Source organism: Tropicimonas isoalkanivorans (assembly GCF_900112335.1).
Lineage (GTDB): Bacteria > Pseudomonadota > Alphaproteobacteria > Rhodobacterales > Rhodobacteraceae > Tropicimonas > Tropicimonas isoalkanivorans.
In genome coordinates, this window is record NZ_FOLG01000008.1 from 1 (window position 1) to 113,974 (window position 113,974).

Below are 113,974 nucleotides of genomic sequence, written 5' to 3' on the forward strand. Positions count from 1 at the left end.
GGAGGAGAGAGATGTCTGAGACCCGGGATCACGCGACGAAGAAGCTGATGAATTCGCCTGAGGCGATCATTCCCGAGATGATCGAGGGGATGCTGTCGGCGCATCCGGACCTTTTGCGGCTGGAGGGCGAGACGGGCCGGGCCGTTGTGGCGGTGGATGGGCCGCGCGACGGGAAGGTGGGCATCGTCGTGGGTGGCGGTTCCGGTCACGAGCCGGCGTTTGCGGGCTACGTGGGCCGTGGGCTGGCGGATGCGGCGGCGGTCGGCAACGTCTTTGCCTCGCCGAGCCCGGAGCACATCAAGGAGGCCGCGATGGCCGCCGACGGCGGCGCGGGCGTGGTCTTTCTTTACGGAAACTACACCGGTGACGTGCTGAACTTCGACATGGCGGCGGAGGAATGCGCCGAGATCGGCATCGACGTCCGCTCGGTCGCGGTGATCGACGACGTGGCCTCCGCACCGCCGGAACGGGCGGGCGAACGGCGTGGCATCGCGGGCGACTTCTTCGTCTTCAAGGTGGCCGGCGCCGCCGCGGACATGGGGCTCTCCCTGTTCGAGGTGGAGGCCGCCGCCCGCCGCGCCAATGCCGCGACGCTCTCCATGGGCGTGGCGCTCTCGGCCTGTTCGATGCCGCAGACGCTCAAGCCCAACTTCGAGATCGGCGACGACGAGATGGAAATCGGCATGGGCCTGCACGGCGAACCCGGCATGCGCCGCGCCAAGGTCGATACCGCCGACAGCGTCACCGACGAGATGATGGAGAAGATCCTGGGCGAGATGCCCCTCGCGGCGGGCGACGAGGTCGCGGTGCTGGTCAACGGGCTGGGCTCCACCGGCCCGATGGAGCTCTACCTGGTCCACCGCCGGGTGGCGCAGATCCTGGCCGAACGGCAGGTGACGATCCACCACAGCTGGGTCGGCGAATACTGCACCTCGCTGGAGATGGCCGGCGCCTCGGTGACGCTGATGAAGCTCGACACGGACCTCAAGCGCCTCCTCGACCACCCCTGCCGGACGCCCGCGCTCACCGTCGGCGCCCCGCCCGCACCGGTCGCCGGCGCCACCCGCACGGCCCGCGACTACGCCGCCGCCGCCCGCGCCGAGAGCGTCGACCGCGCTAGCCTGGAGGCCGGCGGCACGGTCACGCCGGAACTCTTCCGGGCGATGATGCAGGCCGCCGGCGAGGCGATCGCCCGTGAGAAGGACCACCTGAGCGAACTCGACGGGGTGATCGGCGACGGCGACCACGGGGTGACGATGGACATCGGCTGGACCGCGGTGCGCGCCGAACTCGCCGCCGCCACACCCGAGGACACCATCAGCCAGACCTGCACCCGGGCGGCCAAGGCGTTCCTCGACGCTGTCGGCGCCTCCTCCGGGCCGCTCTACGCCACCGCCTTCAACACCGCCGGCAAGGCGGTGGCCGACCGGCTCAACCTCGACGCGGAGGCCACCGCGGCCTGGGTCGAGGGGATGCTGGACGGCATCCTGAGCCGCGGCGGCGCGGCCCCCGGCGACAAGACCATGATCGACGCCTGGAAACCCGCCGCCGAAGCCGCCCGCAAGGCGGCCAAAGACGGGGCGGACGCCCTGGGCGTGCTTCAGGCGGCCGCCGAGGGCGCAAAGGCCGGCGCGGAGGCCACCCGCGACATGGAAAGCCGCCGCGGCCGCTCCAAAAAGCTCGGCACCCGCTCCATCGGCCACGTCGACCCCGGCGCCGCTTCCACCCACGTGGTGCTCGCCGCCATGACCGAGGCGCTCGCCACCGGCACCGCCTGACCCAACCCACCGCGGCGCCCGCCCCCCCAAGGCGGCCGCCGCACCCCTCAACACCCCCAAGCCACCCCGCCCGTCTTGTTGGCAAAAATACCCAATCCCAAAATCGCCAAACGCGCGGTGGATGGCGGGTCTTGCCGAAGAGACGCCATGGGTCGACAGCGTCAGCCGTTCACCGGCGTCGGAAGGGGCGTGCCATCGAAAAAGGCGTGCATGTTGGCCCGCTGGAGCTCCGCCATGGCCGTGCGGGTTTCCACGGTTGCCGACCCACCGTGCGGGTAGAGCGCGACCTGTTCGAAGCCGGACAGGCGCGGATCCGGGTCGGGCTCCGACGCGAAGACATCGAGCGCCGCACCGGCCAAATCGCCCGCATTCAGCGCATCGATCAATGCCGCCTCGTCTACACAGCTGCCGCGCGCCACGTTGACCAGGACGCCATTCTCGCCCAGAGCGGAGATCACCTGCGCATCGACGATGTTCCGGGTGGCCCGCCCGCCGACGGTCGCGACCACGAGAATGTCCACAGCTCCGGCAAGCGAGACCGGGTCGGCATGATAGGTCCAGCCTTCGGGCACCGGCTTCGGGTTGCGGGACCAGTAATGGACAGGGCATTTGAAGGCCGCGAACCGGTCCGCGATCTCCCTCCCGATGCGGCCCAACCCGAGAATGCCGACAGTGGTGCCCGACATCTTCCGGACAAGAGGCATCTCGCGCCCGCCCCAGGTAGCATCGCGCACCCATCGGTCGCCTTCGGCCAGCCGACGGAACTGGGCAAGTGTCAGGGCGACCGCCAGGTCGGCCACGTCATCGTTCAAAACGTCGGGCGTGTTCGTCACGGTGATTCCGCGGGCGTTGGCGGCGGCGATGTCGATCGCATCGTAGCCGACGCCGAAATTGGCGATCAGTTTCAGATCCGGCAGCAGGTCCATCTCGGCCGCACCGAAGGGCGCCCCGCCCTTGTAAGCGACCACCTCGACCCCGGGTTGGGCCTCCAACGCATCCGGGCTGGCCAGGTGCGGGGCGGAGAACTCTGCAGCCAGTGCCTCCGCCTCGGTGGCGGTAAACCCTCCAATTGCCAACGTCTTTCCATCACCAGTCATTTTCTGCTCCCTGAAGTATGTGGCCGCTGCGCGCGGGGCGCGACAGCTCGTGCTTACAGCAACGCCGCGGAGAACGGCAGTCCGGGCGCCATGGATCATGCTTTATCGTAGCTACAGTGAAATGAGGGGCGTGGCGTCGTCCCTCTCCGCCAAAACGGCGAGGCAATCTCCGCTCTGGATCAGGCCAGGGAAATGGCGGGCGGCGAGAAGGCCGGCGCGGTTGGCCAATATGTCGACCGGGGCGCCGCCGGTGCGGTCGCTTCGCCAGACCCGGGCGAGCGGCTGACCGGCGGCAACCGTTTCGCCGAGATCCACCAGCGGCTGAACCAGCCCGTCGCGCGTGGCGAAATGGAAACAGGCGTCATCCGGCATGGCAAGCGGAACACTGGGTGCCGGCCGCTCGATATCGCCCTCGAGGATACCGGCGTGGCGCAACACGTTCCGTCCACCGCGTATCGCAATTGCCGCAGATGCCGCCGTCGCGGTCCCTCCTCCTCCCAACTCGGTCGTGACAAAAGCCTTTCCCTGGCGCTCCACTTCAGTGTCGTACATGCCCGCCGGATCGATTTCCCGCATCATCATGCTGTAGGGTGCTGCAAAGGCATCGACGGCGGCCATGCACGCCGCCTGCTGCTCGGCGTCCTCCAGGTAATGCGCGGCGGCATAGGGAAGGAAGTCCAGTGTCTTGCCGCCCGAATGGTAGTCCAGAACCACATCGGCCATCGGAACCAAAACATCCGCGAAATAGTGCGCGATCTTTTGGGTCACAGGTCCGTCCGGGCGACCGGGAAAGGCGCGATTGAGGTTGACGTGATCTATCGGGCTTGTGCGGGTGCCCGCGCGAAAAGCGGGGTAATTCATGTAGGGCACGATGATAATCCGGCCTGCCACCTGCTCCGGCGCGATTTCCCAGGCGAGGTGTTGCAGCGCGATTGGGCCCTCGTATTCGTCGCCGTGGTTACCGCCCGTCAGGAGCGCCGTCGGACCTTGGCCTCCGACGATGACGGTGACGGGAATCATGACATTGCCCCAGGCGCTATCGTTGCGGGAATGGGGCAGTTGCAGGAAACCGTGACGCTTTCCCGGTGCCTCCAGCGACATCGTCGGGCGGATCGGGTTGAGCATCATGCCTTGACCAGCATCTTGCGGGGCAGGTCGCAGAAGACGAACGGGGCGCCGTCCGTGATGGCGATGGATTCGGTGGTTTCGTAGCCCCAGGTGTCCATCCACAGGCCGGTCATGAAGTGGAACGTCATCCCCGGTTTCAGCACGGTCATGTCGCCCCGGCGCAACGACATCGTGCGCTCGCCCCAGTCGGGCGGATAGCTCAGCCCGATGGAATAGCCGGTTCGGTTGTCCTTCACGATGCCGTAGCGGTCGAGCACCTTGTAAAAGGCGATCGCGATGTCTTCGCAAGTGTTGCCGGCCCGCGCGGCCTCCAGCCCGGCGTCCATGCCTTCCAGAACAGCCTTTTCGGCGTCCAATATCTCCTTCGGCGGCTTGCCGAGGAAGATCGTGCGCGAAAGCGGCACGTGGTAGCGCTGATAGCAGCCGGCGACTTCATAAAACGTGCCCTCGTTGGGCCGCATGGGAAGGTCGTCCCAGGTCATGTGCGGCGCGGCGGCATCCGGGCCGGACGGCAGCAGCGGCACGATGGCCGGGTAGTCGCCGCCGTGGCCGTCCTGTTCGTCGTAGCGCAGGCCCGCATCGTAGATCTCGGCCACCAGGTCACATTTCCGCATGCCGACCTCGACGGTCTCGGCAATCCGCCGGTGCATTCGCTCGACGATGCGGGCGGCCTGACGCATGTAGTGCAGTTCCTTGTCGGACTTCACGGCGCGTTGCCAGTTCACCAGCCCCGTCGCATCCGCGAACCGCGCGGCGGGCAACCCATGCTGCAGCCGATCGTGCGCCCTGGCCGAATACCAGTAGTTGTCCATCTCGACGCCCACGGTCCCCCGGTGCCAGCCCATGTCGGTCAGCTGTGCGCAGAGGTAGTCCATCGGGTGGCGATCCGTGGATTGCACATAATTGTCGGGATACCCGATGACGTAGTGCTCGCTCATCCAGACGGTCCGATAGGCGCCATTGGCATCCTGGCTGCGCCCGAACCAGATCGGCGGGCCGTCCGGCCCGATCAACACGCATTGGTGCACGTAAAAGGACCAGCCGCCATATCCCGCGATCCAGGCCATGTTCGAAGGATCGCTGATGATAAGCAGATCGAGGCCACGCCGGGCCATCTCCGCTCGGGTCTGGATCACGCGGGCTTCGTATTCGTCGTCGGTAAACCGCTCCGGCGTTCTCTGGAGGTCGGGCATGGAGGTCCTCAGGGTGAAGCGACGCGCGCCTGAATGGGAGTGGCCACAACCTGCGCGCCTGCTCCGATCGCGCTGATGGAAGGATGCCAAAGAGCCCTGACCCCGTCGCGGACGGCCGGAAGGCTGGGCAGCGCTGGTTCACCCGCTCCGGCGGTCCTGCCGTGCGCTTGCCCCACCGGCGTGAGCCGGTCCCTGCCCCCAATGTTCTTCAAGGCGGCCCTCAGGTCTTCGATCCTCACCATTTCCACAACGGGACCTCCGGGACGCGCCGGTGTCAACCTTTTCCCGCCCCTACTTCGGACATCGCGGGCACAATCCCAGCCGCCGGACACACCCGCACTGAAGACACCCCCGTGCGACCCTGCCACGAATCGCTGGGGGCCCGTCTTGGGCCACCTTATCCGGCGCCGCTCAGGACGTTTCCTGCCCGCTCAGGAACAGACCAAATATTCCGTACCGGCGCGATTTCGTGACGAAATTTCTTCGTTTTGCAATCCGCAGCTTGGCGCATCGCCCCGCGTGCTGCACTGTTTGCCGATAACCATAGGGGAACAAAGGGGCCAGCCATGGATGCAATTATCGGATTTCTTAACACAATTTTTTGGGGATACGTCCTCATCTACGGCCTGCTGGCGGTGGGGGTCTATTTCACGATCCGCCTCGGCGGGATCCAGTTCCGCCACTTTGGCGAGTTCTTCCGGGTGATCCGCAAGGCGCCCGAAACCGACGATCAGGGGATCACCCCGTTCCAGGCGCTGACCGTATCGCTCGCTTCCCGCGTGGGTGTCGGCAATATTGCTGGCGTCGCGGTGGCCCTGAACCTCGGCGGACCGGGCGCGATCTTCTGGATGTGGATGGTCGCCCTCGTTGGTATGGCCACAGCGTATTCCGAAAGCACTTTGGCGCAGCTTTACAAGACTCACGGGCCGAGGGGCATGTATCGCGGCGGGCCGGCTTTCTACATTTCGCACGGGATGAACATGCCCTGGCTGGGCGCGATCTTCTCGGTCTGCCTGATCCTATCGTTCGGGCTCGTCTTCAACGCGGTTCAGGCGAACTCGATCGCCCAAGCCACGCAGGGCGCGTTCGGTATTCCCACCTGGCTCGTCGGGCTGGTCATCGCCGGGCTCGTCGCCGTCGTCATCTTCGGCGGCATCAGGAAGATCGCAGCCGTCGCGGAAAAGGTCGTGCCCGCCATGGCCGGTGTCTATCTTCTGGTGGCGCTGATCATCCTGATCATGAATATCGGCGAGGTTCCGGGTGTTCTCGGCCAGATCGTCGGCTCGGCACTCGGATTTTCCGAGGTCGCAGGCGGCGTGACCGGGGGCGTGATGGCGGCGATGATGAACGGCGTCAAACGCGGCCTCTTCTCCAACGAGGCCGGCATGGGCTCCGCTCCCAACATCGCGGCCGTCGCCACGCCGGTGCCGCACCATCCCTCCAGCCAGGGCTTCGTCCAGGCGCTCGGTGTTTTCATCGACACGCTGGTGATCTGCACCTGCACGGCGGTCATCATCCTGCTGTCCGGCGTCTACGTTCCGGGCGGAGAGGAAACCGGGACGGTGTTGACCCAATCGGCCCTCACGGCTGAAATCGGTGCCTTTGGTGGGTACTTCATCGCCATCGCGATCTTCTTCTTCGCCTTCACGTCGATCATCGGCAACTACTCCTACTCGGAAAATGCCATGGTCTATCTCGGCGCGGGAGATCCGAAGTATCTGACGATCCTTCGGTCCGCAGTGGTGCTGATGGTAATCTGGGGCTCGCTGCAGGCGGTCTCGACCGTCTTCAATGCCGCGGATGCCTCGATGGGGTTGATGGCGACAATCAACTTGATCGCGATTGTCACCCTCTCGGGGACCGTGATCAAGTTGACGAAGGATTACTTCGCGCAGCGCGCTCAGGGCATCGAACCGGTGTTTCACGCCGCCGACTATCCGGAACTGGAACGCGGTATCGAGCACGCGATCTGGTATCGAGAGAGCGTTCACGGTCGCGTTTCCGGCGAAGAGGCGGGCTGATCGGGTGATCCCGAATCTTCGCGAGCGTCCTGGGCGGCGGCCCTCCGCAAGACCCAAGGCGCTCCGTCCGAACTAGTACGATTTTAACCGGCCCCCTCTTCAAAGCGGGGGCCGCAGTTACGATGGAATTGGGTGCATTTGCTCACGAATTAACCTCCCGAGACTCCCCCCGCGCAGCCTTTTCGAGAATTGGCCTTGCAATGCCGTGACGGGTTCGATTTGCTGCCGCGATACGCGGGGAAGGCCCCTTGCGGGCCAAAGTTGGATCAATAGACGAAACGCGTGGCAGCCAGACAGATCGGAACACCGTCGTACACAGTTGATTGACTTCGCTCGGTTCTTCGACGTCACTCGGTACGGGCGCGGCCCCCATCCCGCGGACGATTCGATGGGGAGGAGGCTCTGGGGAGGAAACTATGGGTATTACTCGGGTCCTTGACCTGATCAATGAAACCGTGGGGCGGATCGTAGCCGTCATCGCGGTCGTGTTTGCTGCGATCATCATCTACGATGTCATTATGCGCTACGTGTTCAACGATCCGACACGATGGGCATTTGACGTCACCAAACAGATGTTCGGATTCTACTTCGTCATGCTCGGCGGCTATGCCCTGAAGCATCGGTCGCACGTATCTGTCGACCTCGTGACGGAGACCCTCACACCGGGCGTGCTCCGTATCGTCGAGGCTGCCGGCTACATCATTTTCTTCTTCCCGTTCGCCTGGGTGTTCTTCACCCGGTCGTGGGAATTCGCGACGCGCTCTCTGGCGCAGGCAGAGACAACTTATGGTGCAGTGCAGCTGCCGGTCTATCCGCTCAAGATATCCATGTGCGTCGCGGCCGGACTGCTTCTGATCCAGGGTGTTTCGGAATTCATCAAGATCCTGTTCGGTTACAGGGAACCTGCCCAATGAATCCGGAACTTATCGCTGTCGTTATGTTCGGCCTGCTGCTGCTCGGCCTGTTCATGGGCCATCCGCTGGCCTTCGTTCTGGGCGGTACGGCCGTCCTGACCACCTTCATCGCCGGTAAGCCGATGGTGCTCGGCATCGTGATCAACCGGATCTTCGGCGATGTTCTGGACAACTTCACCCTGATCGCCATTCCGCTCTTCGTGCTCATGGCACGGTTCCTGTCGGACTCTGGCGTCACGGACCGAATGTTCGAATCCCTGCGGCTGCTGATGTCCAACATCCGTGGCGGGCTGGCGCTGGCCGTCGTTTTCATCTCGATTTTGCTCGCGGCCACCACCGGGATCATCGGTGCCTCCATCACCGTGATGGGCGTGATGGCGCTGCGGCCCATGCTGCAGTACGGCTACGCCCAAACGTTGACGACCGGTGTCATCGCGGCGTCGGGCTGCCTCGGCATCCTGATCCCGCCGTCGATCATGCTGATCCTTATGGCCAGCTACTCGCCGCTGTCGGTGGGCGAACTCTTTGCAGGGTCCATGGTGCCTGGCGTGCTGCTCGGTCTCAGCTACGCCGTCTACGTCTACCTCGTGTCGGTCTTCCGGCCCGACCTGGCGCCAGCGGTCGAACCGGACGAAAAGATCTCCCGCGGCGCCCTGATGCGGATGCTCGCGTTCGAGGCGGTGCCGCCGCTGGTTCTGATCCTCGGTATCCTCGGCTCGCTGCTGGCGGGCATCGCGACGGCCACCGAGGCCTCCGCCATCGGTGCGTTCCTGGCGCTGCTGATCGTGATCATGCGCGGCAAGTTCCATTGGTCGACGTTCTACAGCGCCATGCTGGAGACGGCCCGGACCTCCGCGATGATCCTGTTCATCGTTGTCGGCGCCACGGCGTTTACCGGCGTGTTCAACATCACCGGGGGCCTTCGCGCCACGCAGGAGATCATCCGCTCGCTGGACATGGCGCCGTGGCTGCTGATCACCATGATGATGGTGATCGTCTTCATCCTCGGCGCGTTCCTGGACTGGACCGGCATCGTGCTGCTGTCGTTCCCGATCTTCCTGCCAATCGTGCAGGAGATGGAAATCAGCATGCTGTGGTTCGTCGTGCTGATGGCGGTGGTGCTTCAGACGTCCTTCCTGACGCCACCATTTGGCTACGCCCTGTTCTACCTGAGGGCGATCGCGCCGAAGGAGGTGCGCACCGGCCAGATCATCAGGGGCGTCCTGCCCTTCATCGCGCTGATCGTGCTGATGTGCTTGCTCGTCGCCGCCATCCCGAGCCTCGTCACGTGGCTACCGGCGCGGCTTTACACCCAAGGATAAGAAACGACCCACGGGGCGGCTTGCTCTGCGTGCCGCTGCCCCGTGGCTACCGCTTGTGACTGTTTCAATAGGAGAGGAGAAAACCATGACCTTCAAAAACGTCCTGCTCGGCACTGCCCTTGCGGCCGCGGGCGCCCTGCCCGCCTTTGCGCAAGACACCTGGACGATGACGACCACCTGGCCGTCGTCGCTGGAACTGATCGAGGGGGACAAGCACTTCGTCGATCTCGCGAACAAGCTGACCCAGGGAGAGCTTTCGATCGAGTTCTTCGAAGGCGGCGCGCTGGTTCCCGCAGGCGAAGTGTTCGGTGCGGTCGAGTCCGGCTCGATCCAGGCTGGCGCCGACTGGCCCGGCTACTGGGCGGGCCGCGATCCGGCGTTCTCGCCGCTCGCAACCACCGCCTCGTTGTTCAACGCCGTGGACTACGTGAACTGGATTCTCGAATGGGGCGGCGCCGATATCTATAACGAGATCTACGGCAAGTTCGGCATGGTCTACCTGCCCTACATGGTGACCAACAACGAATCCGGCTTCCGCACCAACGAGCCCATTCGCAACCTCGACGACCTGCAGGGCAAGCGCCTGCGCCTGTCCGGCCTTGAGCAGGGCAAGCTCCTGGAGCGGCTCGGCGGCAACCAGGTCTCTATGGCCGGCGGCGAGATCTACCAGTCGCTGGAGCGTGGCGTGATCGACGGGGCGGAGTTCTCGACCCCGAACGTCGACTGGTCCGGCGGCTTCCAGCAGGTGACGAAGTACTGGGCGACGCCGGGCTGGCACCAGTCCGCGTCGATCTTCGGCGTGATGATCAACAAGCAGTCCTGGGACGCGCTGTCGCCCGAGACCCAGGAGAAGCTGCAGATCGCGGCGGACGCCACGTTGATGTGGTCGCTCGCCTTCACCGAGAAGCGCGCGTCGGAGGCCTACAAGCAGTTCGACGAGGCCGTCGAGATCAACCGGTACGACGACGAGACCCTCGCCAAGGTCCAGGAAATGGCCAACGAGGTGATCGTCGAGACCGCGTGCGAAAGCCCGAGCTCGGCAAAGGTCTACCTCAGCATGCTGGAGTACCTCGAGGACTACAAAGGCTGGCGCGAAGCGTCTGCTCCCTTCAACCTCGGCCGCTCGCCCAACGGGCCGGACATCGAAGCCGTCCGCGCCTGCGTTGACGGCTGACCGGGAACGGTCTGACCGACGCATGAAAAACAGGGCCCCCCGCCAGTCGGGGGGCCTTTTTCATTCCGGCGACGGTGTGAACCGGAAGTCCGACTGGCGCGCCTGCGTCACCTCCCGGATGAAACCTGCCACACGGCGAATGCGGGAGATCTCGCGGTCATCCTCCCCGTAGAGGAGCCAGTAGCCTCGGGTGAACGCAATTTCGTCAGCCAGCACGGGGATAAGGTTGGCGGCGCGCGCCATGTAGCAAGGCAGCACACCAAGCCCCGCCCCGCCGGTCACCGCGTCTATCTGGGCCTGCACTGTGGCGGCTCTATAGGCTGTATGGATGCCGGGATGGATCAGCTTGGTGAAGTTCAGCTCGGCGGAGTAGAGAAGCTCGTCGATGTAGCCGACGAACGGATAACGCAAAAGGTCCTCTTTGGCGTGCAAGTCACTGGAATCGTTCAGAAATTCCGCCGATCCATAGAGGCGCAGGTCATAGTCGAGGAGCTTCTGCTGAACCAGCCGGCCGGACTGCGGCCGCTCTAGGCTGACCGCGATGTCCACCTCGCGGTTCCACAACTTGTGGCTCGCCGGGACGGGCACCAGTTCGATCTCGAGCGATGGCTCCGCCTTTGCCAGATCCGGCAAAAGGCGGGAGAGCACGGTGTTCCCGAACCCGTCCGGTGCCCCGACCCGCACCCGACCGGACAGGCTCCCGGGCCGTTCCAGTCTGTCAAGGATCGCTGCGGCGGCGGCTTCCATCTCCTCGGCGAGCGGGATGAGCGCAGCCCCCGCTTCCGTCGGCACGTAGCCGTCCACGTCGAGGTCCAGAAGACGATTGTGCAGGCGCTTGTCGAGGTGCGACAGGTGCCGCGCCACGGTGGTGTGGCTCACCCCGAGCCGCTTCGCCGCGCGGCTGATCCGCCCCGAGCGCGCGGTTTCCAGAAAGTACTGAATGTCGTTCCAGTCGAACCGATCTGCCATGACGTTCCTCCCGCTCCGGAGCGTATCGCCACCACTTCTGAACGAAAACAGACAAAGACTGTGCATATTCGGAAGTTCTCAGGGCTGTACCGCGTAGCCCATAAATTCCGTCAGGGAGACACCTGGCGTGTTACGCCGGGTCTGGGAGAGGGACGGAGGAGGACAGGATGCAAAATCTTGGAACGTTCGATTATGTGATTGTCGGCGCGGGCAGCGCCGGTTGCGTTCTGGCCAACCGACTGAGCGAAGACCCGGATACGCGCGTGCTCCTTCTCGAAGCGGGCAGCAGCGACATCTACCACTGGGTGCACATCCCCGTCGGCTATCTCTACTGCATCGGCAATCCGCGCACCGACTGGGGGTTCAAGACCAAGGCATGTGACGGTCTGGACGGCCGCTCGCTCGTCTACCCGCGCGGGCGGATCATCGGCGGATGCTCCTCCATCAACGGAATGCTCTACCTGCGTGGGCAGGCCGCGGACTACGACGGCTGGCGCCAGATGGGACTGTCCGGCTGGGGCTGGGAAGACGTCCTGCCCTATTTCACCAAGTCCGAGGACTACTTCGCCGGGGCCGACGAGGCGCATGGCGCCGGCGGTGAGTTGCGGGTGGAGGAACAGCGGCTGCGCTGGAAGATCCTCGATGCGTGGAAGGAAGCCGCCGTTGCCGCCGGCATTCCGGAGAGCGGGGACTTCAACCGGGGCGACAACTTCGGCGTCGGCTATTTCAAGGTGAACCAGCGCAATGGATGGCGGTGGAGCGCCGCCAAGGCCTTCCTGAGACCTGCGAAGCGCCGGCCGAACCTGACGGTGATGCCCAACTCCCAAGCAGATCGGCTGATTTTCGAGGGACGGCGTGCGGTCGGCGTCAGGTTCCGCCGGGACGGGCATCCGGCGGAGGTGCGGGCGGGGGCGGAGGTGATCCTCGCCACTGGCGCCATCGGCTCACCGCAACTTCTGCAACTCTCCGGCGTCGGGCCGGGGGCGCTTTTGCAGGAGCACGGGATCGACGTCTTGCTCGATCATCCCGGCGTCGGTGCCAACCTGCAGGACCATTTGCAGATCCGGTGTGCCTACAAGGTCAAAAACGCGCTGACCCTCAACACCATGGCGAACAGCTGGCACGGCAAGGCGCGGATCGGGCTGGAGTATCTGCTGAAACGGTCCGGGCCAATGTCCATGGCGCCGAGCCAGCTTGGCGCGTTTGCCTACTCCGCCCCCGAGGTCGCGACGCCGGATCTGGAGTATCACGTGCAGCCCGTCACGCTCGAAGCCTTCGGAGAGGCGCCGCACGCCTTCCCCGCCATTACCACCAGCGTCTGCCACCTTCGCCCTGAGAGCCGCGGCCACGTCCGCATAACGTCGCCCGACGCCCGGGCGAAACCGGAGATCCAGCCCAACTACCTGTCCACGGAGGGCGACCGCCTCGTCGCGGCGCGGGCGATCCGGCTGACCCGGAGGATCATGGAGCAGGCGCCGATGGCGCAGTACGACCCGGAAGAGTTCAAGCCGGGGCCGCAATACCAGACGGACGCGGAGCTTGCCCTGGGCGCTGGACGGATCGCGTCGACGATCTTCCACCCGGTGGGCACCGCCCGCATGGGCACCGATCCGGAGGCCGTGGTGGATGCGGAGCTGCGCGTGAGAGGGCTGGAGGGGCTGCGTATCGTGGATGCGTCCGTGATGCCGCGGATCACCTCCGGCAATACCAACGCCCCGACCATGATGATCGGTGAGAAGGCGGCGGACATGATCCGTGCGGCAGGCCGCGCGAGCCGCGTCGCCTGACCTGAGCCTAACGCGACAGAAATTGGGGAGCGGCGGCCCGCACCTCCTCCGTAAGAAATTCGGAGCAATAGCGGACCCGCGCCAGATCCCGCAGGTCCGCGTGGACGATCAGCCAGAACGACCGGATGAGCCGCACGTCCTCCTCCAGCACGCGGACGAGGCGCGAGTCCTTCAGCGCCATGAACCGCGGCAGGATGCAGAGCCCCGCCCCGGCCAAAGTCATGTTCACCTGCGCCACGAGGTTCGAGCTGGTGATCCACGGCTCGTGGTCCTTTGCGATGAGCGGTACGTAGTCCAGCTCCCGCGCATAGATCAGGTCTGGGACGTACCCGACCAGCCGGTGATGACGCAGATCCGTGCGAGAGGCGGGTGTGCCGGCGTGGGCCAAGTATTCAGCGGTCGCATAGATGCCGAGCTCATAGTCCGTGAGCTTGTGGGCATAGAACCGCCCCTTCTCCGGCCGCGCGAGCCCTATGGCCAGATCGGCCTCGCGTTTGGACAGGTTGAACAGACGGGGCATGGTGACGAGTTCGAACTTAAGATCCGGCTGCTGGCGACTCATGCGGACCAGTCGCGGCGCGAGAAAGCTGCTGCCGAACCCATCCGTCGCCCCGATCCGGACGGTGCCGGCGATCTTCGAGGTTTCCCCGGAAATGTCCTTGGCGGCCTGAAGCGCGATCGCCTCCACCCGCTGCGCCGCCTTCAGGAACTGCTCACCCTGCGGCGTCAGTTGGTATCCGGTCACGCTCCGGTCGAACAGGCGCGTTTCGAGAACCGTTTCAAGCTGCTTGATCCGCCGGCTGAGTGTGGAATGGTCAATCCCGAGAAGGTCCGCCGCCGCGGTGAGCCGTCCGCTGCGCGCAACGGCAAGAAACGACTCCATCGAGCCCCAGTCGAAGCGATCGGCCATATGCGGTTCCGTGCAAGCCTCGTGTGTATATCTCACGGTTTACGTGCACAGGCCAGCATGCTTTCCTGTGCGGAGTCACGCAAGGGAGGAGGCCGTGACGATGGGGCACCGCGGTCCGCGCGATGCCCGTCGTGATGGCTTGGGGAGAACGCGGTGGATTTTGCACTGAGTGAAGAACAGGCGTCTATCTTCGACATGGCGCGCGCTTTTGGCGAGGAGCATATCGCACCGCATGCGCGTGAGTGGGAGGCGGCAGGCACGATTCCCAAGGATCTTTGGCCGAAGTTGGGTGAATTGGGCTTCGGGGGCCTCTATGTGTCCGAGGCGAACGGCGGGTCCGGCCTAAGCCGGCTGGACGCGACGCTGGCGTTCGAGGCGCTGTCGATGTCCTGCCCGTCCGTCGCTGCCTTCCTGTCGATCCACAATATGGGCGCGGCGATGATGGACAAGTTCGGCTCCGACGCATTGCGCGCGCGTTTCCTGCCGGGCGCTGTCCGCATGGACACGGTCCTATCCTATTGCCTGACGGAGCCCGGCGCGGGCTCCGACGCAGCGGCGCTGAAGACGCGGGCGGTGCGCGACGGGGACGTGTACCGCCTGACAGGCACCAAGGCTTTCATTTCCGGCGGCGGGTATTCCGACGCCTACATCGTAATGGCCCGCACCGGCGAGGACGGCCCACGCGGCATCTCGGCCTTCGTGGTCGAGGCCGGGACGGAAGGCCTGTCCTTCGGCGGGCTGGAGCAGAAGATGGGCTGGAAGAGCCAGCCCACGCGACAGGTGCAACTGGATGACTGCGTCGTCCCGGCAGACAACCTGCTGGGGCACGAGGGCGACGGGTTCAAGTACGCCATGGCCGGCCTCGACGGCGGCAGGCTGAACATCTCGGCCTGTTCGCTCGGGGCGGCGCAGGCGGCGCTGACGTCCACGCTGGCCTACATGGGCGAACGCCGCGCCTTCGGCCGGGCGATCGACCAGTTCCAGGCGTTGCAGTTCCGGCTGGCCGATATGGAGATCGAGTTGCAAGCGGCCCGCACTTTCCTGCGGCAAGCGGCATGGAAGCTGGACACCGGCGCACCGGACGCCACGACATTCTGCGCCATGGCCAAGGCCTTCGTGACTGAAGCGTCATCCAAGGCCGCAGACGGGTGCCTGCAACTGCACGGCGGGTACGGGTATCTGTCCGACTACGGGATAGAAAAAATCGTTCGGGATCTGCGGGTGCACCAGATCTTGGAAGGCACCAACGAGATCATGCGCCTGATCACGGCTCGCGCCCTGCTGGCCGCCCGATGACCCCGCTGCGCAAAGGACACGCGGGAGACCGCACTGACGCCATGCTTGCGCCATCCGGCGCAAACGACCTGAAATTGGGAGGACTATAAGATGAGGATCGCGTTTATAGGCTTGGGGAACATGGGTGCCCCCATGGCCCAAAACCTGAAGAAAGCGGGACACGACGTGGTCGGCTTCGACCTGGCGGCGAAGCCGGAGGGCATCGAGATGGCCGACACCGCTGCCGCCGCATGTGAGGGCGCGGACGTTGCCATAACCATGCTGCCCAACGGCGCGATCCTGCGCTCGGTGGCGGCGGAGATCATCCCCGCCCTGCCCGAGGGCGCCATCTTCATCGACTGCTCCACCGTGGACGTCGAGAGCGCGCGCGACGTCGCCGAGGACGTGACAGCCGCCGGCCTCAAGGCGCTCGACGCGCCCGTCTCAGGCGGCATCGGTGGGGCGACCGCCGGCACGCTGACTTTCATGATCGGCGGCGACGAGGACGCATTCGGCCAGGCCAAGCCGCTGTTCGACATCATGGGGCAAAAGGCCGTGCACTGCGGACCGTCGGGCAATGGACAGGCTGCGAAGATCTGCAACAACATGATCCTTGGCGTGACGATGATCGCCACCTGCGAGGCCTTCGCCCTGGCCGACAAACTCGGTCTGGACCGGCAGGCCATGTTCGACGTGGTGAGCACGTCCTCGGGCTATAGCTGGTCCCTGAACGCCTACTGCCCTGCCCCCGGCGTGGGTCCGAAATCCCCAGCGGACAACGGATACGCACCGGGTTTCGCGGCGGAACTGATGCTGAAGGATCTGCGCCTGGCGCAACAGGCGGCCGAAAGCGCGGACGCCGATACGCCCATGGGCCAAGCCGCCGCCGCCCTCTACGAGACCTTCGTGGAGACTGAAGGCGGCAAGGGAATGGACTTCTCGGCCATGCTGCCCCGGTTCGAGAAACGCGGACGCGGCTGAGCGGTCTGCCCGCCCTGGCCGGCAGTGAACGCCGGTCAGGCCCCCGGGGCCCATGTGTTTTTTCGCTTCTTCAATGTCGCAATCCTCACCGCAGACGATGGTCGCTCTCTTGGAAGGGCGGCTACAGCCCCAGGTATCGGGTCACGATATCCCCGGTCATCGCGTCAAACGGCCCGGACCAGACGCTGCGGCCGCGTTCGAGGATGACCGCGTGATCACACGCCGCGCGTAGTTCACGAAGGGACTTGTCGATCACCATCAGGGTCATGCCGGTCTCCGATTTCAGCGTGGCGATGACGGACCATATTTCCTGCCGCACCAACGGGCTCAGGCCCTCGGTCGCCTCGTCCATGATGAGCAGCCTCGGATTGGTCATCAGGGCGCGGCCGATGGCGAGCATCTGCTGTTCCCCGCCGGAGAGCAGGGCCGCACGCTGGCGGCGGCGTTCGCCGAGGCGCGGGAACAGGTCGGAGACGCGGGCGAGGTCCCAATGCCCCTTCCGGGCTGCCGAGAGCAGGTTTTCCTCAACCGTCAGATCGCGAAAGCAGCGGCGGCCTTCCGGCACCAGTCCGATACCGAGGCGAGCCGCGCGGTGACTTGGTAGGTGGGAGAGATTATGCCCGTCGAACACCAGCGTGCCGGAGGCGGGAAGCATTCCGCAGATCGCCTTGACCGTCGTCGTCTTGCCCATGCCATTGCGCCCGACCAGCGCCAGCGCCTCGCCCCGGCCGATTTCCAGACTGACCCCGAAGAGCGCCTGACTGGCGCCGTAGGCCGCGCCGACGTCGGTAAGGGAAAGCAGGCTCATGCGTCCTCCCCAAGGTATGCCTCGCGCACGGTCGGGTCGGCGCGGATCTCCTCCACGGTGCCGCTGGCAACGACGCGGCCATAGACGAGGACGCTGATGCGGTCGGCAAGGGCAAAGACCGCATCCATGTCGTGCTCCACCAACAGGATGGGCGCCTCTTTCCGAAGGTTGCTCAGGATCTCTGTCATATGCCGCGATCCCTCTGCCCCGAGGCCAGCCATCGGTTCGTCCATCACGAAGATCTTCGGCTCCAGTGTGAGGGCGACCGCCACTTCCAGCAGGCGGCGTTGGCCGTGGCTCAACTCCGCCGTCCGCACGGCGGCGAGGTCCAGCAGGCCGACGCGCTCCAAGGTGGCTTCGGCGCGGGACCTCAGGTGGCCGTTTCGCAGCACGTCAGACAGGAATCGCCAGGGCGTCCCCCGCGCGCCAAGGCATCCCAACAGCGCATTCTGAAGGACGGTATGCTCCATCGCCAGGGCGGAAATCTGGAAGGTGCGCGCCAGCCCCAAGCGGGCGCGGGCGCGCGTGTCGAGCCGGGTGGCGTCACGCCCCAGAATATGAATGTCACCGGCGTCAGGTGGGAGCGCCCCGCAGATCTGCGCGATCAACGTGGACTTGCCCGCCCCGTTCGGGCCGATGATGGCGTGGATCTCGCCGGCCCGCAAATCGATCGAGATATCCTCGCTGACGGTCAACGCGCCGAACCGCTTGGTCAGGCCACGTGTCGCAAGAAGCGGCTCACTCATGGGTCGCCCCCCGGCCGGAGAGCATCCCCACCACGCCGCCACGGCCGGACAGGACGATCAACAACAGGATGATGCCCAGGAACAGTTGCCAATACTCGCTGATCCCGCCGAGCAGGTGCTCCAGCAGCACGAAAATCCCCGCGCCGGCCACGGGGCCAAACAGCCTCGCCACACCGCCGAGGATGACGAAGACCATGATCTCGCCGGACATCTGCCAGCTGAGCATCGTCGGGCTGACGAAGCGGTTGAGGTCGGCGAAGAGCGCCCCGGCAAGGCCGGTGATCGCGCCCGAGATCACGAGCGCAACCAGTTTGGCGCGCGTTGGATCGAGGCCGACGGCCTCCACCCTCTGCGGCACCTGGCGGGCCGCCGTCAGCACCAGGCCGAACGACGAGCGGGCAAGCCGCGCGTTCAGAAAGAGCACAACGCCGAGCCACGCGAGGCACAGGCCGTAGAACTGTATCGGGATGAGCGTATTCAGCCCCGGAAAGCTGTTCCGCACGTAGATCGAAAGCCCGTCTTCGCCGCCATAGGCTGGCCAGGAGATTGCGAAGAAATAGGCCATCTGCCCGAAGGCGAGCGTGATCATGATGAAATAGACGCCCGTCGTCCTGAGCGCCAGCAGCCCGATTGCCACCGCCGCGAGGGCCGAGGAGAGAATGGCCGTCAGCCAGATCACGGGCATGGACTTTGTCCCGTCCAGCTGGAGCGGCCATTCCATCAGGGGCGAATAATTCTGCGCGTGGGAGGCCAGAACGCCCATCGCGTAGCCGCCGAGGCCGAAATAAACCGCATGACCAAGGCTCACGAGCCCGCCCAGACCCAACGCGATGTTCAGCCCCACGGCGGCGACAGCGAAGATCACGACACGGGTGGCGAGTGTAATGGTGAAGGGCTCATCCGCCCACTGCGCCCAGGCGGGCACCGCGACCAGCAGCGCCAGGATCGCCGCGTTGACGGTCCGTTCGCGGATCATGCGCGCGCTCCGAACAGGCCGGTTGGGCGCCAGACGAGCACAGCGGCCATGAGGACATAGATCGCCATAGAGGCGAAGGCCGACCCGGTTGCCGTCGCCTTTGCCGGGTCTGTGAAGAGCTTGAAGAGCTCTGGCAGGAAGATCCCGCCGAGCGTATCCGTCAGCCCGACCATCAGCGCGCCGACGAGTGCCCCCTTGATCGAGCCGATACCACCGATCACGATCACCACGAAGGCGGAGATCAGGACCGGCTCCCCCATGCCGACCTGAACTGACTGGATGGCGCCCACCAGCGCACCGGCAAGGCCCGCCAGCCCGGCCCCGAGGGCGAAGACCAGCGTGTAAAGCCGTGAGATATCGACGCCGAGCGCCGCGATCATCTCACGGTCGTTCTCGCCCGCCCGGATTTGGATGCCGATCCGCGTGCGGGAAATCAGCAGCCCCAGCCCGGCGGCGATGACGAGCCCCACGACGATCAGGGCAAGCCGGTAAAGCGGGTACTGGATTCCGCCAGGGAGCGTCACCGGCCCGGCAAGCCAATCCGGAATGTCGAGATAAAGCGGGAAGGAGCCGAAGAGCCAACGTGTGCCCTCCGAAAATATCAGAATGAGCGCGAAGGTGGCGAGCACCTGGTCGAGGTGATCCCGACCATAGAGTCGCCGGATCACCACCAGTTCAACAATCCCCCCCGCCAGCGCCGCCGCAACCAACGCGGCGCCGAGTGCAAGCACGAACGACCCGGTCGCCCCCGCCACCGCCGCCGCCGCGAATGCGCCCACCATGTAGAGTGACCCGTGCGCCAGGTTGATGAGCCCCATGACCCCGAAGATCAGGGTGAGACCCGCTGCCATGAGGAACAGCATGACTCCGGATTGCAGTCCGTTCAGGACCTGCTCGACAATCAGGATGGCGGACATGGGGATCCTTCGTCACGGGGAGCCCGGAGCGTGTCCGGGCTCCGGAGAAATCACATGGAGCACTCGTCCACGTAGGCGTTCGCGCGGTCTTCCATGGCGATGCCGGTGATCTTGTTGGTGTAGATGTCGCCTTCCTTGATCACTTCGCGCACGTAGATGTCCTGGATCGGGTGGTGGTTCGCGGCGAAGGAGAATTTCCCGCGGACGGAGTCGAAATCCGCTTCGGCCAAGGCCGCGCGGAAGGCGTCGGCGTCGGAGACGTCGGCCTTCTCCAAGGCGGAAACCAGCAGGTTCGCGGTGTCGTAGCCCTGCGCGGCGTAGATCGACGGCAGGCGGTCATACTTCTCCTGAAAAGCGGCCACGAAGGCCGCGTTGGCCGGATTGTCGAGATCCTTGGACCATGTCGAGGTGTTACTCACGCCCACGGCGGCCTCGCCGACGGCCTGCAGGATCGCCTGGTCAAAGGAGAATGCCGGTCCCACGACGGGCAGACCGACACCGCTGTCCGCATATTGCTTGAGGAACGAGATCCCCATCCCGCCCGGAAGGAAGAAGAACACGCTGTCGGCGCCACTGGCGCGGATCTGCGCGATCTCGGCGGCATAGTCGGTCTGGCCGAGTTCCGTGTAGATCTCGCCCGCCAGCTCACCGTCGTAGAAGCGTTTGAACCCGTTCAGCGAGTCCTGCCCGGCCGGATAGTTGGGCGCCAGAATGAAGGGCTTGGCGTAGCCCGCCTCCTTGGTGTACGCCCCCGCGGCCTCATGCAGGTTGTCGTTCTGGTAGGAGACGGCGAAGTAGTTCTGATTGCATCCCTTGCCCGCAAGCTGCGCGGGCGCGGCATTGGTCGACAGGTAGAACAGCCCCTGCGCGGTCGCGGCCGGCACGACGGCCATCGCGAGGTTCGACCAGACGATCCCGGTCAGAACATCCACTTTTTCCGACTGGATCATCTTGTCCGTGATCTGCACGGCGACGTCTGGCTTGCGCTGGTCGTCCTCGATGATGACCTCGATGTCGTCCCGGCCGGACTTGTCGAGGGCGAGCATGAACCCGTCGCGCGTGTCGATCCCGAGGCTGGCGCCGCCACCGGACAGCGTCGTTATCATCCCCACCTTCACTTCCGCGCCCGCACTCTGGGCAAGCGCCGCCAGCGCGGCTGCGGTCATCAACGTTTTCATGGACATGCCATCTCTCCCTTTTATGTCTTGCCTGCAAAAATCCACGCCTCGCCGGACGCGACGGCCGACGTTCCCGGAACGGGTCCGGTAGGGATAGCCCAATCTGAAAATATGTAAATCGCCGCGACGCATGTGGTGCCCGAGGTTTCGCCACCCTTGCCTCACCCCGGCGGGTGGGAAAACGACGGTTTCGCTCCCCAAGGCACCCGCGCAGGCGACCCGGCGTTGACGTGCATCATGGCGGTAACGGGCGCGAGGTGAGACACTTGCAATCGGGAGGACGTCGACATGCTTGGGACGATCGGCAAGGAGTCCGCGAGGACTCGAGGTGCGTCTCTTCCCGATCCGGAGAAGACGCGGAAGTCATTTACCTGGGACATCGCTGAGGCCATGCTGGATGGCCTGCCGGGAGGCGGCCTGAACATCGCGTACGAGGCGCTCGACAGGCACGTGGCCGCCGGACACGGTGCGCAGGTCGCGATCCGATGGCTCGGCAAGGGCGACGATCGCAGGGACTTCACCTATGGCGATCTCGCGGAGCAGACATCGCGCTTTGCGCAGGTTCTGAAAATGCACGGCCTGAATCGTGGCGACAGCGTTTTCGCGTTGATGGGCCGGATCCCGGAGCTTTACGTTGCGGCCCTCGGAACGCTCAAGGCCGGCCTGGTGTTCACGCCGCTCTTTTCCGCCTTCGGGCCGGAGCCGATCCGCACCCGCATGGAGATCGGCAGCGCGCGGGTTCTGGTGACCACCGAAACGCTCTACCGCCGGAAGATCGCCAAGTGGCGCGACGAGATCCCGTCGCTGGAACTGGTGCTGATCGTCGGAGAGACTGCGCCGGATGGCTGCACGGCACTCGCCGCGGCGATGGCGGCGGCGGAGCCGGTCATGGACGTGGCCCGGACCCAGCCGGAAGACCCCGCGCTCATTCACTTCACCTCCGGCACAACCGGCAAGCCCAAGGGCGCGGTACATGTGCACAACGCAGTGCTTTACCACGCAATTTCTGGGCGTTACGCGCTGGAGTTGACACCGGAGACGATCTACTGGTGCACCGCCGATCCCGGATGGGTGACGGGCACCTCCTACGGAATCATCTCGCCACTGGTGAACCGGGTAACGATGATCGTGGACGAAGCGGAGTTCGATCTGGACCGCTGGTATTCCACCATCGAACGCGAAAAGGTCGAGGTCTGGTATTCGGCGCCCACCGCAATTCGCATGATGATGCGGGCGGGCGCGGAAGCGGCGGCCCCTTACGATTTCTCCAGCCTCCGCTTCCTTGCCTCCGTCGGCGAGCCGCTGAACCCCGAGGCCGTCGTGTGGTCCAATCGGGTCTTCGGCCGGCCCTTCCACGACAACTGGTGGCAGACCGAAACCGGCGGCATCATGATCGCCAACCTCGCCGCGCAGGACGTGCGCCCCGGCTCGATGGGCAAGCCGATGCCGGGGATCGAGGCGGGCATTGTGAAACGCACCGATGGCGGCGTGGCGGAACTCGGCAACGGCGACATCGGCGAACTGGCGCTGCGGCCCGGCTGGCCGTCGATGATGCGTACCTACCTGCACGAGCAGGCGCGCTACGACAAATGCTTCGTTAATGGCTGGTACCTGTCTGGCGACCTCGCGATGCGGGACACGGACGGCTACTATTGGTTCGTGGGCCGCGCCGACGACCTCATCAAGACGTCTGGCCACCTCGTCGGCCCGTTCGAGGTGGAAAACGCGCTGATCGAACACGAGGCCGTTGCCGAGGCCGGAGTGATCGGCGTGCCGGACGAGACCGCAGGCGAGGTCATCAAGGCTTACGTGACCCTCGTGCCCGGTTTTGCGCCCAGTGAGGAGCTCGAACGCTCGATCCGCGGCCACGCCCGCAAGAAGCTCGGGCCCGCCGTCGCGCCGCGCGAAATCGTCTTCCGCAACACCCTGCCCAAGACCCGTTCGGGCAAGATCATGCGTCGCCTTCTGAAGGCGCGCGAACTGGGCCTGCCCGAAGGAGATATTTCAACCCTGGAGACCGACGAGACATGACCGTGATCGACAAACCGCATCTCACGCGCGACCACGTCCTGTCGCTCCTGACAGGCATGATCCGCATCGGGAAGTTCGAGGACAAATGCGCCGAGCTGTACCAGCAGGAAAAGATCCGCGGCTTCCTTCATCTTTATGACGGCGAGGAGGCCATCGCTGCCGGGGTGATCCCCGTTCTTCGCAGGGATGACAAGATCGTCGCCACCTACCGCGAGCACGGCCAGGCGCTGGCGCGCGGGGTACCGATGACATGCGTCATGGCGGAGATGTACGGCAAGGCCGAGGGCTGCTCCGGCGGGCGGGGCGGCTCGATGCACATCTTCGACAAGGCAGCCAACTTCTACGGCGGCAACGCCATCGTAGGCGGCGGCCTGCCGCTGGCCGTGGGCATCGCCCTGGCCGACCACATGCGCGGAGAGACGCACGTCACCGCCTGCTTCTTCGGGGACGGCGCGGTGGCGGAGGGGGAGTTTCACGAATCCATGAACCTCGCCGCGCTGTGGAACCTGCCGGTGCTGTTCGTCTGCGAAAACAACGGCTACGCCATGGGCACCGCGCTCGACCGCTACGAATCCGAGACGGACATTCACCAGAAGGCGGCCTCCTACAAGATGGAAAGCCGGATCGTGGACGGGATGGACGTGGTCGCCGTGGAAGCGGCGGCACGTGCGGCGGTCCAGCATATCCGTGAGTTCGGACGGCCCGTGTTCCTGGAATGCCGGACCTACAGATTCCGCCCGCATTCGATGTTCGACGCCCAACTCTATCGCAGCAAGGACGAGATCGAGGCCTGGCGCAAGCGCGGCCCGATTGTCCGGTTCCAGTCCTGGCTGCTGGCAAACCACCTGCTGCACGAGGAAGACATCGCCCGAATCGAGACCGAGGTGGACGCGGAGATCGCCGAAGCCGTGGCCTTCGCGGAAGCCGGCACCTGGGAGCCCGAGGCGGACCTGCTCAAGCACACGATGGCCGAGCCCCTGCCCGACCCGGCACCAACGACGCCTTCGGGCGAGACTGTGGAGACGACCTACCGCGAAGCCGCCAAGCAAGGCATTCGCGACGCGGTGCAACGCGACCCGCGGACGTTCCTCATGGGCGAGGACGTGGGCGCCTATGGCGGGTGCTATGCCGTTTCCAAGGGGCTGATGGCGGAGTTCGGCGAGGATCGTATCCGCGACACCCCGCTCTCGGAATCCGGCTACACCGGAGCGGGCATCGGGGCGGCAGCCAACGGGATGCGGCCGATCGTCGAGGTGATGACGGTCAACTTCTCGCTGCTGGCGCTCGACCAGATCCTCAATACCGCCGCCACCATCCGCCACATGTCCGGCGGGCAGCTCGGCGTGCCGGTGGTGATCCGCATGGCGACCGGCGCCGGCAAGCAACTCGCCGCGCAGCATTCGCATTCGCTTGAAGGATGGTTCGCCCACATCCCCGGCCTGAAGGTCCTCGCACCGGCAACGCTGGAGGACGCGCGCGGCATGCTCTGGACAGCGCTGGAGGACCCGGACCCGGTGCTGATCTTCGAGAACGTCATGCTCTACAACCGGACCGGCCTGCTCGACACCAACGCTGGGCCGGTGAACATCTCGAAGGCCGCCATCCGGCGCGCCGGCACGGATGTCACGCTCATCACCTATGGCGGGTCGCTCTACAAGACGTTGGAAGCGGCCGAAACAATGGCGAAGGAGGGCATCGACGCGGAAGTGATCGACCTGCGGGTGCTGCGCCCGTTGGACGACGCGACGATCATGGCCTCGCTCGGCAAGACGCGCCGCGCGGTGATCGTGGACGAGGGCTGGAAATCCGGCTCGCTATCCGCCGAACTCGCGGCCCGCATCCAGAAACAGGTCTTCTGGCACATGGACGCGCCGGTCGAGAGGGTCTGCTCCGCAGAGGTGCCGATCCCCTACCCCGCCCATCTGGAACAGGCCGCGATCCCACAAGTTGCGCAGATCGTTGTGGCGGCCAAAGCCACGCTGGGACGGAGGTGAGCCATGGGTGTTTTCCAGATGCCCTCGCTGGGCGCCGACATGGAAGCGGGAACGCTGGTCGAATGGCTCGTGAAGCCGGGCGACACGGTGCATCGCGGCGACATCGTCGCGGTGGTCGAAACGCAGAAGGGCGCCATTGAGGTTGAAATCTTCGAGGACGGTGTCGTCCAATCTCTCGATGCCGATCTTGGCACCAAGCTTCCCGTCGGCGCGCGATTGGCAACGATCGGAGCCGCGGGCGAGGTTGCGCCGACCGCTGCTCCTCCCCCGGCCCCAACGGAGCGTCCTCCAGTCACTGCGGAACCGGACCAGCCACTGCCGCCTGAAGCACCGCCCGCGCCGTCTGTCACCGATGCCGGCGCCTCGCCAGCCGCGCGAAAGCTCGCCGCAGAGCGCGCCATCGACTTGTCCGGCATCGTCGGCAGCGGACCGGATGGGGCCGTGATGCTCAAAGACCTCGCACCTGCCAAACCCGAAGCGCCCAAGGCTCCCAAATCCGCCCGTCCCCTTGGGGCCATGGTGGAGATGCGCAAGGCCATCGCCGCGGCGATGCAACGCTCCAAACGGGAGATACCGCATTTCCAGCTCAGCCAGCTTGTCGACGTCCAGCACGCGATGGACTGGCTGGCGGATCACAACGCCGACCGGCCGCCTTCCGAGCGCCTTCTGCTGGGCGCGCTCTTCATGAAGGCAGCAGCGCGGGCCGCCGCCGACGTGCGGGAGATGAACGGGCACTACAAAGAGAGCGGTTTCGTTCCCGCCAGCCGCGTCAATCTCGGCGTCGCAGTTGCCCTGCGGGGGGGTGGGCTCATCGCTCCGGCGATCCCCCAGGCCGATACACTATCCCTCGATCAGTTGATGGCGGCGATGAAGGACCTCGTGGCCCGCGCCCGCGCCATGCGGTTGCGATCCTCCGAGTTGACGAGCGGCACGATCACCGTCTCCAGCCTCGGCGAAAAAGGCGCCGACACCATGGCGGGGATCATCTTCCCGCCCCAGGTCGCGCTTCTTGCTATCGGCGCGCCGAAACTGCGGCCCTGGGTCGTCGACCGCGACATCGTTGCCCGACACGTCGTGTCCTTCACCCTATCCGCCGATCACCGGGTGAGCGACGGGCGTCAAGCCACGCGGTTCCTGTCCGCCGTCGACACCTACCTGCAAGAACCGGAGGCATTATGACCCACGACGACGCGAGAGCGACCTTCATCGAGGAACTCGTCAAGGTCGCACCGGATCTGGACCCGGAGGAGATTGGCGACCACGACCATATCCAGGATGACCTGCAACTCGATTCGATGGACGTGCTGAATCTGGTGACCGCCCTGCACACCCGTTTCGGCATCGAAATACCCGAGGCCGACTACGAACAGATCGCTACGCCGGCTCTGGCGGCCGCCTACCTTGTGGCTCACACCGCAAAGTTGGCGGGTGAACCGGCACATCCGATCTCGTAGGACGAGCGGACTCTGCCTGAGACCACGCCGCCCGCTTAAAACACGCCGGTCGGGGCGACGGATCCGAGCCGGTGAACTTTTCTCAACGATTTTCGTCTCAAGGCGGCTTGCAACGCCCGGCTTGCTTGGCTAGTAACCGCGTCACGCCACGTTGGTCCGTTCGTCTATCGGTTAGGACGCCAGGTTTTCAACCTGGAAAGAGGGGTTCGATTCCCCTACGGACTGCCATATCTCCCCGCCCACTACGTCTTATTCCGCGTCGCGCGCCCTTGCGTCAGAAACTACCAGGCCGTGCCGCCGCAAGCGCTGGTCGGGACGTACAGAAGACGAGGCACCTGAGTCGGGATACCGTCAGTTAAGAAGCAATTTAGGCTGTGGGGCGAGAGCCGGCACGTCGGCTCCGGCGGAGAGGCCGCCGGCCAGTGCCGGCACTGTCCACATCGCTGCCGAAGCCCCCGATTTGGATGGTCCGGTTGCGTAGGAAAGATCTGCGAAGTCATGATCCTGCACGGGCTGAACCCTGTTGCGGACAGAAGGCGACGCCTCGATCTGGATCGAAACGAATTGCCTGGTACCGCTCCAACACGCTCCGTGATCGATAGGCAGAGATCCGTTGACGTTGACCAGACACTTAGGGGCGGTTTGGGCACACAGATCCGGAAGTGCCTTGCAAACGCTGACCCGCGCTCGGGACGGGAAGGCGCACCTGCCCCACCCTGAGCTCTGACGCTTGAACGCCTGTAACCAGAGGGGGACGTCGCGGGTGTATTTCCCAGAAGTCGTTACGGTTTTGGCGGGTCTGCGGTCTTCGCATCTCGGTCATGGTTCATGCGGCAGGCCTATTCCCATCTTCGGAGATAACTTGAGCCGTTTCGGTGGTGGCCGCATGCGAGAGGCGTGTCAGAAGGACTCCGGTCTCGGTAAACGGGATTCCATGCTAAACGCGCGGCACCAAATATCTGCGCCTTCTCAAAAATGCACTTGATGCCCCCACCAGGTTTCGAGACGAAACGACAGCGCCCGGCTACCGCCCATCTTCGCTGTCCATGCTGCCTCACTCCCGCAGCCGGTCCAATTCAACGACCGTACACCGCCCGCGTCCGGCACGCTTGGACGCGTAGAGCGCACCGTCGACGTCTTCCAACAACTGGTCGATTGACGCGCCGGGACGTATCTCGCTGGTCGTAAGGCCGACGCTGGCAGAGATCCTGCACATCTTGCCGTTGTAGGGAATCGGCCGCTCCAACGAAGAAATGATCCGATGGGCGATTTCGTGAAGCTGGGAGACGTCGGCAAGGTCTCTGAGAATCAGGACGAATTCGTCGCCTCCAGCGCGCGCGACCGTGTCCTCCCGCCGTGTCTCCGAGACCAGCACGCGGGCCACCGACTGAAGCACCTCGTCCCCCGCCGCGTGGCCGTAGGTGTCATTGACCTGTTTGAAATAATCGAGATCGACATGCAGGAGGCCGAACGGAATTCGGGCGGACCTGAGTTGCATCAGGACGTGGTTCATCGCCCGACGGTTTTTCAGTCCGGTCAGGGTGTCGGTGAAAGCCTGCTCCTCCGCCGCGACCTTGGCACTGCGAAGCCTCTGGTTCAGTTTTTTAGACTCCGCCATTGCCGCCGATTTCGCCTCGACAAGATACAGCATTTCCACCGCCAGGTCGGTCTCCGCGAAGTCCTTGGCGGAAAGGTCATAGGTTTCGACCGCCTCTAAGACCGAAATTCCGAAGGACAGGTTTGCCAGCAGCCCCGCCTCCGGACCCAGATGCACGGCCAGGCCCTTGAAGCTCCCCCGGGCGCCTTTACGAAACGCTGTGGAAAATCTGCCACCGTCGCGGTTGGGCAGCTCGGTCACGTTTTGAATCCCCGTTGGCCGGCGCAGTTCGAAGACCTCCAAAAACGCGCGCCCGATCAACTCTCCCCGCGGCCTGAGGCGCAGCCATGTCGGCCCCACCCGCCGGATCAGGCCGTCCGCTGCCACGATGACATGCATCGGCATAAACCTGTCGAGCGCCTCAAAACCGAGAGGGAGTGTCCCGGCCTCAGCTTCCTCCGGCTCTCGCCCCCCCGGCGTCCCGGCCGGTCGCGTCGGCGGCGCCCTCATCCCTGAACCTCCAGCCGCCGCGGAGACAGCGAGAAACTGCGGCCCTCGGCAAAAGCGGTATCCAACAGTCCGATATCGATCGCGATGTCACCGGTGCAGCATTCCCTCAGTTCCAGGAGCACCAGCGCGCCGTAGTCGTCCGCCATCGCCCTCAGGATGCCCAGCAGGACGTAGGCAACTTTGGCATTCCGCCCGCTCACGTGAAGCGTGTAGGTGCCGGTGCCGTCATCCAAAAGCGCGAGGGTCGGCAATTCAAGATCACATACCGCCAGCCGCGCACGGTCCGGCAGGTCTTCAAGCGAATGCAGGAAATCCACGAACGTGTCGCCCCCGAAGCGCATTAGCCGGCGGATCGACTCCTTGTTGGGGTTACTCACCAGATATGTGCCGACGTCCTCCAGCAGCATATCCTTCGGTTTGTTCAACTGTCGGACCACCGCGGCCATAAAGGCATCGCTCAGGCCGTCGTCATAGACGAGCAGCGATTCGAACCCCTCGGGACCCACGCCTATCGACGTGGCAATCGAGTGCCAGGTCTCGATTCCATAAGTGTCCTGAACAAAACATTGAATGGAACGATTGACCAACCCGTGCATGCCCACACTCCTTGGCCGGAAGGCTAGAGCGCGACACTTAAGAAAGGGAAAACGCGGACCGGTTTGCTTCGGGCGCCGTCCTCAGGCGAGCCCGAGCCAGGCCGGAAGATGGCCGATATCTGCAAGCACCTCTTCGGCATGCGGGGCCAATTCCGCGCGCGACGCGGGGCCGGTGAGAACCCCCAGCGTCGGCATCCCGGCGGCGCGGCCGGCCAGAAGATCGTGCGTGCTGTCGCCGATCATAACGATCTCCGCCGGAGCCAGCCCGACATGCGCGGCAAAGGCCAGACATTGCCCGGGGCCGGGCTTCGCCCCGTGGCCACTGTCCGCGCCGATCACGATCTCGAAAGCGTCTTTCAGTCCAAGACCACCGAGTTGCTCCGTCGCTGCGAGTTCCGCATCGTTGGTGGCAACGCCCAGCACCATTCCCGCATCGCGCAGGTGGCGCAGAAGCGGGGCCAGCGGAACGGCTTCAACCGGGGCAACGTCCAGCGAACTTTGCACGATCCGGTCCACGAGGGCGGCATGGCTCATGTGCGGCAGGCTGGGCAACATCGTCGCCGCGGCCTCGTCCACGGTGCCGGCGATCACTGGGCTGTCCGGATAGAACCGCGCCGCGGCCCGGTCGAGGCGCACCCGGTCGGACAAGGCATCAGCCAGCGCCGCATCGCCGGACGCAAGATCCAACATCAGGTTTGCGGCCCACGGCCCCCAGGTGTCCTGGAAATCGAAAAGGGTGCCATCCTTGTCGAAGAGGAGCCCGCGAATGTCCGGCATGAACGCCCCCTTATCTCGTCGCGATTGACCCTCGGTGCGGGGTCAGGTCCAGTTCGGAAGGCTGCCGCCCGGGAGCGCCTGGCGCGCCGCAAGGGGAACCTCGTATGCGATTCCGGCGCTATCGCAGAAGGCCACGACCCACGCGTCGTCCATGGTGACGAAGTCGAGCACGGCAGCCAGAAAGTCCGGATCCCCTGCCCGGGTTTTCAAGTCGGTTAACGAGGTCCCGCTCGCGCCGAGGAAGACCGGCAACAATTCGTCATTGCCCGTGACCCACGCAAGCGCCTGTAAACCAATGGTTTCAGCAGATTCCTGCCGCACACGCGCCTCCGCCCGGAATTCTGAAAGGTTATCTTAACCAATCTCAACAATGACTGTTGATCACAAGGGCTTTTGGGGGCCTTTTGACAGGAGATTGGCGCAATGCCCGGACGGATTCTGGTCGTCGACGACGTTGCCACCAACAGAATTGTTCTCAAGGTGAAACTCACCAACGCCTGTTATGAAGTGCTTCAGGCGGGGAGCGGTGAGGAAGCGCTGCGCCTGGCCGTGGCCGAGCGTCCGGACCTCATCCTGATGGACATGTCCCTGCCGGACATCGACGGCCTCGACCTCTGCCGCCGCATGAAAGCCGACCGGCGGACCGCCGACATTCCCGTTATCATCCTGACGGCTCAGCGCGACACGCCGGCGAAGTTGGCGGCGTTGCAGGCGGGCGCCGAGGAATTCCTGTCGAAACCTTTCGACGACATGGCCCTGCTCGCCCGGGTGCGGAGCCTTCTGCGGGCGCGCAGCATCGCGGCCGAACTCGCCCTTCGTGAAGGCACCTGCCAGGCGCTCGGGTTCGCCGAAGCCGCCGGGATGTTCCTTCCGGCGGGGCGAATTTGCCTGGTGGCGGAATCCGGGGCCGAGGCGATCAGCTGGAAGACCCGGCTCCAGGAGCGGCTGAACGATACGGTGGAGCTGCGCAATCGGGAGGCCGCGCTCAACCACGCCGAACCGACGCCGGACCTGTTCGTCGTCACGGCGGACCTGGGGACCCCGGGCGGTGGGCTGATGCTGCTGTCGGAGCTGCGGTCCCGGCCCGAGAGCCGCCATGCGGCCATCGTCGTCCTGGTGCCGCCCACCGCCCAGCATCACGCCGCCATGGCGCTGGACCTCGGCGCGTCGGACGTCATCAGCATGCCGCTCGACATGGACGAACTGGAACTGAGGCTCAAGTCGATGCTGGCCCGCAAGCGCCAGTCTGACCGGCTGCGCAGCAAGCTGCGGGACGGACTGCAAATGGCGGTCACCGACCCACTGACAGGGCTCTACAACCGCCGCTACGCGCTGTCCCACCTCGACCGGATCTGCGAGCGGGCGCGGGAGACGGAGCGCTGTTTCGCCGCCATGATGATCGACCTTGATGCGTTCAAGGCGGTGAATGACACCCATGGCCACGCGGCGGGCGACGCCGTACTTAAATCCGTCGCGGATACGTTGCAGGCCAATCTCAGAACCGTGGATCTGGTCGCACGGATGGGCGGGGAGGAGTTTCTGGTGGTCATGCCGGACATCGAACCCGACGCCGCCGTGAGCGCCGCGGAACGCCTTCGCACCGCTATCGCGGAAACGCCGGTCGACATCCCGCCTCGGATGGGGCACCCCCTGCCCGCCCAGCATATGCAGACAGCGTCCATCGGCCTGATCGTGAACGGCACAGACCCGACGGAGCGCGCCGTCACCGTGACCGCTCTGCTCGATGCGGCCGACGCCGCGCTTTACGAGGCAAAGGGGAGCGGGCGAGACCGCGTTGTGTTGGGGGCCGTAACCGCCCCCACCGCCCGGCCGTCAGGCGGCCTGCGAAGCTTTGAGATCGACGAGACACCGGTCGTCGCAAGCTGGCGCTGACGCATCGCCCTCACGGCTGCCGTTCCGGGGCCATTCCGTCCTCCCGGCGGCCATGGTTACGAAAGCGTCCATGAAACCGCAGTCCCTGTTCAAGCCTGTCGGCAAAGGCCCGGCGTGCCTCCACCGGCATGGCCGCGAGTTGCCGGGCAAGCTCCTCCTGACCCAAGGCCCTGCCCCGCGCCGCGATTTCGGCTTGGCGCTCCACGAGACTTTCGAACCGCTCCTGATCGAACGTCTCCTCCCGCAGCAGGTCCAGCGTCTCCGAAAATGCGGCTCTCCAGGCCTGACGCCCTTCCGCAAGTTCTCCCCGCCGTGCCTGCGCAGCCTCGCGGAGCGCCTGTCGCTTATCGTCATCCAGCGCACGCAGGAACGGTCCCAACCCGAGCTCCCGGGAGAGCCGCTCCGGCTGGTCGTCATGAACCCCCTTCAGCATAGCCCCCGCAACGATGCCGGCCACTGCGAGGTTCAGAGCCAGCGACGCGAAGAGAAGCACCCGCATCCAGATGCGGCGGCGGGGGGCCGGAGGGCCGGAGGGCGGTGACGTGCTCTCTGTCATCTCAAGAAGCTCCTTCGGATCATCCGTCCGCCAGAAGGAAGTCGATGTCCGGCAGCGAGGACCCCATCGTCAGGTCGTAGCCACCATCGAAAACCTGCGACGTCAGGCCCTCAACCGAGTTTGGCGGATTGTAACCGATCCAGATGCCCACCGCAGCCGCTGTCGCCAAACCTGCCACGGCCGGCCATCCCCCAATGGCGTCCACGATGTGCCGCCAAGCTGGGCGGCGCACGGGCGCCGGACGCGGGACCGTCACAGCGGTCGTTTCCTGAAGCGCATAGGCATCCGCCAGAACCCGCGACAGGAGTTGCGGCGAGGGGGGTGCCGTCTCGTCCCGCGCAGCCGTGAAGAAGGCTTCCAGCTCGCGGTCGGTAAAGTCGTCTCGGTCACGTGCCATCACTCAACCCCAGTTCTGCGCGCCGTCCGATAAGACGGGTGGCCAACGCGCGTTTGCCTCGGGCAGTCAGGCTTTCGACCGCCTCCACGCCGATATCCATCACGGCAGCGATCTGCGGGTTCGACAACCCTTCCAGATGCCTCAAAACCACGGCCTGCCTCTGCCGCTCCGGCAGGTCCTCCAAGGCCGCTTGCAGGGCCGCCGCCCGTTCGGCCTCCTCCAGACGCGTTTCGATGCCCGGATCGTCGTCGGGCGGCTCCACCCCCGCGCCAAAGACGTCGTCCAGCCCCAGCCCGCGGCGGCGGCGCAGCCGGTCGGTGCAGAGGTTGCTCGCCACCCGGTAGAGCCAGGTCGAAACCTGCGCCTCGCCCGTCCGCCAGTCCGGGGCAATCTTCCACAGCTTGAGCATCGCCTCCTGCGCCACGTCCTCGGCCTCCCCCACATCGCCCAGCATCCTTTGGGCCAGCGACAGCACCCGCGGTGTCAGACGCAAAGTGAGGATGCGCGCTGCCGCCCGGTCGCCACGCGCGTAGAGAGCCAGGAGGGCTTCGTCCGATCGATCGGCTTCGGCATCGAGCGCCATGGTCATGATGTCCGTGGCCTAGCTCCGTTCTTCCTCCCGACGCAAGAGCGCCGGTATTCGGACCGTGGTAAACGCACATGCGAAATCCACCTCGGTCCACCCGTTTCAGTTCCGCCAGAACGACCGCTGCCCACCGTTCCAGCCGCCATTTCGCTGCCCGGCACGTGGCCGAATCCGGTCGGCCGCGGCTGCGTATTCCGCTGCGCTGATCGCGCCATCCCGGTCGGTATCGGCCCAGGCCATGAAACGGTCGCCCGGCGCGCCGGAGCGGTTGCGGCCAATTGCGGCTGTCATCTCGGACCGGCCGATCGCCCCGTCGCCGTTGCTATCGAAACGCGACAGCATGACGTCGGCCCGTGCCGGGTTGCGGGTGCTTCGCGCCTGTCCGAGCGAGGCGGCCAGTTCCGCCGCGTCGATCTTGCCGTCGCCGTTGCGGTCAGCAGCCCTGAAGCGCGCGGCGGCCATCGCGGCCGGCATCGCCTGCATCTCGGCCCGGGTCAGTTTGCCATCTCCGTCGGCATCAAGCTCGGAAAAACTTGGCCGGTTGAGTGGCCCCTGCCCGCCGCCGATTGCATCCGCCGTATCGGCGACCATCAGACCCGCGGCGATGGCGGTCGTAAGCAGAATAATGCGCGTCATCTCGTGTATCCCTGGCTTCATGTTGCAATTGCCGGCGCAATGGCGCCTTGTGATGTTCGTTTCACGGGCGCGGCCCGGTTTTCCGTCGGCAGCGGCCAGTTTTTTTCTCTCCCGCAATCGCGACATCCCGACGCACGGACAACGGGCGGGGTCGTGCCCTGGCGGAAAGCTGGCATCCTGTGCCGCGCGAACAGGTGACGGCCCCGAGGGCCGCGAAACAAATGGAGGCGGGCATGACATACCCGGACATCGGGAGCCCCGAGGATGGGGACTGGGACGAGCGCCCACTGAAACCGGCGCTGCGGCGCGGCTGGCGGCGGCGCTGCCCGAATTGCGGCAACGGGCCGTTGTTCGCGGGATACCTCAAGGTCGCGGATCACTGCCCGGTCTGCGAGGAGCCGTTCCACTTTCAGCGGGCGGACGACGGGCCGGCGTATCTGACCATTCTCATTGTCGGGCACGCGATGGTTCCGCTCATCATGCTGTTCTACGAGGTCCTGCACCTGGACCCGCTCATCATGGCGAGCGCGCTCACGGTCATATGCGTCGCGCTGTCTCTGTACCTGCTGCCGCGAATCAAGGGCGCCTTCGTCGCGTTGCAATGGTCGCGACGGATGCACGGGTTCGGCGGGCCCGATGACCGTGCCGAGCGCTGAGGCATGAGCGATACTCCGGCGATCCGCGATGCCTCCACGGTCATCCTGTGGCGCGGCGGCACGCGTGGGCCGGAAGTTCTGATGGGCCAGCGCGGATCGCGCGCTGTCTTCATGCCCAACAAGTTCGTCTTTCCCGGCGGCGCAATCGACGCGGCCGACGCCGAGGTGAGGCTTGCCGGCCAGCCGGACGACGCCTGCCTGCGGCGGCTTGCGCTAGAGGCCGCGCCCGGCCTTGAAAACGCGCTTCTGGCAGGCGCCATACGCGAAGTCTGGGAGGAGACGGGGCTGATCCTCGGCCGTCCCGACGCGTGGGACCCGCCCTCGCCCGACTGGGAGGGCTTCGCCGCCACGGGCCATGCCCCCTCCGCGGCGGGCTTCGCCTTCGTCTTCCGCGCGATCACGCCGCCCGCCCGGCCGCGCCGGTTCGATGCCCGGTTCTTTCTGGTCTCTGCAGAGGCCGTGCAGGGGGACCCCGAGGATTTCAGCCGCGCGTGCGACGAGCTCAGTCACCTCCAATGGGTGCCGCTGAGCGACGTCCGGCAGTTCGATCTGCCCTTCATCACCGAGGTCGTGCTGGGCGAGCTTGCGCCGCTGATCGGCACGGCCGGGCCGCCGGAAAGCGTGCCGATGGTGCGCAACGACGACGTGGTCTCGGGCATTACCCGGCTGCGGTAACGCGGCCAGACACACTCACCTTCACGTGACGAGGACGAGCACGACAAGGCTGGCCATCAGCAGAGAAATTCCCAGCCACTCGCGCCCACTCAGCCGCTCGCGGAAAAAGAGCGCTCCGCCGGCGATGGAGAACAGCAGTTCCACCTGCCCCAGGGCATAGACATAGGTGGCCGTCTGCAAGGCAAAGACGATGAACCAACACAGGCTCCCGGCAAGGCTCGACGCGCCCACGGCGAGGCCGGGACGCCAGGCCGCGAGGACACGGCCGATCTCCGCACGGTCCCGCCAGAGAAACCACAGCAGCATCAGCAGCGACTGGCTCGCCGTCGCAAGCGCCAGCGCCAACGCGGCGCGGAACGCGACCGGTCCGTCTCCGAGCGCCAGCGTCGCGCCACGATAGGCGACGCCTGCCAATGCGAAAAAGGCGCCGCTAGCCAGCCCCAGCCCCATGGAGGGCGACAGGACGCGGCGGAGCATAGGCGTCCCATCCGGCGCGGCCTCCTGGAAGGGATCCGCGAGCACCAGAAGCGCGACGAGACCGAGCAGGAGCGCAGCGAGACCGGACCAGGACACGCCCTCCCCCAGCACCAGCCACCCCACGAGCGCCGTTTGTAGCACTTCGGATTTCTTGAAGGTGATGCCGACCGCGAAGTTGCGCCGGGAGAACAGCGCGACCACGCAGATGGTGGCAAGGATCTGGCCAATCCCGCCGGCCAGGGCAAAGGCCCAGAATGCCGCCGTCAACGGCGGCACGGTCACACCGGAAGCCGCGATCCAGACCGCAACGGCCAGCCCCAGGACCGGCGCGGACCACACGAACCGCGCCCAGGTGGCGCCCGCTGCGGAGAGACCCGCCTGTTTCAAGCGCTTCTGCAGAGCGAAGCGCACCGTCTGAAACAGGGCGGCGGCAAGGGTCGCGGCAATCCAGGTGTCCATGCGGTCCGTCCTGCGCGGGGTCTCGGTCAGTCCAGGCAGATAGTGGCGCGCAGACCGTTCTCCATGATCGCCTCATGGCAGCCGAAAAGGGGCACCTGCGGGGCGCAGGTCCGCGAGCGGGCCAGGCACAGCCCTTCGCAATCGGCGCCGGTGGTGCAGAAGGTGTTGGCGTCCTCCGGCGTCCGGAAGCAGACCCGCGTGGTGCCGCCCGGGCCGGGGGAGAAACGCCCCCCCTCCGCCTCGCAGATGGCGCGTTGTTGCTCCACGAACTCCGGCGTCCCGGGCTCGGCCGTTGGCTCGGGCGGCGTCCGCCCCGGCAGGCAGGCAGCGAGCGTCAGCAACAGGGCGATGGCGAAGCGGATGCGCATGGGGGTCTCCAAGGGCCCGAGTCGGGACACGAAAGAGTGCCGTGCGCCGCCCTGCGGCGCAAGCTGGCGGCTCAGAACGGCATCGGGTGCGTTCGGTGAATCTCGTCGAGCTCCTTCAGCACCTCCTCGGACAGGACCAGATCGCGGCCCTGGAGAATATGCTCCAGTTGGGCGGAGGTCGTGGCGCCGAGGATCACCGAGCCCATGAAGGGCCGCGCCCGGCAGAAGGCGAGCGCCATATGGACAAGGTCCAGCCCATGCGTCTCGGCCACCGAGAGATAGGCCTCCACCGCCTCGTGGGCGCGGGGTGTCACCCGGCCGGCGAGGGTCTCGTTGATCGACATCCGGCTGCCGGCCGGCACCTCTCCGTGCCGGTATTTGCCGGTCAGAAGGCCAGCGGCCAGCGGCGAATACGCCAGGAGCGGCACGTCCTCATTCACGCTGAGTTCGGCCAGATCGGTGTCGAACAGCCGGCAGAGCAGCGAGTATTCGTTCTGGATCGACACCATGCGCGGCCCGCCCGTCTGGCCGGCGAGCCGCAGCCACTCGGCGGTGCCCCAGGCGCTTTCGTTCGACAGGCCGAAATGGCGGATCTTGCCGGCTTTCTGCAAGTCCGCCATCGCCTCCAGCGCTTCGACCATGTGCGCCTCCGTCTCCTCCCGGTTCTGGGTCGAGGGGTCGTAGGTCCAGTTCTGGCGGAAATGGTAGGAGCCGCGATTGGGCCAGTGGAGTTGGTAGATGTCGATCACGTCGGTCTTGAGGCGGCTGAGGGAGGCGTCGGCGGCCTCCACCAGCGTATCGGGGTGGATCCCGCGGCCGTCTCGGACAAAGCCGCCATTGGCGCCGGAGATCTTGGTCGCCAGCACGATATCGTCCCGGCGTCCGGAAGCGGCGATCCACGCGCCGACAATCTCTTCCGTGCGGCCGACCGTCTCGGCGCGTACAGGGTTTACGGGGTACATCTCGGCGGTGTCGATGAAGTCAATGCCGGCATCCAGCGCCATGTCGAGCTGGCGGTGGGCGTCGGCGGCGTCCGTGTTCGTGCCGAAGGTCATGGTGCCGAGGCACAGGTCCGTGACCTCCAGATCGGAGGCTCCGAGGCGTTTGGTTTTCATGTTTGCATCCGTTTTCGCGTTTGCGGCACATTCGCCGAGGCATCCCGGAGGAACAACCCCGAAAGAGCCCGCGGCCCCCGGGGGGCTCCCGCCCGTCGGCGACGCATCGCAGATGCGCCTTCTCCCGTTGGGGGTGGCCGCGCGCTGCGCGCGCGGTGCCTTCGGCGAGGATATTTGCAGACACAAGAAGCCGGGGACTGCGCCCGGCAGACTTGGCGGAGGTACGGGCCTTGAGAACAAATACGGAACATTGTAGTCTGTCGCCATGTCCCGCCACCACCCCCTCCTGTCGCGTGCGCCGCATGCCGGACGCCCCGCCCTGCCCGTGGCCGGGGAGATGGCGCTGGCGTTGGGGCGGGTGCATGAGATCTGCGGTCCGGCGCGGCAGACGCTGGCGCTGGCGGTGGCCGCGGCGCGGCCGGGGCCGGTGATGTGGATCGTGCCCGCCTGGCAGGCGGAGCGGCTGAACGGCGAGGGGCTGGCGGCCCGGATCGATCCGGGTCGGGTGATCCTGGTGACGGTGCGGCAGGCCGACCTGCTGCTGTGGTCGATGGAGGAGGCGCTCAGGTCCGGCGCGGTGCCGCTGGTGGTGGCCGAACTGCCTGAGCCGCCGCCCCTCACCCCGGTGCGCCGGCTGCACCTGGCTGCTGAGACCGGCGCGGCGGAGGGGGCGGTGGCGCCGCTGGGGCTGCTGCTGACCCCCGGCGACGGCGGCGCGCAGGGGGTGGAAAGCCGCTGGCACCTCGCCCCGGATCACGGCCCCTCACGCAGCCGCTGGCGGCTGGAGCGCCGCCGGGCCCGTACCGCCCCCCCGGCCGCGTGGGACTTTGGACAGACGGCGACAGAAGGCGACGGGCGGCTGCGCCTGACACCGCGCCTGCCGGGCGCCTCACGCGAAGGGCACTGACCGCACCGAACCTGTGGCGGGTCCTCAAGACTGCGGCGGCACGACGACGTCCCAAAGCCAAGCGGACGGTTGCGGCAGATCAACGCCCGATCCCACCGGGTGTGAGACAATTTCCCGCGACACGAACCGCTCACTTGCCAAGGGAGGACGATATGAGACGCGCAATCGGGACGGCCATTCTTTCCATTTGTTTCGCCACCGCCTCCCTTGCAGCCGACGAGCCCTATATCGCGGCCGGCAAGCGCATGGCGGAGGCGAATTGCGCCAACTGCCACAACATCGCGCCGGGCGGGGCGTTCAAGCTCTATCCGCCGAGCTTCCAGGCCATTGCAATCTACATGGACCCCGACGTGATACGCATGAAGGTCATGTACCCCGATCACGCGGTGATCATGCCCCAGTTCCACACCTTCATGTTCGTCGAGAACCTCGACAACATCGTTGGCTATATCCAGTCGTTGGACAAATGACGCCCAAGACGAACGGCATTTCCGGCGCGGGTCGTCCGTCGGACGCCCCCGCCCTGGCGACGTTCGGCAGCCGGCGGGATCGCCCGATTGACACCGCACAGCCCCCGGACGGAGAGGTGCGTGCTTGAAATTTAACCGAAAACATCCCCCGAACGCCCTAGCGAGCGGGGGAAATAGGCGTAACAATGCCGCCGATGGAACGGCCAGCGCCGCATCGGAAGAGAAGGGCATCCCATGACCAAACAGTTCGCGTCGCAAGGCGACATGACCGAGAAGCAGGTGAGTTTCACGGAAGTGGGCCGGGATCTCTGGGCCTTCACCGCCGAGGGCGACCCCAATTCCGGCGTCATCATCGGCGACGATTCGGTCATGGTGGTGGAAGCACAGGCCACGCCGCGGCTTGCGGCAAAAGTGATCGAGAAGATCCGGGAGGTGACCGACAAACCGATCACCCATCTCGCGCTGACGCACTACCATGCGGTTCGCGTGCTGGGGGCGTCGGCCTATGGCGCGGATCAGGTCATCATGGGGGCCACCGCGCGGGCCATGGTGGTCGAGCGCGGACAGCAGGACTGGGACAGCGAGTTCCAGCGCTTCCCGAGGCTTTTCGAGGGCCACGAGAGCATTCCTGGCCTCACCTGGCCCACCACCACCTTCACCGCCGGCATGTCGGTCTTCCTCGGCAACCGCCGGGTGGACCTGATGCACCTTGGCCGGGCGCATACGGCGGGCGACATCGTAATCCACGTGCCGGACGAGAACGTCATGTTCACCGGGGATATCGTCGAATACCATTCGGCCTGCTACTGCGGGGACGGGCATTTCGGCGACTGGGGCACCACGCTGGACGCGATCAAGGCGTTCGACGTCGATGCCATCGCGCCCGGCAGGGGGGACGCCCTTGTGGGACGGGACATGGTGGAGGCCGCGATCGAAAGCACCCGTGCGTTTGTCGAATCCACCTATCGGCCCGCGGCGCGCGTGGCCGCCCGGGGTGGCACTCTGAAGGAGGCCTGGGACGCGGTACGGGAGGCGTGCGATCCAAAATTCGCCGACTACGCGATCTACGAGCATTGCCTGCCCTTCAACGTCGCGCGCGCTTACGACGAGGCGCAGGGCATCGACACGCCGCGCATCTGGACCGCCGAACGCGACCGGGAATTGTGGGAACAACTGCAGGGCTGAGACCGTGACCGACCCCTATCGCTCCATGGCCCGCAACAATGCGTGGGCAAATGAAACGCTGCATGGCGCCATTGCCGAGATGGACGCCAGCGCTTTCGCTGCGGAACGACCAGGGTTCTTCCCATCCTTGAAGGCAGTTCTGAACCACATCCACAAGGTGGATCTCTATTATCTCGATGCGTTGGAACGCGGCGGGCTGGGGTACGCTGTCTATGATAGCCACGACCAATCGAACCCGGCAGCGTTGGCGGCGGCTCAGGCGGAGGCGGACCTGCGGCTGATCCGCTTCTGCGACACCCTCACGCCCGAAAAACTGTCCGGCATACGCGCGACCGCCCGGCCCGGCGGCGCGTGGGAGGAACGGGTGGACGCCCTTTTGCTCCACCTGTTCCAGCACCAGGTTCACCACCGGGGACAGGCGCACACGATGGTTCTGCACGCGGGGATATCGCCGCCTCAACTGGATGAGTTCCACCTCGACTACGACCGCGCCCCGACGGCGCGCCGCTACTTCGCATGAGGCTTCGCACCGACACGGCCTGAGCGCACAAGTCTCGTTCACACCAGGGTTGGGAGGATCCCGATGAACGCAACCAACAAGATTTTCGACACACCGCTCTATCCCTATGAGCGCAGTGCCGATCAGGACGCCGCCACGCCGGCACGGCATACCGCCATCGTCATCGGCGCCGGCCCCGTCGGCCTGACAACGGCAATCGACCTTGCCCACCAGGGCATCGAAACCGTGCTGCTGGACGAGAACGACAAGGTCAGTTTTGGCTCCCGCGCGATCTGTTTCGCCAAGAGGCCGCTGGAGATCTTCGGACGACTGGGCGCCGAACAGGCGCTGATCGACAAGGGCGTAGAATGGGACGTGGGAAAGATTTTCTTCCAGGACAGGGATGTCTATCAATTCGACCTCCAGCCCGAACAGGGGCATGAGCGGCCCGCTTTCATCAACCTCCAGCAATACTACCTCGAGAAATTCCTGGTCGATCGCATCCGCGAGATGCAGGAGGCCGGAGCGCCGCTGGAGATCCGCGGGCAGAACAAGGTCGTCTCGGTGTCCGATCGCGGGGACGGGGTGGAGGTGCGAGTCGAGACGCCCGACGGGGAATATGAGCTGCACGCCGACTGGCTGATCGCCTGCGACGGCGCCTGTTCCCCCACCCGCGCGATGCTCGGCCTGGAGTTCGAGGGCCGCGTCTTCGAGGACAACTTCCTGATCGCAGACGTCGTGATGGAGGCCGATTTTCCCTCCGAGCGTTGGTTCTGGTTCGACCCGCCCTTCAACCGGGGCCAGTCTGCCCTGTTGCACCAGCAGCCGGACGGCGTGTGGCGGATCGATCTGCAATTGGGATGGGACATCGACCGGGAAGCAGAAAAGAAACCCGAGAACGTCATTCCCCGCCTGAAGGCGATGCTTGGCGAGGACGTCGATTTCGAACTGGAATGGGTGTCGATCTACACTTTCAAATGCCGCCGTATGGAGAGCTTCCGCCACGGCCGGGTGCTTTTTGCGGGCGACAGCGCCCACGAGGTAAGCCCCTTCGGCGCGCGCGGCGCCAATTCGGGCATTCAGGATGCCGACAACCTCGTCTGGAAGCTGAAACTGGTAATCGACGGAGTGGCGCCGGAAAATCTGATCGACAGCTACGATGCCGAACGCACCCGGGCCGCCGACGAGAACATCCTCAACTCCACCCGCTCGACGGATTTCATCACGCCCAGAAGCGAGACGAGCCGCACGCTGCGCGATGCCGTGCTCGATCTGGCCGAGCACTACCCGTTCGCCCGCCCGATGGTGAACTCCGGCCGCCTATCGGTGCCCTGCACGTACGACGGCTCTCCGCTGGTGTCGGCCGATGCCCTGACCGGAGGCCCGCCGCGCACCCGCCCGGGTTCCCCCTGCCCCGACGTGCCCCTGGGCGAGCACGACTACCTTCTGCGCCACCTCGGCGACCGCTTCGTGCTTCTGACCATCGACTGCGAGGCGCCCGATGAGATCGAGGAGGAGGGCGTCACCGTCACCCGCCTTGCCCTAACGACTCAGGACGACCGAACCGGGTTCCTCAAGGAGCGCTACCTCGGCGAGGCGCCCTCGGCCGTCTACCTGATCCGCCCGGACCAGCACGTCGCCGCGCGGCGGATCGAATACAACGAGACCCTGATGCGCACCGCCCTGCGCCGCACCCTCGGCAAGGAGGTCGCCAAATGAGCGAACTGATCCTCACCCCGAACATCGACCGTGGAGACGATTTCTACGCCGCCCTGCTCAAGGCCCATGACGGGCTCAACAAGGCGGACAGCGACGCCCTCAACGCGCGCCTTCTGCTGGTCCTCGCAAACCATATTGGCGACGGGGAGGTTCTGGCGCAGGCGATTGAAGCTGCCGCCAACGCCGCGCCGCGCTAAGACCCCAGTGTGTGAAGGGGCGTCGGGCCGGGAACCCCGCCCGCCGGCATAGCGTTGTCTTCGCGGGCCGCGCCGAACCCGCCGTCGCCCCGCGAATTGGAGACATGACATGAGTTTGTTACGAAGCTGGCTCGAGACAGCGAACGACCCCGACGGACCCTTTCCCATGAACAACCTGCCGCTCGGCGTGTTCTCGGCCGGCGGGGCGCCCCGATGCTGCACGGCGATAGGGGACCAAGTGCTGGACCTCGGCGGGATGGAACGCGCGGGCTACCTCAGGCCCATGGGCCTCGACGCCCCCGCGCTGAACGACTTCATGGCAAAAGGCCCCGAGACCTGGGCAAACCTTCGGGCGACGCTGTTCGGCTACCTCGCCGAAGGCAGTTCCGCCGCGGGAATGCTCACGCCCTTCATGCACCCGCTGGACGCCGTCCGCCTGCACCTGCCCTTCCGAGTCGCCGAATACACAGACTTCTATGCAGGCCGGCACCACGCCGAGAACGTTGGCACCCTGTTTCGCGGGTCGGAGAATGCACTGCCGCCGAACTGGCTTCACATGCCCATCGGCTACAATGGCCGGTCCTCCACGGTCATTGTTTCCGGAACCGACGTCCATCGCCCGCAGGGCCAGACCAAGGCGCCCGATGCCGACCTGCCCACGTTCGGCCCCTGCCAACGCCTCGACATGGAGCTTGAACTGGGCGCCGTGATTGGCAGCCCCTCCACCATGGGCACGCGGGTGAGCGTGGCCGAGGCCGACGCGATGATCTTTGGATACGTCCTGCTCAACGACTGGTCGGCCCGCGATATCCAGGCCTGGGAATACCAGCCCCTCGGCCCGTTCCAGTCCAAGGCCTTCGCCACGACGATCAGCCCATGGGTGGTGACGAAAGCCGCGTTGGAGCCCTTCCGCCGCCTCGCCCCCCAACGGGATATTCCTCTCCTGCCCTACCTGGAGGAACCGGGCCCGATGTTCTACGACATCACCCTCTCCGCCGCGCTGCAACCCGAAGGCGCGGACGCTGCCACCACGATCTGCCAGACGAACGCGCGCGAATTGTACTACTCCGCCGCCCAGCAACTTGCCCACCACACCGCCTCGGGCTGCGCCATGCGCACGGGGGACCTCCTCGGCTCGGGCACCATCTCCGGCGCCGATACCGGCAGCCATGGCTCCCTGCTGGAACTGACCTGGGGCGGAGAAAATCCCCTCACGCTGGAAAACGACGGCACCCGGACGTTCCTCGAAGACGGTGACCGCGTCACCCTGCACGGCCACGCCCAGGGTGACGGCTACCGGATCGGCTTCGGAGAGTGCACCGGCCGCATCCTGCCGGCCCGGACGACGCCCTGACCGGAGCATCGGCTGGACATTCCGGCGCAATCCGTCCAGTCATGGCGCGCCCCGCCAAAGGACCGCCATGACCACGATCACTATCTGCACCACCTGCCGCAATGCCGAGACGAGGGAGAGCAAGGCGGGCGATCCCACGGGCGAAGCGTTCCTCGATCACACCCGCGCCGCTGTCGCCTCCCACGACGGCCTCACGGTTCGGGGCACAGCTTGCCTGATGGGCTGCGATCACGGCTGCAACGCCGCGATCTCGGCGCACGGCAAGATGACCTACGTCCTGGGCCGCTTCGACGGAACACCCGAAGATGCCGCCGCGCTCGCGGACTACGCCGGCAAACACGCCGCCAGCGCCACCGGGGCCGTGCCCTACCGCACCTGGCCACAGGGCGTGAAGGGCCATTTCATCTCCCGCGTCCCGCCGCTCGACTGACGCCCCCCCAAGGGCGCACCAGCCCACCAGTGATGCGCTTCGCGCGTCTTCTTGTGTCAAAAAATATCCCCGCCGGAGGCATCCGACGCCGCCACACGGCGGATCACTCCATTACATGGCGGGCCGCCTGCAACAGTGCATCCAGGTCCATGTGCGCCTCCAGATGCGCCGCCAGATCGTCGAGCGCCCCCTCCACAACGGCCCCGTGATCCAGCCCCGACGCAATCCCACCGAGCCCCTCTAGAAAGGCCGCGCGGAACCCGTTTGAGGCAAACAAGCCGTGGAGGTAGCTGCCCATGATCCGTCCATCGGGAGATATCGCGCCCTCGTCGCGCCCCTCCACCTGCGCGAAGGGCCGCGCCCGGTCCGCCCCGTCGCTCCGGCCGATGTGGATCTCGTAGCCGGAAAAGTCCGTTCCCGACCCCACATGCCGCGCCGAAACCCGTGTCAGCTGCTTCTCCGGCACCATCTCAGTCACGATATCCAATAAACCCAGACCCTCGGTCTCCCCCGGAGGCCCTTCCAGGCCCTCGGCATCCACGATCCGGCGACCAAGCATCTGGTAGCCGCCGCACAGGCCGAGCACGAAGCCGCCCCTCCGGACATGCGCCGCCAAGTCGACATCCCACCCCTGCGCGCGCAAATAGGCAAGATCGCCCCGGGTGGACTTGGTGCCGGGCAGGATCACCAGATCGGCGTCCCCGGGCAGCGGCGCGCCGCCGCGTACCATCGTCAGCCGCACGCCAGGTTCGGCGCCCAGCGGGTCCAGGTCGTCGAAATTGGCGATCCGCGACAGCACCGGGCACACGACGTGAAAACTGCCATCCCGGTTCTGGGTCCTGAGGTCCAGTGCATCCTCCGCCGGCAGTCGGTGGGCGCCCTCGAACCAGGGCACCACGCCAAAGCCGTGCCATCCCGTCCGCTCCGCAATCAGCCGATACCCTTCATCGAACAGGCGAGGATCGCCGCGGAACTTGTTGATCGCGAAGCCGCAAATCAGGTCGGCATCCTCTCGGTCGATGACCGCCTTGGTTCCGACGATCTGTGCGATGACGCCGCCCCGGTCGATGTCGCCCACCAGCAGCACCGGCACACCTGCGGCCCGCGCGAACCCCATGTTGGCGATGTCGCCTGCCCGCAGGTTCACCTCTGCCGGGCTGCCCGCCCCCTCCACCAGAACGAGGTCCGCCTGCTTGCCCAGCCGGTTAAAGCTCTCCAGCACCGGCGCCATTAGCTTCGGCTTCAACGCCGCGTAGTCGCGCGCCCGCACCGTGTCGACCCGCCGCCCTTGCACCACCACCTGCGCGCCGGTCTCCGTCTCCGGCTTCAGCAACACGGGGTTCATGTCGGTCACCGGTTCCACCCCGCAGGCCAGCGCCTGCAATGCCTGTGCCCGGCCGATTTCCCCCCCGTCCGCCGTCACGGCGGCGTTGTTCGACATGTTCTGCGGCTTGAACGGTCGCACCTCCAGCCCCCGCCGCCGATAGGCCCGCGCCAGCCCCGCGACCAGCAGCGATTTGCCGACATTCGAGCCGGCCCCCTGCACCATCAGCGCGCGCATGTCAGGCCGTATCGTCCGAGGGCAGCGGCAACTGCGCCAGGTGGAATTCCCGCATGAACCGCACCATCGGCCGCGCCGCGAAGAAGATCGAGCCGATCAGGAACAGCCACGTCCCTTGGATCTGCCACGCCTCGAAAAAGAACATCACGCTTCCGACAACGAAACACAGCGCAGCCGCCAGATCGATCGTCGTGTAGAGTTTCTCGTAGAAGTGATAGACCCTCAGGTGCAGCGGCGTTGCATCGAAGAGCTTGGGGTTGAACATCAGAACTCCACCCCGGCCTGCGCCTTCACCCCGGATCGGAACGGGTGCTTCAACAGCTCCATCTCCGTCGCGAGGTCCGCGATCTCCAGAAGCTCCTCCTTCGCATTGCGGCCCGTCAGGACCACGTGGGTCATCGGCGGCTTCTTCTCCTTGAGGAAGGCGACGACTTCGTCAATGTCGAGATACCCATAGCGCAGCGCAATGTTGATCTCGTCGAGCAGGACCATACGGTTGCGCTCATCCTTGATCAGCTCCTTCGCCTTTTCCCAGGCCGCCGCCGCCATCTCCATATCGCGGGACTTGTCCTGCGTTTCCCACGTGAACCCCTCGCCCATGGCATAGAACGGACAGGCGTCTGCGAAATGGGTCTGGATCAGCGTGCGTTCTCCCGTCTCCATGCCGCCCTTGATGAACTGCACCACGGCACAGGGCATCCCGTGGGCGATGCAGCGAAATATCATCCCGAAGGCGGCCGAACTCTTGCCCTTGCCCTTTCCGGTATGGACGACGATCAGGCCCTTTTCCTCCGTCTTCGTGGCCATGATCTTGTCGCGCGCGGCCTTCTTCTTGGCCATCTTGGCGTTGTGGCGTTCGGTATCGTCCGTCATCTCATTCTCCTCAGAACAGCCATCTGGCGATCAGGGGCGCCAGAAGGGCGGTCAGCAGCGCGTTGAGCCCCATCCCGATGCCGGCAAAGGCGCCGGCGGTTTCATGTACCTGGAAGGCGCGTGCGGTGCCGATCCCGTGGGCGGCGACTCCGGTCGCGAAGCCACGTGCGCGCCAGTCGGTGATGCCGAGCGCATTGTAAAGGGGCGTCACCACGACCGCGCCGATGATCCCGGTCAGGATCACCAGGGCCGCCGTCAGCGTCGGCAGGCCACCGATCACCTCGGAGACGCCGAGCGCCACGGGGGACGTCGCGGACTTCGGCACGAGCGACAGCAGCACCGCGCCGCGCAGCCCAAAGGCCCACCCCACCGCCACCGCCGAGAGCATGGCCACGAGCGAGCCCACCAGCAGCGCCGCCACCATCGGCAACGCAGCACTCCGTAGCAGCCCGCGATTGGCCCAGAGCGGAAGGGCAAGGGCCACGGTGGCCGGGCCAAGCAGGAAGTGCACGAACTGCGCCCCGCCGAAATAGGTCTGGTAGGGCGTCCCGGTGCTCCAGAGCGTTGCCGAAAGCAGCGCCACCGCGACCAGCACGGGATTGACCCACGGCGAGCGGCCAGCGGCCCGAAAGGCGGCGTCCCCGATGGCATAGGCCAGCACCGTCGCCGTCAGCCAGAGCAGCGGCCCGGCGCTGAGATAGATCCAAAGGTCGGTCAGGTCACTCACGGCGCACGCCCTCCGTCCGGCCCCTGCCCCATCGCCCGCGCGACGAGGCGGAAGGTCAGAACGCCCGCAGCCAGGGCCAGCACGGTACTCACCACCAGCGCCGCAAGCAGCCCGATCCCGTAGCGGCCAAGCGTATCCAGGTGCGCCACCACACCCACCCCCGCGGGCACGAAGAGCAGCGACAGGTTTGCAAGGATCGTCTGCCCCGTCGGCGCCACGACCTCATAGATGCGTGGCCGCACGACCAGCAGGAGCAACATGAGCGCCATGCCCAGCACCGGCCCGGGCAATGGAATGGCGAAGAGCCGCGCGACGGATTCACCGGCCAATTGGCAACCGAGCAATAGCACCAACGCCCAGATCATGCTTTGCGCTCCCCGGATGGCATGACGATCATTCGGTCATCTCCTTGCACGCGTCCGTAGGACCGGTTGGCACGCGGCACCGCAGCGACGCATCCGGCCACAGACAAACGATGACCGCCCGTCACGCCGTCATCTCCGCCAAGCGTGCCCGCGCCGAATTGGAGCGCGGCGCCCAGAGGCCCCGGTCGATCGCCTCCTGAAACCGCTCGGCGATTTCGCGCAGCGCAGGCGCGTTGGCCTCGGCGATGAAGTCACGCGTGGCGTCGTCCTCCAGGTAGGCATCGTAAACCAGGTCGAAGTGGTGGTCGCGAACCGCCCCCGTGGTGGCGGCAAAGGCAAAGAGGTAGTCCACCGTCGCCGCGATCTCGAACGCGCCCTTGTACCCATGCCGCTTGACGCCCGCGATCCACTTGGGGTTCGCCGCCCTCGCCCGCACCACGCGGCCGATTTCCTCGTCCAGGGTCCGGATCACCGGGCGCTCCGGCCGCGAATGGTCGTTGTGATACACCGTCGGCGCCGCGCCCCGCAGGTGCTCCACCGTGGCCGCCATGCCGCCTTCGAACTGGTAGTAGTCGTCGCTGTCCAGCAGGTCGTGTTCGCGGTTGTCCTGGTTCTGGACCACCGCCTCCACCAGCCCGAGCCGCGCCGAAAGATCCGCCTTCGCCGCCGCGCCCTCAGCTCCCTCGCCATAGGCGTAGCCGCCCCATGTCAGGTAGGCGTCGGCCAGATCGCCCTTGTCGGTCCAGAGCCGCTCGTCGATCATCGCCTGCAAGCCCGCGCCATAGGCACCCGGCTTCGAGCCGAAGACTCGGTAGGCCGCGCGCGCCTCCCCCACCTCGCCCGCCTCCCGGCGGAACCGGGCGGCGGCCGGATTGTCCGCCTCCGGCTCGTCAAGTCGCATGATCGCGCGGGCGGCCGATGCCACGAGGTCCACCTGCGCCGGGAACGCATCCCGGAAGAAGCCTGAGACCCTGAGGGTCACATCCACGCGCGGGCGGCCGAGCACGCTCGCAGGCAGGATCTCGAACCCCGTGACACGGCCGGACATCGCATCCCACGTCGGCTTCGCCCCCATCAGCGCCAGCGCCTGCGCAATGTCGTCCCCGCCGGTGCGCATGTTCGACGTGCCCCACGCGGTGAGCGCGAGGGCGCGCGGCCAGTCGCCGTTGTCCTGCAGGTGCCGGTCGATCAACCGGGCGGCGGACTTCCAGCCAAGCTCCCAGGCCGCGCGAGTCGGGATGGCGCGACTGTCGACCGAGAAGAAGTTGCGCCCCGTGGGCAGGACGTCCAACCGGCCGCGCGTGGGCGCGCCCGACGGTCCGGGCGACAAGAAACGACCGTCCAGTGCAGTCAGAAGCCCGCCCATCTCATCCCGTCCGGAGCGCTCGACGGCTGGCCTCACGTGGCCATCGATCTCCGACATGATAGCCGCGGAGGCCGGCCCCGGTGCAGCCACCTCGCCCTCCACCATGCGGGCGGCAAAGACCTCGAGGCGCTCGACAGTGTCGCCCGCGCTCCGCCAGGGGTTGCGCTCTCCTGACGGAGATCGCGAGGGGGGGCGGGGGGCGGGCGCGCTGCGCGCGCCCGCCCCCCGCCCCTGCGGGTCGACTGCGTCAGCAGGCGAAACGTCCAACTCCACCAGCGCCTGCGGCCGAGGTCCCTCCCAAGGCGCCGCCAGCTCACAATCCAGAGGATCGAACGCCATCTCGAAGTCCCGGGCCAGCGCCCGGATAATGGAGGCGTTGCCCCCCGCCCCGTCTCCGCGTTGCACGCGTGTCAAAGCGACGATCAGGTCGCGCGCCAGCCTCCCCTCCGGCGACTGGCCGAACACGTGCAGCCCATCGCGGATCTGGCTTTCCTTCAACTCGCAAAGATAGGCGTCGATCTTCTGCAGCCGGCTGTCGGTGTCGTCGGCCTCGACCACACCCGCGTCGGCGCCGAGCCCGGTCGCCTCCATCAGCGACAGGATCTCTCCACGGAGGTAGTCGATCCTCCGCGCGTCCACGCCCGCGGCCTGGTAGTATTCGTCCACCAACACTTCCAGTTCCCGCATCGGCCCGTAGCTTTCGGCACGTGTCAGCGGCGGCGTCAGGTGGTCGACGATCACCGCCTGCGCCCGCCGTTTCGCCTGCGTGCCTTCCCCGGGGTCGTTGACGATAAAGGGGTACACATGGGGCAGCGGCCCGAGCGCGACCTCCGGGAAGCAGGTTTGGGACAGGCCAACCGCCTTGCCGGGAAGCCACTCCAGGTTGCCGTGTTTTCCCATGTGAACAATGGCATCCACACCGAAATTGAACCGAAGCCAGAAGTAGAAGGCGAGGTAGTTGTGAGGCGGCACGAGGTCCGGGGCGTGGTAGGTGTCCGTCGGGTCGATGTTGTAGCCGCGCGCCGGTTGCACGCCGACTACCACGTTGCCGAAGCGGAGGATGGACAGGGCAAAGGCCTCACCGTCGCAGAAGGGATCGCCCTCCGGGGGGCCCCAGCGGTCCTCCACCTGGGCGCGCACGTCCAGCTGCAGCGTATCGTACGCGAGGCGGTAGTCGGCAAGCGAGAGCCGCTCGCCGCCCTTCCGCTCGGCACGGTCGGTCAGCCAGTTGGTCGGGCCAGCGAGGACGGCGGCCATCAGCTCTTCGGACGTCGAGGGCGCGGTCTCGACACGATACCTGGCGTCGCTCAGCGACTTTAGCACGCCCACGGTTGCTGCCGGCGTATCGAGCCCCACGCCGTTGGCGAGGCGACCGTCCTTGTTGGGGTAGTTCGCGAGAATGAGCGCCACCCGCCGGTCCGCTGTCGCCTTGCGCCCGAGGTTGGCCCAGTTGGCGGCAAGGTCGGCCACGAACTGCACCCGGTCGCCGCGGGCGCGGTAGGCGGCGATAGCGCATTGGGTGGCGTCGTCGAAATAGGCCTGGGCCTTGAAGCTGACGGCGCGGGACAGGATCCGGCCGTCGACTTCCGGCAACGCCACGTTCATCGCGATGTCCCGGGCTGACAGTCCGCGGTCGCTCTCGGCCCAGGTTTCCTCGGCACCGCCGGAGAGGACGACCTGGAGAACGGGCGCTCCGGGTGCGTCCAGAACAGTCGGTTCGCGGCCATTGGTCCATGCTGCGGGGTCCGGGGAGGAAACGGCGAAGCTGGTGGCGTTCAGGACCACGGATGGCGGCGCCTCCGCGAAGATCCCTTCCAGCGTGGCGACTGACACCGGGTCTTTCAGGGAGGCGACGAAGACGGGCAGCGGGTTCAGCCCGCGCCGCAGGAGCGCCTTCACGAGCTGGTTGACCGGGTGCAGACCGGCGCCCTGAACCAGCGCCCGGTAGAAGGTGACCGCCGCGACCGGGGCGCCTTCGGTCCAGTGCTTGCGCAGCGTCGAGAGGTCGGCACGGGTTTCGCCGGGCCAGTAGAATCCGGCGCGCAACAGCGGCTCGGGTGCGGCGGGGCGGTCGCCTGTGCCGAGCATGTGCCGAGTCAGGCGCAACAGGTTGGCGGCGTTTTCGGGGCCGCCCTCGACGCAGTAGGACCAGAGGGCGTGCCAATCCTCCGCCGGGACGGTGGAGAGCTGGAGCAGTTCCGGGTCCGGTTTGTCGTCTCCCGGCAGGAGGGCGAGGGCCACGCCGGCGGCGCGCAGGCGGGCGGACAGCTGCTCCACCGCGTACTGCCAGTAGGCGGCGCCGCCGAGGACGCGGGCGATGACGAGGCGGGAGCGCTCGGCGGTGTCCTCGATATATTTGTCGACGGAGAACGGATGCGACAGCCAGCCGAGGTTGGCGAGCCGGAGGTCTGGCGCGGCGTCGCCCAGGACTTGGCGGGCCTCCGACAGGGCGGCGAGTTCGGTGTCCGCGGCGGAGAGGAAGATCACGTCGGCCGGGGTCTGGCCGGGGTCGACCGGTTCGGAGCCGTCGGAGACCTGGCCGGGGATGGCGGCGAGGAGGTGCATCAGGCGGCTCCGGCGGGGCGGAGGACGGGGTCGGCGACCGGGACAGGACGGGCGCGGCGAGAGGGTGTCTCACGATGGGACATGCTCAACCCCTTGTAATTTATATATATTGCAATGCACGCATTCCAGCCGACAGCCGGAGCGGCGAACGCCGCTCCCGTCGAAAAACAGGGATGCCGGGGATGCCCGGCGTCTCACGCCACGAGGGCCTTTTCGATCGCCGCGCGGTCCAGCCCTGCCTGGCCGATCACGACCAGACGCGTCTCGCGCGGCTCGCCGGCCGTGAAGGGGCGGTCGAAATAGCTGTCGATGCGCGGGCCAACGGCCTGCACGGTCAGCCGCATCGGCTTGCCCGACACCGCCGCGAAGCCCTTGAGGCGCAGGATGTCGTGGGTGCGGATCACTTCGGCCACGCGCTCCGCGAAGGCGGCCGGATCGGCAATTTCCGGGCGCGAGACGACAAAGCTCTCGAACTCGTCATGGCCGTGCGCATGTTCGTGATCGTGGTCATCGTCGTCGTGGTCATCATCGTCGTCGTCATCGTGGTGATGGTGGTGGTGATGCACCTCGTGGCGGCCGTCCATGTCGTCTTCAGCGCCCACGCCGAGCCCGAGCAGGATAGCTGCGTCCACGGCCCCCATTTCGGAGTGCAGCACGGACACGCCGGCCCGCACCTCAGACCGCAGTTTCGTTGCCAGCGCTTCGGCAGCGGCACTGCCCAGAAGGTCCGCCTTGTTCACCACGACCATATCGGCGCAGGCGAGTTGATCCTCGAAGAGCTCCGACAGGGGCGTCTCGTGGTCGATGGTGTCGTCGGCCTCGCGCTGGGCGTCCACGGCGGCCTCGTTGGCGGCGAACCGGCCTTCGGAGAGCGCCGGGCCGTCGACCACGGCAACCACGCCGTCCACCGTCACGCGGGTGCGGATATCGGGCCAGTTAAAGGCACGGACCAGCGGCTGCGGCAGGGCGAGGCCCGAGGTTTCGATGACGATGTGATCGGGCGCGTCGGGGCGCTCCACCAGCTTTTGCATGGCGGGCAGGAAGTCCTCGGCCACAGTGCAGCAGATGCAGCCGTTGGACAGCTCGACCACGTCGTCGTCGCGGCAGTTTTCGATGCCGCAACCGCGCAGGATCTCGCCGTCCACACCGAGATCGCCGAATTCGTTGATGATGAGGGCGATCCGTTTGCCGTTGGCGTTGTTCAGCAAGTGACGGATCAGCGTCGTTTTTCCGGCGCCGAGAAAGCCGGTGACGACGGTTGCGGGAATCTTCTGCGCCATGCGCGGGGCTCCTTGCGACAAACTGGCGGATGCTCGGCTCGCGCGGGCGACCATTGGGCCGGCGCGGCTCCGGGGCACCCCGCCCGAACCCGCATCCCGCACCGGCTGCGCCGGCGGCACGAGGCAGGTCTCCTGGCTCGCGGGTCGTGGCCGGCCCCGGCCTTCCCGGCGCGCACGCCAGTGGCTGGGGGCCTGCTCGCCGCATACAGTCGCGGGGGCGGCTGCGGTTCGGAGCGCGTGGCCCCTTTCGCATTCCCTCTTCGCCCGGACGGGTCCGGGAACCTCGTGGCGCCGGTTATGGGGTCCGGTCGGACGGAGTGTCAAGCAAGTGCAACGCCGCGAGCCAGTCCAGCGCGGACGGGACCGTTTCGGCGGTCTCCGCCCCTTCCGGCGGTGGGGGCCGGTCGACCACGAAGACGCGCAGGTCGAGGTCCGCAGCCGCCCGGAGCTTTGCCGTTCCACTCTGGCCGCCGGAGTTGCGGGTGACGAGGTGCGAGATGCCGTGCTCGATCAGAAGCTCGCGTTCCGCCTCCATGGGAAACGGCGGGCGGGCGAGGATGTTGGTGGCATGGGGCGGCAGGCCCGGCACCGGCTCGATGGAGCGCAGGATGAACCGCACGTCGCTGCGCCCCGCCAACGCGGGCGCAGAGCCGGACCCGGTCGCCATCAGGGCGCAGGCCCCGTGCGGCAACGCCTCCACGGCGGCCGGGAGGGTGTCGAAGTGCCGCCAGTCCGCCCCCGGTGGCGCGACCCACGGGGGCCGGCGCAGCAGCAGCAGCGGGCAGTCCGCCGTGTCGGCCGCCCAGACCGCGTTGGCGGTGATCCGGGCGGCGAAGGGGTGCGTGGCGTCGACCAGGGCCGCAATGCGGTGCTCCGCAAGGACGGCGGCCATCCCCTGTGGGCCGCCGAACCCGCCGCGGCGGATCGTGCCGGGCAAGTCGGCGGGGCGTTCGGTTGCGCCGGAGAGTGAGATCAGGACCTCGACGCCGCGTGAGACGAGGAATTCGGCCAGTTCGCGCGCTTCGGTGGTGCCGCCGAGAATCATCACGCGTTTCGTCACGATGCGCGCGCCCCGTTTGCGTCGGCCAGCGCCACGAGATTTCCCGCCCGGTCGATCATCAGCACGTCGACCGCGATGCCCTTCCCCGCCGTCACCGCCGCCGCCCGGTCCCGCGCGGCCTCGGCGATGGCCATGGCGAGGGGCGGGCCGACGAGAGACAGGGCCTGGCTTGCTGTGTTGCAGGCGGCGATGGCGGAACGGTCGGCGCCGAGGGTGGATGCGGTTTCGGCCAGCCGGTCGAAGTCCACCTGGCTGCGGGCCGAGTGCAGGTCCATCGCGCCTTGCGCGAGCTTGGTCAGCTTGCCGAACCCGCCGGCGACGGTGACACGCGGAACGGGGTGGCGGGCGAGGTATTTCAGCATGCCCCCGGCGAAGTCGCCCATGTCGAGCATGGCATGATCCGGCAGGCCGAAGTGCTGCTGGGCGACCTTTTCGGAGGTCGCGCCGGTGGAGCCGACGACGTGGGGGAGGCCGGCGGCGCGCGCCACGTCGATGCCGCGATGGATGGAGGCGATCCAGGCGGCGCAGGAAAACGGGCGGACGATACCCGTGGTGCCGAGGATGGACAGCCCGCCGACGATGCCGAGGCGGGGGTTCCACGTCTGCTCCGCCAGCGCCGCGCCGCCGGGGACGGAGATTTCGACGTCGAAATCGGGCGGGACGCCCCGGGCATCGGCGAGATGGGTCAGCGCCTGGGTGATCATCTGGCGCGGCACCGGGTTGATTGCGGGCTCTCCGACCGGGACCGGCAGACCGGGCCGGGTGACGGTACCCACGCCCTCGCCGCCGCGCAGGACGATCCCCTGCCCGGCTGCGCCGTGCCGCAGCGTTGCGGTGATCCGGGCGCCGTGGGTGACGTCCGGGTCGTCGCCGGCATCCTTCACCACCACGGCCCGCGCCCAGCCTTCTCCGATGTCCCGCTCCGAGAGTGGGAAGGCCACGCGCTGCCCGCGCGGCAGGGTGATCTCCACCGGGTCGGCCCATTCCCCCGTGAGCAGCGCGCCGCAGGCCGCCGCCGCCGCCGCGGTGGCGCAGGCGCCGGTGGTGAATCCGGTCCGCAGGGGGCCCTCGGGGATACGCGTCATGGCGGGGGTATAGCGCGGGAGGGGCCGACTGCGACAGGGCGAAGTGCGAGGCGGCGGCGGGCCGGACCGAAGCCATGCGTAGGACGCAAGATGTCGCAGGGGAGCCATGCGCCGAAATCACCTCAGGGCAGAATACCGCGCCCCGACCGTCTCGCCATTGCCGCGCGGCGCGGATATGGTGCGCGCCATGATCGACACGCCCCATATCGCCCTGCCGCCGCATGACTGGCCCGCCTTTCCACCTGGCCTCGTCTGGCTGGTGGGTGCTGGCCCCGGAGAGCCGGGGCTGCTGACGCTGGAGGCGCTCCATGCGCTGCAGCAGGCCGACGTGATCGTGCATGACGCTCTGGTCAACACGCGCATACTGGACTGGCGGCGCCCGGGGACGCGGCTGGAATATGCCGGCAAGCGGGGCGGCAAGCCGTCGGCCAAGCAGCGGGACATCTCGCTCCGGCTGATCGAGCTGTCGCGTCAGGGCCAGCGCGTGCTGCGGCTGAAGGGGGGCGATCCGTTCGTGTTCGGCCGTGGCGGCGAGGAGGCGCAGACGCTGGTCCGCGCCGGGGTGCCGTTCCGGGTGACGCCCGGCATCACCGCTGGAATCGGCGGGCTGGCCCATGCCGGCATCCCGGTGACGCATCGCGACGTCAACCACACCGTCACCTTTCTGACCGGCCACGACCAGACTGGCCTCACGCCGACCGAGATCAACTGGGAGGCACTGGCCAAGGGCAGCCCGGTGATCGTGATGTACATGGCGATCAAGCACCTGCCCCGCATCGCCGACGAGTTGATGGCCGCTGGCCGGAACGCGGCCGAATCCGTCGCCATCGTTTCCAACGCCACGCTGCCGCAGATGCGCGTGCTGGAAACCACGCTCGGCGCGGCCGCCGTGGATGCGGAGCGGCACGGAATGGAGGCGCCCGCAATCGTCTGCCTTGGGAGCGTGGTCGAGATGCGCAAGTCCATCGACTGGCTGGGCCAGCTGCGCGGCGAGCCGCCCCGGGACCTCGATCCGCTCCAGCGCGGAGGCGCCGCCGAAGCGTCATGAGCGCGCGGGGCTTCGTGATCGCCGCCCCGAGTTCGGGGGCCGGCAAGACCACGGTGACGCTCGGGCTCCTCAGGGCCCTGAAGCGGCGCGGCGTGGACGTGCGCGCGGCCAAGAGCGGACCGGATTACATCGACCCCGCGTTTCACGAAGCCGCTTGCGGCGCCCCCTCCGTCAACCTCGATGCCTGGGCCATGTCGCCGGACACGCTTCGGGCGCGGGCAGCGGCGCAAGGGGGCGCGTTGCTCGTGGTGGAGGCGGCGATGGGTGTGCTCGACGCGGGGCGCGACGGGCGCGGCTCGGCGGCGGACCTCGCGGCCGCGCTCGGCCTACCGCTTGTGCTGGTGCTCGACATCGCCAAGACCGGACAATCCGCGCTGCTGCCGGCCGTGGGGTTGCAGGCGCTGCATCCGGAATTGCCGCTGGCCGGGGTCATCCTGAACCGCGCGGGGACGGACGCGCACGGCGAAATGGCGGCCACCCCGCTGCGCGACGCCGATATTGCGGTCTTCGGCGCGCTGCGGCGCGAGGACGGCCTGCACCTGCCCGAGCGGCATCTGGGGCTGGTTCAGGCATCGGAGACGACGGAGCTGGAGTCCTTCCTGGAGGGGGCCGCTGACCGCGTCGACGCGGCGCTTGACCTCGTGGCGATCGTGGACGCGGCAGGCGCGCTTGCCGCCAGCACCGGCGACGCTGTCCGCTTGCCGCCGCCCGGCAACCGCGTCGCCGTGGCGCGGGATGCGGCCTTTGCGTTCACCTACCCTCACCTGCTGAACGACTGGCACGCGCAAGGGGCGCAGGTGGTGCCGTTCTCGCCGCTGGACAACAAGGGGCCGGACCCGTTCGCCGACGCGGTGTTTCTGCCGGGGGGATACCCGGAGCTTCACGCAGGGCGGCTGGCGGCGGCGTCCAAATTCCTGACGCTGACGCGGCGGGCGGCCGATCGGGGGGCGCGGGTCTATGGCGAGTGCGGCGGCTTCATGGTCCTGGGAGAGGCGTTGATCGACGCGCAGGGGGAGCGGCACGGGATGCTGGGCCTGCTGCCACTGACGACATCCTTCGCCGAACGGCGGCTGTCGCTCGGCTACCGTCGGCTGGCGCCGCTGCCCGGAGCGCCGTGGGACGGACCGGTGATGGGGCACGAGTTCCACTATGCGACAATCGTGGAGGAAGGCCCCGCGGAGCGCCTGTTTCGCGCGACGGACGCCAAGGGCACGACGCTGCCGGAGATGGGGCTGCAGGCCGGGCGGGTCTGCGGAAGCTTTGCCCATGTGATCGGGCCGGGGTGACCGGCGCCGGAGGGCGCCCGCCCGTCGTCAGGGCATCTGGCGATGCCCCTCCTCCCGTTGGGCCAAGCCGCACGCCTGCGGCGCGCGGCTGCGATTTTTCGGCCGAAAAATCGTGGTCCCGGCGTCAGGCCCGGCGTTTGGGCCGCAGGATGTGGGGCTGGGCAGCGTCGTAGAGCGCGGAATCGGGAAACTCGTGATTTTCGAAGACCCGGCCCACGAAAACGAGCGCTGTCCGGGTGAGCTTGGCGGCGCGGACCTTCTCCCGGATGTCGCCGATCGTGCCCCGCACGAAGGTCTGGTCCGGCCAGCCGACGCGGTAGGCCACCACGACCGGGCAATCCGCCCCGTAGAGCGGCGCGAGCTGGCGTTCGATCTCCAGCAGGTTGCGGACCGACAGGTGAATGGCCAGCGTCGCGCGGGAGGCGCCGAGGGTGGCGAGGTCCTCCCCCTCCGGCATGGAGGAGGATTTCATCGCCGTCCGTGTCAGGATCACGGTCTGGGCCACCTCCGGGATCGTCAGCTCCTGCCCCATGGCGGCGGCGGCGGCGGCATAGGCGGGCACGCCGGGCGTGATGTCGAAGGGAATGCCGAGCGCGCGCAGGCGGCGGACCTGTTCGGCGATGGCGCCGTAGAGCGAGGGGTCGCCGGAGTGGACCCGCGCCACGTCCTGCCCTTTCGCGTGGGCGGCCTCCATCTCGGCCACGATCTCGTCGAGCGCGAGGGGGGCCGTGTCGATCACGCGCGCGCCCTCGGGGGCACAGGCCACCACCGCCTCCGGCACGAGCGAGCCCGCGTAGAGGCAGACCGGGCAGGAAGCGATCAGCCTTTGTCCCTTTACCGTGATGAGGTCCGGGTCGCCGGGGCCGGCGCCGATGAAATGGACGGTCATGCGCTTTCTCCATCGATGCGTTTGGCGTAGCCGCGCGGGGTGTAGATCCAGGTGCCTCCCGCGCCGGCGGCGATGTCGCCGCTTTGGATGCGCCGCGAGGCCGAGGCGCCGACGAGGACGATGGTCATCATGTCCACCTCGTCGACGTCCAGGTCGGCCAGGCGCCGCAGCGTCAGGTCTTCGTCCGGGCGGCCGAGGCTGCGGGCCAGCAGGACCGGCGTGTCATCCGGGCGGTGGGCGAGCAGGATGTCCCGCGCCTGGGCCAGCAGCGTGCGGCGGCGGCGGGAGACGGGGTTGTAGAAGGCGATGACGAAGTCGCCCCGTGCGGCGGCATCGAGGCGTTGGAGGATGGTGTCGCGCGGGGTCAGCAGGTCCGAGAGCGAAATCGCGCAGAAGTCGTGCCCCAGAAGCGCGCCGGCACGGGCCGAGGCGGCCTGCAGCGCGGAGATGCCGGGCGCGTGTGTCACCGCGACCCGCTTCGCCGCGGCCGTGACGCCGCCTGCGTCTTCGGGGCGGTCCAGCAGTTCCATGACCAGCGCGCCCATGGCGTAGATTCCGCCGTCACCGGAGCAGATCAGCGCCACGCGGCGCCCCTCGCCGGCGGCTTCGAGCGCGTAGCGGCAGCGGGCCTCCTCCTCGCCCAGGGCGAAATCGCGGCGCATACGGCCGCGGGCTTCCGGGCCGAGCAGGTCGATGTAGAAGCCGTAGCCCACCAGTTCGTCGGCCTCCGCGATGAGGCGGGTGGCCTCGGGCGTGCGCCAGTCGGCCTGTCCGGGGCCGATGCCGACCACGGCGAGGTGGCCGCGCGGTTGGCCCTCCGCGCCGCCCGGCGTGATGCGGGCCACGGCGCAGGTGGCGTTGGCGGTCTTGGTCTTGGCAAGCTCCAGTGAGCCGCCTGGGCCAGCGGCGGCGAGCGCGGCCCCTTCGGCGACGCCGTGACAGCCGACTTCGGCGAAGACCACCTCCGATGGATTGGCCAGGCGCGGGGCTTCCTCCTCCAGGCGGGCGGGTGTGTGGAAGCGCGCGGGCACGCCGAGGTGAGCGGCGAGCGCGTGGATCGCGGCTTCGTCGGCCTTGAGGTCGATGGAGTGGACGGCGGCGATCTCGCCCGCCGCGATGCCGGCCTCCGCGAGGGCCTTGCCGACGAGGGCGATCATCTCGTCGGGGTCGCAGCCACGGGCGCAGCCGACGCCGAGAGCGAAGCTGCGGCGGCGGTAGATGAGGGGCGCGGCGCCGGCGACGCTGAGCACCACCGGCGCCTCCGGGTCGGCGGGCAGGACGTCCACCGCGCCCTGCTGGGCCAGCGGGGCGAGCCAGGGCGCATCGCCGGAAAGCTGGCCGCGCGCACCGGCGAGCAGGGCGGCCATGACCGGCTTGGCGTCCTCCGGGTTTTCCAGCCGCCAGCCGTCGGGCGGCTCGTCGAGGGCGACGCCGAGGGCGACATCGCCGGCCGTCGTGACGGCGGCGGCAGTGCCGAGCGCCTGAGCGATGCGCCGCGCCAGCGCGTTCGCGCCGCGGTGGCCGCCGAGCAGCGGCACCACCGCGGAGCCATCGGGCGCCACGGCCAGCACGGGCGGCTCGGCCGTCTTGTCGCCGAGGAGCGGCGCGAGGCAGCGGATCAGGATACCGGCGGCCGCGATGCCCACCACGGGCCGTCCGGCGGAAAAGAGGGCGCGCAGGTGGCTGCCCACGTCGTCGAAATCCCTGCCCTTGAGGTCAGCCCGCCCGCCGATCGCGGTGGCGATGCGTTCGGCCAGCTCGCCATGGGGCAGCAGCGACACCACAACGGGCGCGGCGTCAGACATGTGCGTCCCTCCCCGGCACGACGACCATCGAGAAATACGGGGCCGTCTCCGGCGCCTCCGCCAGCGGGCAGGCCATCTGCTCCGGCAGGGAGGCGTGGGAAACGAAAACGGCCCGGTCCGCGAGGCCCAAGCCCTCAAGCAGGCTGCGCACCTTGGCGAATTGGCGGCCGAGTTTCATGATCGCGACGGCGTTGGACTTGCGCACCTGCGCCTCCAGCTCGGGGGCGGGCAGCGTGGCGGGAAGCACCGTCAGCACCTCGTCGCGGGCGATGAGCGGCAGGCCGGCGGCGGCGGTCACTGCGCCGAGGGAGGAGACGCCGGGGACGACTTCGGTGGGGAAGCGGTCGGCGAGGCGCGAAAAGAGGTACATGAAGGAGCCGTAGAAGAACGGGTCGCCCTCGCAGAGCACGATGACGTCCTGCCCGGTTTCCAGCACGGAGGCGATGTCTTCGGCGGCGGCGTCGTAGACCTCCTGCGCGGGAAAACGTTCGGAGCGCATGGGTATGACGATGGGGATCTCGCGCACGCCCTCGGGGATGTAGCCGGCCACGATGGACCGGGCGAAGCTCTCGCCGCTGTCGGGCGCGGGATAGGCGATGACCTTCGCCTGCGAGATCAGCCTGTGCGCCTTCAGCGTCAGTAGCTCGGGGTCGCCCGGGCCGAGGCCCAGGCCATAGAGGGTTCCGCTCATTTCGTGAGACTCCATTGGGTGACGGGCATGAGCGGCTTGAAGCCGCGCAATCTGCCCACGGGTTCGGCGCGAGAGACCGAGACCCGGATGAGGGTGCCGCCGTGGGCGGAGTGCAACCGGCCCAGCAGGGCCTCGCTTTCCAGCGTCACGGCATTGGCGACGAGGCGGCCGTGGGGCGGCAGCGCGTCGAGCGCGCGCGTCGCCACCTGATCGGACAGACCGCCGCCGATGAAGATCGCATCGGGCTGGGGCAGCCCGTCCAATGCGTCGGGCGCCCGCCCGTCGCGCAGGTCGAGCCGAGGCGCGCCGAGGCAGGTGGCGTTGGCGGCGGCGAGGGCCAGACGTTCGCGGGAGGACTCCACGCCGATGGCCCGCATGTCCCGGTCCGCGCGCATCCATTCGATTGCCACGGAGCCGCAGCCCGTGCCGATGTCCCACAGCAGTTGGCCGCGCCGGGGGGCCAGGGCGGCGAGGGTCAGCACGCGAAGCTCGCGTTTCGTGAGCTGGCCGTCGTGCTCGAAGGCGTCGTCGGGCAGGCCCGTCCGGGGCAGGATCGCCGCGCCCGGGTCGCCGAGGCAGTCGACGGCGAGGACGTGGAGATCCGGCGCGGTGGCGGACCAGTCTGCCGCCGTGCCCTCGATCCGGGTTTCGCTCGCGCCGCCCATGTTGGCCAGGACCGTCAGGCGGCTCGCGCCCATGCCGCGCGCCGCGAGCAGGGCTGCGACCTCCTTGGGCGAGGTTCCGTCGCGGGTCAGCAGCAGCAGGCGAACGCCGGGCGCAAGGAAGGGGATCGCCTGTTCGGCGGGGCGGCCGTGGATGGTGAGGGTTTCCGTGTCGGCCAGACTCCATTTCATCCGCGCGGCGGCAAGCTGGAAGGCGGAGAGATGCGGGTAATAGGCGACCTCTTCGGGGGCGAAATGGCGCAGGAAGAGCGCGCCGGCGGAGTACCACAGGGGATCGCCCGTCACGAGCACCGCCACCCGCCTGCCCCGCCAGCCGACAAGCTCCTCCGCCAGGTCGCGAAAGGGCGAGGGCCAGAGGCGTTTTTCAGCCGGCAGGTCGGGCAGATGGTCGGCAAGGCGCGGGCCGGTGACGATGAGTTCCGCGGCATGCAGACGCGCACGGGCGGCGGGCGAGAGGCCGTTCCAACCGTCCTCGCCCATGCCGATGACGTCGAGCCAGGCGGTCACGTGCCGTCCCCCCGGAGGCCGAGGGTGAGCGCGTTGACCGCGGCCGCCGCCATGGCCGAGCCGCCGCGCCGGCCCAGCAGGGTGACGAAAGGGACGCCGTGCGGGCGCTCCGCCAGAGCCTGCTTGCTCTCTGCCGCGCCGACAAAGCCGACCGGGAAGCCGAGGATCAACGCCGGGCGGGGCCAGCCTTGCTCAAGCCCTTCCAGCAAATGGAAAAGCGCGGTGGGGGCGTTGCCGATGGCGACGATGCTGCCCGCGAGGCGCTCCCGCCAAAGCTCCGTCGCGGCGGCGGAGCGGGTGGTGCCGCGGCGTTTCGCCAGGTCCGGCACGGCTGGGTCGTTGAGGGTGACGATGGGTGTGGCGCCGCCGGGAAGGGCGCGGGCGATGATGCCACGCGCGACCATTTCGCTGTCGCAGAAGATGGGTAGGATTCGGAGATCCTGATTGGTTGAGTGTTTGGGATCGCTCAGGTCAGCCGCACCGCCCGGCGCCCGGGCCGGGTAGCCCCCGCCCTTCGTTTCACTGCCCAAGCGTGCCAACGCCGCCTGCCCCGCCTCCACCGCGCCCTCGGAGACCCGCAGGTCGGTGGCGATGTCCACCATCCCGCAGGCATGGATCAGCCGGATCGCCATCGGCCGCGCGGCCTCCGGCAGGGCCGACAGGTCGGCCTCCGCCGCGATGGTGGCAAAGCTCTGCCGGTAAATCGCCGCCGGGTCGCGTTCGTAGTCCAGCGTCATTCCGTCTTCAGGTGTTTGCGCACGCTCTCCGGCCCCATCGGGTGATCGGCGTGGGGATAGGGCGGGTGGTGGTGATCGTGGCCGTGATCGTGATGGTGGCCGTGGGGATGGTCGTGGTCGTGATGGTGGTGGTGGTCATGGCCGTGGTGGTGATGGTCGTGCCCATGGTGGTGGTCATGCCCCGCGTCGAGCCGGCAGGCGCCGGTGCAGAAGGTGTCGCAGAGGGTGCAGTCCTCCACATTGGAGCCCGGCGCGCTCGCCCCCTGCCCTTCGACGTGGTGGTGATGGCTCTCCTGCGGCCGGCCCACTTCGGCTTCGAAGCCCAGCACCTGCGTCCGGTACTTGCAGAGCGAGCAATTCATCGCCGTCTCGCCGTCGAGGATCTCGGTGATGCGCTCGGCGAAGGTTTCCAGAACCTGCGGGTGGTCGTTGAGATAGCCCGCCTTCACCCACTGCGCCTGCGGATTGGCCTCCGCCACCATGTCGGTGAAGCCGTAGATGCGGTCGATCAGGATGCCGGTGAAGAGGAAGTACGGGAAGACGACGTAGCGTTTGAAACCGAGCTTCGCGGCCTGCTCCAGCGCCGGTTCCACCAGCGGGAAGGTCACGCCGGAGTAGCCGACCTCGCACCAGCCGAAGCCCATTCCCTCCCAGAGCATCCGTGCGATCTTGGAGACGTTGGCGTTGGCGTCGGGGTCCGAGGCGCCGCGGCCGATCACCACGAGGCAGGTCTCGTGCGCTGGCACCGCGCCCTGCTCCGCATCGGCCTGCGCCACCGCCTCGCGGATGCGGTCCGCCGCCGCCGCGATCATCCGCGCGTTCACGCCGAGTTCGCGGCCGTACTCCACCCCGATGCCGTGTTCGGCGGCGTAGGCATTCAGCACGGTGGGAATATCGTTCTTCGCGTGCATGGCCGCGAAGAGCATGCCCGGGACGGCGAGAATGCGGTCGCAGCCCGCCTCACGGAGGTTGTCCAGCCCGACCCGGATGACGGGGTTGGCAAACTCGAGGTAGCCGTAGTCGACCATCCAGTCTTCGGGCAGCAGCGCCGGCAGTTTCTTGGCCAGGACGGCGAACTCGTCCACCGCCGCCTGCGACCGCGAGCCGTGCCCGCACAGCATCACGCCGATCTTGCTCATCGCGGGCCTCCGGCGGTCGTTTGAATCTCGGTCGCTGTCATGACGTGGCTCCCTTGCTGCTCAGCGCCGGCAATACGGGGGCCGCGGCGGGCGCCGCGTGGCGCCGCCCCGACGATGATCGGCCGCGCCCCCGGCATGGGTCGGCGCCGCGTCTCTCCCGTTCAGCCTTCCGGCATCGTCACCCCGTCCCCTAACAGCGGCGGGCGGGCGCGGCAAGCGACGCAGCCGCGCAGACCAGAGCGCATAGCGGCTTTACCCTGGCGGGGGTCTGTGGCTGGCTGGCGGGACACCTATCGGGAGATTGCCGTGGACCTTCACATCTGGCTCGCCTTCGCCTCTGCCTCCCTCGCGCTGCTGGTCGTACCGGGGCCGACGGTCCTGCTGGTGCTCAGTTACGCCATCAGCCAGGGCCGGCGCGTCGCGCTTGCGACCGTCGCGGGGGTTGCGCTGGGCGACCTGACTGCGATGACCGCCTCGCTGGCCGGGCTGGGGGCGCTCGTCGCCACGTCGGCCGCGCTATTCGGCGTGCTGAAATGGCTCGGGGCGGCCTACCTTGTCTATCTCGGCGTCCGCATGTTCCTGAGCGCCCCGGCCACGGCGCTGCCGGTGGCTACCGACGTTCCGGAGGCGCCGGCGGCACGGGTTTTCGCCCATGCCGCAGCGGTGACCGCGCTCAATCCAAAGTCGATCGTCTTCTTCATCGCCTTCGTGCCGCAGTTCCTGTCGCCCGCCGAGCCGGTGCTGCCGCAGGCGGCGATCCTGATCGGAACCTTCGTCGGCCTCGCCGCGCTCAGCGCCCTGTCCTATGCGTTGCTCGCGGACACCCTGAGGCAGCGCATCGCCCGGCCCACGGTCCTGCCCACGTTGACCCGAATGGGGGGATGCACGCTCGTCGCCATGGGCACGGCAACGGCACTCGTCCGCCGCGCCAGCCCCTGACACGGGTCGAGACCTGCCCGAATTGCGCCGCGCGGGTGATATTGCCGCCCCCGCAAAAGTCCGATTGACATTCCGGCGCCGCGAACGCGAAAAGGAGGCATCTTCGGTTCCCCGGACGGTCAAGCGCCAGGGGATGAGAAAGGGAACACGGTGCGGCGTACCCATCAGGGACCAAAACCGTGGCTGCCCCCGCAACTGTGAGCGGAGAGCGAGGCCGAACGCGCCACTGGGATCCCCGGGAAGGCCGGCCGAGCGACGACCCGCGAGCCAGGAGACCTGCCGAGGCCGCATGGGGGCAATCCCCCCGTGGTCTTCACCGGACGCCGGGGTGAGCGTCTGGCGCGAGCCGGGCTGATCCTTCGTCCCGAATCGAGCCGAACCCCGTCGATCCTTTCAGGCCGGCCGCCGCGTGCGGCACTTTGAGAGAGACGACATGACCTTGAAACCCTTCCTGCTGGCAGCGCTTGCCAGTCTCGGCCTGTCGCAGGCCGCGTCGGCGCACTTCCAGCTCATCTTTACCCCCGATACCCTGATCGAGCGGCCCGGCGATGTGCCGCTGAAGTTGATCTTCTGGCACCCGTTCGAGAACGGGCACGTGATGGACATGGCCGAGCCGCTCGAGTTCTACGCCGTTCACCGGGGCGAAAAAATCGACCTGATGGACACGCTGGCGCCCATGACCTTCACCGGCGCCACCAACGCAGGGGCCGCGTTCAACGGCTCCGTGCCGGTCAAACGGTCGGGCGACTACGTTCTCGTGGTGGTGCCTGCGCCCTATTACGAGGCGAGCGAGGACATCTTCATCCAGCAGATCGCCAAGAGCTATCTCAATCGCAACGCGATCCCGACGGACTGGATGGCGCCGCAAGGCCTGACCACCGAGATCGTGCCGCTCAACAAGCCGACCAACGTGATCGCCGGATCGACCTTCACCGGCCGCGTGCTGGCCGAGGGCGCGCCGGTGCCAGGCATCGAGGTGGAGGTGGAGTACATCGCCGCCCAGCCCGACATGGAGACCGACACGGCCACGGCGCCCACGACCGCCCCGTCCCCCGGTGGGACGCTGGTCGCGGTGACGGACGAGAATGGCCAGTTCACCTTCGGTATTCCGAAAGCCGGTTTCTGGGGCTTCGCGGCGCTCGGCTCCGGCCCGGAGACGGACTTTGAGGGCAAGGACCTGAGTCAGGATGCGGTCATCTGGATCCGCGCCTGGGATATGGAGTGAGCCATGCACATCGTTGACGGAGCCCTGTCCAACCCGGTGGTGATCGGCGGCGCGGTGCTGGCCGCAGGCGGCATCGCCAAGGGCCTGCGCTGCCTGCCGATGGAAAAGATCCCCGTCGCCGGCACGCTGTCGGCCACGTTCTTCGTCGCCTCGCTGGTGCATGTGCCGGCCGGCCCCTCGTCGCTGCACCTGATCCTGAACGGACTGGCTGGGCTGGTCCTTGGCTGGGCGGCCTTTCCGGCACTGTTCGTGGGGCTGCTGCTGCAGGCGGTGTTCTTCGGCTTCGGCGGGGTGACGGTGCTGGGGGTCAACACCTTCAACATCGCCATGCCGGCGGTCATCGTCGGCTGCCTGCTGCGGAGCCGGCTCCAATCCGGCACTCCGGAGGCCGCGGCCGTCTGGGGCGCGGTGGGCGGAGGCTTGGCAGTGGCGTTGACGACTTTCTTCGTGGCGCTCGCGCTCGCGCTGACCGGGGAGCAGTTTTACAACGCGGCGAAGCTCGTCTTCCTGACCCACATTCCGGTGATGGCGATCGAGGCCTTCCTGACCGGCAGCGCGATTTACCTGACGCGCAAGGTCAAGCCGGAGCTCTTCGAGGCGGTCGCGGGAGCCGGGTCATGATCCGTGCATTCGTTCTCGCCGTGTCGCTTGCGCTTTTTCCGGTGCCGGGACTGGCGCACAAGGTGGTGATCAGCGTCTTTCCCTCCGGGTCGCAGATCGAGGGCGAGGTCGGGTTCACCAACGGCGGCGCGGGCGCCGGCACGCTGGTGGAGGTCTTCGACGGGGATGGCGGCAAGCTGGGCGAGACGGTGACGGACGACGACGGGTTCTTCCTCTACACGCCGACGGCGCCCGTGGCCCATGTCTTCCGCGCGGATCTGGGCGCAGGCCACGTGGCGAAGACCGAGATGAGCGCAGCGGATGTGGCCGCGATCGTGGGCAAGGCGCCGGCATCGCAGGGCAGCGCGCAGGCTGCGGCCGCCACGCCCGGCGCGGCGGCCACCATCGCCTATGCCGCAGGGCCCGCCACCTCGGTGGCGCCCGGGGTGGATGCCGATGAGATCGCCCGGATCGTGCGGGACGAAATGCGCCCCCTGCGCCAGGAGATCGCCGCCTACAAGGAAAAGAACGACCTGCAGAACATCCTCGGCGGGATCGGCTACATCCTCGGGCTGTCCGGCGTCGCCTTCTACCTTGCGGCGCGGCGCAAGCTGCAGGCGGCCGCATGAGCTCGGTCCTGACGGCGGTGGAAAAGCCGCTTTCCGCCACGGGCGCGAACCGGCAGGTGTCCTGGCTTGGCCGGGTGGACCCGCGGGTCCGGATCGTCTGCGCGGCGGCCTTCGCGGTAACGGTCGTGGCCTGCGACCGCTTCGGGGTGCTGATCGCCGCGCTTTGCCTCGCCGGTGTGCTGATGGCAGGCTCCGGGCTGCCGCCCCGCCGGACGCTGCGCCGGATGGCGGCGATGGACGGGTTCATCCTGTTCATGCTGGCGCTGCTGCCCTTCACGGTGCCGGGCGAGCCCTTTCTGACCATTTGGGGCGTGTCGGCCTCCTGGGAGGGGCTGGCAGAGGCGGCGCGGATCGGGCTGACCGCAAATGCGGTGATCCTGGCGCTGATGGCCCTGGTGGGCTCGATGGAACCTGTCACGCTGGGGCATGCGCTGCACACGCTGCGGGTGCCGGCGACTCTGGTCCATCTGCTGATGTTCACCGTTCGCTACATCGACGTGCTGCGGGAGGAGTACCTGCGGCTGCGGCAGGCGATGAAGGCGCGCGGCTTTCGGCCGTCGACCGGCTGGCACACCTACCGCAGCTTCGGCTACCTCGTGGGGATGATGCTGGTGCGCTCGCTGGAGCGGTCGGAGCGGATTCTGGAGGCCATGAAGTGCCGGGGCTTCACCGGCCGGCTGCCGCTGTTGGAGCGGTGGAGCGTGGGCGCGAGGGACCTCGCCTTTACCGCCGGGTTCGCCGTGGCGCTGGTGGCGCTGATCGCCGGAGAGGTCGCGGATGGCGCTCTTTGACCTGTGGGACATCCACTTCGGCTACCCCGGGCGGGCGCCCGTGCTGACCGGCGCCGACATGACGCTGGAGGCCGGGGAGCGTGTGTGCATCACCGGCCACAACGGCGCCGGGAAGTCGACGCTGCTTCGGATCATGGTCGGGTTGCTGCGGCCCGAGGCGGGCAGCGTGACGGCCTTTGGACAGCCCCGCCGGGCGGAGGCGGATTTTCACGAGGTGCGGCGCCGTGCGGGGCTGGTGTTCCAGGACCCCGACGACCAGCTCTTCTGCCCCACCGTGGCCGAGGACATCGCGTTCGGTCCGCTCAACCTCGGCGCCTCGCGGGAGGAAGCGCTCGGTATCGTGGAGCGCGTTCTCAAACAGCTCGACCTGATGCACCTGCGGGACAGGATCACGCACAAGCTGTCGGGGGGAGAGAAGCGGCTGGTGACGCTCGCCACGGTGCTGGCGATGGAACCCGACGTGCTGCTGCTGGACGAGCCGACCAACGGGCTCGACGAGGCGAACGAAGCGCGGCTGGTCGAGGTGCTGCTGGGACTGCCGCAGGCAATGGTGGTGGTCAGCCACGACCCGCACTTCCGGCGCCGGGTGGGCACGCGGAGCCTGCGCCTGCACGAGGGCCGGCTGACAGACGCCGAGCCCGCCTGCCGGCACGCCGTCACGCCTTAACGACGCCGGGGGCGCTCCCGCGCGCCGTCAGATCATCAAAGATGACCTGTCGGCCCTTGGGCCGGGCCGCGCGCTGACGCGCGCGACCACGATTTTTCGACCGAAAAATCGCACCCCCGGCAGGTGCATCGCAAACCGCATGCCGAGGCGCCTACCGTTGCCGCATCCGGTTCACCAGCTCCGCCCAACCGCCGGGACGCAAGATGCCAGAAAGGAGAAACCCGGTGGCGAACCCTGCGAGTTCGGCGACCCAATCGTTGTTGGCCCCGAAGATCAGCCCGAACAGGAGCTGGATGCCGAGAAGGAAGGCGATCAGGCGGAACGCCTGGAGCTGGTTGCCGCCGTTCTGCCCGAACCCGACCCAGAGGATAAAGGTGTAGGCCCCGATCAATCCGTAGGCCCCGGTGTATCCGCCCAGCAGGGGGTATTGCGTGTCCAGCAAGGTGCCATAGGCCACGGCGCCCACAAGACCGGCACCAAAAAACACCACGACCACGGCGAGTTGCGAGAACGTTTCGCCCACCATCTTGCCGAGCGCGAGGATGAAGACGCAGACCATCACCGCATGGGTGAAGCTGCCGTGCACGAAAAGATAGGTCACAAGGCGCTGTGCCTGGTCGAGCGGCCAGCGGCCGGTTTCCGCCATCCAGCGAAAGATCTCGCCGGAAAAGGCGAACTTCTGGATCGCCGAGATGCGCCAGTCGTCCCCCCCTTGCGTCTGGCCAATGAATCCGGACTTGGCGAGCAGGAACACCACCTCCACCCCGAGGATCGCGAGCACCAGCACGATGACCACCGGAGGCAAGGCATTGAACGGGCTATCGTGGTGCGCGCCGTGGCTGGAGTCCTGTTGCCGATCCTGCATCCCTGCCTCCGGTTGACGCCATTTCCGGTGCATGGTTAAGCGAGCGGAGCCCGTATGACCAGCCGGAGATCCCGCAATGTCCGATACCCCCACCCGTTCCTTCACGCCGCGTGCCTTTTCGGGGATCAAGCCCTCGGGCGGGCTGACGCTGGGCAATTACCTCGGTGCGATCAAGCGGTTCGTCGACTGGCAGGAAGCGGGCACGCACGAGACTATCTACTGCGTGGTGGACCTGCATGCGATCACCGTCTGGCAGGACCCGGACATGCTCCATGCGGCGACACGGGAGGTGGCGGCCGGGTACCTTGCCAGCGGCATTGATCCGGTGAAGTCGATCCTGTTCAACCAGAGTCAGGTGCCGGCCCACGTGGAGTTGTCCTGGATCTTCAGCTGTGTTGCGCGGATGGGCTGGATGAACCGCATGACCCAGTGGAAGGAAAAGGCAGGCAAAAACGCCGAAAAGGAGAGCCTCGGCCTCTTCGCCTATCCGGCGCTGATGGCGGCCGACATCCTTCTGTACCACGCCACGCATGTGCCCGTTGGCGAGGATCAGAAGCAGCACGTGGAACTCACCCGCGATATCGCGCAGAAGTTCAACCACGATTACAAGGTCGATTTCTTCCCCGAGACGCTGCCGGTGATCGAGGGGCCGGCGACGCGGGTGATGAACCTGCGCGACGGGACGAAGAAGATGTCCAAGTCCGGCGAGAGCGACATGGAACGCATCAACATGACGGACGATGCGGACACGATCGCGAAGAAATTCAAGAAGGCCAAGACGGACCCGGCGCCGCTGCCGGAGACGATGGAGGGGCTGAAGGACCGCCCCGAGGCGCGGAACCTCGTCGATATCTACGCCGGGCTGGCGGGCCTGTCGGACGAGCAGGTGATCGCGGAATATGCCGGGGCGGGCTGGGGACGGTTCAAGCCGGCGCTGGCCGATCTGGCGGTGGCGAAGCTGGGGCCGATCTCGGCGGAGATGGCGCGGCTGATGGCCGACCCGGCGGAAATCGACCGCATCCTGGCGCACGGCGCCGAGCAGGCCCGCGCGGTTGCGGACCCGATTCTCACGCGCACCAAGGAGATCGTGGGCTTCGTCCAGTCCTGACTGGTCTGGCCCGAAACCGGAGCCGGGCTGAACCGCGGCTCCTGGATTTCCGGGCCGGATCGCAGAGGCGAACTTTTCGGCCGGTCGACCCGGTCGCAGACCCCATCGCCCCTTGCCGGCGCGGACGACCCTAGCGGGCGTGCTGCAGTTCGTCGTTGAGAAGCCGCATCACTTCGGCGCGCGGCACGTCTGAGGAGAGAAAGGCGCGGCCGATGCCGCGCATCAGCACGTAGCGCATCTGCCCGGCGACGACCTTCTTGTCCTGACTCATCAGGTCCATCAGGCTTTCCGCTGATGGCAGGTCGCCTGGAATGTCCTTCAGCTCCACCTTCATGCCCATGTCGCGCAGATGCGCGCGCACCCGGCTCGGATCTTCCTGGGAGCACAGCCCGAGCCGCGCCGAGAGTTCCACCGCCAGGCCGCAGCCGATGGAGACGCCTTCGCCATGGAGCAGCCGGTCGGAATATCCCGTCGCGGCTTCCAACGCGTGGCCGAATGTGTGCCCGAGGTTCAGCAGTGCCCGCTCGCCGCGTTCGGTCTCGTCGCGGATGACGATGTCCGTCTTCATCTGGCAGGACCACCGCACGGCGGCGATGCGGGCGCAGGTGTCGCCGGCCTTCATCGCCTCCCCGTGCTGTTCCAACCATTCGAAGAACTTCTCGTCTCCGAGCAGGCCGTATTTCATCACCTCGGCATAGCCGGACAGAAAGGCCCGTTCCGGCAGCGTCTCCAGCACGTCCACGTCCGCGAGCACGAGGCAGGGCTGGTGGAAGTTGCCCACCTGGTTCTTCCCGGCGGCCACGTTGATCCCGGTCTTGCCGCCGACGGAACTGTCCACCTGAGCCAGCAGCGTCGTGGGGATCTGGACGAAGCGCACGCCCCGCCGAAGGATCGAAGCCGCGAAGCCGGCAAGGTCGCCCACCACGCCGCCGCCGATGACAACGACGACGTCGTCGCGGCCCATTTTCTGCTCCAGCAGCCATTCGACCGTCTGGATCAGGTGTTGCCAGGACTTCGTCCCCTCGCCCGCTGGAAGCGTCAGCACGTCGCTGTCGATCCCCTCCACCCGCAGCGCCGCTTGCAGGCGTTCCAGGTGCAATCCGGCAACGGTTTCGTCGGAGACAACGGCCACGCGCGGGCGGCTCAGGAATGGCGCGATGCGAAAGCCCGCCTGTTCCAGAATGCCCGAGCCGATATAGATGTCGTAGGCGCGCTCGCGCAGCGGAACGTGAACGATCTCCATCACGTCAGCAATCCTCCAGTACGTCCGGCCGGCTGCGCAGTGCTTTCACCACCTGCTCGACCATCTCGGAGATGGCATACTCGGACCGCGCCTGGACCGCCAGATCGGCCTTGGCATAGATGGGTGCGCGTTCGGCATATATTGCCTCAAGGGTGGCACGCGGATTGGGCGTGCGCAACAGCGGACGGTTTGTCTTGTGCTTCACGCGGTTCCACAGAAGCTCCACATCGGCCTTGAGCAGGATCGAGACGCCGCGTTCGTGGATCATCCGGCGGTTCCGCTCGGCCAGGAAGGCGCCGCCGCCGGTGGACAGAATCGCCGGCCGGCCGTCCAGCAGGCGGGAGATGACCTCGCTTTCGCGATCGCGAAAGAAGGCCTCGCCGTCGCGTTCGAAGATCTCGGCGATGGTCCTGTCGGCGGCCAACTCGATCTCGGCGTCGCTGTCGCGAAAGGGAACGCCGAGCCGTTTCGACAGGCCCGTCCCGATGGCGCTCTTTCCCGCGCCCATCATCCCCACCAGCACCACCGTTTTCTTCAGTCTCGCCGCCACCGGCCTTGCCTTTCTCCGGCGTGGCTCCGCCGGTTGCAAAAAACATGCAACCAATGGCGTGAAATCGCGCCGGATGCCATGTATAAACCTAGGCGAACGCACGGACGAATGCGGAAAATAACGAGAAAGACGGGCAGCGATGCGGCGACTCCTGAAGTTCTTGCTTTACCTCGTGGTGATCGGGGTGATTGCGCTTGTGGGCTACGCTTATCTGGCGGACCTGACACCGACACAGACCCGGGTCAGCGACCCTGTGACCCTGGACGTGGACTGACGCCGATGCGCTTAGCATTGATCACCCGCCTCACCCGGGTGCTGTTGCCGCTTGCGGTCGCGGGAAGCGCTGCCGCGCAGACCGACACGTCGGACGAGCCGATCTCGGCCATCGACTGGCTGTCCCAGAGCCTTGCCACCTCCCGCGCGCTGCCGGAGCCGCAGGCACCCGTCACCAGCGGCATCGTCACCGAACCGATCCTTGTGCAGCCGCTGGATTCCCCTTCCCCCGACGGTGTGGGGCTTCTGCCGCGGACGGTTACCGGGCTACCCGCCGATCTGTGGGGGGAGTCGAAGCTGGAAGACCTCGCCGCGATGATCGCCTCCTTCCCGGCCGAACCCCTGCCCGCGGTGCAGGACCAGTTCATCGAGCTGATGATGGCCGAGCTTGACCCGCCCGTGGGCTCCACGCCGCGGGGGCCGATGCTGCAGGCGCGAATCGACGCGCTGCTCGCCCGTGGCGCGGTGACGGAGGCCGAGGCGCTGCTGGAGCGCGCAAGCTCCGACGAGCCGGAACTCTTCCGCCGCGCCTTCGACGTGGGCCTGCTGACGGGGCGCGAACAGGCGGCGTGCGCGCGGATGCGGGCGGTGCCGGGCATCACGCCCTCCTTCCCGGTTCGGATCTTCTGCCTGGCGCGCACGGGCGACTGGCCCGCTGCCGCGTTGACGCTGGAATCGGCAAAGGCGCTTGGCCAGCTCTCGCCGGAGCAGGACGCGCTCCTGGCGCAGTTCCTCGATCCGGGCCTGTCGGAGATTCTGCCGCCGACGGCTACGCCCTCCCGACCCAGCCCGCTCACGTTCCGTATGCTGGAAGCCATCGGGGCGCCGATGCCCACGGCCTCCCTGCCGTTGGCCTTCGCCCATTCGGACCTGCGCCACACCGCCGGCTGGAAGGCGCGAATCGAATCGGCGGAGCGGCTGGCGCGCGCAGGCGTGCTCGCCCCGCACGTCCTCCTGGCAATCTATGGCGAACGCGAACCGGCTGCCTCCGGCAGCGTCTGGGAGCGGGCGGAGCTCGTCCAGCGCCTTCAGCACGATCTGGACGCTGGAGATGCCGCCGCCGTCTCCGCGAGCCTGCCCCCGGCGTGGGAGGCGATGACCGCGTCGGGCTTGGCCGTGCCCTTCGCAAAGGCGTTCGGCCAGCGGCTCAGTGCACTTGAGTTGGAGGGTCCTGCCGCGGGCCTGGCCCCACGCATCGGCCTGCTGTCGGACGGGTTTGAGGCGGTGGCCGACACGGTCGACCCGACGGACGACCTTGCCTTCGCCGCGTCCATCGCGCGCGGCACGCCGGAAGGCGATCCTCCCGGCCGCCTCGGCGCCGCCATTGCCGAGGGGCTCACCGCCGACGCCCCGACCACCGGCGAGCTTGCCGAGCGGGCGGCCGGCAACCACCTGGGTGAAGCGCTGATCCTGGCCCTCGAAATTCTCGCGGATGGCTCGGAAAGCGACCCGAACGATCTGGCCGAGGCGCTGGCGTTCCTGCGCGGCGTCGGCCTGGAGGACACAGCCCGCCGCGCGGCCTTGCAAATCCTTCTGCTGGACGGTGAGGCATGAACGGCGGCCCTGCGTCAACCGGGCGCTGGATCGCCACGTTCCTGGAGGCGCAGGCGGCCGAACTCGACGCCGCGCAGAACACCCTGCTGGCCTACGGGCGGGACCTGAAGGACTTCGCGGACTGGGTGGACACCCGCAAGCTGTCCTTCGCCGGCGTCTGTCGGGAAGACGTGGAGGCCTACCTTATCCACTGCGATGCGCAGGGCCTGTCACAGGCCACGCGCGCCCGACGGCTCTCGGCCATTCGCCAACTCTACCGCTTCGCCTTTGAGGAAGGGTGGCGGGGCGACAACCCGGCGATCCGGATCAAGGGACCGGGGCGGCGCAAGAGCCTGCCCAAGACACTGGACCTGGCGGAGGTGGACGCCCTGCTCGCCGCGGCCGAAACCACCGGCCGCAGCCCCCGGGACCGGGTGCGGAACACCTGCCTGATGCAGCTTCTCTATGCCACCGGGATGCGCGTGAGCGAGCTCGTCTCCCTGCCCGTCGCGGCAGCGCGGGGGCAGCCGGACATGCTGCTGGTGCGTGGCAAGGGGGGCAAGGAGCGCCTGGTGCCGCTCTCCACCCCCGCCCGGGCAGCGCTTGACGCCTGGCTGGTCGAACGGGATGCCGGCGAGGCGGACGACAGGGCCCGCGGGCGTCCGGCCTCCCGCTACCTCTTCCCGTCCACCGGCACGTTGGGCCACCTGACCCGCCACCGTTTCTACGCCCTGATCAAGGAACTCGCCGTGGCCGGAGGGGTGTCGCCCGCAAAGGTCACGCCGCACACTCTGCGCCACGCCTTCGCAACCCACCTGCTCGCGGGTGGCGCCGACCTGCGGGCGATCCAGACCCTGCTTGGCCACGCCGACATCTCCACAACGGAAATCTACACCCACGTCCTCGACGACCGCCTGAAGGACCTCGTGCTGGAACACCACCCCCTCGCGCGAGACGACTGACGCCGGCGCCGACACCTCGATTGGAGCGACCATGACCCCCAGGACCGGCGGGACCGAAGTGACCGGATGGACCGCCTTGCGGGGCATTGCCGCGCTCTGGGTGGTGCTTTTTCACTATCGGGATCGCTTCACGCCCAGGCTCGACTCGCAGATATTCACGAGCGGCTACCTCGGGGTCGAATTGTTCTTCGTCCTGTCCGGCTCCGTCCTCTACTACGTTTACAGGACAGAGTTCACCTCGGGCAGGTTTGACTACTCTGATTTTCTCATCAAGAGACTTGCTCGCCTCTATCCCGTTCACCTCGTGACGATGGTGGCGGCTGCCGCAATCATATTCGGGCTTCCAATCGTGGGATTTCGGGAGCCGCCGCCCTACGGGCTCGGAGAGGCGCTGGCCGTGGACGGGCTTATGCTGCAATCGTTTCCGATTATTGGCCGCCTGAGCCTGAACTACCCATCCTGGTCGATCTCTGCGGAATTTCTCGCCTATCTCATCTTCCCGCTTTGCCTTGCGGTCGTCTTGCGGACGACATTGATCCGCGCCGCGCTCCTCGCCATCATCCTCTTCTTTGTCTGCGAGGTCCTGGCGACACGGGTCACGGGAAGCGCGTTCGACCTGAACCTCGCGTTGACGAGACTTACCTACAACTATTCCGTACTGAGGGTCGTGCCGGAATTTTTCCTCGGTGTTCTGATGGCAGCCGCCACCCTGAGATATCAGGCCAAACTCGCCCCATATGCGACCCCGGTCATGATCGTCTCCACCATCGGGCTGGTGGCGTCCGCGATGATCGGCAACGACCTGCTGTTCATCCTATGTGTTGGCCCGTTGGTGTCGTCGCTCCTGCTCTTCCAGGGACGTTTTCCGGCCCCTCTCGTATGGCTGGGCCGCATCAGCTACTCCCTCTACATGTCTCATGTGGTGGTAAAGATGGTCCTGATGGGAACGATGGAGAGAGTGGGCGGGTACTCCGATGGGAATATGCCTGTCGCGCTCATGCCGCTGGCCGTGGGCATCGCAATCGGCTGCGCAGCAGTGCTGTATTACGTGGTGGAGAAGCCCGGCCAGAGGGAAACCCTTCGCCGGCTGCGGCTGCTGCGGGCAGATCCGGTCAGGGTGCGCCGGTAGCCGTTCAGCATGCCTCCGGCAGGCGAAGGTCCGACACCCGGAATCCGGCTCAGCCGCCTTCCGGCTGCGTCACGTCATGCCCGTAGAGCCAGCGGAACCGCTCCGGCATGAAGTCGGGGGCGGCGGAGCCCATGGCGCGCAGGCCGAGGTGGGCCAGTCCGCGGATCGGACCGGAGCGCAGGTGGTAGTTGCGGGCGTTCGCCGTGGCGGCGTCGACGATTCGCCGGGTGCGCGGTTTGCGGGCGGCCTCGAACCGGTCGAGCGCCGCGCCCGTGGTATCGCTGCCCACAAGCGTTTCGGCGAGCACCCAGGCATCTTCCAGCGCCATGCAGGCGCCTTGTGCCAGGAACGGCAGGGTCGGATGCGCCGCGTCCCCGATCAGGACGGCGTTGGAGCCGTGCCACTGCGAGGCGACGCCGTGCCGGAACAGGCCCCAGACCATCACCTCGTCCAGGCGCTCCAGCCAGCCGCGCACGGGGCCGCCAAACTCGGCGAAATGCGCGCGCATGATGCTGGGATCGCCGGGATGATTCCAGCCGTCGGCCGTCCATTCCTGCGCTTCCATCACGCCGACGATGTTAAGAACCGTGCCGCTTCGCAGCGGATAGGCCACGAGGTGCCGGCCGCGGCCCATGAAGACCTGCGCTTCCACCGGCACCTGTCCGGGCAGGATGGGCAGCAGGGCGCGCCAGGCCACCTGCCCGGTGAACTGCGGGGACTCGTCTCCTAGAAGGGCGGTTCGCAGACGGGAGTGCAGCCCGTCGGCGGCCACCAGGAAGTCGACGCGCTCCGCATCCCGCCCGTCGATGAACAGAACGGGGCGGACGCCGTTCAGGTGCACGGAGGCGACATGGGTGCCGAGCTCGATCTCCACTCCCACCTCGAGCGCCGCGATCTCCAGCATGCGGATCAGGTCGGCCCGGTGCACAAGGCCGAAGCGGCCGTATTTGCGGAGATCGAGCCGGAGCACCTCCGCCCCGCGTACGTAGTCGCGCAGGACCGCGCCTTCGGATTCCATAGAGATCTGCTCGAACTCCGCGCCCAGCCCGAGCGCCTCGAGCACCACCGCGCCGTTGGGAGAGATCTGCAAGCCCGCACCGACCTCGGTGATCGCGGGGGCCTGTTCCAGCACCCGAACCCGCGCGCCCCGCATCGCCAGGGCGCGTGCCGCAGCGAGCCCCGCGATCCCGGCGCCCAGGATAGTCATTTCCTGTCCGATCAAGTTCATTGCAACTCCTGACGAAAACGCCGGACCCTCTGGCCCGGCGTTACTGGCAAAAGCCGCCGCTTTAGGCAAGCGTGCCGCTGGTGGCGGCGCCTGCGTTAGGCCCGGTCAATCTTCCCGGTGCACTTTCTCGCGCCGCTCGTGACGTTCCTGTGCCTCCAGGCTGAGCGTCGCAATGGGGCGAGCGTCCAGCCGCTTCAGCGAGATCGGCTCGCCGGTGGCCTCGCAGTAGCCGTATTCGCCCTCCTCGAGGCGCCGCAGCGCGGCGTCGATCTTGGCGACAAGCTTGCGCTGCCGGTCCCGCGTGCGAAGTTCCAGCGCCCGATCGGTCTCCTCGCTCGCGCGGTCGGCGACATCGGGAATGTTCCGGGTGCTTTCCTGCAGCCCCTCGATGGTATCGCGGCTGTCGGCCAGCAGATCCTCTTTCCAGGCGGTGAGTTTACGCCGGAAGTATTCCATTTGCCGTTCATTCATGAACGGTTCATCCTCAGCCGGGCGATAGTCGTCTGGCAGAAAGACTTCCTGTTTCATCCCTGCTCCCTCTCGCAACTCATCCCGCTCCCGGTACGCATCGCCGTTGTCCGGCCTTTTCGCATTAACGTATTCAGTCGCAGGCATCTGGTCCCCCATGGCGCGGTGGATACTCCAAGCCGGATGGGTTGTCACGGCCTAAAAGCACGGGCAGGTTAGCGGAATGACGCGAAATCCGGACGCTTTTCAGCGGCCCCGGCAAGGCGTTTAAAACGCAGACCAAATGGCGGAAAAATGCGCATGAAATTCACCGGCACCGAGTCCTATGTGGCGACCGACGATCTGAAGGTTGCGGTGAACGCTGCGGTCACGCTGGAACGCCCGCTGCTGGTCAAGGGCGAACCTGGAACCGGAAAGACCGAACTGGCTCGGCAGGTTGCCTCCGCGCTCGGCCTGCCGATGATCGAGTGGCATATCAAGTCCACCACCCGCGCCCAGCAGGGCCTTTACGAATACGATGCGGTCAGCCGCCTGCGCGACAGCCAGCTCGGCGACGAACGCGTGCACAACGTCGCCAACTACATCAAGCGCGGCAAGCTGTGGGAGGCGTTCGACGCGCCCGGCAAGGTCGTTCTGCTCATCGACGAGATCGACAAGGCCGACATCGAATTCCCGAACGACCTGTTGCAGGAACTCGACCGGATGGAATTCCACGTCTACGAGACGGGCCAGACAGTGAGCGCGCGGCAACGCCCGATCGTCATCATCACCTCCAACAACGAGAAGGAATTGCCGGACGCCTTTCTGCGGCGGTGCTTCTTCCACTACATCCGGTTTCCCGACGTGGAGACGATGAAACAGATCGTCGAGGTGCACTTTCCTGGGATCAAGCAGTCGCTGCTCGCGACCGCGTTGGGGCAGTTCTACGAGTTGCGCGATCAGCAGGGGCTGAAGAAGAAGCCGTCCACCTCGGAAGTGTTGGACTGGCTCAAGCTGCTGCTCGCCGAAGATCTCGATGCGGAGGACCTGCGGCGGGACGGCACGGATGCCCTCCCGAAACTGCACGGTGCGTTGCTGAAGAACGAGCAGGACGTGCACCTGTTCGAGCGTCTGGCGTTCCTGGCGCGCCGCCAACGCTGAACCGGCCGCCCGCTCGCGGGCAAGCGCCGGGAGATCGTGTTCCAACCTGCTGGGGGACTGGCTGGAGGCCACACGAAATGCACGACCACCACGATCTCCCGGCGCACCCGCGAGCGTTTCCGTTTGATGGACGATAGAGCCAGTGTGAACGAAATCAAATTCGGTCTGGCGACAATTATCGGAAATTTTTGAACTGTGCCCGGCCGCCGGCGCCGCGCCCGGCGTGGTCGGCCCGGCCACGAGCCTTGTTGTCCGTGCAACTCCGGTTTTTCGGGGGAGCGGCGGTTTGACCCTTTGTTATCGCCCACAAACGGGTCTAGAGCGGGGTCAAACGCGTTTTGCGTGCCTCCCCGATCCGGAAAGCTCGATGAACAACCTCCGCGGCGCCCTGTTGATGATCGTCTCGATGGGCGGCTTTGCCCTGGAGGACATGTTCATCAAGAAGGTGTCGGAGTCACTGCCCGTCGGCCAGATCCTGCTGTCCGTCGGGCTGGGCGGCACCATCGCCTTCGCCGCCGCCACGTTTTTCCAGCGCCAGAGCCTGTTTCCGCCGGAGATCCTGCAGGGGCCGCTCCTGCTGCGCAACACCTGCGAGATCGTCGGTACGTTCGGTTTCGTCACCGCGCTGGCGCTCACAACCATCTCCTCGGCGAGCGCGATCCTGCAGACGGTGCCACTGCTCGTCACGCTGGGCGCGGCGCTCTTTCTGGGGGAGACGGTGGGCTGGCGGCGCTGGTCGGCCATCATGGTCGGCTTTGTCGGGATGCTGATGGTGATCCGCCCCGGCGCGGACAGCTTCGACCCCAACTCGTTTTTCGCCGTGCTCGGCGCGGTCGGCCTGGCCGCGCGGGACCTTGCCACCCCCCGAATCCCGCCCCGGGTGACGGCGCTGCAAGTCTCGACCTGGGGATTTTTCATGGTCGTCCCGCTAGGGGCCGGCTTGCTGATCCTGTCCGGCGGCGCGCGACCGATGGAAGCAGTCGATGCCGCGCGCCTCGCCGGTGCCGTCATCAGCGGCGTGTGCAGCTACTTCATGCTCACGCTCTCCATGCGCACGGCCTCCCTCTCGGCTATCGCCCCCTTCCGGTATACCCGTTTGCTCTTTGCCCTCGTGATCGCCGCCATCGTCTTCGGCGAGCGGCCGGGCCTGCTTACCCTGTCCGGTGCTGCCCTGATCATCGGGTCCGGACTCTACACCCTTGCGCGGGAACGCGCACTTTTCTCGTCGGCCCGACCAGAGTAAGAGGGCCGCAAGTTTCATGACCGCACGGAAAGGACCGTCGAAATGAGCACAATCATCGACATTCACGGACGCGAAATCCTGGACAGCCGGGGCAACCCGACGGTCGAGGTCGACGTTACCCTCGAAGACGGCACCATGGGCCGCGCCGCCGTTCCCTCGGGCGCCTCCACCGGCGTGCACGAAGCGCACGAGCGGCGTGACGGCGACAAGGGCCGTTTCATGGGCAAAGGCGTGAGCCAGGCCGTCGCCGCCGTCAACGGCGAGATCGCCGAGGCGCTGGTTGGGTTTGACGCCACCGAGCAAGTGGCCATCGACGCCGCGATGATCGAACTGGACGGCACGGAGAACAAGGGCCGCCTGGGCGCCAACGCCATCCTCGGCGTGTCGCTGGCGACCGCGAAGGCCGCTGCCGAATACACCGGTCAGCCGCTTTTCCGCTATGTCGGTGGCACCGCGGCCCGCGTCCTTCCGGTTCCGATGATGAACATCATCAACGGCGGCGAACATGCCGACAACCCGATCGACGTGCAGGAATTCATGATCATGCCCGTCTCGGCGACGTCCATTGCCGAAGCCGTGCGGATGGGTGCGGAGATCTTCCACACCCTCAAGAAAGAGCTGTCGGGCGCCGGCTACGCCACCGGGATCGGCGACGAGGGCGGCTTCGCGCCGGCTCTGAGCTCCACCCGCGACGCGCTTGATTTCGTTCTGAAATCCATCGAGACGGCCGGCTACAAACCGGGCGACGACATCGTCCTGGCGCTCGACGCCGCCTCCACCGAGTACTTCAAGGACGGCAAGTACGAGATGAAGGGCGAAGGCCTGTCGCTGACCGCCGAGGAAAACGTGAAGTACCTTGAGGCGCTCTGCAACGACTACCCGATCTTCTCCATCGAGGACGGCTGCTCGGAAGATGACTGGGAGGGCTGGAAGCTGCTGACCGACACGCTGGGCGACCGGATCCAGCTGGTGGGCGACGACCTCTTCGTCACCAACCCGGCCCGCCTTGCCGAAGGCATCAAGCAAGGTGTCGCCAACTCGCTGCTGGTGAAGGTGAACCAGATCGGCTCCCTGACCGAGACGCTGGCCGCCGTCGACATGGCGCACCGCGCCCGGTACACCAACGTGATGTCGCACCGCTCCGGCGAGACCGAGGACGCGACCATCGCCGACCTCGCCGTTGCCACGAACTGCGGCCAGATCAAGACCGGCTCCATGTCGCGCTCCGACCGTCTGGCGAAGTACAACCAGCTGATCCGCATCGAGGAAATGCTGGGCGAGAGCGCGCTCTTCGCCGGCAAATCGATCCTGAAGTAAGCGGCCCGACCGCGACGACCCTGCCCGCCCGCGTTTCGCGGGCGGGTTGCTTTTTGGGAAGGGGCACGGAAAGGTTCCCGACGATGACCGAAGAAATCACGACGCTTTCCAGCCGCCTTGCCTACCAGAACCGCTGGATGCGGGTCCGGGAGGACGAGATCGCGTTCCCCGACGGGCACCGGGGCCTCTACGGCGTGGTGGAGAAGCCGGAGTTCGCGGTCGTCGTGGCTCAGCATGGCGACGGCCGTATCCAGATGGTCAACCAGTACCGCTATCCGGTGCGGGGGCGCTACTGGGAGTTACCTCTGGGCGCCTGGGAGGGCCAGGAGTCGCCAGACCCTGCGGCGCTCGCCGCCGCCGAGCTGCGGGAGGAGACGGGCTATACTGCGGAGACATGGGAACAGATTACCTACCTGCATCAGGCGCCGGGCTTTTGCAGCCATGGGTTCCACCTGTTCCGTGCGACCGGGCTGGTCCCCGGCCCCGTCGAGCGCGAGGCGGAGGAGCAGGGCATGGTGTCTGACGCGTTTTCCCTCGACGACATCCTTGAGATGATCCGCCGGGGAGAGATCATGGACGCAACCACCCTCGCCGCCCTCGGCTACCTGCGGCTGATCGGATCGCTGTGAGCGCGGGCGTGGGACGGATTTCCCCTGAGCGGGTCATTTCGGAGCTGGGCCTCGCGCCGCACCCGGAAGGCGGATGGTACCGAGAGACCTGGATCGAGGACGGCACCGCCGGTCGTCCCGCCGGTACGGCCATCTATTACCTGCTCGAAGACGGCCAGCGCAGCCACTGGCACACCGTGGATGCGACGGAGATCTGGCACTTCTACGCCGGCGCCCCGCTGGCGCTCCGGATCAGCGCCACCGACACGGGCCCGGCGCAGGAATACATTCTCGGTCCGGAGATCCTTGCGGGCCAGCGGCCGCAACTGATCGTGCCCGCGCACCACTGGCAATCCGCCCACGCGCCGGACGGTTGGGCGCTGGTGGGCTGCACAGTCTCGCCCGGCTTCACGTTCGACGGCTTCACCCTTGCGCCGCCGGTCTTCGAGATTTCGACGGCCTGAGCCGGGCCCGATTTTCGGCCGAGAAATCGCCGCCCCGCTCCTATCGCGCTCCAGGCGGGTAGGAGATCTCTCCCCCACCGACGGCTGCGCCCACCCCGGTCGTGCCGGGAAAGGTCGTTGGCATCCCGCGAGCGACCCGAACAGCGAGGTAGCCGAACGCCTGCGCCTCGAGCATGTCGCCGTCGAGCCCAGCCGCCTCCACCGGGTCCACCGTGCAGCCGAGGCCCTCGCGGATCATCGCCATCATCACCGGGTTCTTGCGTCCGCCGCCGGTGACCAACACGCGTTCCACCGGCGTCGGGAAGTGTTCCGCCCCCCGGACGACCCCAACCGCGGCCGCCGCCGCCAGTGTCGCCGCCGCGTCGGCATCCGACAATTCCGCCACCTCTGTGCTTAACGCCGCGAAATCGTTCCGGTCGAGCGACTTGGGCGGCACGCGGAAGAAATAGCGATGCTCTGCGAACCGCTCCAGGATCTCCGCGGAAACCTCGCCCCGCGCCGCAAGCCTGCCCCCTTCGTCGAACGGCTGACCACACCGCGTCTGCATGAGGTCGTTCAACGGCGCGTTCGCGGGCCCTGTGTCGAAGGCGAGCAGCGCGCCCGGAACCTCTGCCCCCGGCTGACGTGGATCGACCCAGGTCAGGTTCCCAACGCCGCCCAAATTCAGGAACGCAACCGGCGCGCGGGCCTTCATCCATTTCGCCAGTGCGAAGTGGTAGGCCGGGGCCAGCGGTGCCCCCTGCCCGCCCATCCGGACGTCGGCGCTGCGGAAGTCCCAGACCACCGGCACGCCAAGCCCCTCCGCGATCCGGGCCCCGTCGCCCACCTGGTGCGTCCCGCGCGCCTCGGGCTCATGCGCCAGGGTCTGCCCGTGGAATCCGGCCAGCGCCACGTCCGGGAACTGCGCCATCACCTCCAGGTGCGCCACCTCCACCACCGCCGCGGCCTCCGCCACGCCCGGTTCCCCGGGCCAGCGCCCGAGGGCGGACCTCAATACCTCTCGCTCTGCCTCCCAATAGGCCCGGTAGCGGCTCTCGCCAAACTCCCGGATCGTCACGCCGTCCGTCACGATCTCCGCCGCATCCACTCCATCGAGCGACGTCCCCGACATGGTGCCCAGAACACGCACCGCCCCCGTCTTCATCATGGCCTTTCCCTCGGAACGCCCCGCCGCTAGATAAGCAGCACTCGAAAGCCGAGAATGGACCGAACGCGCATGACCTACCACCCGAAATCCGAGTTCATCACCGTGATGATGGAGCGGGGATTCATGGCCGACTGCACTGATCTGCAGGGCCTTGACGACGCCATGGCCGCAGGCGTGGTGCCGGCCTATATCGGCTTCGACGCGACGGCGAAATCACTGCACGTGGGCTCGCTGATCCAGATCATGATGCTGCGCTGGCTGCAGAAGACCGGGCACAAGCCGATCACCCTGATGGGTGGCGGCACGACCAAGGTCGGCGACCCCTCCTTCCGGTCCGAGGAACGCCCGCTGCTGACGCCGGATCAGATCGGCGCGAACATTGCAGGCATCCGAAAGGTCTTCGCCGCGTACATCGACTATGCCGACAGTCCGACCGGCGCGCTGATGATCGACAACGCGGAATGGCTCGACGCGCTCAACTACCTCGATTTCCTGCGCGACATCGGGCGGCACTTCTCCGTCAACCGGATGCTCGCCTTCGAAAGCGTGAAATCGCGGCTGGACCGGGAGCAGTCTCTCAGCTTCCTCGAATTCAACTACATGATCCTGCAGGCCTACGACTTCCTGGAGCTGAACCGGCGCTACGGGTGCCGCCTCCAGATGGGCGGTTCGGACCAGTGGGGCAATATCGTCAACGGCATCGACCTGACGCGCCGGGTGATCGATTCGGAGGTCTTCGGGCTCACCTCGCCGCTACTGACCACCTCGGACGGCAAGAAGATGGGCAAATCCCAGTCCGGCGCGGTCTGGCTCAACGCCGACATGCTGAGCCCCTACGAATTCTGGCAGTTCTGGCGCAACACAACCGACGCCGACGTGGGCCGCTTCCTGAAGCTCTACACGGAACTGCCGCTCGACGAATGCGCCCGGCTGGGCGCGCTGGAAGGCTCGGAGATCAACGAGGCCAAGATCCGGCTGGCGAACGAGGTCACGGCGCTGCTGCACGGACCTGACGCTGCCGCCGCGGCGGAGACCACCGCGCGCGAGGTTTTCGAAAAGGGGGGGGTGGGCGACGACCTGCCCACGCTGGCGCTCACCGCTGAGGAGGTTGGCGAGGGCATCTCCATCGTCCAGCTCATCGTCCGATCCGGCCTGGCCAAGTCCGGAAAGGACGCCAAACGCCTGATCGCCGACAACGGCGCCCGCATCGACGACGCCCCGCTGACCGATGCGGGGCTGATGCTCGACGCGACGGCGCTCGCCTCTCCGGTCAAGCTCTCGGCGGGCAAGAAACGCCACGCATTAGTGACGCTGACCCCCTGAGCCTGCGCTTCGGAGCCGTCCTCGCTTGAGCACGACCGGCCCCGGGCGGGACGGGCGCTCAAGTGCAATCGCGGAGGGTCCGCGGCGCAGCCGTGGAAACCGCTATTGGGCTTGAACGGCCGGACGGACCGGGGCAGGCACGGGCACACGCGAGGACGGATCGGAAGCGCCTGCGCTTGGGTGAGCTCCGAAGCGCCCGCCGCGCGAAGCGCTCAAATGCAACGCGCCGTAAGGCGCACACTCTGATAGCCGGCCCAGGGCGGCATTCCCCGCTGGCCTTTTCCGCAACTGCACGGTATCGCCCGCCCATCATTACGAAGGACGCCCGAATGGATCTGCGCAACATCGCCATCATCGCTCACGTCGACCACGGCAAGACGACCCTTGTGGACGAACTGCTGAAGCAGTCCGGCGCATTCCGGGAGAATCAGGCCGTTGCGGAGCGGGCGATGGACAGCAACGATCTGGAACGCGAGCGCGGTATCACGATTCTCGCCAAGGCCACATCTGTGGAGTGGAAGGGCACGCGGATCAATATCGTCGATACGCCCGGCCACGCCGATTTCGGTGGCGAAGTGGAACGCATCCTCTCCATGGTGGATGGTGTCGTGCTGCTGGTTGACGCAGCCGAAGGGCCGATGCCGCAGACGAAGTTCGTCACCTCCAAGGCGCTCGCGCTCGGCCTGCGCCCCATCGTGGTGCTCAACAAGGTCGACAAGCCGGACGCCGAACCCGACCGCGCGCTCGATGAGGTGTTCGACCTGTTCTCCAGCCTCGACGCCGACGATGACCAGCTCGATTTCCCGCACCTCTATGCCTCGGGCCGATCCGGCTGGGCCGATGCGGAACTCGACGGCCCGCGCAAGGACCTTTCGGCGCTGTTCAACCTCGTCGTCAACCACGTCCCGAAACCGCGCCAGATCAAACGCCTGGGCGACGATTTCCGGATGCTCGCGACCACCCTCGGGGCCGATCCCTTCATCGGCCGCACACTCACGGGCCGCGTGGAAGCCGGGAAGCTCAAGGTCGGGGCCACAGTTCAGGCGCTGTCCCGCATCGGGCAGAAGATCGAACAATTCCGCGTCTCCAAGATACAGGCCTTCCGCGGCCTCGCCCTGCAGGAGATCGAGGAGGCGCAGGCCGGTGACATCGTCACCATCGCCGGCATGTCCAAGGCCACAGTGGCCGACACGATCTGCGCGCTGGCGGTGGAAGATCCTCTGCCCGCCCAGCCGATCGATCCGCCGACGATCTCCGTCACCTTCGGCATCAACGATAGCCCGCTGGCCGGGCGCGACGGCAAGAAGGTGCAGTCCCGCGTCATTCGCGAACGGCTGATGAAGGAGGCCGAGACGAACGTCGCCATTCGCGTGAGCGACACGCCCGGCGGCGAGGCGTTCGACGTGGCCGGCCGGGGCGAGTTGCAAATGGGCGTCCTGATCGAGAACATGCGCCGCGAGGGCTTCGAGCTGTCCATTTCCCGCCCGCAGGTTCTGCTGCGCGACGAGGACGGGGTCACGATGGAGCCAATCGAAGAGGTGACAGTGGACGTCGATGACGAATACGCCGGCGCCGTGATCGAGAAGCTGACCGGCCCCCGCAAGGGCGAGATGGTGGACATGCGCCAATCGAACGGCAAAACGCGGATCATCGCGCATGTGCCGTCCCGCGGCCTTATCGGCTACCACGGCGAATTTCTGACGGACACGCGCGGCACTGGCGTTCTGAACCGCGTCTTCTACACTTGGGCGCCGCACCGCGGGCCGATCCCAGGCCGCCGCGCTGGCGTGCTGATCTCCATGGAACAGGGCGAGGCGGTGGCCTATGCGCTCTGGAACCTGGAAGAACGGGGACGGATGTTCATCGGATCGCAGGAAAAGGTCTACCAGGGCATGATCATCGGCGAACACAGCCGCGAGAACGACCTGGACGTGAACCCGCTGAAGGGCAAGAAGCTGACCAACGTCCGAGCGTCCGGTACCGATGAGGCGGTGCGTCTGACGCCGCACGTCCAGTTCAGTCTGGAGGAAGCGATTGCCTATATCGATGACGACGAACTGGTCGAGGTCACACCAGCCTCGATCCGCCTGAGAAAGCGGCATTTGGACCCGCACGAGCGCAAGCGGCAGGCGAAAGCGGCGGTCTGAGCGACAATCCGCCGCCTCGCTCTCGCCTCGGCAATGCCCCGCATGGGTAACACTGCGGTCTGTAAACCGCCACGGCCTCCTGCTATGCAGCAATCTGGAACACGCCCCGGATAGACTGTCACAGGAGAGTCGCTCCCATGACGATCCACATCACCGACGACCGGTTTCGGCGCCTCGTGCAGCTGGCGAACTCCTCCGCGCTGGACCAGCGGAAGTGGAGCTGGTTCCTGGAGGAGCTCTCCAACGCCTCTGCCGGCATCCGGGTGCAGTTGTTCACCCAGGACCCGCAGGCGCGCTACTCTCTTGGAGTGCTGGAGCACGGTTATGACCCGGCCTTCATCGGCAGCTACGAAAGCTATTACGCGGCGCTGAACCCGTGGGTGCCGATCTGCCAGTCGATCCAACCCGGCCGCGTGATGCCCAGTGAGGCCTTGCTGCCCTTGTCGGATCTGGAGAAGACGGAATTCTACAACGATTGGCTGCGCCCGCAGGACGACATTGTTGTCGGCGTCGGTGCCCTGTTGGAGAATAGAGGCGAGCGCTTGTCGCTGATCGGCGGCAACATTGCCCGGCGCGACCGCGAACACCTCGAAAGTCCGTTCGCCACGCTGCTGCAGCGGCTGATCCCCTTTGTTCAGCATTCCCTCAAGGTGGCGCGCATGCTTGGGGAGCTGACCATCGAGAACCGGGTGATGCGGGAAGGGATGGAGCCTGACCTGACCGCCGTCTTCGCGCTGGACGGGCGGGGGCGCGTCCATTTCGCCAACCGAAGCGGCGAAAAGCTCCTTCGTTCGGGCGATGTCATTCAACGCGACGCCAGCGCGCGCCTGCGTTTTTCCGATGCGACGGCGCAGGCGGCCCTTGGGCGCGCGCTCCACGACCACTTCTTGCCGGAGATGACCGTGAGCCTGCCGTTCTTCGCTGGCGCCCGGAAGCGCGGGCAATTCCTCTGCCGCACGCTGCCCGTTTCTGAATGCGATGGCCCCCTGCCCTGGCTTACGGGCAGCGGGTCCCACGCGACGGGGTTCGTCCTGCTCTTTCTCGCCGGGGTCGCCCCGAGCACCCGGCCGGTGCCGCGGCAACCCACGATCGGCTAGGAAAGCTTCAGGCTACTCCGTCGTTTCCACGACAAGCAATTCCCGCTCCGAGGCGCCGCGCGCGTGAGAAAGGGCCTCCTGATAGCGCTCGGAGCGATAGCACGCCTCCGCCGCCTCAACGCTGGGAAAGCGCGCGACGACGTTGCGGGGCCGCTCCTTGCCTTCAAGCTGCACGTACCGGCCGCCGCGGGCGATGAAGGTGCCGCCATGCGCGGCGATGGCCTCCGTCGCGAGTGCGGCGTACTTGCCGTACGCCTCTTCGTCCGTGACCGTCACGTGGGCAATCCAGAGTGCGGGCATATTATCCTCCTATCACGGCTTCCGCCGCCTTGATGGCCGCCTCGGCGTTGGCCGCGTCCTTGCCGCCGCCTTGGGCCATGTCCGGCCGGCCACCGCCGCCGACACCGCCAAGCTCCGCGACTGCCGCCTTCACGAGATCGATCGCCGAGACCTTTTCCACCATGTCCGGCGTCACGCCCGCCGCAACGGCTGCCTTGCCGTCCGCATCCGCGATCAGCAGCACGGCGCCGGAGCCGATACGCGTCTTGTGCTCGTCGATCAGCCCGCGCAGATCTTTCCCGGTCACGCCGTGCAGGACCTGCGCGAGGAACGGCACGCCGGCGACCTCGCGCACTTCCGGACCCTCAGATCGGCCGCTGCCACCCGCCATGGCCAGATCGCGGCGAAGCTGCGCCACTTCGGCCTGAAGGGACTTGCGCTCCTCTACCAGCGAGCGGACTCGCTCAACGACTTCCGCCTGCGGCGCCTTCATGGCCCCGGCAACTTCCGCCAGACGCCGGTCCTGCTGGGCAAGGTAGCGCAGCGCGGTATCACCCGTCAGCGCCTCGACCCGCCGAACACCCGCGCTCGACGCGCTGTCGCCCAGCACGACGCACAGGCCGATGTCCCCGGTCTGGCGCACGTGGGTGCCGCCGCAGAGCTCGATCGACCAGGTCTTCCCGTCCGCGCCCTTGCCGGTCTGTGCCTGCCCCATGGAGACGACCCGCACCTCGTCGCCGTATTTCTCGCCGAAGAGCGCCTGCGCGCCGATGGCCCGGGCGTCGTCCGGCGTCATGATCCGCGTCTCGACCGGCGCATTCTGCCGGATGAAGCGGTTCACTTGGTCGGAGACCACGTCCAGATCCTCCGCGCTCAGCGCCGAGCCGTGGGAGAAGTCGAACCGGAGCCGGTCGGGCGCGTTCAGGGAGCCGCGCTGTGCCACGTGATCGCCCAGCCGCTCCCGCAGCGCCTCGTGGAGCAGGTGCGTGGCGGAGTGGTTGGCGCGAATCGCGGTGCGCCGGTCGTGATCCACCACCAGTTCCGCACCGCTTCCCTTCGAGAGCGTGCCTTCCGTCACCTCCGCGAAATGGATGAAGACACCGGCCACCTTTTGCGTATCGGTGATCCGGGCCTTGCCACCCTCGGTCTCCAGCGTGCCGGTATCACCGACCTGGCCCCCGGCCTCGGCGTAAAACGGCGTCTGGTTCAGAACGACCTGCACGGTCTCGCCGGCATCTGCGCTCTGAACTTCGGCGCCATCCTTCACGATGGCGAGGATCTGGCCCTCTGCCGCTTCGGTATCGTAGCCCAGAAAATCGGTCGCGCCGTGCGTCTCCGCCAGATCGAACCAGATGGTGGCGTCCTTGGTCTCGCCCGAACCGGACCAGGCCGCCCGCGCCTTGGCCTTCTGCTCGGCCATAGCCGCGTCGAAGCCCGCGATATCGACCGTGCGGTTCTTCTCGCGCAGCGCATCTTGCGTCAGGTCGAGCGGGAAGCCATAGGTGTCGTAGAGCTTAAACGCCGCCTGCCCGGGCAGTTCCGCCCCCTCCGGCAGCCGAACCAGTTCGTCGTCAAGCAGCCGCAGGCCACGGTCGAGGGTCTGGCGGAACCGGGTTTCCTCGGTCTTCAGCGTCTCGGCAATGAGGGCCTGCGCCCGGCCAAGCTCGGGATAGGCGCCGCCCATCTGGCGCACCAGTTCAGGAACAAGGCGGTACATCAGCGGGTCCTTCGCGCCCAGCAGGTGCGCGTGCCGCATCGCCCGCCGCATGATCCGCCGCAGCACGTACCCCCGCCCCTCGTTCGACGGCATCACCCCGTCGGCGATCAGGAAGGAGGTCGAGCGAAGGTGATCCGCGATCACCCGGTGGTGCGTCCGGCCCGGCCCGTCGGGGTCGGTCGAGGTCTGGTTGGCGCTCGCCTCAATCAGGGCGCGCATCAGGTCCGTCGCGTAGTTGTCGTTGGAGCCCTGCAGCAGCGCCGCCACCCGCTCGATGCCCATGCCGGTGTCGATCGACTGGTTGGGCAGGTCCACGCGGGTGCCGTCCTCGAACTGCTCGTACTGCATGAACACGAGGTTCCAGATCTCCACAAACCGGTCGCCGTCCTCCTCGGGACTGCCCGGAGGGCCGCCCCAGATGTGGTCGCCGTGGTCATAGAAGATCTCCGAACACGGCCCGCAGGGGCCGGTCGGGCCCATCATCCAGAAGTTGTCGTTGGTCGGAATGCGGATGATCTTCTCGTCCGGCAGGCCGGCGACCTTCTTCCACAGGTCAGCGGCCTCGTCGTCGGTGTGGAAGACCGTGACCAGCAGCCTGTCCTTGTCGATCCCGAGTTCCTTCGTGACCAGTTCCCAGGCGAACGGAATCGCCTGTTCCTTGAAATAGTCGCCGAAGGAGAAGTTCCCCAGCATCTCGAAGAACGTATGGTGCCGGTTGGTATACCCGACGTTGTCGAGGTCATTGTGCTTGCCGCCCGCGCGGACGCATTTCTGCGCGGTGGTGGCGCGTTTGTAGTCGCGGTGCTCGACGCCGGTGAACAGGTTCTTGAACTGAACCATGCCGGAGTTGGCGAACATGAGCGTCGGGTCGTTGCGCGGCACCAGGGGGGAGCTGTCCACCACTTCGTGACCCTGGCGGTGGAAGTAGTCGAGGAAGGTCGAACGAATGTCGTTGAGGCTGGGCATCGGAGTGAATTTCGGTCCTGAGCTGCGGCGGTCAGCCCGGTTTAAACACGGCGCGCAGCACTGTCTACCGGCGCGCGTTCACTCGTCGTCGTCTTCCTGCTGTCGCGGGGTCCGCTTCGGCTCCAACATGTCGCGGGGATCCGGCTTCGGGTGCAACTCGACGAAGCGCAGCGCCAGCGACAGAAGGAGGATCGAGACTGGCAGGACCATCATCGTTGCAATGCGGGCAAAACTGAGTTCGATGGTCGGATTCTCGAAGGCCTGAAGGGCGAGCCGGAGGAAGAGCACCAGCAGAACGACGATGATCACCTCGGCCACGACCTGCTTGAGTTGGCCGATCTGGCGGACACGCAGCCATTGCGGCAGAGCGAGCGTCTCCTCCGATTCCTCGGGGTGGAGAAACAAGGTGTAGACGCCGTACCCGAAGTAGAGCAGCACGATGGCAATCAGGAAGCGATCCAGGCCCTCGATCACGCTGATCACCGACGCCGCCCCGAAACTCGTGGCCTCCTCACTATGCCCACCGCTTTCGGGGACCTTCCACCCTTCCACGAAAGCTTGGATAATATTGTAAAATCCCAGCAGGAACATCAGAACCGCGGCGGCCAGCGATCCAAAGACGGCAACCACCGTGAGGTAGCGTGTGCTGACCACGATCCTGCGTTCGATGTCCCTTATCTTCACGTCGGCTCCCCCACCCCTGCCTACGGGTTTTACATGCTCTTCACGGCAGGGCACCTGCCAGGTTCCCCCAATGAAACCGGCAGGGCCCGCCGTCCGTCATTGCATCCGCCCGTCGGCAAACAGCCCGCGCTTGTCAGGCCTCGACCACGGAGTCGCCATCGTCGTCGTCCCGAAGATGGAAATCAAGACCGTGGGCGGCCCGGATCTTGTCCTCGATCTCGACAGCAACGGCTGAATTCTCCTTCAGAAAGACTTTCGCATTCTCCCGGCCCTGACCGATGCGTTCGTCGCCGTAGGAATACCAGGAGCCGGACTTGTCGACCACGCCGGCCTTCACCCCGAGGTCGAGCAATTCGCCCGTCTTGGAGATCCCCTCGCCGTACATGATGTCGAACTCGACCTGCTTGAAGGGCGGGGCGACCTTGTTCTTGACGACCTTTACACGGGTCGCATTGCCGACGACCTCGTCGCGGTCCTTGATCGCGCCGATGCGGCGGATGTCGAGGCGCACCGACGAATAGAACTTCAGGGCATTGCCGCCAGTGGTCGTCTCCGGGCTACCGAACATGACGCCGATCTTCATGCGGATCTGGTTGATGAAGATCACCATGCATTTGGACCGCGAGATCGACCCGGTCAGCTTTCGCATGGCCTGGCTCATCAGGCGGGCCTGTACGCCGACGGAACTGTCGCCCATGTCCCCTTCGAGCTCTGACTTCGGCGTCAACGCCGCAACGGAGTCGACCACCACCATGCTGACTGCGCCGGAGCGGACCAGCGTATCCGTGATCTCAAGCGCCTGCTCACCGGTATCCGGCTGGGAAATAAGGAGTTCGTCGAGGTCGATCCCGAGCTTGCGGGCATATTGCGGGTCCAGCGCATGTTCGGCATCGACGAAGGCGCAAACGCCACCCTTCTTCTGTTCCTCGGCAATGCAATGCAGGGTCAAGGTCGTCTTGCCGGAGCTTTCGGGCCCGTAGATTTCGATGATCCGCCCCTTCGGCAGGCCGCCGATCCCGAGCGCGATATCCAGACCCAGCGATCCGGTGGAGGTCGCCTCGATCTCGGCGACCGGATTGTCGGCGCCGAGCTTCATGATGGAGCCCTTGCCGAACTGCCGTTCGATCTGTGCCAGCGCGCTGTCGAGCGCCTTCTGCTTGTCCGGATTGCGCTTGTCTGCCATGTCGAGAAGGTTCGCCGTCGCCATTCGTTTCGTCCTTATTCCACAGGCCGCGGGTCGCGGCAATGACTGCTCGTGTTCACCTCTTGTTCCGATACGTTATCGAGTCGCAGCGGGAACATTTCAAGTCAATTCTTCCACGAACACTGTCTGAGCGTTCGAGGTTAAGGAGTGGTGAAAGTCTCCTCGGCCGCTTCAACGCAACGCATTTTTTGGGCTGATCCTGCGGCCATCCGGGCAGCGAAGCCGTATTAAGATGGTGGTCGCGACGAACGATGTGTCCCGGCATTGCGCGACGTGGTGTCATTCGATGCGCGGCACGGGTTCCCTTAGGCAGACCAGTCCGAACAGGGCCGCCGACGTCCTACAGCAGCTGTTCCTGAACGGTTTGCGTGAGGTCGTTCAACGAGAACGGTTTCGGCAGAAATACCGAATTGGGAATGCTGGATTGCTCGTCCGATAGGCTTTCTTCTGCATATCCCGACACGAAGACGACGCGCACATCCGGCCGTTTTTCCATCGCGATCCGTACCCAGCTCGGCCCGTCCATGCCGGGCATGACCACATCGGTAACGAAGAGGTCGACTTTCAGATCCTCCTGGGACAGGATTTCCAGCGCTTCCTCTGCGTGCTCCGCCTCGATTACCGTATAGCCACGCATCTGCAACGCCCGGGATGCGAAGGCACGCACCGGCGCCTCGTCCTCAACCAGCAGGATCACCCCGTCCCCACGCTGCAGCGACACCGCTGGCGCCGCCGCCTTTCGCGGCGGTTCCTCCACGGAGCGGCATTCATAGGCGGGGAAGTAGAGCGAAAATGTCGTCCCGGACCCCTGTACGGAATCGACGAAGATGTACCCGCCCGTCTGCTTGATGATCCCATAGGCCGTCGACAGGCCGAGTCCCGTGCCCTCGCCTGTCCGCTTGGTCGTGTAGAACGGCTCAAAGATCTTGGCCAGTTTGTCCTTCGGGATGCCCTCTCCCTCGTCGCTGACGCGGACCACGACGTAGTCCCCCGCCGGGACCCGCGCCTGATCGCGTTCCATCGGCTGGGCGATCCGGCGGCTTTCGGTCTCGATGAGGACCTCTCCACCATCGGGCATCGCGTCCCGCGCGTTCACCACGAGGTTCATGAGCACCTGTTCAAGCTGTCGTTTGTCGGCCCGGATTGGCCTGAGCCCTGGGTCGTGGGACAGAAGCAGCGTGACCTTCTCGCCGACGAGGCGGTTAAGCAGATGCGTCAAATCGGACAGCGTGTCCCGCAGGTCCATCACCTCGGGCTGCAGGTTCTGTTTGCGGGAGAACGCAAGCAGCTGCCCGACGAGGCTGGCGGCGCGGTTGGCGTTTTGATTGATCTGGACGAGGTCGCCGTAGTCTGGATCGCCCTGATCGTGACGCAGCAACAACAGGTCGCAATGACCCGAAATCGCCGTCAAGAGGTTGTTGAAGTCATGCGCGACACCGCCAGCCAGCTGCCCGATGGCCTGCATCTTCTGGCTCTGGACGAACTGGGCCTCCAGCGTTTTCAGTTCGGTCGCGTCATTGACGACGGCCACCAGATGCACCTCGCCGTTCTCCCGAATGCGCCCGAGCGTGATCTGCAGGTAAAGCTCCTTGTCTGGCATGCTGGCGCGCACGAACTCCGGACGGCCGAGGCCGTGCCCCGCTGCAGCTTCCTGCAACCAGTCGCGGACCGATCGGCCGAGCCCCTCCACCAGCCGGTGAAGCTCGACCCCGGGAACCGCCGCAGCCCCGAGCAGTTGCCGTGCGCTGGCATTCGCTTCGCGCAGCTCGCCGTGCCCACCGAGCTTGAGAACAGCGACCGGCACACCATCAAGGCAGTTGTCCGTCTGTCCGGCGCCGTCGTCGCCACAGGTGGTTTGGTCCGCGGGGAACAGAAAGATTTCCCGTCGGCCGGCGGTGGCCTCCATCTCCATCACACGAACCCGCAACGGGCCGTCGGCGCCTTCAATCTCAGTGAGGGCGTTCGATACGATTGATTGGTCCGCGATGATGCGCTCGAGCGACTTCGTCCTCCCACCGATCAGTCGGCGGGCAGCATCGTTCATGTAGAGTATCGTACCGGCCTGATTGACCATCAGCATGGGCGAACTGAGGCCCTCCGCGCCGCTGGTCGGACCCCCGCGCTCCACCAGGTTTTCGAGCCGCCAAAGCAGACAGTCCTCTCCGATCTGGTGAACGGCCAGCCTGACGTGGCCCCGGCGCGTGACGACATCCTCGCGCGCCGCCCCACGCGCCTCCGCCTGGCTTTGCAGGCGCAGGAGGATGGGCGCCGGATTGGCAAAAAGAACGCGCAGGCAGCGCGCCATGGTCTCGTTGGGCCCTTCGGACGCCCCAAACCGGTCGCGCGCGGCCTCGTTGCGGCCAGTCACCGTGCCATCGAGGGTGGTGGTAAACGTCGGCGACGTGTCGTTTTCGATAAAGGCGGAGATCGCACTTCCGAGCGCCGCGCTGTCCACCTCGTTTCGGGCCGACAGAAGCCGGATCAGCAGGGCCATCGCTGACAGCGTCCCGCCCGCTGCAAGCATGGGCAGGCCGACCGCCGGAGCCGGGACCGCAACGGCCGCGCCGAGCAGGGCGACGGCGCACAACAGCATGTACGATACCCGGCCGGAAATGGCGGAGGCCGCGCGGGTCATCGGGTCTGGGGCGAGCGCGGGGTGCGACAAGGCCATTCTCCGTTTCGATTCGGACGGGTCGATTCCCGTCGCAATTCGTTAAGCTTGGCTTAAGCGATCCCTGGCGGGCGCAAATTCGGCGCTAATGCTGCCGGCCTCGGCACGAAATCAGGCTTTTCGGCGAAAAACCGCAAGAAAAAAGCCGTCCCCGCCGGCGAGTGGCGACACTCTGTAGCGCTGTTCGACGTTCCAGCCGTCGTGATCGCGCAGGAAACGCGCGACCTGATCCTCGTTTTCCTGCCGGAGAATGGAACAGGTAATATATGCGATGGCCCCCTCCGGGCCGGTGAGCGTGGCCACGCGGTCCAGGATGCCCGCCTGTGTCTCTCTGAGGTCATCCAGTGCGGCCCGATCCAGGCGCCAGCGCGCTTCCGGCTGCCGCCGCCAGGCGCCGCTACCGGAGCACGGCACGTCGGCGACCACGAGACCGTAGGGCGCGCGGCGCTCAACCTCGTCGGGCGTTGCCGCTTGCACCTGGGCGCCCGCCCGAGATGCACGCTGCGGAATGTCCTTCATCCGGCGCGGATCGGCGTCGTGCGCCAAAATCTCGCCGTCGAAACGTGCGGCGAGGGCCAGCGCCTTGCCGCCACCACCGGCGCAGTAGTCCAGAACGACGCCCGATGCGGGCAGCGGAATCTGGTCCGACACTGCCTGGGACGCGGCGTCCTGCAACTCGACGAGGCCATCCCGGTAGGCTGCAGAGGCATGGACCTTGCGGGCCCCACTCAGCACGCGAAGCGCGGTGGGCGACAGGGAGTGAGGTTCCGTCTCGATGCCCTCATCCCCCAGAGCAGCGCGCGCTTCCTCAAGTGTTCCGCGAGCGGAATTCACCCGAAGGAATACATCCGCTCTGCGTTGCAACCCTTCAAGAACAGGAACAAATTCGGCTCCAAGGGAGCCGCGCAGGTCATCTTCCAGCCAGCCGGGACAGTCCAGCCGGTCCAGCTCGGACATCTGCGGGACGTGCTGGCGTTCTACCGCGGTCAATGCGGGAAGCGAATGACCCTGCCCGGTCAGAACGTCATCCGGGTCTCTCCCCTGGAGCCGCAGAAGCCCGATCACCAAGCCCCGGCCACTCTCTTCACCGCCGGCCGCGGCGGCAGAGCGCCGGCGTCGGATCGCGTCGAACACGTGGTCGCGCACCGCTGCGCGGTCGCCTGAGCCTGCAAACCGGCTGCGGCGGGCCCAGGTCGTGAGGACGCGCTCCGCCGGCTCTCCGGCAAGATAGCGATCCAGGATTTCGGCGGCAGCCGCCAATCGGGCACCGGGGGTCATCGCAGTTCACTCCGAAGTCCAGAAAAGAACCTCAACACTTTGGGAAATTTCAATATTTCTGAAAACGGCATATGGCGCATCACTCCAGTGGAATCACGTCCACCTTCTGTGTCGTGCTGTGTTCGCCCGCAAGCCGCATCATGCCTTTCACGGGGGCCACGTCGCCGTAGTCGCGGCCGTAGGCGATGACGATATGATCCTGCCGCACCTGAAGGGCGTTGGTCGGGTCGTACTCCACCCAGCCGGTTTCATGGCCGCACCAGGCGCAGACCCAGGCGTGCATCGCGTCGGCCCCTTCCAGCCGCGCCTGCCCCTTCGGCGGCACCGTGCGGAGGAAACCGCTGACGTAACCCGCAGGGATGCCAAGGCCCCTCAGGCAGGAGATCATGACATGGGTGAAGTCCTGACAGACGCCGTGCCGCCGCTCGAAGGCCGTCAGCGCAGGCGTGTCGACTTCGGTCGCTTCCGGATCGAAGTCGAAATCGTCGTGAATCCGATCGCCGAGGCGCTGGACGAGATCCAGAACGGTTTCGGAGGAGTCCGCCGGTTCGTGGGCATAGGCCGTCATCTCCGGATGAAGCGTAATGCGTGGAGACGCCCCCAGGAAGTGATGCGGGGACCGCGGCGCGACTGTGGGATAGAGGTCGATCTCCCGCGGCAGGTCGGCCAGGCGTGGCGAGACGTCCAGCAGCCCTCCGGGCGCCGTCCGTTCCACGCGGGCCGACACTTCGAACAGGCTCTCGGCATGGGGTTGATCCAGCGACACCTCGATCGTCGCGTTGCCGAAAAAATCCTTCGCCTCGAGCCATTCGACCGGCGTCGGGGTGACGCGCGCCTCGCGGGCGATCACCCGCTGCACGGTCGGTAGTTCCGCCGGCAGCAGGCGCAGAAGGTGCCGGGCGGAACTTGCGGCGCCGGGGTAGTCGTAGGCGATGGACATCCGGATATCGTAGAGCATGTTGTTCCCTAGCCGAGATACGCCAGCGTGAGCTGGTCGGACATGTCGGCAATCTCGTCGATAAGCCGCGTGAGGAAGGCCGCGTCGAGCGTTTCCGGGGTTTGCAGGGCCAGATCGGTGCGAGCCCGCAGGAGTGCGCGCGCCAGCGGCGTCGTCGGGCGATGCTCACCCGCCCCGGGCAGATGGGCCAAGTGCCTCTCGATGTCGTTGAACTGGCTCAGGACGGACCGCGGGTTCAGCGCATCGAGACCGAGCAGATCGAACACCGTCTCCCGCGTGGTTGCCACGCTGTAGCGCCGATGGTGGGTCATGACGCTGTCCCCGATCTCCACGGCCATGTCGAGACTGCCGGCAGCGGCCGCCGGATCGGTGAACGCGGCAAGGCATGCGGCCATGTTGGTGGCCCGTTCGAGCGCGCGGCCCAGCGACAGGAACCGCCAGCCGGTGAAGCGGTACATGTTGTCGTGCACTAGCCCGGTGAATCCGTTGAGCTTTCGCAGCAGCACGCTCATCGCCCGCGCGGCGTCATCCCCGGGGGTCACCTTGTCGGCAAACTCAGCCGCTGTGCGGTCGAGATCGGCCAAGGCCAGAGCGCCGTCGACAGAGAACCTGTCGCTCACGTGCCCCGCGCTCAGGTGGGCTGCGCGGATTGCATTGACCAATTGCACCGGCACTGGTTGCGCGGGGTCGCATTTGAACCCCTTCAGGTGGGCGGCTGCGAGACGAAGCAGCGGACCGCCGGGCGACTCACTCTCTGCCAGCCGGGCGTGATAGGCGCGCAGCAGCCGCACGAGGTATTCCGACCGCTCGACGTACCGGCCGAGCCAGAAGAGGTTGTCCGCCGCGCGGCTCGGAAGAGCGCCGCGAGGCGTGCGCACGATGGTGCCGCGCGGGGGCGACACGAGGGACTCCGCCTGTTGGCCCGGATCGCCGGGCACCCACACGTCGGCCGCCCGTCCGCCCTCCCGCATGGCAAGCACGTTCGACTCGGCCGAATGACCAATCCGGGCAAAACCGCCGGGCATGACGATCCAGCGGTCCCCCGTGCGTGCCAGGAAGATGCGCAGGCTCATGGGGCGCGGCTTGAGGCGCCCGTTGATGAGTGCCGGCGCGGTCGACAGACGCACCTTTTCCTGCCCAACGAGCCCGCCGCCCTTGCGCTCCAGCCAGTCGGCGAACCCCGTTCCGGGAGGGGTCACCCCGCCGGTTTCGTAAGACAGCCCGGTGGAAAAGGCGTCCGCCAATGTCATCCACTCGACATTCTCGCGGACATAAGCTCGCGCACCCGCCTCCCCGCACCACCATGTGGCAATGTTGGGCAGGCGCAGCGGCCGGCCCGCCAGTACCTCGCTCAAGCGTGGCAGGAAGGCCATCAGCGCGCGGCTCTCCAGCACACCGGCGCCGAGGGCGTTGACCATGGTGACATTGCCGTCGCGGACGGCACGGACCAGCCCCGGCGTACCGATCCGGGAGCCCTCCCGCAGTTCAAGAGGGTCGGACCACGAAGCGTCGAGTCGCCGCCAGATCACCGAGATTGGCTGGAACCCGTCGATGGTGCGCACCATCAACCGGCCGTCGCGCACCGCGAGGTCGTCGCCCTCCAGCAGGGTGAAACCGAGGTAACGCGCGATATAGGCATGTTCGAAGTAGGTTTCGTTCATCGGCCCCGGGGACAGGATGCCGACCCGGCTTTCGCCCATCTCGCGCATCGACATGAGCGTGTCGCGGAATTCGCGGAAGAACCCCGCGAGCCGCGCCACGTCCGCCGTCGCATAGATGTCGGAATAGACCCGCGCCGTGGCGATCCGGTTCTCGAGAGCGAACCCAGCGCCAGACGGCGCCTGTGTGCGGTCTCCCAGCACCCACCAACTCCCGTCCGGGCCGCGGCCGATGTCGAAAGCGACGAAGTGCAGGAAGTGGCCGGAGCGCGGGCGCACGCCGACAAGGGGCCTGAGCCATTCGGCGTTCTGGGCGATGAGGGACGCCGGCAGATGCCCCTGCGCCACCAGCCGGTTCTCGCCGTAGAGGTCAGCGACGACCTTCTCCAGCAAGTCGGCCCGCTCGGTCAGGCCGGCGGAAATCTCGGCCCAGTCCGCTTCCGACAGCAGGATCGGCACGTGGCTGAGCGGCCAGTCGCGGGTGGCATCGTCGCTCGGGCCATAGCGGCGAAAGTAGACGCCCGCGTCCCGCAGGTAGCGGTCGCCGTGGGAAATCCGGATCGCCAGCCGCTCCGGCGACATCGCGGCGAGCCGGGAGATGAAGGTCTCCCAGGCTGGCCGCACAGAGCCGTCGCTGTCCAGCAGTTCGTCGGGCACCCCCTGGGGGGGCACATAGTCCGACAGGAAACGCTGCAGCGGATTGGCGATCTGGCCTTCCATTCCGTCTTCGCCCCTCTAGAGCCCCGGCGCACGCCTAAGGTCGAGTGTCATGGGAAACTCCCTATGGGGCAATTCGGCGGGGGGCAAGTAGGCACCGGGGGTGTGGCCGTGCGGCTCGAACCGCGACAGCCGTCGGGCCTGTGCCTCGTTGCCGTTGACCGGGAAGGTATCGTAGTTGCGCCCGCCGGGGTGCGCGACGTGATAGGTGCAGCCACCCCGCGCCCTGCCCGTCCAGGTATCGAAGATGTCGAAGACAAGCGGCGCATCCACCGGCAGCACCGGGTGCAGCGCCTCCGGCGGTTGCCAGGCCTTGTACCGGACGGCGGCAACCGACACGCCTCCGGTCTCCGTCTTCTGCATCGGAACCCGGCGCCGATTGCAGGTTACCACGTAGCGCTCCGGATCGGTTGTCGTGAGCTGGACCTGCAGCCGTTCGACCGAGCTGTCGGTGTAGCGAACGGTGCCGCCGATGGCGCCCACCTCCCCCAGCACGTGCCACGGCTCCAGCGCCTGCCGGATCTCCAGGTGCACGCCGTCGTATTCCACCTCGCCGCAGAACGGGAAGCGGAACTCGGCCTGTGCGGTGTACCAGCCGGGTTCCAGATCGAAGCCGTGGTCGGCGAGGTCTCGCAGGACGTCGAGGAAGTCGTCCCAAACGAAATGGGGCAGCATGAATCGGTCGTGCAATCGGGTGCCCCAGCGTATCGGCGCGCCTTGCACCGGGTTTTGCCAGAGGCGGGCGATCAGCGCCCGGATAAGAACCTGCTGCGCAAGGCTCATCCGCGGGTCGGGCGGCATCTCGAAGCCGCGGAACTCGATCAGGCCGAGGCGGCCGGTGGGGCCATCGGGAGAGTAGAGCTTGTCGATGCAGATCTCGGAGCGGTGCGTGTTGCCGGTCACGTCGATCAGGATGTTGCGCAGGAGCCGGTCCGTCAGCCACGGCGGCGGCACCTCCCCACCCCCGGGCGCGTGGATCTGGTTCAGCGCGATTTCCAACTCGTACAGACTGTCGTGGCGGGCCTCGTCGATGCGCGGCGCCTGGCTCGTGGGACCTATGAAAAGGCCGGAGAAGAGGTAGCTGAGCGACGGGTGCCGCTGCCAGTGCAGGATAAGGGACTTCAACAGGTCCGGCCGGCGCAGGAACGGGCTGTCGAGCGGGCTGGCGCCGCCGACGACCACGTGGTTGCCGCCACCCGTGCCGCAGTGGCGCCCGTCGATCATGAACTTGTCCGCGCCAAGCCGGCTGAGCCGGGCTTCCTCGTAGACAGCTTCGGTGATGCGCTTGCAGTCGTCCCAGGAGTGCGCGGGGTGCACGTTAACTTCCAGAACGCCCGGGTCCGGTGCCACGCGGATCACGTTCAAGCGGTGGTCACTTGGCGGGCCGTACCCCTCGATGTGCACCGGCAGCCCCAGATTTGCGGCCGCCTGTTCGGCCGCCGCGACCAGCTCAAGGTAGTCCTCCACCCGTTCGGTCGGCGGCATGAACACGCAGAGCCGCCCATCGCGCGGCTCCACCGCCATGGCCGTTCGGACGGTACCGCCACTTTCGCCAAGGTCCTGCTCGTTCATCTGCTGACCGGGCTCGCTGGCCTTGAAGCTGGCCATTGGCTGGCTGTGGCCCGGAGTCGGTGCCGGCTCACCGGGCTGACGCCGCCGCTCGCGGGCATCGAAGGTGGGCAGCGGGCCGGTCTGTGTCGCGGGATCGGCAACGTAGGTGTAGGGATAGGCACCCTTCGACAGGTGTGGCAGCGCTTCCAGCGGCAGTCGGAAGCCGACGGGGCTGTCGCCGGGGATAAGGAACAGCTTGCCGCGCCGCGTGCGCCACAGCTCTGACACCCAGCCGCCAGAGGCCTTGGTCTGCCACCGCTGCACCGGCAGCACCATGCCGGCCGGTTCGGTCAGGCCGCGCCCGAACACCCGCGCAATGCGGTGACGTGCCTCGGCGTCCTTCAGCTCGGAGTTCTCCGGCGTCACGTTCTCGGGCAAGTTGGCTTCCTTCAGGATCCACTCTGCCGGGTCCTCATAGGCCGGCTGAACGTGGTCCGGGTCCACGCCGATCTCCTCGGCCATGCCGCGCAGCAACGCCGCCGCATCCTCCGGACCAACCTCCCCGGCTTCGTCCTCCTTGGCGATCAGATCGGGATCGCGCCAGATCGGCTCGCCGTCGCCCCGCCAATAGAGCGAGAAGGTCCAGCGCGGCAGGGTCTCGCCCGGGTACCACTTGCCCTGCCCGTAGTGCAGGAACCCACCCGGGGCGAAACGGTCCCGCAGGCGGCGGATCAGCGTGTCGGCCAGACCGCGTTTCATCGGCCCGACGGCGGCGGTGTTCCACTCGTCGCTTTCAAAATCGTCAATCGAGACGAAGGTCGGCTCGCCTCCCATGGTGAGCCGGACGTCACCCTCCTTCAGCGCCGCATCGACTTTGTGCCCTAGGGCGTCCAGCTTTTCCCAACTGTCCTGCGGGAAGGGCTTGGTGATCCGCGGGTGCTCGGCAATGCGATGCACCTGCATGTCGAAGCGAAAATCCACCTCCGCCGGGCTCGCCATGCCGGAGATCGGTGCAGCATTGCGGTAGTGCGGCGTGGCGGCGAGCGGGATGTGGCTCTCTCCTGTGAGCAGGCCGCTGGTAGGGTCGAAGCCGATCCAGCCAGCGCCCGGGATGTAGGCCTCCGCCCAGGCGTGAAGGTCGGTGAAATCGTGGTCCGTCCCCGAGGGGCCGTCGAGCGCCTCAAGGTCCGGTTTGAGCTGAATGAGATAGCCCGACACGAACCGCGCGGCGATGCCGAGGTGCCGGAGCACCTGAACCAGCAGCCACGAACTGTCACGGCAGGACCCCCGCTTGGCCGTCAGCGTTTCCTCCGGCGTCTGCACCCCCGGCTCCATCCGGATGACGTAGTCGATCATCGACTCCAGTCGGTGGTTCAGCGCGACGAGGAAATCGACGGTCTTGGGCTCGCCTGCCCGGTCGATACTGTCGAGCAGCGCTTGCAGCTTCGGCCCGGCGGGCTCGGGCTTGAGATAGATCGACAGATCGTCCGACAGCTCGCTGGGATAGGCGAAGGGGTACTGCTCGGCGGTGTCTTCCACGAAGAAGTCGAACGGGTTGTAGACCGTCATGTCGGCCACAAGGTCCACCTCGATCTTCAGCTCGCGCACCGGTTCGGGAAACACGAACCGTGCCATCCAGTTCCCGTACGGGTCCTGCTGGTGGTTCACGAAATGCCCCGCCGGGCTGACCTTCAGCGAATGCGAGATCACGCGGGTGCGGCTGTGCGGGGCGGGCCTCAGGCGGATGATCTGCGGACCGAGCGTCACAGGCCGGTCGTACATGTAATGCGTCAGGTGGTGAATCGCGGCCTTGATCGTCATGTGGCTTCCCGTTCAGTCAAGTTGCGACTCACGCAACCACAGCGCGGCGGGGCAGACGAGGCGAAACCGCGGAGCTGCCCTCCAAAGCGTCACTCTCCGGGCCAAGCGTGGCCCACCTGCACAAGAAACTGGCATCCGCGGCGCCCATCGGAAACAGCCGTACCATCCTCATCCGCAGCAGTGTCGTTTTCCGGCGACCCGGGCGCGCTTTTGCGCTTTCGGCGGCGCGCCCCTCCCGGCATTTTCGCCGCAACACCGCACGAGCAGCAGGAAAGACCCGATGAGCCGATTTGCCCTGATTGTAAAATGCCCGTCCCGCCGGGGGCTTGTGGCGGCCATCTCGACCTACCTGGCGGACTCGGGATGCAATATCACCGACTCCCACCAGTTCGATGACATGGAAACGAACACCTTCTTCATGCGCGTCGCCTTCACCAGCGAAAAAGGCATGGGGATGGACGAGCTTACCTCCGCCTTTGCCCCTGTGGCGGAGCAATTCGAGATGGAGCATGCCTTCCACGACATCGGAGCGCGGATGAAGGTGCTCGTCATGGTCTCGCGGTTCGGTCACTGCCTGAACGACCTGCTTTATCGCTGGCGGATCGGCGCGCTGCCGATCGACATTGTCGGCGTGATCTCGAACCACCTGGATTATCAGAAGCTGGTCGTGAACCACGACATCCCCTTCCACCACATCCGGGTGACGAAGGAGACCAAGGCGAAGGCCGAAGCGCAGCAGATGGAAGTCATCGAGGAGACCGGCGCAGAGCTCGTGGTTCTGGCGCGCTACATGCAGGTTCTTTCCGACCAGATGTGCCAGCGCATGTCGGGGCGGATCATCAACATCCACCACTCCTTCCTGCCTAGTTTCAAGGGGGCCAATCCGTACAAGCAGGCCTTCGAACGGGGGGTGAAGCTGATCGGCGCGACGTCGCACTACGTGACCGCCGATCTCGACGAAGGCCCGATCATCGAGCAGGACACGGTGCGCGTCACCCACGCGCAATCCGCTGCGGATTACGTGTCCCTCGGGCGGGACGTCGAAAGCCTGGTGCTCAGCCGCGCCATCCACGCCCACATCAACCATCGCACGTTCCTGAACGGCAACAAGACGGTGGTCTTCCCCGCGAGCCCCGGCGGCTACGCCTCTGAGCGGATGGGCTAGCGCCGCAGGCGGCGGCCCGCTTTGGAGCCGCTCTCCCAAGCGGCGCTTCGTCCAATGGTTCGGGTTCCGGACGCAAGGTAAGCTTGGTCTGTGAACTCCGAGTCGGAGGCGCCTGAGGGAGGAGCCCTACACGATGTTGTCGCGAGATCATCCGCTGCATGTTCCGGAATCAGCCCTGCTTGTCATCGACATGCAGAATTTCTCTGCCCACCGCGATGGCGGGGCCTACAAGGGGGTGCCCGACACGGAATTCGACGCCCGCTTCGGCTGGTTTTTCAAGACACTCGAACAGGGCGTGATTCCGAACATCCGCCGCCTTCAGGCCGCCTGCCGAAGGTCGGGTGTCGAAGTGCTCTACACCACGATCGAAAGCCTCACCAAGAACGGCCGTGACCGGGGGCTGGACTACAAGCGGCTCGGGTTCGACGTTCCGAAAGGGTCCTGGGACGGGCGGGTGATCGACCAGCTGGCACCGGAGGATGACGAGATCGTGCTGCCGAAGTCTTCGTCATCGGTCTTCATCTCCACGCACATCGACTACGTGCTGCGCAACCTCGGCATCCGGCAACTTGTCATCTGCGGCATGGAAACCGACGACTGCGTGGAAAGCGCCATCCGCGATGCCGCGGACCTGGGGTATCTCGTCACGCAGGTGACCGATGCCTGCGCGACCTATAGCGCGGAGCGCCACGAGGCGGCGCTTGCGGCAATCGCCGGGCACTGCCGGCAAGTCACGACCGATGCGCTTCTGGCCGAGATGGACGCCGCCGTGGGCACCTGGGCCTGACGGCCGCCTTCGCACCGCAGAGGATGGCCCGGGCCGCGTGGCGGCCACCTGCCCTCACCCGGCAGCGCTGTCTCCGGCGTCGGCCGCATGGGGCTGGGACGGCCCATCCAGCAGCCGCCGGGCCATCAGCCAGCGCATCCGGTAGGCGTAACGTGCCGCGCGGCTCACGTCGGTCTGGAAACTGGCGTTGACGACGGCAGCCACGGCCCCGCCGACGATCGGCACCACCTGCCCGGCCTTGCGACGCGCAAGCGACACGCCGAGCTGGCGGGCGATGCGTTCCACCACCTTGTCCGATAGCCACCGCCCCCCGGTCTCCAGAACCAGTCGCCCCCCGGGGGAGGCAAGGTACGTGGCCATGTCCGAGAGCGAGGCCAGCGTCGCGTCCCGTTTGACATCCGCGCCCGACGTGGCGACCTGAAGGACCAGAAGGCGGTAGGCCCGTTCCTCCTCCGCATCCCCGTTGAAGCCAAAAGCGGCACCGGTGGCCCGCACATTGCGAACCGCCAAGGCGATGGTCGCGGGAATGTCCGCGGTCATCCCGGGCGCGCCGAGCCAGCCCGCCGCGCCGCCGGACGCCGCGTTGACGCCGACCGCCCAGGCCTGCACGCGCCGCGCCGCCGCTTCGCAGGCGTCAAGATCCTCGACCGAATGGCTTAAGAAGTCCGGCGGCAATGTCAGGCCCACCATCCTGTCAGCCAGTTGAAGCCCCTCACGGACCATTCCCGACGGCACCAGCCGCGAGATCAGGCCGCCGACCGGCGCGGTCAGCCGTTCGGCGCCTCGTCCCATGCGCGTCGACCGCCGCTCTTCGTAGGTGCGCTGACGCTGCAGCGCCTCACGCAGGATATCTGCCGCCATGGGGGGCCGCTTGTTTGGGACGGGACTCATTTGGGACCTTCCTCCAGCCGTTACCGTCGACGTTCGGTGCAATGGGGATCGGCGATCGGTATCACACAGCCTACACCAGTCGCCCGCCTCCCCGCTATGCAATGCAGCGGCTTGCCTGCTTGGCCGACGGAGCCGAAGCCGTGGAATACGTACGTCAGAACCATGAAGAGAAGATAATGCGCGCCGGGTGAAATTCACGACCCCGTTCGACAGCATGTGATCAATGTCGCCGCTGGAAATGCGAGACGCGCTATGGACGCCGCACCCTACACGGCATCCGTCGGCGTGGTTACGCTCCGGTCAGGCTCGGCCAGCCAAGCAGGCCGGTGCCCAGACAACCCAGAACGAACAGCGTCCGCCAAATGACGTGGACCAGATAGCCGCGCATCGACACCTTCCTCACCGCGTCGCCAATCGGGCGGCGGTCATCGCGCCGCCCGTCCTGCGTGCAAAGGGTGTTCGACAAAGGTGGCGGTGTTTGGGCAACAATCAGACGATTGCCCGCCGGACTGTCACTCCGCCGGCGACATGGAGAAGGTCATCGTCACGCCGGCCGTCACGGAGATCTCGCCCTGCGCCACCGGCATCGACTCAGCCGCAAAGGGTGCGGCATCCGCTCGGAAGACCTTTGGGCTCGCCATGGCGCCATGCTCCTGGATCGACAGCACATTTCCCAGTGTCACCCCAGCGGCGTCGGCATAGAGCGCCGCCTTGCGCATCGCGTCCTCGACAGCGCGCGTCCGCGCGTCATCCTGAGACTTTTCAGTATCCTGCAACCCGAAGCTCAGACCGCGCATCAGATTGGCGCCGTTCTGCACGACTGCATCCAGAAGCGTTCCGAGCTGGTCCAGATCGCGGACCCGCACCGTCAGCTCGCTCGATGCCTCGAAGCGTTCCACCCGCGGCGTTGTATCGTCGGGGTCGGGACGCGGGATGTACTGCGGATGAACGGACAGGCTGCTGGTCTGGATGTCCTCCGGGGCGATGCCAGCCTGCTCGAGCTGCGTCATGACCTCGGACATCCGCGCGCTCACGTCGCGCATGGCAACCGCCGCCTCGGCATCCTCGGCAACCGCGCCGAGGTCCAGCGTCGCCATGTCCGGTGCAACCGTAACGATGCCCTCGCCCGTTACCGTCAGCGTCGCCTGCGCGACATCGCGTGCCTCCTGCGCCAAAACGCTTCCCGGGGCAAACGACAGCCCAACCCCGATGCCGAGCAAAACCGCCGCGACTTGTTTTCGATTCATGACAGTCTCCTTCCAATTCGGACCCTTGGCCCGACCTTGCCCGCTTTGGGCGCGGGCGCACCTTCTCCCGCTCCAATCCTGTTTCTTTCGGCGGATTCCTGCGGTACAAACGAGTTACTGCAGACGATATCTTGCGCCCTTCCGCTCCGCGACCCCACAAAGGTGTGATGACCCCGACTTTCGCACTCGCACTCGACTTCGATGGAATCGCGCTGCTCTATCGCGCGCCGGCCGGGGATGGCTGGCGAGTTGTGGGCAGCACCGAACTCGACGTTCCCGACCTGGGCAACAAGCTCGGGGAACTTCGCGCCCGAGGGGAGGCCCTCGCGGACGATATGCCATTTGCGACCAAGCTTGTGCTGCCGGAGTCCCAGGTGCTGTTCATCGAGGTGCCTGCGGGCGACCCGCAGGGGCGGAGCGATGCGCAGCGAGCGGCGAAGGCGCTGGAGGGGCGCACGCCCTACACCCTTGATGAACTGGCCTATGATTGGGCACGCGTCGGCAACACGCTCCGGATCGCAGCCGTGGCGCGTGAAACGCTGGAAGAGGCGGAGGATTTCGCCAGCCTGCATCGCTTCAACCCGGTCAGCTATGTCGCCGTCCCGCCGGAGGGTGCTTTCCCCGGCGAACCGTTCTTTGGCCCGACAGGACAATCCGCGCAATGGTTGCCCCCCGGCGAGACACCCTACCGGGATGTGAACCCCGTTCGTGTGGTCAACACGCTAAACGCAGCCGTCGAGGACGCGGAATCCGGGGAGGCATTTGACGCAACAGCGCTTTCAACGGACTGGGTGGAGACGGTCGACGCGGAGTCGGTGACCCATGCCGTCGAAGAACCGGTCAAAGACGTAGCGGCGATAGAGCCAGCGGATGTCGCGGTGACGACCTCCTCCCCCGAGACGCGGGTGCTGGCAGTTTCCGACGTAGCGGAACCGGTAGTGGAGGTGTCAACCGAACCGCAACGTGTCGAGACCGGGTCAGATGCCCTCGACCAGACCGACGTGCCGCTTTCCGAGTCGGTGTCGACAGAAGCCGTGGAGGCCCCGGAGCCGTCCGACCGGCCAACGCCGGCCGTGCCGATCCAGCATGAAGCGGACGCGGAGGATACGTCGGACGCGCCCGACATTGGGGAGCGCCCGGAAGATGACCCGGAACAGGCCCCACCCCTAAAATTCCCGCCCGAAGCGGTCGCCGAGGCACCGCGCGCGCCAATCCGGTCCCGTCCGGCCTCTCCCGTCGCGGCGTCCAAAACACCCGGCTATCCCTCGGTTTCCGCGGGAAGCGCGCCGGTTTCAGGGCCCGTATCCGAGCCGCGATGGACGCCGCCTGGGGTCAAGCCGGCGCCGAAGCCTGCCAAACAGGGCGATGACACGGAGGTTGCGGCCCTCGCCGCCACCGCTGCCGCAAGTCTGGAGCGCGAGCCGCGGTGGGGCCGCAGTGGAAGCGCGGAATTGACCACGGTTTTCGGCGCCCGCACCCCACCGGCAAAGCGCGGCCGCGGCAAGGTCATCGGGTTGGCCGTCGGTGCGGCGTCACTGGCCGGCCTCGTGGCGCTCTGGACCCTCGTGCTGGGCGAGCCACAGCAAGATGGCATTGCGACCGATCCGGCTCGGGAAATCGCACGGACCGAAAGCGCCTACCTCGACCCGGTTGCACAGATTTCCCCGCCGCCCGCGGAGAGCACGTCAGAGGCGCCCACCGCTGTGGCTCAACCGCCCGAGGCGACCGAAAGCGCCGGAACGGCCCCACGCCAGCCCGAACTGGACTCCGAGACAGCCAGCCTGCCGGCGAATGAGCCATCGCTAAACGATACCGCGCCGCCAGAGCTGATGGCAGATGCGCCGGAGGAGGTGCCGCTCGACGCCGGACGTCCGCCGGAGGGCAATGCGACCGCCGATGTCGCGCCGGATCCGTCCGTCGCCGCCTCCGCCGTGGCGGACCCGCAGGCTCAACAAACCGGTCCGCTCGATCCCTCGGAAGCGCGCGCGGCCTATGACGCCACGGGCATTTGGCAACGCGCACCAGATACCGGGTACCTGCCTGAAAACGACACGATCGACGAACTCGAAATCGCTGCGATCGACCCGGAGGTCGTGAATCAGGACGCCTACGCCCTGCCCGACAGCCTGGCCGAACTCGACCGCCGCCCGCGGCCGCCGACCACGCCGCGCCACCCGGATTCGAAGGCCGAGATCGGCGCGGACGGTCTCGTCGTGCCGACCAAGGAGGGTGTGCTATCGCCCGGCGGCATCATGATCCACGCCGGCAGCCCCTTCATCATCCCGCCGCGTCGGGCCGAGCCGTCCGAGGAGACGCTGGCCGCCCTCTCACCCGACCGTGCGTTGGCCGGTTTCCAACCGAAACGGCGTCCCGGCGACCTGGTGGAGACGACCGAACGGGCCACTCTCGGCGGCCGCACCCGCACCGAACTGGCCGGCATGCGCCCCCTCCGGCGGCCGCAATCAGCGCAGGAACTCGCGGCAGAACTGACCGCCTCGCAGCGCATGGCCGATGAACAGACGGAGGACGCACAGCAGCCGGGGACGGAGAGCGCGGCGTCGGGCGCACCGCAAACGCTGCAGGAAGCGGCGCTTGCGATCGATCTGGAGACAGCCACCCGACGTGCGATCCCGGCCTCGCCCATGCCGCGCCTGCGACCGGCCAACATCTCGCAGATCGCCGACCGAGCGAAGCGCAACGAGGAAGCGGACCGGCAGCGCATTTTGGCGGCCGCGCAGGTTGCTCAGGTGGAGGCCGAGGTTCGCGCCAGGGCCGAAGCCCAGGCACGCGCAGAAGCGGAAGCCCAGGCCCGTGCACGCCAAGCTGCCGCCGACGCCGCCGCTGCTTCAGCAGCCGCTGAAACCAGTTCCAAAGTCGGCCCGGCCGTGCCAAGCCGGTATGCCGCCCGTCCCACGGGCACAACGCCTGCCGCCGTCGCCCGACGCGCCACGCTGGAGCGGGCGATTGCGCTCAACAAGGTGTCGCTGATCGGCGTCTATGGCTCGTCGAACCAGCGCCGCGCCTTGGTCCGGTTGCCCTCGGGCAAATACCTGAAGGTCCAGGTGGGCGACCGGCTGGATGGCGGACGCGTCGCTGCCATCGGAAATAACGAACTTCAGTATTCCAAGGGCGGCCGGTCCGTGACCCTAAAGATGCCGAAAGGCTAGCGGCGGCGAGCGGCTTGGCGCCCCGCAAACGCCTTGCCGCCTCGCCAAGCGCCTGGCGTGCGTGGACACCCGTGCGCGTCCCGGGATAGGTCTGGAGATGGATGAGCGCCGGAAGGTCCAGCCCAAAAGCGGCTGGCCGCCGGTTTCGAGCAGAGAGGACGGACGATGGAAGGCTTCTTCGACGAGGCGACGATCCTTCTGGGAGCCGCCGTCATCGGCGTTCCGCTTGCCGCCCGCCTCGGACTTGGCTCGGTTTTGGGCTATCTGCTTGCCGGCATCGCGATCGGTCCCGCCCTCCACCTGCTCGGTGTCGATGCCGAAACCCTGCGCCACTATGCCGAATTCGGCGTGGTCATGATGCTGTTTCTGATCGGTCTGGAACTGGAGCCGCGTATCCTCTGGGAGATGCGGGACAAGCTGATCGGTATGGGCGGAATGCAGATCGGCCTGACGACCATGGCCATCGCGGTCCTTTCCATGCTCATGGGCGAGACGTTTTACATGTCGCTCGCCATTGGCCTCATCCTGGCCCTGTCGTCGACGGCGATCGTCCTGCAGACACTGTCAGAAAAGGGGTTGATGAAGTCCCATGGTGGAAAAGCCACGTTCTCGGTGCTTCTGACCCAGGATATCGCGGTAATTCCGATGCTGGCGCTGATGCCGCTACTCGCGATGGCGCCAACCCCGCACCTGGACGCCACCGGCGCAATCCAACGCACCGGTGCCCATGCGGAGGCCGCCGCAGCGGCGGAGGAGATCCACCTGTCCCTGATCGAGGGGCTCGCTGGCTGGCAGGCGACCCTCGTCATCGTTGCCGTGATCGCGGCGGTGATCGTGGGCGGCACATATCTCTCCTCTCCGCTCTTTCGCTTCGTTCACATGGCGCGGCTGCGGGAGATCCACACCGCGACGGCACTGCTGATCGTCTTCGGGCTGGCCTTCCTGATGGCGCTGATCGGCCTGTCGCCCGCGCTTGGCGCGTTTCTGGGTGGCGTGGTGCTCGCCTCCAGTGAGTTTCGGCATGAACTGGAAGCGAATATCGAACCGTTCAAGGGCCTGCTGCTCGGCGTCTTCTTCATGTCTGTCGGGGCGGGGATCGATTTCAACGTGATGATTGAAAACGTCGGCACGGTCCTCGGGCTGACGCTGCTGCTTGTTGTGACCAAGGGCGCCATCCTGCTCGTGCTCGCGAGGCTTTTTGCTTTGCGTGGGCGGGATCGCTGGCTCTTTACCCTGGGACTGGCGCAGGCCGGAGAATTCGGGTTCGTGCTGATTTCCTTCTGCCTGCAGGAGGACGTCCTTCCCGACCGGCTGGCGCAGAAACTGCTGCTGGTCGTGGCGCTATCGATGCTGCTCACGCCGTTGCTCTTCATTCTCTACGACTGGATCGCGCACCGCCTCGGCGATCACACAGCCGCGACGGATGTGCACCGCAAGCACGACGAGATCGATGAGCAGGCCGCGATCATCATTGCCGGCACGGGGCGGTTCGGTCAGGTTGTGAACCGGATGGTGCAGATGGGCGGGCTGAAATGCACCGTGCTTGATCACGACCTCGCCGCAATCGAATTGATGCGGAAGTTCGGGTTCAAGGCGTTTTACGGAGACCCCACCCGGCCGGTGCTCCTCCACGCCGCGGGCCTAAAGACCGCCCGCGTGCTGGTGGCGGCCCTCGATGATAGACACGCAACAACGCGGTTGGTGAAGTACGCGCGGTCGCAACGTCCCGACATTCACATCGTCGCCCGGGCGCAGGATCGGGTTCATGTCTACGAGCTTTACCAAGCGGGGGCCGACGACATCGTGCGGGAGATGTTCGACAGCTCGCTTCGGGCGGCGCGGTATGTGCTGGAGAACATGGACTTCTCAGAGTTCGAGGCTGCCGAGATCGAACGGGCTTTCTACAAGCACGACCGGATGACCCTGCGCGAACTGGCGCCCCTCTGGGATCCGGCGAAGCCGCTACGGGACAATCCCGACTATCTCGCGCGAGCCCGGGAACTCAATCGCGTGCTGGAGACGGCCTTCGTTACCGCTCTGGAGGCGCAGGACGAAGAGAATCGTACGACCGACACGCCCTCCACGAAGCCCAAGACTGTGGATTGAAGCGGCAAGGCGCTCCCGCCCGTCGCGGATGC

General features: G+C 66.7%; 101 protein-coding genes, 1 tRNA gene and 2 riboswitches. Of the genes, 49 read left to right on the plus strand and 53 right to left on the minus strand.

All coding sequences use genetic code 11. From position 1 onward, the window contains the following. The first annotated feature begins 11 nt into the window (after positions 1-11). A complete protein-coding gene (gene dhaL / locus BM075_RS13395) occupies positions 12-1,778 on the plus strand; it encodes a dihydroxyacetone kinase subunit DhaL (protein WP_093359998.1) in 1,767 nt (588 codons plus the stop codon). A 161-nt stretch (positions 1,779-1,939) separates the two neighbouring features. Here dhaL and BM075_RS13400 read toward each other — a convergent pair whose 3' ends face one another. The 3 genes from BM075_RS13400 to doeA form a co-directional block, all read right to left on the minus strand. Further along, complete coding sequence (locus BM075_RS13400; RefSeq protein ID WP_093361207.1) at positions 1,940-2,875, minus strand: 2-hydroxyacid dehydrogenase; 936 nt, start codon at positions 2,873-2,875, stop codon at positions 1,940-1,942. A 111-nt stretch (positions 2,876-2,986) separates the two neighbouring features. Beyond that, a complete protein-coding gene (gene doeB / locus BM075_RS13405; RefSeq protein WP_093361208.1) occupies positions 2,987-4,003 on the minus strand; it encodes a N(2)-acetyl-L-2,4-diaminobutanoate deacetylase DoeB in 1,017 nt (338 codons plus the stop codon). After that, a complete protein-coding gene (gene doeA / locus BM075_RS13410; RefSeq protein ID WP_093361209.1) occupies positions 4,000-5,196 on the minus strand; it encodes an ectoine hydrolase DoeA in 1,197 nt (398 codons plus the stop codon). Before doeA ends, doeB begins: the two co-directional genes overlap by 4 nt. 566 nt (positions 5,197-5,762) lie before the next feature. On the opposite strand from doeA, the gene BM075_RS13420 reads away from it, so the two are divergent. From BM075_RS13420 to dctP, 4 genes are all read left to right on the plus strand, one after another. Next, complete coding sequence (locus tag BM075_RS13420) at positions 5,763-7,217, plus strand: alanine/glycine:cation symporter family protein (RefSeq protein WP_093361211.1); 1,455 nt, start codon at positions 5,763-5,765, stop codon at positions 7,215-7,217. A 416-nt stretch (positions 7,218-7,633) separates the two neighbouring features. Further along, complete coding sequence (locus BM075_RS13425; RefSeq protein ID WP_093361212.1) at positions 7,634-8,131, plus strand: TRAP transporter small permease subunit; 498 nt, start codon at positions 7,634-7,636, stop codon at positions 8,129-8,131. Continuing rightward, complete coding sequence (locus BM075_RS13430) at positions 8,128-9,453, plus strand: TRAP transporter large permease (RefSeq protein ID WP_177208350.1); 1,326 nt, start codon at positions 8,128-8,130, stop codon at positions 9,451-9,453. Before BM075_RS13425 ends, BM075_RS13430 begins: the two co-directional genes overlap by 4 nt. An 85-nt stretch (positions 9,454-9,538) precedes the next feature. Next, positions 9,539-10,627 (plus strand): TRAP transporter substrate-binding protein DctP, encoded by a 1,089-nt coding sequence (gene dctP, locus BM075_RS13435; protein ID WP_093361213.1) that lies wholly within the window; start codon positions 9,539-9,541, stop codon positions 10,625-10,627. Between the two features lie 60 nt (positions 10,628-10,687). Here dctP and BM075_RS13440 read toward each other — a convergent pair whose 3' ends face one another. Further along, positions 10,688-11,596: a LysR family transcriptional regulator gene (locus tag BM075_RS13440; RefSeq protein WP_177208351.1), complete on the minus strand. Its 909-nt coding sequence runs from the start codon at positions 11,594-11,596 to the stop codon at positions 10,688-10,690. Between the two features lie 167 nt (positions 11,597-11,763). Between BM075_RS13440 and BM075_RS13445 the strand changes: the two genes are divergently transcribed. After that, positions 11,764-13,383, plus strand: a complete 1,620-nt coding sequence (locus tag BM075_RS13445) for a GMC family oxidoreductase (protein ID WP_093361215.1) — start codon at positions 11,764-11,766, stop codon at positions 13,381-13,383. Positions 13,384-13,390: 7 nt separating this feature from the next. Here the strand turns inward: BM075_RS13445 and BM075_RS13450 are convergent, their stop codons facing one another. Then, positions 13,391-14,293, minus strand: coding sequence for a LysR family transcriptional regulator (locus tag BM075_RS13450; protein WP_093361216.1), 903 nt, complete (start codon positions 14,291-14,293; stop codon positions 13,391-13,393). Between the two features lie 153 nt (positions 14,294-14,446). Here BM075_RS13450 and BM075_RS13455 point away from each other — a divergent pair, with 153 nt between their 5' ends. Together BM075_RS13455 and mmsB are read left to right on the plus strand one after the other, a co-directional pair. Continuing rightward, positions 14,447-15,589: an acyl-CoA dehydrogenase family protein gene (locus BM075_RS13455; protein WP_093361217.1), complete on the plus strand. Its 1,143-nt coding sequence runs from the start codon at positions 14,447-14,449 to the stop codon at positions 15,587-15,589. Positions 15,590-15,679: 90 nt separating this feature from the next. Next, entirely contained in the window at positions 15,680-16,549 is an 870-nt protein-coding gene (gene mmsB / locus BM075_RS13460; protein WP_093361218.1) for a 3-hydroxyisobutyrate dehydrogenase, read from the plus strand. 121 nt (positions 16,550-16,670) lie between these two features. Here mmsB and BM075_RS13465 read toward each other — a convergent pair whose 3' ends face one another. From BM075_RS13465 to BM075_RS13485, 5 genes are read right to left on the minus strand one after another with little or no spacing between them, the layout of a single operon-like run. Then, positions 16,671-17,357: an ABC transporter ATP-binding protein gene (locus BM075_RS13465; protein WP_093361219.1), complete on the minus strand. Its 687-nt coding sequence runs from the start codon at positions 17,355-17,357 to the stop codon at positions 16,671-16,673. After that, a complete protein-coding gene (locus BM075_RS13470; protein WP_093361220.1) occupies positions 17,354-18,103 on the minus strand; it encodes an ABC transporter ATP-binding protein in 750 nt (249 codons plus the stop codon). The genes BM075_RS13465 and BM075_RS13470 overlap by 4 nt, the downstream gene beginning before the upstream one ends. Next, positions 18,096-19,079: a branched-chain amino acid ABC transporter permease gene (locus BM075_RS13475; protein ID WP_093361221.1), complete on the minus strand. Its 984-nt coding sequence runs from the start codon at positions 19,077-19,079 to the stop codon at positions 18,096-18,098. The genes BM075_RS13470 and BM075_RS13475 overlap by 8 nt, the downstream gene beginning before the upstream one ends. Further along, positions 19,076-19,996 carry a branched-chain amino acid ABC transporter permease gene (locus tag BM075_RS13480; protein ID WP_093361222.1) on the minus strand — a complete coding sequence of 307 codons (921 nt, stop codon included), beginning with the start codon at positions 19,994-19,996 and terminating at the stop codon, positions 19,076-19,078. Before BM075_RS13480 ends, BM075_RS13475 begins: the two co-directional genes overlap by 4 nt. Before the next feature lie 50 nt (positions 19,997-20,046). Then, positions 20,047-21,180, minus strand: a complete 1,134-nt coding sequence (locus BM075_RS13485) for an ABC transporter substrate-binding protein (protein ID WP_177208352.1) — start codon at positions 21,178-21,180, stop codon at positions 20,047-20,049. A gap of 282 nt (positions 21,181-21,462) precedes the next feature. Here BM075_RS13485 and acsA point away from each other — a divergent pair, with 282 nt between their 5' ends. The 5 genes from acsA to BM075_RS13510 all read left to right on the plus strand — a co-directional run bounded on the left by acsA (position 21,463) and on the right by BM075_RS13510 (position 26,881). After that, positions 21,463-23,205 carry an acetate--CoA ligase gene (acsA, locus tag BM075_RS13490; protein WP_093361223.1) on the plus strand — a complete coding sequence of 581 codons (1,743 nt, stop codon included), beginning with the start codon at positions 21,463-21,465 and terminating at the stop codon, positions 23,203-23,205. Beyond that, positions 23,202-25,199, plus strand: a complete 1,998-nt coding sequence (pdhA, locus tag BM075_RS13495; protein WP_093361224.1) for a pyruvate dehydrogenase (acetyl-transferring) E1 component subunit alpha — start codon at positions 23,202-23,204, stop codon at positions 25,197-25,199. The genes acsA and pdhA overlap by 4 nt, the downstream gene beginning before the upstream one ends. Before the next feature lie 3 nt (positions 25,200-25,202). Then, positions 25,203-26,378, plus strand: coding sequence for a dihydrolipoamide acetyltransferase family protein (locus BM075_RS13500; RefSeq protein ID WP_093361225.1), 1,176 nt, complete (start codon positions 25,203-25,205; stop codon positions 26,376-26,378). Then, the gene (locus BM075_RS13505) at positions 26,375-26,653 is read left to right on the plus strand and encodes an acyl carrier protein (protein WP_093361226.1); all 279 of its coding nucleotides are present in this window, start codon (positions 26,375-26,377) and stop codon (positions 26,651-26,653) included. The genes BM075_RS13500 and BM075_RS13505 overlap by 4 nt, the downstream gene beginning before the upstream one ends. 153 nt (positions 26,654-26,806) lie before the next feature. Further along, a tRNA-Glu gene (locus BM075_RS13510) sits at positions 26,807-26,881 on the plus strand. A gap of 826 nt (positions 26,882-27,707) precedes the next feature. Here BM075_RS13510 and BM075_RS13515 read toward each other — a convergent pair. The 4 genes from BM075_RS13515 to BM075_RS13530 form a co-directional block, all read right to left on the minus strand. Beyond that, positions 27,708-28,760: a GGDEF domain-containing protein gene (locus tag BM075_RS13515; protein WP_245758848.1), complete on the minus strand. Its 1,053-nt coding sequence runs from the start codon at positions 28,758-28,760 to the stop codon at positions 27,708-27,710. Then, positions 28,757-29,356 (minus strand): heme NO-binding domain-containing protein, encoded by a 600-nt coding sequence (locus tag BM075_RS13520; RefSeq protein WP_093361228.1) that lies wholly within the window; start codon positions 29,354-29,356, stop codon positions 28,757-28,759. The genes BM075_RS13515 and BM075_RS13520 overlap by 4 nt, the downstream gene beginning before the upstream one ends. A gap of 81 nt (positions 29,357-29,437) precedes the next feature. Then, complete coding sequence (locus BM075_RS13525) at positions 29,438-30,133, minus strand: HAD family hydrolase (protein ID WP_093361229.1); 696 nt, start codon at positions 30,131-30,133, stop codon at positions 29,438-29,440. A 42-nt stretch (positions 30,134-30,175) separates the two neighbouring features. Beyond that, positions 30,176-30,454 (minus strand): DUF3572 domain-containing protein, encoded by a 279-nt coding sequence (locus BM075_RS13530; RefSeq protein ID WP_093361230.1) that lies wholly within the window; start codon positions 30,452-30,454, stop codon positions 30,176-30,178. A gap of 102 nt (positions 30,455-30,556) precedes the next feature. On the opposite strand from BM075_RS13530, the gene BM075_RS13535 reads away from it, so the two are divergent. Further along, positions 30,557-32,026 carry a diguanylate cyclase gene (locus tag BM075_RS13535; protein WP_093361231.1) on the plus strand — a complete coding sequence of 490 codons (1,470 nt, stop codon included), beginning with the start codon at positions 30,557-30,559 and terminating at the stop codon, positions 32,024-32,026. Positions 32,027-32,036: 10 nt separating this feature from the next. Here BM075_RS13535 and BM075_RS13540 read toward each other — a convergent pair whose 3' ends face one another. The 4 genes from BM075_RS13540 to BM075_RS13555 form a co-directional block, all read right to left on the minus strand. Next, complete coding sequence (locus tag BM075_RS13540) at positions 32,037-32,582, minus strand: periplasmic heavy metal sensor (RefSeq protein WP_093361232.1); 546 nt, start codon at positions 32,580-32,582, stop codon at positions 32,037-32,039. A gap of 19 nt (positions 32,583-32,601) precedes the next feature. After that, positions 32,602-32,979: a hypothetical protein gene (locus tag BM075_RS13545; RefSeq protein WP_093361233.1), complete on the minus strand. Its 378-nt coding sequence runs from the start codon at positions 32,977-32,979 to the stop codon at positions 32,602-32,604. Then, positions 32,969-33,568 carry an RNA polymerase sigma factor gene (locus BM075_RS13550; protein WP_093361234.1) on the minus strand — a complete coding sequence of 200 codons (600 nt, stop codon included), beginning with the start codon at positions 33,566-33,568 and terminating at the stop codon, positions 32,969-32,971. The genes BM075_RS13545 and BM075_RS13550 overlap by 11 nt, the downstream gene beginning before the upstream one ends. A gap of 99 nt (positions 33,569-33,667) precedes the next feature. Next, a complete protein-coding gene (locus BM075_RS13555) occupies positions 33,668-34,201 on the minus strand; it encodes an EF-hand domain-containing protein (RefSeq protein WP_177208353.1) in 534 nt (177 codons plus the stop codon). Positions 34,202-34,434: 233 nt separating this feature from the next. Here BM075_RS13555 and BM075_RS13560 point away from each other — a divergent pair, with 233 nt between their 5' ends. Further along, positions 34,435-34,857: a DUF983 domain-containing protein gene (locus BM075_RS13560; protein WP_093361236.1), complete on the plus strand. Its 423-nt coding sequence runs from the start codon at positions 34,435-34,437 to the stop codon at positions 34,855-34,857. 3 nt (positions 34,858-34,860) lie between these two features. Beyond that, positions 34,861-35,532, plus strand: a complete 672-nt coding sequence (locus BM075_RS13565) for an NUDIX hydrolase (protein WP_093361237.1) — start codon at positions 34,861-34,863, stop codon at positions 35,530-35,532. 21 nt (positions 35,533-35,553) lie between these two features. Here BM075_RS13565 and BM075_RS13570 read toward each other — a convergent pair whose 3' ends face one another. The 3 genes from BM075_RS13570 to BM075_RS13580 all read right to left on the minus strand — a co-directional run bounded on the left by BM075_RS13570 (position 35,554) and on the right by BM075_RS13580 (position 37,951). After that, positions 35,554-36,468: an EamA family transporter gene (locus BM075_RS13570; protein ID WP_093361238.1), complete on the minus strand. Its 915-nt coding sequence runs from the start codon at positions 36,466-36,468 to the stop codon at positions 35,554-35,556. 26 nt (positions 36,469-36,494) lie between these two features. Further along, the gene (locus BM075_RS13575) at positions 36,495-36,836 is read right to left on the minus strand and encodes a hypothetical protein (RefSeq protein ID WP_093361239.1); all 342 of its coding nucleotides are present in this window, start codon (positions 36,834-36,836) and stop codon (positions 36,495-36,497) included. A 71-nt stretch (positions 36,837-36,907) separates the two neighbouring features. Next, positions 36,908-37,951, minus strand: coding sequence for an aldo/keto reductase (locus tag BM075_RS13580; protein ID WP_093361240.1), 1,044 nt, complete (start codon positions 37,949-37,951; stop codon positions 36,908-36,910). 265 nt (positions 37,952-38,216) lie between these two features. Between BM075_RS13580 and BM075_RS13585 the strand changes: the two genes are divergently transcribed. The 8 genes from BM075_RS13585 (at position 38,217) to BM075_RS13620 (ending at position 44,712) form a co-directional block, all read left to right on the plus strand. Next, entirely contained in the window at positions 38,217-38,858 is a 642-nt protein-coding gene (locus BM075_RS13585) for a hypothetical protein (protein WP_093361241.1), read from the plus strand. Positions 38,859-39,010: 152 nt separating this feature from the next. Further along, positions 39,011-39,328, plus strand: coding sequence for a c-type cytochrome (locus BM075_RS13590; protein WP_093361242.1), 318 nt, complete (start codon positions 39,011-39,013; stop codon positions 39,326-39,328). Between the two features lie 234 nt (positions 39,329-39,562). Then, positions 39,563-40,513, plus strand: a complete 951-nt coding sequence (locus BM075_RS13595) for an MBL fold metallo-hydrolase (protein WP_093361243.1) — start codon at positions 39,563-39,565, stop codon at positions 40,511-40,513. Between the two features lie 4 nt (positions 40,514-40,517). Continuing rightward, positions 40,518-41,033 (plus strand): DinB family protein, encoded by a 516-nt coding sequence (locus tag BM075_RS13600; RefSeq protein ID WP_245758849.1) that lies wholly within the window; start codon positions 40,518-40,520, stop codon positions 41,031-41,033. 63 nt (positions 41,034-41,096) lie between these two features. After that, the gene (locus BM075_RS13605; RefSeq protein ID WP_093361245.1) at positions 41,097-42,731 is read left to right on the plus strand and encodes an FAD-dependent oxidoreductase; all 1,635 of its coding nucleotides are present in this window, start codon (positions 41,097-41,099) and stop codon (positions 42,729-42,731) included. Next, on the plus strand, positions 42,728-42,928 hold the full coding sequence (locus tag BM075_RS13610) for a DUF2783 domain-containing protein (RefSeq protein WP_093361246.1): 201 nt from the start codon (positions 42,728-42,730) through the stop codon (positions 42,926-42,928). The genes BM075_RS13605 and BM075_RS13610 overlap by 4 nt, the downstream gene beginning before the upstream one ends. A 109-nt stretch (positions 42,929-43,037) precedes the next feature. Continuing rightward, the gene (gene fahA, locus BM075_RS13615) at positions 43,038-44,282 is read left to right on the plus strand and encodes a fumarylacetoacetase (RefSeq protein ID WP_093361247.1); all 1,245 of its coding nucleotides are present in this window, start codon (positions 43,038-43,040) and stop codon (positions 44,280-44,282) included. Positions 44,283-44,349: 67 nt separating this feature from the next. Continuing rightward, positions 44,350-44,712 carry a DUF1636 family protein gene (locus BM075_RS13620; RefSeq protein ID WP_093361248.1) on the plus strand — a complete coding sequence of 121 codons (363 nt, stop codon included), beginning with the start codon at positions 44,350-44,352 and terminating at the stop codon, positions 44,710-44,712. A gap of 103 nt (positions 44,713-44,815) precedes the next feature. Here the strand turns inward: BM075_RS13620 and BM075_RS13625 are convergent, their stop codons facing one another. The 9 genes from BM075_RS13625 to BM075_RS13665 all read right to left on the minus strand — a co-directional run bounded on the left by BM075_RS13625 (position 44,816) and on the right by BM075_RS13665 (position 55,594). Next, complete coding sequence (locus tag BM075_RS13625; protein ID WP_093361249.1) at positions 44,816-46,273, minus strand: cobyric acid synthase; 1,458 nt, start codon at positions 46,271-46,273, stop codon at positions 44,816-44,818. Position 46,274: 1 nt separating this feature from the next. Beyond that, complete coding sequence (locus BM075_RS13630; protein ID WP_093361250.1) at positions 46,275-46,538, minus strand: YrhK family protein; 264 nt, start codon at positions 46,536-46,538, stop codon at positions 46,275-46,277. Then, the gene (cobO, locus tag BM075_RS13635) at positions 46,538-47,146 is read right to left on the minus strand and encodes a cob(I)yrinic acid a,c-diamide adenosyltransferase (protein WP_093361251.1); all 609 of its coding nucleotides are present in this window, start codon (positions 47,144-47,146) and stop codon (positions 46,538-46,540) included. The genes BM075_RS13630 and cobO overlap by 1 nt, the downstream gene beginning before the upstream one ends. A 10-nt stretch (positions 47,147-47,156) precedes the next feature. Next, positions 47,157-47,873 carry an LrgB family protein gene (locus BM075_RS13640; RefSeq protein WP_093361252.1) on the minus strand — a complete coding sequence of 239 codons (717 nt, stop codon included), beginning with the start codon at positions 47,871-47,873 and terminating at the stop codon, positions 47,157-47,159. Next, complete coding sequence (locus BM075_RS13645) at positions 47,870-48,238, minus strand: CidA/LrgA family protein (protein WP_093361253.1); 369 nt, start codon at positions 48,236-48,238, stop codon at positions 47,870-47,872. Before BM075_RS13645 ends, BM075_RS13640 begins: the two co-directional genes overlap by 4 nt. 121 nt (positions 48,239-48,359) lie before the next feature. Beyond that, positions 48,360-52,169, minus strand: coding sequence for a cobaltochelatase subunit CobN (cobN, locus tag BM075_RS13650; RefSeq protein ID WP_093361254.1), 3,810 nt, complete (start codon positions 52,167-52,169; stop codon positions 48,360-48,362). Between the two features lie 194 nt (positions 52,170-52,363). Continuing rightward, a complete protein-coding gene (cobW, locus tag BM075_RS13655) occupies positions 52,364-53,449 on the minus strand; it encodes a cobalamin biosynthesis protein CobW (RefSeq protein ID WP_093361255.1) in 1,086 nt (361 codons plus the stop codon). A gap of 105 nt (positions 53,450-53,554) precedes the next feature. Continuing rightward, positions 53,555-53,750: riboswitch (cobalamin riboswitch) on the minus strand. Next, a complete protein-coding gene (locus BM075_RS13660; protein ID WP_218152859.1) occupies positions 53,745-54,509 on the minus strand; it encodes a cobalt-precorrin-6A reductase in 765 nt (254 codons plus the stop codon). Its footprint overlaps the riboswitch before it by 6 nt. Continuing rightward, positions 54,506-55,594, minus strand: coding sequence for a cobalt-precorrin-5B (C(1))-methyltransferase (locus BM075_RS13665; protein WP_093361257.1), 1,089 nt, complete (start codon positions 55,592-55,594; stop codon positions 54,506-54,508). The genes BM075_RS13660 and BM075_RS13665 overlap by 4 nt, the downstream gene beginning before the upstream one ends. Positions 55,595-55,781: 187 nt before the next feature. On the opposite strand from BM075_RS13665, the gene cobA reads away from it, so the two are divergent. Beyond that, positions 55,782-56,642: a uroporphyrinogen-III C-methyltransferase gene (cobA, locus tag BM075_RS13670; RefSeq protein ID WP_093361381.1), complete on the plus strand. Its 861-nt coding sequence runs from the start codon at positions 55,782-55,784 to the stop codon at positions 56,640-56,642. Then, positions 56,639-57,928, plus strand: a complete 1,290-nt coding sequence (locus BM075_RS13675; RefSeq protein WP_093361258.1) for a cobyrinic acid a,c-diamide synthase CobB — start codon at positions 56,639-56,641, stop codon at positions 57,926-57,928. The genes cobA and BM075_RS13675 overlap by 4 nt, the downstream gene beginning before the upstream one ends. A 124-nt stretch (positions 57,929-58,052) precedes the next feature. On the opposite strand, the gene cobM is transcribed toward BM075_RS13675, so the two are convergent. Genes cobM through BM075_RS13705 form a run of 6 tightly spaced genes read right to left on the minus strand, consistent with a single transcriptional unit; the run spans position 58,053 to position 64,379 of the window. Beyond that, positions 58,053-58,817 carry a precorrin-4 C(11)-methyltransferase gene (cobM, locus tag BM075_RS13680; RefSeq protein ID WP_093361259.1) on the minus strand — a complete coding sequence of 255 codons (765 nt, stop codon included), beginning with the start codon at positions 58,815-58,817 and terminating at the stop codon, positions 58,053-58,055. Further along, positions 58,814-60,622: a precorrin-3B C(17)-methyltransferase gene (cobJ, locus tag BM075_RS13685; RefSeq protein ID WP_093361260.1), complete on the minus strand. Its 1,809-nt coding sequence runs from the start codon at positions 60,620-60,622 to the stop codon at positions 58,814-58,816. The genes cobM and cobJ overlap by 4 nt, the downstream gene beginning before the upstream one ends. Beyond that, a complete protein-coding gene (gene cobI, locus BM075_RS13690) occupies positions 60,615-61,313 on the minus strand; it encodes a precorrin-2 C(20)-methyltransferase (protein WP_093361261.1) in 699 nt (232 codons plus the stop codon). The genes cobJ and cobI overlap by 8 nt, the downstream gene beginning before the upstream one ends. Next, a complete protein-coding gene (gene cbiE, locus BM075_RS13695; RefSeq protein ID WP_093361382.1) occupies positions 61,310-62,476 on the minus strand; it encodes a precorrin-6y C5,15-methyltransferase (decarboxylating) subunit CbiE in 1,167 nt (388 codons plus the stop codon). Before cbiE ends, cobI begins: the two co-directional genes overlap by 4 nt. 23 nt (positions 62,477-62,499) lie before the next feature. Then, entirely contained in the window at positions 62,500-63,240 is a 741-nt protein-coding gene (locus tag BM075_RS13700; protein WP_093361262.1) for a precorrin-8X methylmutase, read from the minus strand. Next, positions 63,237-64,379, minus strand: coding sequence for a sirohydrochlorin chelatase (locus BM075_RS13705; protein WP_093361263.1), 1,143 nt, complete (start codon positions 64,377-64,379; stop codon positions 63,237-63,239). The genes BM075_RS13700 and BM075_RS13705 overlap by 4 nt, the downstream gene beginning before the upstream one ends. A 306-nt stretch (positions 64,380-64,685) precedes the next feature. Here BM075_RS13705 and BM075_RS13710 point away from each other — a divergent pair, with 306 nt between their 5' ends. The 6 genes from BM075_RS13710 to BM075_RS13735 all read left to right on the plus strand — a co-directional run bounded on the left by BM075_RS13710 (position 64,686) and on the right by BM075_RS13735 (position 69,230). Next, positions 64,686-65,318, plus strand: coding sequence for a LysE family translocator (locus tag BM075_RS13710; protein ID WP_093361264.1), 633 nt, complete (start codon positions 64,686-64,688; stop codon positions 65,316-65,318). An 87-nt stretch (positions 65,319-65,405) separates the two neighbouring features. Beyond that, positions 65,406-65,616: riboswitch (cobalamin riboswitch) on the plus strand. A gap of 141 nt (positions 65,617-65,757) precedes the next feature. Beyond that, on the plus strand, positions 65,758-66,543 hold the full coding sequence (locus BM075_RS13715) for a DUF4198 domain-containing protein (protein WP_425445195.1): 786 nt from the start codon (positions 65,758-65,760) through the stop codon (positions 66,541-66,543). 3 nt (positions 66,544-66,546) lie between these two features. Beyond that, positions 66,547-67,164 (plus strand): cobalt transporter CbiM, encoded by a 618-nt coding sequence (gene cbiM / locus BM075_RS13720; protein ID WP_093361266.1) that lies wholly within the window; start codon positions 66,547-66,549, stop codon positions 67,162-67,164. Beyond that, positions 67,161-67,772, plus strand: coding sequence for a cobalt ABC transporter permease (locus BM075_RS13725; RefSeq protein ID WP_093361267.1), 612 nt, complete (start codon positions 67,161-67,163; stop codon positions 67,770-67,772). The genes cbiM and BM075_RS13725 overlap by 4 nt, the downstream gene beginning before the upstream one ends. Continuing rightward, positions 67,769-68,563: a cobalt ECF transporter T component CbiQ gene (gene cbiQ / locus BM075_RS13730; RefSeq protein ID WP_093361268.1), complete on the plus strand. Its 795-nt coding sequence runs from the start codon at positions 67,769-67,771 to the stop codon at positions 68,561-68,563. Before BM075_RS13725 ends, cbiQ begins: the two co-directional genes overlap by 4 nt. After that, positions 68,550-69,230, plus strand: a complete 681-nt coding sequence (locus tag BM075_RS13735) for an energy-coupling factor ABC transporter ATP-binding protein (RefSeq protein WP_093361269.1) — start codon at positions 68,550-68,552, stop codon at positions 69,228-69,230. Before cbiQ ends, BM075_RS13735 begins: the two co-directional genes overlap by 14 nt. 151 nt (positions 69,231-69,381) lie before the next feature. Here BM075_RS13735 and BM075_RS13740 read toward each other — a convergent pair whose 3' ends face one another. Next, a complete protein-coding gene (locus BM075_RS13740; RefSeq protein ID WP_093361270.1) occupies positions 69,382-70,095 on the minus strand; it encodes a rhomboid family intramembrane serine protease in 714 nt (237 codons plus the stop codon). A gap of 76 nt (positions 70,096-70,171) precedes the next feature. On the opposite strand from BM075_RS13740, the gene trpS reads away from it, so the two are divergent. Beyond that, a complete protein-coding gene (gene trpS / locus BM075_RS13745; RefSeq protein ID WP_093361271.1) occupies positions 70,172-71,203 on the plus strand; it encodes a tryptophan--tRNA ligase in 1,032 nt (343 codons plus the stop codon). Between the two features lie 130 nt (positions 71,204-71,333). Here the strand turns inward: trpS and aroB are convergent, their stop codons facing one another. Then, the gene (gene aroB, locus BM075_RS13750) at positions 71,334-72,449 is read right to left on the minus strand and encodes a 3-dehydroquinate synthase (RefSeq protein WP_093361272.1); all 1,116 of its coding nucleotides are present in this window, start codon (positions 72,447-72,449) and stop codon (positions 71,334-71,336) included. Between the two features lies 1 nt (position 72,450). Continuing rightward, positions 72,451-73,035, minus strand: a complete 585-nt coding sequence (locus tag BM075_RS13755) for a shikimate kinase (protein ID WP_093361273.1) — start codon at positions 73,033-73,035, stop codon at positions 72,451-72,453. A gap of 100 nt (positions 73,036-73,135) precedes the next feature. Between BM075_RS13755 and BM075_RS25025 the strand changes: the two genes are divergently transcribed. From BM075_RS25025 to BM075_RS13775, 4 genes are read left to right on the plus strand one after another with little or no spacing between them, the layout of a single operon-like run. After that, positions 73,136-73,270 (plus strand): hypothetical protein, encoded by a 135-nt coding sequence (locus tag BM075_RS25025; protein WP_093361274.1) that lies wholly within the window; start codon positions 73,136-73,138, stop codon positions 73,268-73,270. A gap of 5 nt (positions 73,271-73,275) precedes the next feature. After that, entirely contained in the window at positions 73,276-74,823 is a 1,548-nt protein-coding gene (locus BM075_RS13765; RefSeq protein ID WP_143089873.1) for a hypothetical protein, read from the plus strand. Further along, positions 74,820-75,764, plus strand: coding sequence for a site-specific tyrosine recombinase XerD (locus BM075_RS13770; protein ID WP_093361276.1), 945 nt, complete (start codon positions 74,820-74,822; stop codon positions 75,762-75,764). The genes BM075_RS13765 and BM075_RS13770 overlap by 4 nt, the downstream gene beginning before the upstream one ends. Positions 75,765-75,795: 31 nt before the next feature. Beyond that, a complete protein-coding gene (locus BM075_RS13775; protein WP_093361277.1) occupies positions 75,796-76,893 on the plus strand; it encodes an acyltransferase family protein in 1,098 nt (365 codons plus the stop codon). Positions 76,894-76,942: 49 nt separating this feature from the next. On the opposite strand, the gene BM075_RS13780 is transcribed toward BM075_RS13775, so the two are convergent. Together BM075_RS13780 and dksA are read right to left on the minus strand one after the other, a co-directional pair. Beyond that, a complete protein-coding gene (locus BM075_RS13780) occupies positions 76,943-78,121 on the minus strand; it encodes an FAD-dependent monooxygenase (RefSeq protein WP_093361278.1) in 1,179 nt (392 codons plus the stop codon). 105 nt (positions 78,122-78,226) lie between these two features. Beyond that, complete coding sequence (gene dksA / locus BM075_RS13785) at positions 78,227-78,649, minus strand: RNA polymerase-binding protein DksA (protein ID WP_093361279.1); 423 nt, start codon at positions 78,647-78,649, stop codon at positions 78,227-78,229. Positions 78,650-78,889: 240 nt separating this feature from the next. On the opposite strand from dksA, the gene BM075_RS13790 reads away from it, so the two are divergent. From BM075_RS13790 to BM075_RS13810, 5 genes are all read left to right on the plus strand, one after another. Further along, positions 78,890-79,729 carry an AAA family ATPase gene (locus BM075_RS13790; protein ID WP_093361280.1) on the plus strand — a complete coding sequence of 280 codons (840 nt, stop codon included), beginning with the start codon at positions 78,890-78,892 and terminating at the stop codon, positions 79,727-79,729. Between the two features lie 367 nt (positions 79,730-80,096). After that, a complete protein-coding gene (locus BM075_RS13795) occupies positions 80,097-80,972 on the plus strand; it encodes a DMT family transporter (RefSeq protein ID WP_093361281.1) in 876 nt (291 codons plus the stop codon). Between the two features lie 42 nt (positions 80,973-81,014). Continuing rightward, positions 81,015-82,289, plus strand: a complete 1,275-nt coding sequence (gene eno / locus BM075_RS13800; protein WP_093361282.1) for a phosphopyruvate hydratase — start codon at positions 81,015-81,017, stop codon at positions 82,287-82,289. Between the two features lie 83 nt (positions 82,290-82,372). Next, positions 82,373-82,918 (plus strand): NUDIX domain-containing protein, encoded by a 546-nt coding sequence (locus BM075_RS13805; RefSeq protein ID WP_093361283.1) that lies wholly within the window; start codon positions 82,373-82,375, stop codon positions 82,916-82,918. A gap of 17 nt (positions 82,919-82,935) precedes the next feature. Continuing rightward, complete coding sequence (locus tag BM075_RS13810; protein WP_093361383.1) at positions 82,936-83,361, plus strand: cupin domain-containing protein; 426 nt, start codon at positions 82,936-82,938, stop codon at positions 83,359-83,361. A 40-nt stretch (positions 83,362-83,401) separates the two neighbouring features. Here the strand turns inward: BM075_RS13810 and BM075_RS13815 are convergent, their stop codons facing one another. Next, positions 83,402-84,508 (minus strand): anhydro-N-acetylmuramic acid kinase, encoded by a 1,107-nt coding sequence (locus BM075_RS13815; protein ID WP_093361284.1) that lies wholly within the window; start codon positions 84,506-84,508, stop codon positions 83,402-83,404. 69 nt (positions 84,509-84,577) lie between these two features. Here BM075_RS13815 and tyrS point away from each other — a divergent pair, with 69 nt between their 5' ends. The 3 genes from tyrS to BM075_RS13830 all read left to right on the plus strand — a co-directional run bounded on the left by tyrS (position 84,578) and on the right by BM075_RS13830 (position 89,075). After that, positions 84,578-85,831 carry a tyrosine--tRNA ligase gene (gene tyrS, locus BM075_RS13820; RefSeq protein ID WP_093361384.1) on the plus strand — a complete coding sequence of 418 codons (1,254 nt, stop codon included), beginning with the start codon at positions 84,578-84,580 and terminating at the stop codon, positions 85,829-85,831. A gap of 329 nt (positions 85,832-86,160) precedes the next feature. Next, positions 86,161-87,978: a translational GTPase TypA gene (gene typA, locus BM075_RS13825; protein WP_093361285.1), complete on the plus strand. Its 1,818-nt coding sequence runs from the start codon at positions 86,161-86,163 to the stop codon at positions 87,976-87,978. Between the two features lie 137 nt (positions 87,979-88,115). Then, positions 88,116-89,075, plus strand: coding sequence for a hypothetical protein (locus BM075_RS13830; RefSeq protein ID WP_093361286.1), 960 nt, complete (start codon positions 88,116-88,118; stop codon positions 89,073-89,075). Between the two features lie 12 nt (positions 89,076-89,087). Here the strand turns inward: BM075_RS13830 and BM075_RS13835 are convergent, their stop codons facing one another. From BM075_RS13835 to BM075_RS13875, 9 genes are all read right to left on the minus strand, one after another. Next, positions 89,088-89,375: a DUF1330 domain-containing protein gene (locus tag BM075_RS13835; protein ID WP_093361287.1), complete on the minus strand. Its 288-nt coding sequence runs from the start codon at positions 89,373-89,375 to the stop codon at positions 89,088-89,090. A 1-nt stretch (position 89,376) separates the two neighbouring features. Beyond that, a complete protein-coding gene (gene alaS, locus BM075_RS13840) occupies positions 89,377-92,037 on the minus strand; it encodes an alanine--tRNA ligase (protein ID WP_093361288.1) in 2,661 nt (886 codons plus the stop codon). Between the two features lie 78 nt (positions 92,038-92,115). Then, positions 92,116-92,721: a YqhA family protein gene (locus tag BM075_RS13845; protein ID WP_177208354.1), complete on the minus strand. Its 606-nt coding sequence runs from the start codon at positions 92,719-92,721 to the stop codon at positions 92,116-92,118. Between the two features lie 133 nt (positions 92,722-92,854). Then, a complete protein-coding gene (gene recA / locus BM075_RS13850) occupies positions 92,855-93,928 on the minus strand; it encodes a recombinase RecA (protein WP_093361290.1) in 1,074 nt (357 codons plus the stop codon). 337 nt (positions 93,929-94,265) lie between these two features. Beyond that, positions 94,266-96,596, minus strand: coding sequence for a hybrid sensor histidine kinase/response regulator (locus tag BM075_RS13855; protein ID WP_425445194.1), 2,331 nt, complete (start codon positions 96,594-96,596; stop codon positions 94,266-94,268). 111 nt (positions 96,597-96,707) lie between these two features. Next, positions 96,708-97,874: an RsmB/NOP family class I SAM-dependent RNA methyltransferase gene (locus BM075_RS13860; RefSeq protein ID WP_093361291.1), complete on the minus strand. Its 1,167-nt coding sequence runs from the start codon at positions 97,872-97,874 to the stop codon at positions 96,708-96,710. Between the two features lie 79 nt (positions 97,875-97,953). Then, the gene (locus BM075_RS13865; RefSeq protein WP_093361292.1) at positions 97,954-98,832 is read right to left on the minus strand and encodes a transglutaminase family protein; all 879 of its coding nucleotides are present in this window, start codon (positions 98,830-98,832) and stop codon (positions 97,954-97,956) included. Between the two features lie 8 nt (positions 98,833-98,840). Then, positions 98,841-101,210: a circularly permuted type 2 ATP-grasp protein gene (locus BM075_RS13870; RefSeq protein ID WP_093361293.1), complete on the minus strand. Its 2,370-nt coding sequence runs from the start codon at positions 101,208-101,210 to the stop codon at positions 98,841-98,843. A gap of 15 nt (positions 101,211-101,225) precedes the next feature. Beyond that, a complete protein-coding gene (locus BM075_RS13875) occupies positions 101,226-104,579 on the minus strand; it encodes a transglutaminase family protein (protein WP_093361294.1) in 3,354 nt (1,117 codons plus the stop codon). Positions 104,580-104,859: 280 nt separating this feature from the next. Between BM075_RS13875 and purU the strand changes: the two genes are divergently transcribed. Together purU and BM075_RS13885 are read left to right on the plus strand one after the other, a co-directional pair. Next, positions 104,860-105,744 (plus strand): formyltetrahydrofolate deformylase, encoded by an 885-nt coding sequence (gene purU, locus BM075_RS13880; protein WP_093361295.1) that lies wholly within the window; start codon positions 104,860-104,862, stop codon positions 105,742-105,744. Positions 105,745-105,877: 133 nt separating this feature from the next. Further along, positions 105,878-106,531 (plus strand): cysteine hydrolase family protein, encoded by a 654-nt coding sequence (locus tag BM075_RS13885; RefSeq protein ID WP_093361296.1) that lies wholly within the window; start codon positions 105,878-105,880, stop codon positions 106,529-106,531. A 54-nt stretch (positions 106,532-106,585) separates the two neighbouring features. Here BM075_RS13885 and BM075_RS13890 read toward each other — a convergent pair whose 3' ends face one another. After that, positions 106,586-107,422, minus strand: coding sequence for an EcsC family protein (locus tag BM075_RS13890; protein WP_177208355.1), 837 nt, complete (start codon positions 107,420-107,422; stop codon positions 106,586-106,588). Between the two features lie 512 nt (positions 107,423-107,934). Further along, positions 107,935-108,669 carry an SIMPL domain-containing protein gene (locus BM075_RS13895; protein WP_093361298.1) on the minus strand — a complete coding sequence of 245 codons (735 nt, stop codon included), beginning with the start codon at positions 108,667-108,669 and terminating at the stop codon, positions 107,935-107,937. A gap of 167 nt (positions 108,670-108,836) precedes the next feature. Between BM075_RS13895 and BM075_RS13900 the strand changes: the two genes are divergently transcribed. Together BM075_RS13900 and BM075_RS13905 are read left to right on the plus strand one after the other, a co-directional pair. Next, the gene (locus BM075_RS13900) at positions 108,837-111,836 is read left to right on the plus strand and encodes a hypothetical protein (RefSeq protein WP_093361299.1); all 3,000 of its coding nucleotides are present in this window, start codon (positions 108,837-108,839) and stop codon (positions 111,834-111,836) included. Between the two features lie 165 nt (positions 111,837-112,001). After that, a complete protein-coding gene (locus tag BM075_RS13905; RefSeq protein WP_093361300.1) occupies positions 112,002-113,942 on the plus strand; it encodes a cation:proton antiporter domain-containing protein in 1,941 nt (646 codons plus the stop codon). Positions 113,943-113,974: the final 32 nt, after the last annotated feature.

Excerpts from the sequence above, each read along its gene's own strand:
- dhaL (WP_093359998.1), top strand. The coding sequence starts at position 12 with ATGTCTGAGACCCGGGATCACGCGACGAAGAAGCTGATGAATTCGCCT.
- BM075_RS13400 (WP_093361207.1), bottom strand. The coding sequence starts at position 2,875 with ATGACTGGTGATGGAAAGACGTTGGCAATTGGAGGGTTTACCGCCACC.
- doeB (WP_093361208.1), bottom strand. The coding sequence starts at position 4,003 with ATGATGCTCAACCCGATCCGCCCGACGATGTCGCTGGAGGCACCGGGA.
- doeA (WP_093361209.1), bottom strand. The coding sequence starts at position 5,196 with ATGCCCGACCTCCAGAGAACGCCGGAGCGGTTTACCGACGACGAATAC.
- BM075_RS13420 (WP_093361211.1), top strand. The coding sequence starts at position 5,763 with ATGGATGCAATTATCGGATTTCTTAACACAATTTTTTGGGGATACGTC.
- BM075_RS13425 (WP_093361212.1), top strand. The coding sequence starts at position 7,634 with ATGGGTATTACTCGGGTCCTTGACCTGATCAATGAAACCGTGGGGCGG.
- BM075_RS13430 (WP_177208350.1), top strand. The coding sequence starts at position 8,128 with ATGAATCCGGAACTTATCGCTGTCGTTATGTTCGGCCTGCTGCTGCTC.
- dctP (WP_093361213.1), top strand. The coding sequence starts at position 9,539 with ATGACCTTCAAAAACGTCCTGCTCGGCACTGCCCTTGCGGCCGCGGGC.
- BM075_RS13440 (WP_177208351.1), bottom strand. The coding sequence starts at position 11,596 with ATGGCAGATCGGTTCGACTGGAACGACATTCAGTACTTTCTGGAAACC.
- BM075_RS13445 (WP_093361215.1), top strand. The coding sequence starts at position 11,764 with ATGCAAAATCTTGGAACGTTCGATTATGTGATTGTCGGCGCGGGCAGC.
- BM075_RS13450 (WP_093361216.1), bottom strand. The coding sequence starts at position 14,293 with ATGGCCGATCGCTTCGACTGGGGCTCGATGGAGTCGTTTCTTGCCGTT.
- mmsB (WP_093361218.1), top strand. The coding sequence starts at position 15,680 with ATGAGGATCGCGTTTATAGGCTTGGGGAACATGGGTGCCCCCATGGCC.
- BM075_RS13465 (WP_093361219.1), bottom strand. The coding sequence starts at position 17,357 with ATGAGCCTGCTTTCCCTTACCGACGTCGGCGCGGCCTACGGCGCCAGT.
- BM075_RS13470 (WP_093361220.1), bottom strand. The coding sequence starts at position 18,103 with ATGAGTGAGCCGCTTCTTGCGACACGTGGCCTGACCAAGCGGTTCGGC.
- BM075_RS13475 (WP_093361221.1), bottom strand. The coding sequence starts at position 19,079 with ATGATCCGCGAACGGACCGTCAACGCGGCGATCCTGGCGCTGCTGGTC.
- BM075_RS13480 (WP_093361222.1), bottom strand. The coding sequence starts at position 19,996 with ATGTCCGCCATCCTGATTGTCGAGCAGGTCCTGAACGGACTGCAATCC.
- BM075_RS13485 (WP_177208352.1), bottom strand. The coding sequence starts at position 21,180 with ATGTCCATGAAAACGTTGATGACCGCAGCCGCGCTGGCGGCGCTTGCC.
- acsA (WP_093361223.1), top strand. The coding sequence starts at position 21,463 with ATGCTTGGGACGATCGGCAAGGAGTCCGCGAGGACTCGAGGTGCGTCT.
- pdhA (WP_093361224.1), top strand. The coding sequence starts at position 23,202 with ATGACCGTGATCGACAAACCGCATCTCACGCGCGACCACGTCCTGTCG.
- BM075_RS13500 (WP_093361225.1), top strand. The coding sequence starts at position 25,203 with ATGGGTGTTTTCCAGATGCCCTCGCTGGGCGCCGACATGGAAGCGGGA.
- BM075_RS13505 (WP_093361226.1), top strand. The coding sequence starts at position 26,375 with ATGACCCACGACGACGCGAGAGCGACCTTCATCGAGGAACTCGTCAAG.
- BM075_RS13515 (WP_245758848.1), bottom strand. The coding sequence starts at position 28,760 with ATGAGGGCGCCGCCGACGCGACCGGCCGGGACGCCGGGGGGGCGAGAG.
- BM075_RS13520 (WP_093361228.1), bottom strand. The coding sequence starts at position 29,356 with ATGCACGGGTTGGTCAATCGTTCCATTCAATGTTTTGTTCAGGACACT.
- BM075_RS13525 (WP_093361229.1), bottom strand. The coding sequence starts at position 30,133 with ATGCCGGACATTCGCGGGCTCCTCTTCGACAAGGATGGCACCCTTTTC.
- BM075_RS13535 (WP_093361231.1), top strand. The coding sequence starts at position 30,557 with ATGCCCGGACGGATTCTGGTCGTCGACGACGTTGCCACCAACAGAATT.
- BM075_RS13540 (WP_093361232.1), bottom strand. The coding sequence starts at position 32,582 with ATGACAGAGAGCACGTCACCGCCCTCCGGCCCTCCGGCCCCCCGCCGC.
- BM075_RS13545 (WP_093361233.1), bottom strand. The coding sequence starts at position 32,979 with ATGGCACGTGACCGAGACGACTTTACCGACCGCGAGCTGGAAGCCTTC.
- BM075_RS13550 (WP_093361234.1), bottom strand. The coding sequence starts at position 33,568 with ATGACCATGGCGCTCGATGCCGAAGCCGATCGATCGGACGAAGCCCTC.
- BM075_RS13555 (WP_177208353.1), bottom strand. The coding sequence starts at position 34,201 with ATGACGCGCATTATTCTGCTTACGACCGCCATCGCCGCGGGTCTGATG.
- BM075_RS13560 (WP_093361236.1), top strand. The coding sequence starts at position 34,435 with ATGACATACCCGGACATCGGGAGCCCCGAGGATGGGGACTGGGACGAG.
- BM075_RS13565 (WP_093361237.1), top strand. The coding sequence starts at position 34,861 with ATGAGCGATACTCCGGCGATCCGCGATGCCTCCACGGTCATCCTGTGG.
- BM075_RS13570 (WP_093361238.1), bottom strand. The coding sequence starts at position 36,468 with ATGGACACCTGGATTGCCGCGACCCTTGCCGCCGCCCTGTTTCAGACG.
- BM075_RS13575 (WP_093361239.1), bottom strand. The coding sequence starts at position 36,836 with ATGCGCATCCGCTTCGCCATCGCCCTGTTGCTGACGCTCGCTGCCTGC.
- BM075_RS13580 (WP_093361240.1), bottom strand. The coding sequence starts at position 37,951 with ATGAAAACCAAACGCCTCGGAGCCTCCGATCTGGAGGTCACGGACCTG.
- BM075_RS13585 (WP_093361241.1), top strand. The coding sequence starts at position 38,217 with ATGTCCCGCCACCACCCCCTCCTGTCGCGTGCGCCGCATGCCGGACGC.
- BM075_RS13590 (WP_093361242.1), top strand. The coding sequence starts at position 39,011 with ATGAGACGCGCAATCGGGACGGCCATTCTTTCCATTTGTTTCGCCACC.
- BM075_RS13595 (WP_093361243.1), top strand. The coding sequence starts at position 39,563 with ATGACCAAACAGTTCGCGTCGCAAGGCGACATGACCGAGAAGCAGGTG.
- BM075_RS13605 (WP_093361245.1), top strand. The coding sequence starts at position 41,097 with ATGAACGCAACCAACAAGATTTTCGACACACCGCTCTATCCCTATGAG.
- BM075_RS13610 (WP_093361246.1), top strand. The coding sequence starts at position 42,728 with ATGAGCGAACTGATCCTCACCCCGAACATCGACCGTGGAGACGATTTC.
- fahA (WP_093361247.1), top strand. The coding sequence starts at position 43,038 with ATGAGTTTGTTACGAAGCTGGCTCGAGACAGCGAACGACCCCGACGGA.
- BM075_RS13620 (WP_093361248.1), top strand. The coding sequence starts at position 44,350 with ATGACCACGATCACTATCTGCACCACCTGCCGCAATGCCGAGACGAGG.
- BM075_RS13625 (WP_093361249.1), bottom strand. The coding sequence starts at position 46,273 with ATGCGCGCGCTGATGGTGCAGGGGGCCGGCTCGAATGTCGGCAAATCG.
- BM075_RS13630 (WP_093361250.1), bottom strand. The coding sequence starts at position 46,538 with ATGTTCAACCCCAAGCTCTTCGATGCAACGCCGCTGCACCTGAGGGTC.
- cobO (WP_093361251.1), bottom strand. The coding sequence starts at position 47,146 with ATGACGGACGATACCGAACGCCACAACGCCAAGATGGCCAAGAAGAAG.
- BM075_RS13645 (WP_093361253.1), bottom strand. The coding sequence starts at position 48,238 with ATGATCTGGGCGTTGGTGCTATTGCTCGGTTGCCAATTGGCCGGTGAA.
- cobN (WP_093361254.1), bottom strand. The coding sequence starts at position 52,169 with ATGCACCTCCTCGCCGCCATCCCCGGCCAGGTCTCCGACGGCTCCGAA.
- cobW (WP_093361255.1), bottom strand. The coding sequence starts at position 53,449 with ATGGCGCAGAAGATTCCCGCAACCGTCGTCACCGGCTTTCTCGGCGCC.
- BM075_RS13665 (WP_093361257.1), bottom strand. The coding sequence starts at position 55,594 with ATGACGCGTATCCCCGAGGGCCCCCTGCGGACCGGATTCACCACCGGC.
- cobA (WP_093361381.1), top strand. The coding sequence starts at position 55,782 with ATGATCGACACGCCCCATATCGCCCTGCCGCCGCATGACTGGCCCGCC.
- BM075_RS13675 (WP_093361258.1), top strand. The coding sequence starts at position 56,639 with ATGAGCGCGCGGGGCTTCGTGATCGCCGCCCCGAGTTCGGGGGCCGGC.
- cobM (WP_093361259.1), bottom strand. The coding sequence starts at position 58,817 with ATGACCGTCCATTTCATCGGCGCCGGCCCCGGCGACCCGGACCTCATC.
- cobJ (WP_093361260.1), bottom strand. The coding sequence starts at position 60,622 with ATGTCTGACGCCGCGCCCGTTGTGGTGTCGCTGCTGCCCCATGGCGAG.
- cobI (WP_093361261.1), bottom strand. The coding sequence starts at position 61,313 with ATGAGCGGAACCCTCTATGGCCTGGGCCTCGGCCCGGGCGACCCCGAG.
- cbiE (WP_093361382.1), bottom strand. The coding sequence starts at position 62,476 with ATGGGCGAGGACGGTTGGAACGGCCTCTCGCCCGCCGCCCGTGCGCGT.
- BM075_RS13700 (WP_093361262.1), bottom strand. The coding sequence starts at position 63,240 with ATGACGCTGGACTACGAACGCGACCCGGCGGCGATTTACCGGCAGAGC.
- BM075_RS13705 (WP_093361263.1), bottom strand. The coding sequence starts at position 64,379 with ATGAGCAAGATCGGCGTGATGCTGTGCGGGCACGGCTCGCGGTCGCAG.
- cbiM (WP_093361266.1), top strand. The coding sequence starts at position 66,547 with ATGCACATCGTTGACGGAGCCCTGTCCAACCCGGTGGTGATCGGCGGC.
- BM075_RS13725 (WP_093361267.1), top strand. The coding sequence starts at position 67,161 with ATGATCCGTGCATTCGTTCTCGCCGTGTCGCTTGCGCTTTTTCCGGTG.
- cbiQ (WP_093361268.1), top strand. The coding sequence starts at position 67,769 with ATGAGCTCGGTCCTGACGGCGGTGGAAAAGCCGCTTTCCGCCACGGGC.
- BM075_RS13735 (WP_093361269.1), top strand. The coding sequence starts at position 68,550 with ATGGCGCTCTTTGACCTGTGGGACATCCACTTCGGCTACCCCGGGCGG.
- BM075_RS13740 (WP_093361270.1), bottom strand. The coding sequence starts at position 70,095 with ATGCAGGATCGGCAACAGGACTCCAGCCACGGCGCGCACCACGATAGC.
- trpS (WP_093361271.1), top strand. The coding sequence starts at position 70,172 with ATGTCCGATACCCCCACCCGTTCCTTCACGCCGCGTGCCTTTTCGGGG.
- BM075_RS25025 (WP_093361274.1), top strand. The coding sequence starts at position 73,136 with ATGCGGCGACTCCTGAAGTTCTTGCTTTACCTCGTGGTGATCGGGGTG.
- BM075_RS13765 (WP_143089873.1), top strand. The coding sequence starts at position 73,276 with ATGCGCTTAGCATTGATCACCCGCCTCACCCGGGTGCTGTTGCCGCTT.
- BM075_RS13770 (WP_093361276.1), top strand. The coding sequence starts at position 74,820 with ATGAACGGCGGCCCTGCGTCAACCGGGCGCTGGATCGCCACGTTCCTG.
- BM075_RS13775 (WP_093361277.1), top strand. The coding sequence starts at position 75,796 with ATGACCCCCAGGACCGGCGGGACCGAAGTGACCGGATGGACCGCCTTG.
- BM075_RS13780 (WP_093361278.1), bottom strand. The coding sequence starts at position 78,121 with ATGAACTTGATCGGACAGGAAATGACTATCCTGGGCGCCGGGATCGCG.
- dksA (WP_093361279.1), bottom strand. The coding sequence starts at position 78,649 with ATGAAACAGGAAGTCTTTCTGCCAGACGACTATCGCCCGGCTGAGGAT.
- BM075_RS13790 (WP_093361280.1), top strand. The coding sequence starts at position 78,890 with ATGAAATTCACCGGCACCGAGTCCTATGTGGCGACCGACGATCTGAAG.
- BM075_RS13795 (WP_093361281.1), top strand. The coding sequence starts at position 80,097 with ATGAACAACCTCCGCGGCGCCCTGTTGATGATCGTCTCGATGGGCGGC.
- eno (WP_093361282.1), top strand. The coding sequence starts at position 81,015 with ATGAGCACAATCATCGACATTCACGGACGCGAAATCCTGGACAGCCGG.
- BM075_RS13805 (WP_093361283.1), top strand. The coding sequence starts at position 82,373 with ATGACCGAAGAAATCACGACGCTTTCCAGCCGCCTTGCCTACCAGAAC.
- BM075_RS13815 (WP_093361284.1), bottom strand. The coding sequence starts at position 84,508 with ATGATGAAGACGGGGGCGGTGCGTGTTCTGGGCACCATGTCGGGGACG.
- tyrS (WP_093361384.1), top strand. The coding sequence starts at position 84,578 with ATGACCTACCACCCGAAATCCGAGTTCATCACCGTGATGATGGAGCGG.
- typA (WP_093361285.1), top strand. The coding sequence starts at position 86,161 with ATGGATCTGCGCAACATCGCCATCATCGCTCACGTCGACCACGGCAAG.
- BM075_RS13830 (WP_093361286.1), top strand. The coding sequence starts at position 88,116 with ATGACGATCCACATCACCGACGACCGGTTTCGGCGCCTCGTGCAGCTG.
- BM075_RS13835 (WP_093361287.1), bottom strand. The coding sequence starts at position 89,375 with ATGCCCGCACTCTGGATTGCCCACGTGACGGTCACGGACGAAGAGGCG.
- alaS (WP_093361288.1), bottom strand. The coding sequence starts at position 92,037 with ATGCCCAGCCTCAACGACATTCGTTCGACCTTCCTCGACTACTTCCAC.
- recA (WP_093361290.1), bottom strand. The coding sequence starts at position 93,928 with ATGGCGACGGCGAACCTTCTCGACATGGCAGACAAGCGCAATCCGGAC.
- BM075_RS13855 (WP_425445194.1), bottom strand. The coding sequence starts at position 96,596 with ATGGCCTTGTCGCACCCCGCGCTCGCCCCAGACCCGATGACCCGCGCG.
- BM075_RS13860 (WP_093361291.1), bottom strand. The coding sequence starts at position 97,874 with ATGACCCCCGGTGCCCGATTGGCGGCTGCCGCCGAAATCCTGGATCGC.
- BM075_RS13865 (WP_093361292.1), bottom strand. The coding sequence starts at position 98,832 with ATGCTCTACGATATCCGGATGTCCATCGCCTACGACTACCCCGGCGCC.
- BM075_RS13870 (WP_093361293.1), bottom strand. The coding sequence starts at position 101,210 with ATGGAAGGCCAGATCGCCAATCCGCTGCAGCGTTTCCTGTCGGACTAT.
- BM075_RS13875 (WP_093361294.1), bottom strand. The coding sequence starts at position 104,579 with ATGACGATCAAGGCCGCGATTCACCACCTGACGCATTACATGTACGAC.
- purU (WP_093361295.1), top strand. The coding sequence starts at position 104,860 with ATGAGCCGATTTGCCCTGATTGTAAAATGCCCGTCCCGCCGGGGGCTT.
- BM075_RS13885 (WP_093361296.1), top strand. The coding sequence starts at position 105,878 with ATGTTGTCGCGAGATCATCCGCTGCATGTTCCGGAATCAGCCCTGCTT.
- BM075_RS13890 (WP_177208355.1), bottom strand. The coding sequence starts at position 107,422 with ATGAGTCCCGTCCCAAACAAGCGGCCCCCCATGGCGGCAGATATCCTG.
- BM075_RS13895 (WP_093361298.1), bottom strand. The coding sequence starts at position 108,669 with ATGAATCGAAAACAAGTCGCGGCGGTTTTGCTCGGCATCGGGGTTGGG.
- BM075_RS13900 (WP_093361299.1), top strand. The coding sequence starts at position 108,837 with ATGACCCCGACTTTCGCACTCGCACTCGACTTCGATGGAATCGCGCTG.
- BM075_RS13905 (WP_093361300.1), top strand. The coding sequence starts at position 112,002 with ATGGAAGGCTTCTTCGACGAGGCGACGATCCTTCTGGGAGCCGCCGTC.